This is a genomic window from Streptosporangium sp. NPDC048886, from assembly GCF_055586905.1.
This window is the reverse complement of record NZ_JBVJHH010000028.1, coordinates 1-113,185: the sequence shown is the minus strand read 5'-3', so window position 1 is coordinate 113,185 and position 113,185 is coordinate 1. Positions and strand designations below refer to the sequence as shown.

General features: G+C 71.3%; 111 protein-coding genes and 2 pseudogenes (1 of these 113 cut by a window edge). 64 read left to right on the top strand and 49 right to left on the bottom strand.

The features are described 5' to 3' along the window. On the bottom strand, nt 1–89 hold the start of the coding sequence (locus tag ACZ6R6_RS31085; RefSeq protein ID WP_470099374.1) for a recombinase family protein. The gene continues 370 nt to the left of window position 1, outside the view; 89 of the gene's 459 nt are visible here — the first part of the coding sequence; it begins with the start codon at nt 87–89; the stop codon falls past the left edge of the window. A gap of 708 nt (nt 90–797) precedes the next feature. On the opposite strand from ACZ6R6_RS31085, the gene ACZ6R6_RS31080 reads away from it, so the two are divergent. Then, on the top strand, nt 798–1,445 hold the full coding sequence (locus ACZ6R6_RS31080) for a hypothetical protein (protein ID WP_470099318.1): 648 nt from the start codon (nt 798–800) through the stop codon (nt 1,443–1,445). A gap of 571 nt (nt 1,446–2,016) precedes the next feature. Here ACZ6R6_RS31080 and ACZ6R6_RS31075 read toward each other — a convergent pair. Continuing rightward, nucleotides 2,017–3,120 carry an epoxide hydrolase family protein gene (locus ACZ6R6_RS31075; RefSeq protein ID WP_470099316.1) on the bottom strand — a complete coding sequence of 368 codons (1,104 nt, stop codon included), beginning with the start codon at nt 3,118–3,120 and terminating at the stop codon, nt 2,017–2,019. A gap of 85 nt (nt 3,121–3,205) precedes the next feature. Here ACZ6R6_RS31075 and ACZ6R6_RS31070 point away from each other — a divergent pair, with 85 nt between their 5' ends. Together ACZ6R6_RS31070 and ACZ6R6_RS31065 are read left to right on the top strand one after the other, a co-directional pair. Beyond that, entirely contained in the window at nt 3,206–4,156 is a 951-nt protein-coding gene (locus ACZ6R6_RS31070) for a helix-turn-helix transcriptional regulator (RefSeq protein WP_470099314.1), read from the top strand. Nucleotides 4,157–4,981: 825 nt separating this feature from the next. Continuing rightward, the gene (locus ACZ6R6_RS31065) at nt 4,982–5,665 is read left to right on the top strand and encodes an acyl-CoA dehydrogenase family protein (protein ID WP_470099312.1); all 684 of its coding nucleotides are present in this window, start codon (nt 4,982–4,984) and stop codon (nt 5,663–5,665) included. A gap of 200 nt (nt 5,666–5,865) precedes the next feature. Here the strand turns inward: ACZ6R6_RS31065 and vanY-N are convergent, their stop codons facing one another. Continuing rightward, nucleotides 5,866–6,522, bottom strand: coding sequence for a D,D-peptidase/D,D-carboxypeptidase VanY-N (gene vanY-N, locus ACZ6R6_RS31060; RefSeq protein ID WP_470099310.1), 657 nt, complete (start codon nt 6,520–6,522; stop codon nt 5,866–5,868). 190 nt (nt 6,523–6,712) lie between these two features. Here vanY-N and ACZ6R6_RS31055 point away from each other — a divergent pair, with 190 nt between their 5' ends. The 4 genes from ACZ6R6_RS31055 to ACZ6R6_RS31040 are packed head-to-tail and all read left to right on the top strand — an operon-like array spanning nt 6,713 to nt 9,848. Then, complete coding sequence (locus ACZ6R6_RS31055) at nt 6,713–7,387, top strand: response regulator (RefSeq protein WP_470099308.1); 675 nt, start codon at nt 6,713–6,715, stop codon at nt 7,385–7,387. A gap of 8 nt (nt 7,388–7,395) precedes the next feature. After that, nucleotides 7,396–8,871, top strand: a complete 1,476-nt coding sequence (locus tag ACZ6R6_RS31050) for an ATP-binding protein (RefSeq protein WP_470099306.1) — start codon at nt 7,396–7,398, stop codon at nt 8,869–8,871. Next, nucleotides 8,868–9,377, top strand: a complete 510-nt coding sequence (locus ACZ6R6_RS31045) for a GerMN domain-containing protein (RefSeq protein ID WP_470099304.1) — start codon at nt 8,868–8,870, stop codon at nt 9,375–9,377. The genes ACZ6R6_RS31050 and ACZ6R6_RS31045 overlap by 4 nt, the downstream gene beginning before the upstream one ends. Before the next feature lie 42 nt (nt 9,378–9,419). Further along, on the top strand, nt 9,420–9,848 hold the full coding sequence (locus ACZ6R6_RS31040) for a hypothetical protein (RefSeq protein WP_470099302.1): 429 nt from the start codon (nt 9,420–9,422) through the stop codon (nt 9,846–9,848). On the opposite strand, the gene ACZ6R6_RS31035 is transcribed toward ACZ6R6_RS31040, so the two are convergent. Beyond that, on the bottom strand, nt 9,751–10,116 hold the full coding sequence (locus ACZ6R6_RS31035; protein ID WP_470099300.1) for a hypothetical protein: 366 nt from the start codon (nt 10,114–10,116) through the stop codon (nt 9,751–9,753). The genes ACZ6R6_RS31040 and ACZ6R6_RS31035 overlap by 98 nt on opposite strands. Before the next feature lie 902 nt (nt 10,117–11,018). On the opposite strand from ACZ6R6_RS31035, the gene ACZ6R6_RS31030 reads away from it, so the two are divergent. Both ACZ6R6_RS31030 and ACZ6R6_RS31025 read left to right on the top strand, forming a co-directional pair. Then, a complete protein-coding gene (locus tag ACZ6R6_RS31030; protein WP_470099298.1) occupies nt 11,019–11,144 on the top strand; it encodes a hypothetical protein in 126 nt (41 codons plus the stop codon). Nucleotides 11,145–11,206: 62 nt separating this feature from the next. Next, a complete protein-coding gene (locus ACZ6R6_RS31025; RefSeq protein WP_470099296.1) occupies nt 11,207–12,574 on the top strand; it encodes an aspartyl protease family protein in 1,368 nt (455 codons plus the stop codon). Between the two features lie 84 nt (nt 12,575–12,658). On the opposite strand, the gene ACZ6R6_RS31020 is transcribed toward ACZ6R6_RS31025, so the two are convergent. The 5 genes from ACZ6R6_RS31020 to ACZ6R6_RS31000 all read right to left on the bottom strand — a co-directional run bounded on the left by ACZ6R6_RS31020 (nt 12,659) and on the right by ACZ6R6_RS31000 (nt 15,998). After that, nucleotides 12,659–12,835, bottom strand: coding sequence for a hypothetical protein (locus ACZ6R6_RS31020; protein WP_470099294.1), 177 nt, complete (start codon nt 12,833–12,835; stop codon nt 12,659–12,661). A gap of 156 nt (nt 12,836–12,991) precedes the next feature. Further along, the gene (locus ACZ6R6_RS31015) at nt 12,992–13,339 is read right to left on the bottom strand and encodes a pentapeptide repeat-containing protein (RefSeq protein WP_470099292.1); all 348 of its coding nucleotides are present in this window, start codon (nt 13,337–13,339) and stop codon (nt 12,992–12,994) included. A 265-nt stretch (nt 13,340–13,604) separates the two neighbouring features. Further along, nucleotides 13,605–14,822 (bottom strand): aminoglycoside phosphotransferase family protein, encoded by a 1,218-nt coding sequence (locus ACZ6R6_RS31010; RefSeq protein WP_470099290.1) that lies wholly within the window; start codon nt 14,820–14,822, stop codon nt 13,605–13,607. Next, the gene (locus ACZ6R6_RS31005; protein WP_470099288.1) at nt 14,815–14,949 is read right to left on the bottom strand and encodes a hypothetical protein; all 135 of its coding nucleotides are present in this window, start codon (nt 14,947–14,949) and stop codon (nt 14,815–14,817) included. The genes ACZ6R6_RS31010 and ACZ6R6_RS31005 overlap by 8 nt, the downstream gene beginning before the upstream one ends. Before the next feature lie 50 nt (nt 14,950–14,999). Continuing rightward, the gene (locus ACZ6R6_RS31000; protein ID WP_470099286.1) at nt 15,000–15,998 is read right to left on the bottom strand and encodes a quinone oxidoreductase family protein; all 999 of its coding nucleotides are present in this window, start codon (nt 15,996–15,998) and stop codon (nt 15,000–15,002) included. An 87-nt stretch (nt 15,999–16,085) separates the two neighbouring features. Between ACZ6R6_RS31000 and ACZ6R6_RS30995 the strand changes: the two genes are divergently transcribed. The 3 genes from ACZ6R6_RS30995 to ACZ6R6_RS30985 all read left to right on the top strand — a co-directional run bounded on the left by ACZ6R6_RS30995 (nt 16,086) and on the right by ACZ6R6_RS30985 (nt 17,629). Next, entirely contained in the window at nt 16,086–16,508 is a 423-nt protein-coding gene (locus ACZ6R6_RS30995; RefSeq protein ID WP_470099284.1) for a MarR family winged helix-turn-helix transcriptional regulator, read from the top strand. An 11-nt stretch (nt 16,509–16,519) separates the two neighbouring features. Then, nucleotides 16,520–16,657 (top strand): hypothetical protein, encoded by a 138-nt coding sequence (locus tag ACZ6R6_RS30990; protein WP_470099282.1) that lies wholly within the window; start codon nt 16,520–16,522, stop codon nt 16,655–16,657. 612 nt (nt 16,658–17,269) lie between these two features. After that, entirely contained in the window at nt 17,270–17,629 is a 360-nt protein-coding gene (locus ACZ6R6_RS30985) for an avidin-fold protein (RefSeq protein WP_470099280.1), read from the top strand. 89 nt (nt 17,630–17,718) lie between these two features. Here the strand turns inward: ACZ6R6_RS30985 and ACZ6R6_RS30980 are convergent, their stop codons facing one another. Next, nucleotides 17,719–18,363 carry an Lrp/AsnC family transcriptional regulator gene (locus tag ACZ6R6_RS30980; RefSeq protein ID WP_470099278.1) on the bottom strand — a complete coding sequence of 215 codons (645 nt, stop codon included), beginning with the start codon at nt 18,361–18,363 and terminating at the stop codon, nt 17,719–17,721. Between the two features lie 119 nt (nt 18,364–18,482). Here ACZ6R6_RS30980 and ACZ6R6_RS30975 point away from each other — a divergent pair, with 119 nt between their 5' ends. Genes ACZ6R6_RS30975 through ACZ6R6_RS30950 form a run of 6 tightly spaced genes read left to right on the top strand, consistent with a single transcriptional unit; the run spans nt 18,483 to nt 24,647 of the window. Continuing rightward, the gene (locus tag ACZ6R6_RS30975; protein WP_470099276.1) at nt 18,483–20,081 is read left to right on the top strand and encodes an ABC transporter substrate-binding protein; all 1,599 of its coding nucleotides are present in this window, start codon (nt 18,483–18,485) and stop codon (nt 20,079–20,081) included. Continuing rightward, nucleotides 20,062–21,159 (top strand): ABC transporter permease, encoded by a 1,098-nt coding sequence (locus tag ACZ6R6_RS30970; RefSeq protein WP_470099274.1) that lies wholly within the window; start codon nt 20,062–20,064, stop codon nt 21,157–21,159. Before ACZ6R6_RS30975 ends, ACZ6R6_RS30970 begins: the two co-directional genes overlap by 20 nt. Beyond that, a complete protein-coding gene (locus ACZ6R6_RS30965) occupies nt 21,156–21,995 on the top strand; it encodes an ABC transporter permease (RefSeq protein WP_306869476.1) in 840 nt (279 codons plus the stop codon). The genes ACZ6R6_RS30970 and ACZ6R6_RS30965 overlap by 4 nt, the downstream gene beginning before the upstream one ends. After that, nucleotides 21,992–22,765, top strand: coding sequence for an ABC transporter ATP-binding protein (locus ACZ6R6_RS30960; protein ID WP_470099271.1), 774 nt, complete (start codon nt 21,992–21,994; stop codon nt 22,763–22,765). Before ACZ6R6_RS30965 ends, ACZ6R6_RS30960 begins: the two co-directional genes overlap by 4 nt. Continuing rightward, a complete protein-coding gene (locus ACZ6R6_RS30955) occupies nt 22,762–23,676 on the top strand; it encodes an ABC transporter ATP-binding protein (RefSeq protein WP_470099269.1) in 915 nt (304 codons plus the stop codon). The genes ACZ6R6_RS30960 and ACZ6R6_RS30955 overlap by 4 nt, the downstream gene beginning before the upstream one ends. Beyond that, the gene (locus ACZ6R6_RS30950; protein WP_470099267.1) at nt 23,652–24,647 is read left to right on the top strand and encodes a M24 family metallopeptidase; all 996 of its coding nucleotides are present in this window, start codon (nt 23,652–23,654) and stop codon (nt 24,645–24,647) included. The genes ACZ6R6_RS30955 and ACZ6R6_RS30950 overlap by 25 nt, the downstream gene beginning before the upstream one ends. A gap of 179 nt (nt 24,648–24,826) precedes the next feature. Here the strand turns inward: ACZ6R6_RS30950 and ACZ6R6_RS30945 are convergent, their stop codons facing one another. Next, entirely contained in the window at nt 24,827–27,796 is a 2,970-nt protein-coding gene (locus ACZ6R6_RS30945) for an AfsR/SARP family transcriptional regulator (RefSeq protein WP_470099265.1), read from the bottom strand. A gap of 206 nt (nt 27,797–28,002) precedes the next feature. Between ACZ6R6_RS30945 and ACZ6R6_RS30940 the strand changes: the two genes are divergently transcribed. Both ACZ6R6_RS30940 and ACZ6R6_RS30935 read left to right on the top strand, forming a co-directional pair. After that, entirely contained in the window at nt 28,003–28,962 is a 960-nt protein-coding gene (locus ACZ6R6_RS30940; RefSeq protein ID WP_470099263.1) for a M23 family metallopeptidase, read from the top strand. 74 nt (nt 28,963–29,036) lie between these two features. Next, nucleotides 29,037–30,473: an N-acetylmuramoyl-L-alanine amidase gene (locus ACZ6R6_RS30935; RefSeq protein WP_470099261.1), complete on the top strand. Its 1,437-nt coding sequence runs from the start codon at nt 29,037–29,039 to the stop codon at nt 30,471–30,473. A gap of 214 nt (nt 30,474–30,687) precedes the next feature. Here ACZ6R6_RS30935 and ACZ6R6_RS30930 read toward each other — a convergent pair whose 3' ends face one another. After that, nucleotides 30,688–31,320, bottom strand: coding sequence for a TetR/AcrR family transcriptional regulator (locus tag ACZ6R6_RS30930; protein WP_470099259.1), 633 nt, complete (start codon nt 31,318–31,320; stop codon nt 30,688–30,690). Nucleotides 31,321–31,532: 212 nt separating this feature from the next. On the opposite strand from ACZ6R6_RS30930, the gene ACZ6R6_RS30925 reads away from it, so the two are divergent. Continuing rightward, nucleotides 31,533–32,993: an alpha/beta fold hydrolase gene (locus ACZ6R6_RS30925; protein ID WP_470099257.1), complete on the top strand. Its 1,461-nt coding sequence runs from the start codon at nt 31,533–31,535 to the stop codon at nt 32,991–32,993. Nucleotides 32,994–33,193: 200 nt separating this feature from the next. Here ACZ6R6_RS30925 and ACZ6R6_RS30920 read toward each other — a convergent pair whose 3' ends face one another. From ACZ6R6_RS30920 to ACZ6R6_RS30895, 6 genes are all read right to left on the bottom strand, one after another. After that, a complete protein-coding gene (locus ACZ6R6_RS30920) occupies nt 33,194–33,601 on the bottom strand; it encodes a cupin domain-containing protein (RefSeq protein ID WP_470099255.1) in 408 nt (135 codons plus the stop codon). 16 nt (nt 33,602–33,617) lie between these two features. After that, a complete protein-coding gene (locus tag ACZ6R6_RS30915; protein ID WP_470099253.1) occupies nt 33,618–34,439 on the bottom strand; it encodes a phosphoenolpyruvate hydrolase family protein in 822 nt (273 codons plus the stop codon). Continuing rightward, nucleotides 34,436–35,656: a Tm-1-like ATP-binding domain-containing protein gene (locus tag ACZ6R6_RS30910; RefSeq protein WP_470099251.1), complete on the bottom strand. Its 1,221-nt coding sequence runs from the start codon at nt 35,654–35,656 to the stop codon at nt 34,436–34,438. The genes ACZ6R6_RS30915 and ACZ6R6_RS30910 overlap by 4 nt, the downstream gene beginning before the upstream one ends. Before the next feature lie 255 nt (nt 35,657–35,911). Continuing rightward, a complete protein-coding gene (locus tag ACZ6R6_RS30905) occupies nt 35,912–36,817 on the bottom strand; it encodes an SDR family oxidoreductase (RefSeq protein WP_470099249.1) in 906 nt (301 codons plus the stop codon). Nucleotides 36,818–36,946: 129 nt separating this feature from the next. Continuing rightward, complete coding sequence (locus ACZ6R6_RS30900) at nt 36,947–37,606, bottom strand: ThuA domain-containing protein (protein WP_470099247.1); 660 nt, start codon at nt 37,604–37,606, stop codon at nt 36,947–36,949. Nucleotides 37,607–37,892: 286 nt separating this feature from the next. Beyond that, nucleotides 37,893–41,309, bottom strand: a complete 3,417-nt coding sequence (locus ACZ6R6_RS30895; protein WP_470099245.1) for a phosphodiester glycosidase family protein — start codon at nt 41,307–41,309, stop codon at nt 37,893–37,895. Between the two features lie 191 nt (nt 41,310–41,500). Here ACZ6R6_RS30895 and ACZ6R6_RS30890 point away from each other — a divergent pair. The 3 genes and pseudogenes from ACZ6R6_RS30890 to ACZ6R6_RS30880 form a co-directional block, all read left to right on the top strand. Next, nucleotides 41,501–41,827: pseudogene (locus ACZ6R6_RS30890) on the top strand (ArsR/SmtB family transcription factor); the annotation flags it as partial. 13 nt (nt 41,828–41,840) lie between these two features. Next, nucleotides 41,841–42,578 carry a cation efflux transmembrane domain-containing protein gene (locus ACZ6R6_RS30885; protein WP_470099243.1) on the top strand — a complete coding sequence of 246 codons (738 nt, stop codon included), beginning with the start codon at nt 41,841–41,843 and terminating at the stop codon, nt 42,576–42,578. Next, entirely contained in the window at nt 42,575–43,114 is a 540-nt protein-coding gene (locus ACZ6R6_RS30880; protein ID WP_470099241.1) for a DUF3703 domain-containing protein, read from the top strand. The genes ACZ6R6_RS30885 and ACZ6R6_RS30880 overlap by 4 nt, the downstream gene beginning before the upstream one ends. Here ACZ6R6_RS30880 and prfH read toward each other — a convergent pair. The 7 genes from prfH to ACZ6R6_RS30845 all read right to left on the bottom strand — a co-directional run bounded on the left by prfH (nt 43,085) and on the right by ACZ6R6_RS30845 (nt 48,453). Next, nucleotides 43,085–43,744, bottom strand: coding sequence for a peptide chain release factor H (gene prfH, locus ACZ6R6_RS30875; RefSeq protein ID WP_470099239.1), 660 nt, complete (start codon nt 43,742–43,744; stop codon nt 43,085–43,087). The genes ACZ6R6_RS30880 and prfH overlap by 30 nt on opposite strands. After that, nucleotides 43,741–44,931: an RNA ligase RtcB family protein gene (locus tag ACZ6R6_RS30870; protein ID WP_470099237.1), complete on the bottom strand. Its 1,191-nt coding sequence runs from the start codon at nt 44,929–44,931 to the stop codon at nt 43,741–43,743. The genes prfH and ACZ6R6_RS30870 overlap by 4 nt, the downstream gene beginning before the upstream one ends. A gap of 367 nt (nt 44,932–45,298) precedes the next feature. Further along, a complete protein-coding gene (locus tag ACZ6R6_RS30865) occupies nt 45,299–45,754 on the bottom strand; it encodes a hypothetical protein (protein ID WP_470099235.1) in 456 nt (151 codons plus the stop codon). Nucleotides 45,755–45,961: 207 nt separating this feature from the next. Beyond that, nucleotides 45,962–46,090: a hypothetical protein gene (locus tag ACZ6R6_RS30860; protein WP_470099233.1), complete on the bottom strand. Its 129-nt coding sequence runs from the start codon at nt 46,088–46,090 to the stop codon at nt 45,962–45,964. 156 nt (nt 46,091–46,246) lie between these two features. Further along, a complete protein-coding gene (locus ACZ6R6_RS30855; RefSeq protein WP_470099231.1) occupies nt 46,247–47,164 on the bottom strand; it encodes a CHRD domain-containing protein in 918 nt (305 codons plus the stop codon). 544 nt (nt 47,165–47,708) lie between these two features. Beyond that, complete coding sequence (locus ACZ6R6_RS30850) at nt 47,709–48,014, bottom strand: helix-turn-helix domain-containing protein (RefSeq protein ID WP_470099228.1); 306 nt, start codon at nt 48,012–48,014, stop codon at nt 47,709–47,711. A 10-nt stretch (nt 48,015–48,024) separates the two neighbouring features. Then, complete coding sequence (locus ACZ6R6_RS30845; RefSeq protein WP_470099226.1) at nt 48,025–48,453, bottom strand: SDR family oxidoreductase; 429 nt, start codon at nt 48,451–48,453, stop codon at nt 48,025–48,027. On the opposite strand from ACZ6R6_RS30845, the gene ACZ6R6_RS30840 reads away from it, so the two are divergent. Then, entirely contained in the window at nt 48,343–48,672 is a 330-nt protein-coding gene (locus tag ACZ6R6_RS30840; RefSeq protein ID WP_470099224.1) for an SbtR family transcriptional regulator, read from the top strand. The genes ACZ6R6_RS30845 and ACZ6R6_RS30840 overlap by 111 nt on opposite strands. Before the next feature lie 195 nt (nt 48,673–48,867). On the opposite strand, the gene ACZ6R6_RS30835 is transcribed toward ACZ6R6_RS30840, so the two are convergent. Continuing rightward, entirely contained in the window at nt 48,868–49,266 is a 399-nt protein-coding gene (locus ACZ6R6_RS30835; protein ID WP_470099222.1) for a hypothetical protein, read from the bottom strand. 319 nt (nt 49,267–49,585) lie between these two features. Here ACZ6R6_RS30835 and ACZ6R6_RS30830 point away from each other — a divergent pair, with 319 nt between their 5' ends. After that, nucleotides 49,586–50,221, top strand: a complete 636-nt coding sequence (locus tag ACZ6R6_RS30830; RefSeq protein ID WP_470099220.1) for a TetR/AcrR family transcriptional regulator — start codon at nt 49,586–49,588, stop codon at nt 50,219–50,221. A gap of 175 nt (nt 50,222–50,396) precedes the next feature. Here the strand turns inward: ACZ6R6_RS30830 and ACZ6R6_RS30825 are convergent, their stop codons facing one another. Next, nucleotides 50,397–51,011, bottom strand: coding sequence for a TetR/AcrR family transcriptional regulator (locus ACZ6R6_RS30825; protein WP_470099218.1), 615 nt, complete (start codon nt 51,009–51,011; stop codon nt 50,397–50,399). Between the two features lie 224 nt (nt 51,012–51,235). Between ACZ6R6_RS30825 and ACZ6R6_RS30820 the strand changes: the two genes are divergently transcribed. After that, complete coding sequence (locus tag ACZ6R6_RS30820; protein WP_470099216.1) at nt 51,236–51,583, top strand: nitroreductase family deazaflavin-dependent oxidoreductase; 348 nt, start codon at nt 51,236–51,238, stop codon at nt 51,581–51,583. Between the two features lie 135 nt (nt 51,584–51,718). Here ACZ6R6_RS30820 and ACZ6R6_RS30815 read toward each other — a convergent pair whose 3' ends face one another. Then, on the bottom strand, nt 51,719–51,940 hold the full coding sequence (locus ACZ6R6_RS30815; RefSeq protein ID WP_470099214.1) for a hypothetical protein: 222 nt from the start codon (nt 51,938–51,940) through the stop codon (nt 51,719–51,721). A 252-nt stretch (nt 51,941–52,192) separates the two neighbouring features. Between ACZ6R6_RS30815 and ACZ6R6_RS30810 the strand changes: the two genes are divergently transcribed. Next, nucleotides 52,193–53,488 (top strand): helix-turn-helix domain-containing protein, encoded by a 1,296-nt coding sequence (locus tag ACZ6R6_RS30810; RefSeq protein WP_470099212.1) that lies wholly within the window; start codon nt 52,193–52,195, stop codon nt 53,486–53,488. A 153-nt stretch (nt 53,489–53,641) separates the two neighbouring features. Here the strand turns inward: ACZ6R6_RS30810 and ACZ6R6_RS30805 are convergent, their stop codons facing one another. Together ACZ6R6_RS30805 and ACZ6R6_RS30800 are read right to left on the bottom strand one after the other, a co-directional pair. Continuing rightward, on the bottom strand, nt 53,642–54,526 hold the full coding sequence (locus ACZ6R6_RS30805) for a sigma-70 family RNA polymerase sigma factor (protein WP_470099210.1): 885 nt from the start codon (nt 54,524–54,526) through the stop codon (nt 53,642–53,644). A gap of 133 nt (nt 54,527–54,659) precedes the next feature. Beyond that, nucleotides 54,660–55,292: a TetR/AcrR family transcriptional regulator gene (locus ACZ6R6_RS30800; protein WP_470099208.1), complete on the bottom strand. Its 633-nt coding sequence runs from the start codon at nt 55,290–55,292 to the stop codon at nt 54,660–54,662. Nucleotides 55,293–55,352: 60 nt separating this feature from the next. On the opposite strand from ACZ6R6_RS30800, the gene ACZ6R6_RS30795 reads away from it, so the two are divergent. The 6 genes from ACZ6R6_RS30795 (at nt 55,353) to ACZ6R6_RS30770 (ending at nt 59,135) form a co-directional block, all read left to right on the top strand. After that, the gene (locus ACZ6R6_RS30795; RefSeq protein WP_306869393.1) at nt 55,353–55,643 is read left to right on the top strand and encodes an antibiotic biosynthesis monooxygenase; all 291 of its coding nucleotides are present in this window, start codon (nt 55,353–55,355) and stop codon (nt 55,641–55,643) included. Between the two features lie 55 nt (nt 55,644–55,698). Continuing rightward, nucleotides 55,699–56,613 (top strand): ABC transporter ATP-binding protein, encoded by a 915-nt coding sequence (locus tag ACZ6R6_RS30790; RefSeq protein WP_470099205.1) that lies wholly within the window; start codon nt 55,699–55,701, stop codon nt 56,611–56,613. Further along, nucleotides 56,606–57,373 (top strand): ABC transporter permease, encoded by a 768-nt coding sequence (locus tag ACZ6R6_RS30785; RefSeq protein ID WP_470099203.1) that lies wholly within the window; start codon nt 56,606–56,608, stop codon nt 57,371–57,373. The genes ACZ6R6_RS30790 and ACZ6R6_RS30785 overlap by 8 nt, the downstream gene beginning before the upstream one ends. Beyond that, entirely contained in the window at nt 57,370–58,167 is a 798-nt protein-coding gene (locus tag ACZ6R6_RS30780; protein WP_470099201.1) for an ABC transporter permease, read from the top strand. Before ACZ6R6_RS30785 ends, ACZ6R6_RS30780 begins: the two co-directional genes overlap by 4 nt. Before the next feature lie 32 nt (nt 58,168–58,199). Then, complete coding sequence (locus tag ACZ6R6_RS30775) at nt 58,200–58,571, top strand: DoxX family protein (protein ID WP_470099199.1); 372 nt, start codon at nt 58,200–58,202, stop codon at nt 58,569–58,571. Between the two features lie 93 nt (nt 58,572–58,664). Further along, a complete protein-coding gene (locus tag ACZ6R6_RS30770; protein ID WP_470099197.1) occupies nt 58,665–59,135 on the top strand; it encodes an SAM-dependent methyltransferase in 471 nt (156 codons plus the stop codon). A gap of 118 nt (nt 59,136–59,253) precedes the next feature. Here the strand turns inward: ACZ6R6_RS30770 and ACZ6R6_RS30765 are convergent, their stop codons facing one another. Continuing rightward, entirely contained in the window at nt 59,254–60,267 is a 1,014-nt protein-coding gene (locus ACZ6R6_RS30765) for an ArsR/SmtB family transcription factor (protein WP_470099195.1), read from the bottom strand. A 46-nt stretch (nt 60,268–60,313) separates the two neighbouring features. On the opposite strand from ACZ6R6_RS30765, the gene ACZ6R6_RS30760 reads away from it, so the two are divergent. Next, a complete protein-coding gene (locus tag ACZ6R6_RS30760) occupies nt 60,314–61,222 on the top strand; it encodes an oxidoreductase (RefSeq protein WP_470099193.1) in 909 nt (302 codons plus the stop codon). Between the two features lie 130 nt (nt 61,223–61,352). Next, on the top strand, nt 61,353–61,940 hold the full coding sequence (locus tag ACZ6R6_RS30755) for a TetR/AcrR family transcriptional regulator (protein WP_470099191.1): 588 nt from the start codon (nt 61,353–61,355) through the stop codon (nt 61,938–61,940). Between the two features lie 110 nt (nt 61,941–62,050). Here ACZ6R6_RS30755 and ACZ6R6_RS30750 read toward each other — a convergent pair whose 3' ends face one another. Next, a complete protein-coding gene (locus ACZ6R6_RS30750) occupies nt 62,051–62,425 on the bottom strand; it encodes a hypothetical protein (protein WP_470099189.1) in 375 nt (124 codons plus the stop codon). Between the two features lie 121 nt (nt 62,426–62,546). Here ACZ6R6_RS30750 and ACZ6R6_RS30745 point away from each other — a divergent pair, with 121 nt between their 5' ends. Further along, a complete protein-coding gene (locus ACZ6R6_RS30745; RefSeq protein ID WP_470099187.1) occupies nt 62,547–62,807 on the top strand; it encodes a hypothetical protein in 261 nt (86 codons plus the stop codon). Between the two features lie 9 nt (nt 62,808–62,816). On the opposite strand, the gene ACZ6R6_RS30740 is transcribed toward ACZ6R6_RS30745, so the two are convergent. After that, nucleotides 62,817–63,428 carry a helix-turn-helix domain-containing protein gene (locus tag ACZ6R6_RS30740; protein ID WP_470099185.1) on the bottom strand — a complete coding sequence of 204 codons (612 nt, stop codon included), beginning with the start codon at nt 63,426–63,428 and terminating at the stop codon, nt 62,817–62,819. Between the two features lie 79 nt (nt 63,429–63,507). On the opposite strand from ACZ6R6_RS30740, the gene ACZ6R6_RS30735 reads away from it, so the two are divergent. Beyond that, nucleotides 63,508–64,500, top strand: coding sequence for an NAD(P)/FAD-dependent oxidoreductase (locus ACZ6R6_RS30735; protein WP_470099183.1), 993 nt, complete (start codon nt 63,508–63,510; stop codon nt 64,498–64,500). Nucleotides 64,501–64,606: 106 nt separating this feature from the next. Here ACZ6R6_RS30735 and ACZ6R6_RS30730 read toward each other — a convergent pair whose 3' ends face one another. Beyond that, entirely contained in the window at nt 64,607–64,753 is a 147-nt protein-coding gene (locus tag ACZ6R6_RS30730) for a hypothetical protein (RefSeq protein WP_470099181.1), read from the bottom strand. Between the two features lie 161 nt (nt 64,754–64,914). On the opposite strand from ACZ6R6_RS30730, the gene ACZ6R6_RS30725 reads away from it, so the two are divergent. From ACZ6R6_RS30725 to nhaA, 7 genes are all read left to right on the top strand, one after another. Then, complete coding sequence (locus tag ACZ6R6_RS30725) at nt 64,915–65,631, top strand: hypothetical protein (RefSeq protein ID WP_470099179.1); 717 nt, start codon at nt 64,915–64,917, stop codon at nt 65,629–65,631. Between the two features lie 211 nt (nt 65,632–65,842). Continuing rightward, on the top strand, nt 65,843–66,289 hold the full coding sequence (locus ACZ6R6_RS30720; protein WP_470099177.1) for a MarR family winged helix-turn-helix transcriptional regulator: 447 nt from the start codon (nt 65,843–65,845) through the stop codon (nt 66,287–66,289). 115 nt (nt 66,290–66,404) lie between these two features. Then, the gene (locus tag ACZ6R6_RS30715) at nt 66,405–66,896 is read left to right on the top strand and encodes a hypothetical protein (RefSeq protein ID WP_470099176.1); all 492 of its coding nucleotides are present in this window, start codon (nt 66,405–66,407) and stop codon (nt 66,894–66,896) included. Nucleotides 66,897–67,540: 644 nt separating this feature from the next. Then, the gene (locus ACZ6R6_RS30710) at nt 67,541–68,869 is read left to right on the top strand and encodes a hypothetical protein (protein WP_470099175.1); all 1,329 of its coding nucleotides are present in this window, start codon (nt 67,541–67,543) and stop codon (nt 68,867–68,869) included. Between the two features lie 671 nt (nt 68,870–69,540). Next, nucleotides 69,541–71,730: a M4 family metallopeptidase gene (locus ACZ6R6_RS30705; RefSeq protein WP_470099173.1), complete on the top strand. Its 2,190-nt coding sequence runs from the start codon at nt 69,541–69,543 to the stop codon at nt 71,728–71,730. Nucleotides 71,731–72,248: 518 nt separating this feature from the next. Next, nucleotides 72,249–75,092, top strand: a complete 2,844-nt coding sequence (locus ACZ6R6_RS30700; protein ID WP_470099171.1) for an AfsR/SARP family transcriptional regulator — start codon at nt 72,249–72,251, stop codon at nt 75,090–75,092. Nucleotides 75,093–75,365: 273 nt separating this feature from the next. Beyond that, entirely contained in the window at nt 75,366–76,682 is a 1,317-nt protein-coding gene (gene nhaA / locus ACZ6R6_RS30695) for a Na+/H+ antiporter NhaA (protein WP_470099169.1), read from the top strand. A gap of 90 nt (nt 76,683–76,772) precedes the next feature. On the opposite strand, the gene ACZ6R6_RS30690 is transcribed toward nhaA, so the two are convergent. The 4 genes from ACZ6R6_RS30690 to ACZ6R6_RS30675 form a co-directional block, all read right to left on the bottom strand. Next, nucleotides 76,773–77,195, bottom strand: a complete 423-nt coding sequence (locus ACZ6R6_RS30690) for a hypothetical protein (protein ID WP_470099167.1) — start codon at nt 77,193–77,195, stop codon at nt 76,773–76,775. Nucleotides 77,196–77,276: 81 nt separating this feature from the next. Continuing rightward, the gene (locus tag ACZ6R6_RS30685) at nt 77,277–78,113 is read right to left on the bottom strand and encodes an alpha/beta fold hydrolase (RefSeq protein ID WP_470099165.1); all 837 of its coding nucleotides are present in this window, start codon (nt 78,111–78,113) and stop codon (nt 77,277–77,279) included. Continuing rightward, on the bottom strand, nt 78,080–78,433 hold the full coding sequence (locus tag ACZ6R6_RS30680) for a hypothetical protein (protein ID WP_470099163.1): 354 nt from the start codon (nt 78,431–78,433) through the stop codon (nt 78,080–78,082). Before ACZ6R6_RS30680 ends, ACZ6R6_RS30685 begins: the two co-directional genes overlap by 34 nt. Beyond that, nucleotides 78,430–79,506, bottom strand: a complete 1,077-nt coding sequence (locus tag ACZ6R6_RS30675; protein WP_470099161.1) for an RNA polymerase subunit sigma-70 — start codon at nt 79,504–79,506, stop codon at nt 78,430–78,432. The genes ACZ6R6_RS30680 and ACZ6R6_RS30675 overlap by 4 nt, the downstream gene beginning before the upstream one ends. Before the next feature lie 239 nt (nt 79,507–79,745). Here ACZ6R6_RS30675 and ACZ6R6_RS30670 point away from each other — a divergent pair, with 239 nt between their 5' ends. Together ACZ6R6_RS30670 and ACZ6R6_RS30665 are read left to right on the top strand one after the other, a co-directional pair. Next, nucleotides 79,746–80,294, top strand: coding sequence for a TetR/AcrR family transcriptional regulator (locus tag ACZ6R6_RS30670; protein WP_470099159.1), 549 nt, complete (start codon nt 79,746–79,748; stop codon nt 80,292–80,294). 26 nt (nt 80,295–80,320) lie between these two features. Next, a complete protein-coding gene (locus ACZ6R6_RS30665; protein WP_470099157.1) occupies nt 80,321–82,483 on the top strand; it encodes an MMPL family transporter in 2,163 nt (720 codons plus the stop codon). Between the two features lie 65 nt (nt 82,484–82,548). On the opposite strand, the gene ACZ6R6_RS30660 is transcribed toward ACZ6R6_RS30665, so the two are convergent. Beyond that, nucleotides 82,549–84,264 (bottom strand): IlvD/Edd family dehydratase, encoded by a 1,716-nt coding sequence (locus tag ACZ6R6_RS30660; RefSeq protein ID WP_470099155.1) that lies wholly within the window; start codon nt 84,262–84,264, stop codon nt 82,549–82,551. 185 nt (nt 84,265–84,449) lie between these two features. Here ACZ6R6_RS30660 and ACZ6R6_RS30655 point away from each other — a divergent pair, with 185 nt between their 5' ends. From ACZ6R6_RS30655 to ACZ6R6_RS30640, 4 genes are all read left to right on the top strand, one after another. Continuing rightward, nucleotides 84,450–85,463, top strand: a complete 1,014-nt coding sequence (locus tag ACZ6R6_RS30655; protein ID WP_470099153.1) for a zinc-dependent alcohol dehydrogenase — start codon at nt 84,450–84,452, stop codon at nt 85,461–85,463. 224 nt (nt 85,464–85,687) lie between these two features. Continuing rightward, on the top strand, nt 85,688–88,489 hold the full coding sequence (locus ACZ6R6_RS30650; RefSeq protein ID WP_470099151.1) for an ATP-binding protein: 2,802 nt from the start codon (nt 85,688–85,690) through the stop codon (nt 88,487–88,489). Nucleotides 88,490–88,703: 214 nt separating this feature from the next. After that, nucleotides 88,704–89,606 (top strand): alpha/beta fold hydrolase, encoded by a 903-nt coding sequence (locus ACZ6R6_RS30645; RefSeq protein WP_470099149.1) that lies wholly within the window; start codon nt 88,704–88,706, stop codon nt 89,604–89,606. Nucleotides 89,607–89,681: 75 nt separating this feature from the next. Next, the gene (locus ACZ6R6_RS30640) at nt 89,682–90,473 is read left to right on the top strand and encodes an SDR family NAD(P)-dependent oxidoreductase (protein ID WP_470099147.1); all 792 of its coding nucleotides are present in this window, start codon (nt 89,682–89,684) and stop codon (nt 90,471–90,473) included. A gap of 226 nt (nt 90,474–90,699) precedes the next feature. On the opposite strand, the gene ACZ6R6_RS30635 is transcribed toward ACZ6R6_RS30640, so the two are convergent. The 5 genes from ACZ6R6_RS30635 to ACZ6R6_RS30615 all read right to left on the bottom strand — a co-directional run bounded on the left by ACZ6R6_RS30635 (nt 90,700) and on the right by ACZ6R6_RS30615 (nt 96,367). Then, nucleotides 90,700–91,815, bottom strand: a complete 1,116-nt coding sequence (locus tag ACZ6R6_RS30635; RefSeq protein ID WP_470099145.1) for an ABC transporter ATP-binding protein — start codon at nt 91,813–91,815, stop codon at nt 90,700–90,702. Between the two features lie 282 nt (nt 91,816–92,097). After that, the gene (locus ACZ6R6_RS30630) at nt 92,098–93,126 is read right to left on the bottom strand and encodes an NAD(P)-dependent alcohol dehydrogenase (RefSeq protein ID WP_470099143.1); all 1,029 of its coding nucleotides are present in this window, start codon (nt 93,124–93,126) and stop codon (nt 92,098–92,100) included. 11 nt (nt 93,127–93,137) lie between these two features. After that, nucleotides 93,138–94,088 (bottom strand): carbohydrate ABC transporter permease, encoded by a 951-nt coding sequence (locus ACZ6R6_RS30625; protein ID WP_470099141.1) that lies wholly within the window; start codon nt 94,086–94,088, stop codon nt 93,138–93,140. Continuing rightward, the gene (locus tag ACZ6R6_RS30620; RefSeq protein ID WP_470099139.1) at nt 94,085–95,020 is read right to left on the bottom strand and encodes a carbohydrate ABC transporter permease; all 936 of its coding nucleotides are present in this window, start codon (nt 95,018–95,020) and stop codon (nt 94,085–94,087) included. Before ACZ6R6_RS30620 ends, ACZ6R6_RS30625 begins: the two co-directional genes overlap by 4 nt. Next, nucleotides 95,021–96,367 carry an extracellular solute-binding protein gene (locus tag ACZ6R6_RS30615; protein WP_470099137.1) on the bottom strand — a complete coding sequence of 449 codons (1,347 nt, stop codon included), beginning with the start codon at nt 96,365–96,367 and terminating at the stop codon, nt 95,021–95,023. Nucleotides 96,368–97,135: 768 nt separating this feature from the next. Here ACZ6R6_RS30615 and xylB point away from each other — a divergent pair. Then, the gene (xylB, locus tag ACZ6R6_RS30610; protein WP_470099135.1) at nt 97,136–98,536 is read left to right on the top strand and encodes a xylulokinase; all 1,401 of its coding nucleotides are present in this window, start codon (nt 97,136–97,138) and stop codon (nt 98,534–98,536) included. Between the two features lie 157 nt (nt 98,537–98,693). Here xylB and ACZ6R6_RS30605 read toward each other — a convergent pair whose 3' ends face one another. Then, nucleotides 98,694–100,187: a mannitol dehydrogenase family protein gene (locus ACZ6R6_RS30605; protein ID WP_470099133.1), complete on the bottom strand. Its 1,494-nt coding sequence runs from the start codon at nt 100,185–100,187 to the stop codon at nt 98,694–98,696. Between the two features lie 377 nt (nt 100,188–100,564). On the opposite strand from ACZ6R6_RS30605, the gene ACZ6R6_RS30600 reads away from it, so the two are divergent. Both ACZ6R6_RS30600 and ACZ6R6_RS30595 read left to right on the top strand, forming a co-directional pair. Then, on the top strand, nt 100,565–101,533 hold the full coding sequence (locus tag ACZ6R6_RS30600) for a TIGR03557 family F420-dependent LLM class oxidoreductase (RefSeq protein ID WP_470099131.1): 969 nt from the start codon (nt 100,565–100,567) through the stop codon (nt 101,531–101,533). 54 nt (nt 101,534–101,587) lie between these two features. After that, nucleotides 101,588–102,157, top strand: coding sequence for a hemerythrin domain-containing protein (locus tag ACZ6R6_RS30595; protein WP_470099129.1), 570 nt, complete (start codon nt 101,588–101,590; stop codon nt 102,155–102,157). A gap of 14 nt (nt 102,158–102,171) precedes the next feature. Here ACZ6R6_RS30595 and ACZ6R6_RS30590 read toward each other — a convergent pair whose 3' ends face one another. Next, nucleotides 102,172–102,348 carry a hypothetical protein gene (locus ACZ6R6_RS30590; protein WP_470099127.1) on the bottom strand — a complete coding sequence of 59 codons (177 nt, stop codon included), beginning with the start codon at nt 102,346–102,348 and terminating at the stop codon, nt 102,172–102,174. A gap of 358 nt (nt 102,349–102,706) precedes the next feature. On the opposite strand from ACZ6R6_RS30590, the gene ACZ6R6_RS30585 reads away from it, so the two are divergent. From ACZ6R6_RS30585 to ACZ6R6_RS30570, 4 genes are all read left to right on the top strand, one after another. Continuing rightward, the gene (locus ACZ6R6_RS30585) at nt 102,707–103,654 is read left to right on the top strand and encodes a sporulation protein (protein ID WP_470099125.1); all 948 of its coding nucleotides are present in this window, start codon (nt 102,707–102,709) and stop codon (nt 103,652–103,654) included. Nucleotides 103,655–103,715: 61 nt separating this feature from the next. Continuing rightward, on the top strand, nt 103,716–104,672 hold the full coding sequence (locus ACZ6R6_RS30580) for a nucleoside hydrolase (protein WP_470099123.1): 957 nt from the start codon (nt 103,716–103,718) through the stop codon (nt 104,670–104,672). 117 nt (nt 104,673–104,789) lie between these two features. Next, a complete protein-coding gene (locus ACZ6R6_RS30575; protein WP_470099121.1) occupies nt 104,790–105,917 on the top strand; it encodes a S1 family peptidase in 1,128 nt (375 codons plus the stop codon). Nucleotides 105,918–105,992: 75 nt separating this feature from the next. After that, on the top strand, nt 105,993–106,553 hold the full coding sequence (locus ACZ6R6_RS30570; RefSeq protein WP_470099119.1) for a snapalysin family zinc-dependent metalloprotease: 561 nt from the start codon (nt 105,993–105,995) through the stop codon (nt 106,551–106,553). 172 nt (nt 106,554–106,725) lie between these two features. On the opposite strand, the gene ACZ6R6_RS30565 is transcribed toward ACZ6R6_RS30570, so the two are convergent. After that, nucleotides 106,726–107,223 carry a GNAT family N-acetyltransferase gene (locus ACZ6R6_RS30565; RefSeq protein WP_470099117.1) on the bottom strand — a complete coding sequence of 166 codons (498 nt, stop codon included), beginning with the start codon at nt 107,221–107,223 and terminating at the stop codon, nt 106,726–106,728. A gap of 241 nt (nt 107,224–107,464) precedes the next feature. Between ACZ6R6_RS30565 and ACZ6R6_RS30560 the strand changes: the two genes are divergently transcribed. The 4 genes from ACZ6R6_RS30560 to ACZ6R6_RS30545 all read left to right on the top strand — a co-directional run bounded on the left by ACZ6R6_RS30560 (nt 107,465) and on the right by ACZ6R6_RS30545 (nt 110,739). Beyond that, the gene (locus tag ACZ6R6_RS30560) at nt 107,465–108,466 is read left to right on the top strand and encodes an MFS transporter (RefSeq protein WP_470099115.1); all 1,002 of its coding nucleotides are present in this window, start codon (nt 107,465–107,467) and stop codon (nt 108,464–108,466) included. Nucleotides 108,467–108,511: 45 nt separating this feature from the next. Next, nucleotides 108,512–109,351 (top strand): NmrA family NAD(P)-binding protein, encoded by an 840-nt coding sequence (locus ACZ6R6_RS30555; protein ID WP_470099113.1) that lies wholly within the window; start codon nt 108,512–108,514, stop codon nt 109,349–109,351. A 217-nt stretch (nt 109,352–109,568) separates the two neighbouring features. After that, a complete protein-coding gene (locus ACZ6R6_RS30550) occupies nt 109,569–109,823 on the top strand; it encodes a hypothetical protein (RefSeq protein WP_470099111.1) in 255 nt (84 codons plus the stop codon). A 331-nt stretch (nt 109,824–110,154) separates the two neighbouring features. Continuing rightward, on the top strand, nt 110,155–110,739 hold the full coding sequence (locus ACZ6R6_RS30545) for a hypothetical protein (protein ID WP_470099109.1): 585 nt from the start codon (nt 110,155–110,157) through the stop codon (nt 110,737–110,739). A 181-nt stretch (nt 110,740–110,920) separates the two neighbouring features. Here the strand turns inward: ACZ6R6_RS30545 and ACZ6R6_RS30540 are convergent, their stop codons facing one another. Together ACZ6R6_RS30540 and ACZ6R6_RS30535 are read right to left on the bottom strand one after the other, a co-directional pair. Beyond that, the gene (locus tag ACZ6R6_RS30540) at nt 110,921–111,298 is read right to left on the bottom strand and encodes a hypothetical protein (protein WP_470099107.1); all 378 of its coding nucleotides are present in this window, start codon (nt 111,296–111,298) and stop codon (nt 110,921–110,923) included. Between the two features lie 495 nt (nt 111,299–111,793). Beyond that, nucleotides 111,794–111,991 (bottom strand): hypothetical protein, encoded by a 198-nt coding sequence (locus ACZ6R6_RS30535; RefSeq protein WP_470099105.1) that lies wholly within the window; start codon nt 111,989–111,991, stop codon nt 111,794–111,796. A 367-nt stretch (nt 111,992–112,358) separates the two neighbouring features. Here ACZ6R6_RS30535 and ACZ6R6_RS30530 point away from each other — a divergent pair. Continuing rightward, nucleotides 112,359–112,672, top strand: a pseudogene (locus ACZ6R6_RS30530) (transposase); the annotation flags it as partial. A 21-nt stretch (nt 112,673–112,693) separates the two neighbouring features. Then, nucleotides 112,694–113,185 (top strand): transposase (locus tag ACZ6R6_RS30525; protein ID WP_470099103.1); only part of this gene is annotated, 492 nt, incomplete at its 3' end.

Genomic DNA, 113,185 nt, shown 5'->3' with positions numbered 1-113,185 from the left:
CCAGTCGGTCCAGCCTCGTCACCACGGCCCAGCCTCGTCACCACGGCGCTGTCATTGAGCGAGCACGCTGTCGGCCGACCACACCCCATCACGATCCGTCCGGCCGCGTCGTCTGCCGGCCGTCTGCGAACCGAGCGCAGCATGGAGCACCACGCCGAATTCCACACCGAACGCCGGTCACAGGCCGTAGTGATTACTACGCAGGGCTACGCGGGTCTCATCGCAGCTTCCCGAGTGGAGGGCCTCCCCCGGAGGGAAACGGGTTGGTGCCGCAACACGGTGCGCCGCAATTGGCAGGCGGCGGTGGAGGGCTTGCACCTCCGCGTAGCAGGAACCTCACCTGGCGGGAGTTGATCTGCCGCCGCAGTCCAGTCTCCGGGGTGACGCAGCGCCTCGAAGTGGTGGCCCAGCAGGTCGACCCCGCGCTGGGCGTAGGTGGCCTGGATGGCGCGGTCGCGGCCGGAAAGGCGCTCGAACATGATCGAAGAGGTCCTCTCAGATGGAGCGACAGGCCATGGAAAGCGATGTCAAGCGCAGCGGGGCGGCCGGCGGCGGGAGGCGGTTGCGGGGCGGCCGGCGTGGAGGCTCGACGGGCGGAAGCGGGGTTACTGCGATCTCCCGGGTTCGGCCCGCACACGGCCGGCCTCCGGTTCTCCCTGCCCGGAGCCCCGTCTGCTTCTCGACGTCGACACGGAGCCGTCGCGAGGATTTCTCACCTCTTAGGCGCGAAGTGTTCTCAATCATCTTCAGATGCGATAAAAGATCATCCGCACCTATTGTCTCTCCTTGAGGTATACGTGAAGAAGTTCCTTCGTCTTCTCGCGGCCCAGCTGTTCGCCGCGATGTTCCTTCTCACCGCCTTCTCCGGCCCCGCGCGTGCCGACACCCCTCAGAGCGACGCCGAGCTCGCCGCCGAGTGGCAGGCCGCGTGGGACACCTACAGGTTCTACGACTCCGCGCCCCCTCCCTCTCCGAGCTCGGGGCGGAGCAGGGAGAAGGCCATGATCTCGATCGAGATCGACGCCCCGGTGGAGCATGTGTTCGACAAATATTCGAACATCAACAACCACATCGGCATGCATTCGTTCCTGAAGCGTGTCGTCACCCACGACGACCGGCTTCAGGCCGGCACGCGCTACATCGACTTCACGGCCATCGAGGAGATCCCCTACCAGGGCGCGATCGTCACCAGCAAGACCCACGCGCAACAGCGCATCGACCGCGCCGCCCTCAAGTACGAGACAGACACCTGGTCGCTGCCCGGTGTCGTCACGCACCAGAAGATCGTCTTCGAGGAACTGGACAGCGGGACGACCAGGGTCACCGAGCAGCTCGTCTTCGACGCGGACACCTCGCTGATCGACTTCGTCGTCACGAACGGCGTCGCCTCCCACCAGGCGACGCAGGCGGCCCTCAAGCAGGCGATCGAGAGCGGCCAGCTCTGATCCGTCACCGGGCGGGACCCGCTCTTCGGCGCGTCCCGCCCGGTCCACCGCTCCTGTCCGCGACATCAGGCCGACCACCTCGCGGCCGATCCGTGATGCGCCCGCGGTGACCGCACACCCATGCCCTTCCCACGAAGGGCGCACACGCTCGGAGGAGCCCGTCGACGGCTACACCAGTCGGAAAACAGTGAGATCCCGCCCGATCTAGGTGATCGGACGGGATCTCGTCAACGTGCTTCAGGCCATCTCGAGAACGGCCCTCATGGGTGGGGTGGCCGTATACGCGCGGGAGCTGCTCGTCCCCTACGCCCACGGTGACGGCCTGGGCCACTGGTCGCGGGCGAGCCTCGTTCTTCTACCTCGCCCCGGACGCCAGCCCGCTCATGATGGCCACCACCGTCCGGGACGGGCATGCCGCGAGAGGCGCCGCCCGCGGGGCGTGGCGGCCCTGGCCGGCGCGTCATCCGGGCTGCGGCTTACGTGCGGCCACATCGGCCGCACCGTCCCCCGGCGCGTCGGCTTCCCATGCAGACTCCCGCCACTTCACCTCATCCTCACTCCGGCTCGCCCGTCACTTCAGCTCGCCGAAGAATGTCCGAAGGTCCGCGGCCAGCACTTCCGGGGCTTCCATGGCGGGGAAGTGCTGGCCCCGCTCGTACTCGGCCCAGTACGCCCCGGCGGGTGGGTCCAGCACCTTGCGTACCGTGGCGTCGGCGCCGAACACCGCGAATCCCTGCGGCACGACCGGCGGCGCGCCCCAGTCGCTGGAGTGTGCCTGCTCGTACAGGAAACCGGCGGCGGTGACGCCGGAGCGGGTGAACCAGTAGAGGCTCACGATCGTGAGCAACTGGTCCCGGTCGTAGGGCAGATCGGTCCACTCCTCGAACTTCTCCGCGATCCAGCACAGCTGCCCGGCCGGGGAGTCGTTCAGCAGGTAGCCGATGGTCTGGGGCCGGCTGTTCTGTATCGCCAGGTAGCCGCTGCCGTCACTGCGGAACTCCGCCATCCGGTCCAGGACGAGCTTGTCCACCGGGTCCGCCGGGTCCAGCCGCTCAGCCAGGCCAGGCAGGAAGGTGGCCGTGTTCGCCGTCGTGAGCGGGTCGGTCACCACGTGGATGCCCACGACGTGCTCGCCGTCGAGGCCGCCCACCGCCCCGGAGATACCCGCGCCGACGTCGCCGCCGTGGACGCCGTACCGTTCGTAGCCGAGGCCGCGCATCAGCTCGGCCCAGGCCCGGGCGGTGCGGGTCATGTTCCAGCCGGGCTCGCGTACCGGGGTGGAGAAGCCGAAGCCGGGCAGCGACGGCACCACCAGATGGAAGTCGTCCCGCAGCTGCCTGATCAGCGTGGTGAACTCGGCGAACGAGCTGGGGTACCCGTGGGTGAGCACCAGCGGCAGGGCGTTGGGGTTGCCGGAGCGCACATGCAGGAAGTGGATCCGTTGCCCGTCGATCTCCGTGGTGAACTGGGGGAACTCGTTGAGCTCCGCCTCGGCGGCGCGCCAGTCGTAGCTCCTTTCCCAGTACGCGGTCAGTTCCTTCATGAACTGCAGCGGCAGGCCTCGGGTCCCCGCGACGCCAGGCAGGGCGTCGGGCCAGCGGGTCCTGGCCAGCCGGTCGGCCAGGTCGTCGACTTCGGACTGCGGGATGGCGATGGTGAACGGCTCGATGCGCATCGTGGGCTCCTTCGGATTCAGATGCCCGCAACGCTAGGAGCCAAAGTGGAACAGTTCTTTCCTATAAGAGTGACAGACTCGCAGAATGTTGGAAACCTCGGCCAGGTTGCTGAAGCTGCTGTCACTGCTACAGGCGCGGCGGGCCTGGACCGGCGCCGAACTGGCCGATCGGCTCGGGGTCACCACGCGGACCGTGCGCAACGACGTGGAGCGGTTACGCGGCCTCGGCTATCCGGTGGAGACCACCCGCGGGCCTGCGGGCGGCTACCGGCTGGGCGCGGGCGCGAGCCTGCCGCCGCTGCTGCTGGACGACGAGGAGGCTGTCGCGGTCGCGGTCGGCCTGCGTACGGCCGCCGGCGGCACCGTGGCGGGCCTCGAGGAGACCTCGGCCAGGGCGCTGGTCAAGCTGCAGCAAGTCCTGCCGTCGCGGCTGCGGCGGCGGGTGGAGGCTGTGCAGGAGTCCACGGTGCCGGCGCCGTGGGCGGGGCCGAGCGTCGACGCCGACGTGCTGACCGCGATCGCGACCGCATGCCGGGACTGCGAAGGGCTCCGCTTCGACTACGAGTCGCACGACGGCGGCTCCTCGGTGCGGAACACCGAGCCGCACCGCCTGGTGCACACCGGGCGGCGCTGGTATCTGGTGGCGTGGGATCTCGACCGTGGCGACTGGCGTACGTTCCGGGTGGACCGCATCCGGCCCCGCACGCCGCCGGGGCGGCGCTTCATCCCGCGCCCGCTGCCGGAAGGAGGCGATGTCGCCGGGCACGTCTCGCGCGGCGTCGCCGCTGCGACCTGGCGTTACCGGGCCAGGGTGGTCGTGCACGCGCCCGCGGAGCGGGTACGGCGCAAGCTGCCAGTGCCGGCGGAGATCCAGCCGCTGGGCGAGGACAGGTGCGTGTTCGAGCCGGGGTCGGACAATCCGCTGATGCTCGCGAGCTACCTGGCCATGCTGGGCGAGGATTTCACGGTCGAGGGCTCGCCTGAGCTGGTGGCGGAGTTGCGCGCGGTCGCGCAGAGGTTCCTGAAGGCGATCTAGGGGGCGTGGCCGGGCCCCAACGGGTCGGCCGGGTCGACCGGACCCCGTCATGGAACGGCCTGCTGCTGCAGGGCTGGTGAAGTGGTAGATCGCCGAGTACATCACGTGCAGCAGCACCGCAACCGCTGCGCTGACCGGCTTCCGGCCCGAGCCGCTGGCGGAGCACACCGACGTCCAGCATCTGACGGATTCGCACGGGACCGACGCCAACAAACTGCTGCTGCCGCGCATCACCGAGGCCGGGCGGCAGCACTACGCCAAGCACTACGCGACGTACCAGCGCCTGTACGACGACATGGCCGTCCAGGAACCCGCCGGGGAGCCGCCCGCCGCAGTGTGAGGCGTCCGGCATGAGTGCCTTGAAACACCGGGAGGATGCCCTGGCTCTCGATAGGCTCCCCGAGTTGCAGTAGACACCGGGGAGGCCATCGTGACGCATGGGGCAGGAGATCGAGGTCAAATACCGGGTGGGTGACTTGGAGGCACTGGAGGCTGCGCTCGCCCGGGAAGGCGCCCTGTTGTCGGCCCTTGCCGCTCCCCGCTCGCCATTGACGTCAGGGGTGTCGACCACGGCGTAGCCCGCCCGCGCGAACTGTCCCAGCAGGTAGGCGCTTCCGGTGCCGGCACTGGTTTCGGTGAGGCGTTCGGCTTCGCCGGGGAGCGCCCTGGCGCGGGAGCCCTCTCCCCCTCGATGACAGCCACGGAGGGGCCCGACGGGGTGCGGATCAGCGGGGTGACGCGCCCGCGCGGTCTGGCCCGGTCGATGGACCTGCTCATCGCCGGTGTCATGGTCCCCGCTCGGACGGCCCGGGCGAGGAACCGGCGGTGGCGCTGGTGCCCGCGGACAGCGAGGGCGTGAGCGTCGGCGGGGCGGAGGCGGAGAGCGAGCAGGTCACCCTCGACGACGTCGAGGTGCCACCGGAGATGCTGGTGCGCGCCTCGGACCTCGACGGGCAACTGGACGCACCGCTGACCGCGGACTTCGCCCCGTACCAGCTGCTGATGACCGGCAGCCACCTCGGGGCCGCCGGCGCACTGGTCGAGCGGGTGCTGCTCGACAACCGGCTGCCCGAGTCCGAGCGGGTCCGGCTGCTGGTGGAGACCGAGGGCGCGATGTCGGCCGCGGAGGGCGTCGCCCGCCGGATCGACGACGGCGGCCCGGACGAGTCGACGCTCGCCGACTCGCTCTACGTCCGCTACTGCGTGCAGGAGGCCCTCTCCCGGGTGGTCCCGCGCGCCGTCGAACTGCTCGGCGACCTCGACTCCACGGCCTCCGACGAGGTCGGCCACCTCGCCACCTTCGCCAGTCGCGTACGCCCGGGCCGGGCGGAGCCGCGTACGCCCGGCCCACCGGACGCAGCGGCCACAGGGCCGGCCCCTGGTTGCGTGCGGAGCCCTGTCAGGGATGGTTTGTCCGCCAAGACAGTCGTTCCTGGGAGCGCTGATGACGGCCGTGGTCCCTGGTTGGATCTTCGGGTGCTCCATGCTGTTGACGCTGGTCAGGCATAACTTCCAGGTCAAGACTCTTGCCTGGAGATCCAGGTCGGTCCTCGACGTGGCATCGGCCGGTATGCCTCCACCTGCCGATCCTCAGCGGCCAGCTTCGCCACGTACCGGTCGCAGGCTCCGCTGAAGACGACTGAAGACGGAGGACTGTTGCGGGGGCGTATGCGATTTTCGATACGCCCGCGATACACCGGATCCCCGGCTCAGGGAACTGGCGCAAGCCGGCAGTGAGAGGGTCCTGCCGCTGCGACCGCGACAGCCCGGCTACCGCAGGTGCTGGACGACTCGTCCAGCCGCTCCCCGTTCTCGACGACGTAGCCCACGCCGGGGTGGGGCCGCCGTCGTGGTGGCGTGCCGCCGCTGTCCGGGCGGTGCTCGAAGTGCCACCACTCGTTGTCGTAGATGCGGTAGAGGTCGTAGCGGGCGCCGTGTTCCTCAAGCCAGCGCGCGCCTTCGTGGGGGCGCACGTCCAGCGCGATGCCCTTGACGTGGCTGGATTCCGCCGGTGGTAGCACGAGCATTCGCGCCAAGGCCGGGGAGCCGGAGCGACGCACCTCCTCGTCGAACATCCGCTGCTGGACAAGGGGATCGCGGTATCCCGAGGTGAGGCCGATGAGCTGGCCGTGACGCCAGAGCGCCTCGGTGCGCGCCGCGGTGAACGCCGCCATGGCGCCGTCGGTGAGGCCGGTGAGGTCCTCGGCGGGGAATCGCGTCCGTAACGCCCAGCGGCAGGCCAGTTCGCGGGCGCGGCCGGGATGGCGGGCGAGCGCCGCGGGCAGCAGGAGTACGGCGAGCACCAGCGTGGCCGCGGCGTACAGCCGGTCTCGGAGCCGAGGTGGGAGGGTGTGTGTTCCGTTCATGGCGACTACGATTGGCGCCGAATGTGTGTGCTCTGTCCGCCGTATGTCACTGTTTCTCGACGGCGGCGATCGTCGGCGCGATCGTGACACAACCATGACATGGCGCTGACGAGGCGGGGACACGGCAGGCCGACAGTGGATGGGGTTGACCGGCGGGCGAGGTACGGAGCGTGCTGTGAAACTCGGCGGCGTGTCGCGAGTGTTGTTGATCGAGGATGACCCGGCCGTGCGGGAGGGCCTTGAGCTGGCCTTGACCCGGCACGGGTACCGGGTGCGCGCGGCGGAGTCCGGCGAGCAGGGGCTGGACCAGCTGCGCGCGGACCTTCCCGACGTCGTCGTGCTCGATCTGATGTTGCCCGGCATGGACGGGTTCGAGGTCTGCCGCCGCATCCGGGCCGCCAGGGAGGTACCGATCATCATGCTGACCGCGCGCGGCGACGACATCGACGTGGTGGCCGGGTTGGAGGCGGGCGCCGACGACTACGTGGTCAAGCCGGTGCGGCCCAGGGTGCTCGAGGCACGCATTCGCGCGGTGCTCCGGCGGGTCGGCCGGGACCAGGCGGAGCTGGAGCGGCACGGGGACCTGACCATCGATCGGGCCGGGCTGGTGGTCGCCAGCCGCGGCGTGCCGGTCGGCCTCACCCCGACCGAGCTACGCCTGCTGCTTGAGCTCTCCGGCACGCCGGGCCGGGTGCACAGCCGCCAGCAGCTGCTGGAGTCGGTGTGGGAGCATGGGTATTTCGGCGACTCGCGTCTCGTGGACGCGTGTGTGCAGCGGTTGCGCGCGAAGATCGAGGACGACTCGGCGGCGCCCGTCTACGTGCAGACGGTGCGCGGGTTCGGGTACCGGTTCGGGCCGGTGTGAAGCGGCCGGTGACACCTCTGCCGAGCCTGGGGCTGCGTGCCCGGCTGTTGTCCGCGTTCGCGCTGCTGTGTGTGGTCACCACGACGGCGGTGGCCGGCGCGATCTACGTCGAGGCCCGCAACGCCATCCTGGAGCGCGCCCAGGATGCCGCGGTGCAGGCGATGAGAGGCCGCCTGCAGGCGCTCTACCCGTTGCAGAATCCGGCGCCGGACGCGGGTGAGCTCGGCGAGATCGCCCGCACCGTGGCTGACGGCAACAACGACGCGGTCGCCGTCTACCACGAGAGGCGCTCACCGGCCGGCCCCCGCCGGCCATGCCTGCCTTTCGGCGGGCCATGCCGGCAGGGCCTGGATCCCGGGATGATTCCCAAGGGGCTGCGGCGGGAGGTGGCCGACGGCAAAGTCGCGTGGCAACGCGTGGTGTGGCAGGACGGGCCCCACCTGATCATCGGCACGCCGTTGCTGATCGTCGAGGGGGACCGGCCGACGCGGGCGTCCGGCATCGAGGTCTACATGATGCACAGCCTGGCTCCCGAACAGCACAGCATCGACCGGCTCGCCGCACGTGCCTGGGGCGCCGGCGGGGCGGCCCTGGCGTTCGCGGTCGTCCTGGCGTTGCTGGCCGCCCGTGGCGTGCTGGGTCCGGTGCGCGAGCTCGGCCGGGCGGCACGTCTGCTGGGCGAGGGCGAGCTGCGGGCCAGGATCGCGGTCCGCGGCTCCGATGAGCTGGCCGAGGTGGCACACACGTTCAACACCACCGCAGCGGAGCTGGAACGGCACGTCGAGCAGCTGCGCGAGATGGAGGCCGACGCCCGCCGGTTCGTGGCCGATGTGTCGCATGAGCTGCGCACCCCGCTGGCCGCGCTCGCCGCGGTCGCCGACGTCCTGGAGGAGGAGGCGGCCGAGCTGCCCGAGCCCGCCGGCCGGGCCGCCAGGCTGGTCAGCCAGGAGACGCTCAACCTCACCGCTCTGGTGAACGACCTCATCGAGATCAGCAGGTTCGACTCCGGCGTTGCGGCCCTCGCGCTGAACGAGGTCGACGTGGCCGAGCTGGTGCGCGCGACCCTGCGTACGCGGGGCTGGTCGGAGCAGGTGCACACCGAGCTTCCAGCCGCGGTGACGGCACGGCTGGACCCGCGCCGGGTGGACGTCATCCTCGCGAACCTGGTCGGCAACGCCCTGCGGCACGGCGAGCCACCGGTGTGGGTACGGCTGTCCGCCGACCCGCACTGGATCGCTCTGGAGGTCCGCGACCACGGGCCGGGGCTGGACGGAGCAGTACTGCCGCACGTGTTCGACCGGTTCTACAAGGCCAGCGCGGCCAGGGCCAGGTCCGAGGGCAGCGGCCTGGGCCTGGCCATCGCACGGGAGAACGCGCGTCTGCACCGAGGCGACCTCACCGTCACCAACGCCCCGGACGGCGGCGCCGTCTTCGCGCTGCGCCTGCCACGCCGGGCGCACGATCCGGACGGAGGCCCCGAGTGAGGACCGGGCTCGCCCGCCGCGTGCTCGCCGCGGGCCTCGTATCGCTCGTCGCCGTGGCCGGCTGCGGTGTGCAACCCAGCGACGCCATCCACGCCGGCGACCCGCCGAGCGGAGCCGTCGCACTAACCGTTGCACCAACCGTCGCACCAGCCATGAAGATCACCCTCTACCTGGTGAAGAACGGCCGGCTCAGCGCGGTAACGCGGCCCGGTGGTCGACCACTGTTCCGAGCGGACACGCTCGCGCTGCTGGCGGCCGGGCCCACCGCGAGGGAGCAGGCGCACGGCTTCACCACCGAGGTCCCGCCCGGAGCCGGCCCGTTCTCGGTAACCGTCAAGCCGTCCGGCCACTTGGTGGTGACCCTGTCCACCGCGGCCGGCGAACTGTCCACACTGGCCGTCGAGCAGATCGTGTGCACGGCCGCCGCCGCGGTGCCGGAAAACCCTGCCCAGGTCACCGTCGTCGGTGCCGGGCAGCGCGTCGGCCCCCGGCACTGCCCGGGGTAACGGTAGCGACCTATCCTCTACTTCGGGCAGATCGCCGTGGTCTTGGTCAGATTGAGTGGAGCGTGCGGCTGCAGGCACTACGGCATCGAGACCGTCACCCTGGGCAGGCCGGTCGCCGACGACGGCACTCTGGCCCGGCTCAAGCACCAACGGGTGGAGTTCCGCGATGTCATCCACGACCGGTTGGCGGCCCTGCACGGCACGGTCGAGCTCGACGGCCACCCGCACACCAGCGAGCTCACCCCCCACCACGTCCAGTTCGCCGCTGACGGCACCGAATTCGGCCCCCTGGCCGACCTCGTCACAAGCACCTTCGACAGGCTGAACCTCCGCTCAGCGGTCGCAGCAGCACAAGACGGCGACCAGTACCTGGTCATCGACGTGACTCGGCCGCGCCTGCCCCAACCAGCGTCCGAGCGGCGAGCCGGGCCGAGGATGCCGCTGACCTTACCCAGGTGTTCCACGCCATGACGTCCAACGCGGTGAACGCCTCGGTCTCGGCCAGGACCCGTCGGGAGACGGCTTCGAGCAGGGCCGGGTTCGGGCGGCGGGGCGCCCTGAGCAGTGCCGCGCCGGTCGCGACCACGGCGAGCATCGACGCCTCGACGACGGCGTCCGGGTCGACCGTCGGGCTCGCCTCGGTCACCACATGCCCGATCCACTCCAGCACCTCTCCCGCGGCGATCGCGGCCCCGGCGACCTGCGGGTCGACCGTCGTCCCCGACGTCGGCACTGGCATGGTCGAGCGCGCGCCGGGCGATCGCTTCGACCTCCGCCGCGCTCACCTGACGCGTCCGGATCAGCTCGCGCAGACCGACGGCGTCAGAACCGGAATACTCATGCAGTTCCAGTGGTCCGGCTCCTCATCTCGTGGCCGTGACCAGCTTGGCGGACAACTCGGCGCGGCACCATCGGATTTCGGCGCTCCTCCCCCGGCACGACGACATCCTCGACGCCCCCGTGGCCATTCGGCAGAGCACGCGAAGCAGGACCGGTGAAGGGACAAGGCCAGCATGCTGGCGTGCTGATGCGCACAGGGGAACTGGCGATCCATCGAAACGTCAACGAGGGATCAGAGATCAGCCCGACCCTCCCCGCTATCGCCTCATGCCGCTCGAGCAGGGGCTGAGCTGGGAAAACAATGCGCAACCGGCGCGGCATGACGTTAACTCGACTTTGCCGTAAGTGGGGTGCCACAGGTACGCCTGGCGTGGCGTGATCCGCTCGACCGGGACCAGCCGGAGCACGGTGCGCATCAGTTGACCGCGTACAGCCGGTCTCGGAGCCGGGGTGGCAGGGTGCATGGCTCGTCCATCACCAACCACCATTGGTCCCGGATGTGCGCACCTTGTCTGCCGCATGCCGCGGTTTCTCGACGGCTGCCACCGTCGGTTGCGGCTGTGACACGACCGTGACACGGCGCGGACGAGGCGGGGACAAGGCCGGCCGACAGTGGATGGGGTCGGCGGGCGCACTGCGGGTGGGTTACCGAGCGTGCGGCGAAACCCGGCGGCGTGTCGTGAGCGTTGTCGATCGGGGATGACCCGGCCGTGCGGGAGGGCCTTGAGCTGACCTGGATCCGAACCGTCCACTGCGGACGGAAAGCCGTGTCCGAACAGGCCGGAGGTGGACTGCGGCACGGTGACGGTGACGGTAGCGGTCGGCTGGTCGAAGCCGGACGGGCCGGCCATCCGGGTGGCCCTGCCCGGCGCGAGGCCACCGATCTGGGCCGTCCGCATCGGGTCGATGCTGTGCGGGCCCCGGTGACTCCGGCGCCGCCCTCATCAAGCAGGGCGAGATGAGCTGGCCGGGGCTGCTGTGACCGTCCGTTGGATGAAAGTTCCGGCGAAGGTGATCACGAAAGGGAGAAGGCGTTGGTAAATGACGGAGAATGGGATCGGCGTTCGGTGTTGCGGGGCGCCGCGGTGCTGGCCGGTGCGGCCGCGACGGCGCCGCTGTTGGGCGGGGCGGCCACGGCGCTGGCCGGCAGCGGTGACGCGGACACGCTGTTCAAGGCTGGCAGGTTCGAGCAGGCCGGCCGCGCGTACGAGGAGATCCTGAGAAAAGACCCCAAGAACCTGCACGCAGCCCGGCTGCGCGGCTTTGTCGGGCTGCTGGCCAACCAGTTCCCCGACGCCGAAAAATACCTCAATATGGCTATCGAACTGGCGCCCGACGACAAGGACGCCAACTACTTCCTGGCCGACTGCTACATTCGGCAGGACAAATTCTCCCTCGCCGCACCACGCTGGAGAGCGGCCGGCGAGGAAGCCTACGCCAAGTGGTTCGCAGCAGTCCGCGGCGAGCCCTATCAGATCCACGGCGACATCGCGCGCGTGCCATTCCAGCAGATGGACCCGATTCCGCTGGTCGAGGCCTCGGTCAACGGCGGACCGCCGAAGCGCTTCACGTTCTACACCGGCGCCCCGAATCTGAGCATGCGCTCGTCGGTGGCCAAGGAGGCCGGGCTGAGCCCCGTCACCAGTCAGAAGACCGAGTACGAGAACGGCGTCATATGGGCGTACTGGGGGATACTGGACTCCTTCAAGCTGGGCGGCATCGAACTGCGCAACGTCCCGGTGAGCTGGTCGTCGACGGAGTCGGGCGAAGATGTCGACACCGACAGCGACGGCCTGATCGGCATGTGGGTCTTCTACCACTTGCTGACCACCTTCGACTACGCGGGCCGGCAGCTGATCCTGCGCCGCAGAACCCCCGAAACGGCCAGGAAGGCACGCGCCGCCGCTACACGGGCGGGCGCCGAGCCCCTCCCGCTGTGGCTGGCCCGTGAGCAATACCTGCACAGCACGGGCAGCATCGCCGGCGTCGCCGGCTCCCGCACAGGGGTGGTGGGTGTGAACTTCGGCGGAGTCGGCGAGATCGCCGCGGGCATGCGCGGGGACACGGCCAAGCAGTTGGGGATCCGCACCGACTACGACCGTCAGATCGGGACTTTTGCCCAAAGCCACCCGGCCGTCGTCTACCCCTGCTACCCGAAGGAGATCCGCCTCGGCAACGCCGTCGCCAAGGAGGTCTACTGCTACACGAACCCAAACCAGCCGGTCAACGTGCCCTGGCCCTATGGGACAGGGTTCGACACGATGGGCTGGTTCTCCCACTGTTTCTGGAAGCCCTACAACATCACCGTCGACTTCACCGACATGAACCTCTACATCGCCCGTGGCAAGGCCGCCTGATCACCGTGACCGCACGGGCGTCACGGGGGCTACCTGGAGCTGGCCCGCAAAGCAATCCCGTCCCCCCGAGTGACAGGGCGTCCGCTAGCTCGCTCCCAGGGTGCCAACGCTCAGCCGGGCGTTCAGGTCGAGCCGGACCTCGCCGTAGGGGCGCACGTGCTGCCAGAACAGCGGGGTCAGGCCGCGCCGGTCGACGGGGGTGAGCAGGGCGGGCCACTCGGGTTCGGCCAGCACGTCCTGCAGCATCAGGGTGTGGGGCATGACGAGCGTTCGAACGAAAAGCCCCGCCAGCGGAGAAGGGTTGAGCGGCTTACCGTGACTTTCCGTTCGGATGCTCGTCATGCCCCTTACCGGACAGTGCACTGGCCCTGTCCGGTATCCGCCTTGGATGCGTCACCGCCGGCCCGCCGCCTGCGATCAGGCGCCCTGGGCCGGGGCGCCGTCTGTCTCCTCCCGGGTCAGGCGGCCCGCTCCCTCCGGCGTCGTCTCCAGCCGCCACCCGTCCGGCCATGCATGAGCGGCTGCGGGATCGACCACCACAGCCCCGTCGAAAGCCTCAGTTGAAGCGGCCTCGTCGAGCCAGACGCTCTTGGTGAAGGTTGCCCTGCCGAACCGGGCGGCCCCGTGGAAGATCACCTCACCGAACCAAGCTTCCCTGTGGAAGGTCGCCTCACCGAACAGGGCGGGCCCATGAAAGGTCGCGTTGTCGAACCGGGCGGGGCCGCCGCCGCCCCCGAAAGGGCGTGACCGGCCGCCGCGATGCACGATGCACCTTGATGACCTGGTCCGCTCCGAGCGCTTCGAACATCCTCTAGGTCTAGAGGTCGTCGCCCCCTCTAGACCTAGAGGGTGCTCTAGATGTACTCGGTCGGCAGATTGGTGACAGCTCCCGTAGCCCGCCCGGGTTCACCTGGCAGAAGGTGTGGTTCTGTCTCAACCTCAGCCCGTTGACCTGGGCTAATGCGATCGAGTGTCCCCCATGGCAGCGTCGTTACCGACAGCCCCATTCCCACAATCAGTCGAGGTCGGCCTATTGGTCCGCTGCCGTCGGTACGGTGGAGGGGCTCCCCGCCGAGTATTCAGCGAAGATCTCAGTTAGGACGCGCCGTGCATTCAGCGCCGGCTCGTCAGTATCGCCCAGGGTGTAAGAGCAGGTGGCCATCGTCTTCCAGAGAGCCCAGCCACGCCCGCGCGCCCATCTTGCGTCGTCAACGGACAGTCGCTCGCGGAACGCCTGGCGGCTGTCAGCGGTCAGCAATGTCCATGCAATTGCCAGGTCGCAGGCCGGGTCGCCGACGCCGCATGTGCCGAAGTCGATGACAGCTGCCAATTGTCCGTCTTTGAGCAGGAGATTCCCCTGGGCAAGGTCACCGTGGAACCAACTGTCCACACCGTCCCAGCGCGCGTCCAGTGCGGTCTTCCAGATCTCGCGCGCCAGGCTGACGTCGACGTGGCCGTCCAGCTTCTCCAGCGCGCTCTCGAGTTGCCCCTCGTAGGTGCGCAGTGTGGCGCCCCGGAACCAGTTGTGTTTTCCCGGCCGGGGACCGTCAGCGGTGTCGATGCTCTGCAAGGCCGCGACGAAGCCGGCCAGGTCGACCGCGAATCGGACCGGATCAGCGATCCGGTCGGCGCTCGCAGGCTCGCCGTCCAGCCACTGGTAGATCGACCACGAGAAGGGGTAGCCCGCGTCTGGCCCGCCCTTCGCCAGCGGGGCAGGGATGGGTAGCGGAAGCTGGGAGGCGAGCGGCCGAAGCCACCGGTGTTCCTTTTCAACCGCCAAGGCGTACTCGGATGCGCTAGGCAAACGCACCAGCATTCCGTCGCCGAGGTGGAAGGTCCAGTTGTCCCAGCCACCGTTAGCTACGGGCTCGATCGGGAGGTCCGCCCACTGCGGGAACTGCTCGGCAATGAGCCGGCGGGTCTGCTCCGCGTCGACCGTGATACGCTGGGGCATTGGACCAAGATCAGGTATACCGCTCAACGAGACTCCCCTGTCTGGCAATGGACGTAAGTGTGCGACCAGGACATTGGCTTGCCGCTTGAGTACACCCCATCGTGCTCCCATGGGGCCAGGCTCACGTGCGGCTGGGCTGGCCATGGCCTCAAACTGATCGAGTCGGCTCAGGCCCGCCGGCGCGCGGTCAAGGCCCTCCATGTTGCCCCGCCCCAGGATCAGGGCGTTCACCGTGCAGAGCACGCCGATCTGACGATTGAGGAAGTCTCGGGATGCCAGAACGGCGTTACTCATCGGTGTATGTGATCAGCACCTCGCCATGGCGCATCTGCTCACGCTGCCCCGCAGAAGGAGCCTCCAGCAGGGTGCTGAGGCGATCGACCACGCTGACGTAGCGGATTGTCGGGTCGGCGAGCCGCACCGGGTGGTGGAGGATGCGGACAGCCGCAGCCTCGAGCGGCCTGTCGCGTCCTATCCGACCTTGAGGGCCAGCTTCCCGACATAGTGATCGTTCAGAGCGCGATGCGCGTCCTTGACTTGACCCAACGGGAAGGTCCGGGCGACGTGGACCTCGAAGGAGCTCGACTCGATGATCGCGTTCAGCCGATCGGTGGCGGCGCGGCTCCGATCCCCGTCATAGTAGGACATCCTCGCGCCTGGCGAGGCTACAGGCACGGGCAGGACGCCATTCGGCCAGGCGATCCGCCCCGAATTCCTGATCGCGCGAAGAGACCGTTCCGCAGCCTCGCCTCCCGCGGTGACCAGAGCCGCATCGAGCCCGCCTGGCGCGAACTCGGACGCCGCAGCCAGCACATCGTCTTTGCGACCGTCGACGGCCTCGTCTGCGCCCAGCCGCCGGGCCAAGGCGACACCGTCGTCACCGGAGGCCACGGCCAACACGCGGATGCCACTGTGCCGCGCCAGCTGTACGGCCAGGTGCCCGATACCCCCACTGGCCCCGAAGACCATGAGCGTCTCGTCCGGCCGCAGGTCGAGCAGATCGAGGCCGCTCAGTGCGGTCAGGGCGTCCCAAGCCATCGCGCCGGCCTGCCCGGTCGGCATCCGGTCGGGTACGCGCGCCACGAACTCCGCCTCAACGAGGCCGTACTCGGCGTAGAAGCCACCACGCGGCACCGGCATCGTCGCAGCGTAGACACGCTCGCCCACGTCGAACCGGGTGACGTTGCGGCCGACCGCGGCCACCGTGCCCGCCGCGTCCCAGCCGAGGACATAGGGGAAGGCCGACGCGACGCCGAAAGCGCCGTCGTAGTCCCCCTCCCGCTCGACCGCGTCCCAGGACCCGACCCCTGCGAATTCCACCCGGATGAGGACGTCGTCGTCGCCGACCTCCGGGAGCGGTATCCGGCGTGACGAGAGTTCGTCGACGCCGCCGAACCGGTCAAGGACGACCGCGTTCATCTGCGGCACCACGATCGCGCCGCCCGCTGTGCGCTCAGCTCTGCTGTCCATCGGCTCCCCTTCATTACTTGAGTGAATCAAGGATTGATTGGACCATATTTGCTTGAGTGAATCAAATAACTCCTCTAGGCTGGCACCATGGCGCTGCCAAACGGACCCGTAACCACCTCCTCCAAGACTGAGGCGGCCCTGTTCGACCTGGTCGACGTGTACGACCGTGCCTACGAGGCGGCGGCGGCGGAGCTGTCGCTCAGCTCGGCGCAGGCATGTGTGCTCGGGCGGCTCGATGAGCGACGCGGCATGGGCGCCCTGGCCGAGGAGCTCGGCTGCGACGCCTCCAACATCACCCAGATCGTGGCGCGTCTCGAAGGGCTCGGCCTCGTGGCCCGCGAGCCGAATCCCCGGGACCGCCGGGCACGACTCGTCGCGCGAACCCCCCGAGGAGACGAGATCAACCATCGGTTCGCAGAAGCCTTCACTTTCGCCCGCACGGCGGTCGGACGGCTTTCACCCGACGAGCAGGACCAGTTGACGGCGCTGCTGCGAAAGGCGCTGGGCTGACACCGGAGCCGGTGACGGTCGACGGGAAGATCATCCAGCCTTACTCCGGGCTGGCCCGCCGGGCGATGAACGGCGAGGCGGCCCTCGACTGCGGGGCCGACCCGACGCGGCTGTGCCGGGGACGCGCCTGCAGGTGGTTCGGCCGGTGATGAGCGGAAAACAGCGCGGATTCAGCCCGCCGGGGTGACCCACGATGTCATCCAGCGCCAGGACGCCACCGGCGGCCTGGGGACCTTCGGCTGTCGATGGCCGCCATCGGCGTCGACGGGGTCTGGCGAGCGACTCGGCCTGGCGTTGCGCATCCCATAGCGGCCCGATCTCGGCCACCAACTCCACCGGCAGACCAGTCACACGCCGGTTGTTCACCACGATCCGACGCTTGACAGTCCTCGCCACACGTAGATCAACGATCATCCGGCCGCAGGCTACGGCTAACCATGCACGAGGTCACAAGAGAGCTGACCGCCGATGTCGCCGACGGCACCGCCTGCCCCGGGGTGCGGACGCGACCCCCGCCATCCGTTCTGCGCCGCCGATTTCGCCCATCCATCCAGATGGATCCCGCCTGGCCGGGTTACGCCATCCTCCGGCCGTGTTCATGGCCGTTGACAGGTCGCTCATCTTGCCCGCACTCAGCCTGATCTCACCCATCGCCTCCGAACGGGCGCCCGGCTGGACAGATCATCTTGTCCCGCCGCCGAGATGAGCGAAACGTCCAATCTCGATTGCGTACGCCCGGCGGAGCGGCACGATGCGGAGACGTGAACGACAACGACCTTCTCAACCTCAACGACCGCAGGTTCATCATGGTCAGCTCGACGGCGAGCGCGGTGGACCCGGACGGGCCCACCGAGTTCACCTACCGGGAGTCCGGCGGGATCATCTGGGGCGACTACACCGGCGACACCGTGGTCCACGGACGCTTCGTCGGCACCCGGGACGGCGACCGCCTGGAGATCACCTACGTCCACCTGCTCAAGAACGGCGAGCGCGCAGGCGGGCAGAGCGGCAGCCGCATCGAGACCCTCCCCGACGGCCGGCTGCGCCTGGTCGAGGAATTCCAGTTCGCCGGGGAGGACACGACGCACGTGAGCGTGTGCACCGAGGTGCCTGGCGCCTGAGAGACCCGCCCGCCGCGCCGTGCAGTCCCCCGGAAAGGAACCCGGCCGCACCGGACGGCATGGGAGGTCCGCACGTCGTAGCAGGTGGTTCAGATGTCCTGCTGGAGTTGGGCGCGGCCCTCGGCCGCGCCCACGAAGCGCATCTTGCCCAGGGGCACCTCTCCCCCGGGGGTCGCGGCGGGGTCGGCGGGACGGCGGGAGGAGCGGCCGGGACCGCGGTCGCTCGGCAGGACGTAGGGGCGCTTGAGCACCTCGTCCAGGATGAAGACGGTCTCGGTGGCCTTGACCGCGGGGATGTTGGCCAGCCGCTCGGTCACCATCGCGTGCACGGCGGCGACGTCGGCCATCCGGACCTGGATCATCGCGTCGTGCTGGCCCGTCGTGATCGCGCAGTACTCCACCTCGGGCATCGCCGCGAGCTGGGCGCGGAACTGGCGCCACATCTGCTGCCGGACGGTCACGAAGATCAACGCGGTGATGCCGAGACCCGCGCGGACGTGGTCGATCTCCGCCGTGAACCGCTTGATCGCGCCGTCGGCGCGCAGCGCCTCGAAGCGCGTGTAGGCGTTGGCCCGGGAGATGCCGACCCGCTCGGCGAGGGCGGCCACGGAGATCCTGCCGTTCTCGCGCAGCACCTCAAGGATCTTCAGGTGCGTCGCGTCGAGTTCCAGGCCGATGCCGATCCGTCCAGGTTGACCGCCTTCCTGGGCCGCGTTCCTTGATATTTCGGTCATCTCCATACCCCTTACGCCAGATTCGTCTCAGCTTAACCCCATGAGCTGGACTTTTTGCCGGACAATCCTGGACGATCGGCGACCAAACGTCTACACGGCCCATTTTCGGAGGACACAGAATGGCGACCCGTTCACGGCGCCCCGGAGCGAAGGCAGCCCTGCTGCCGGTGCTGCTCACCGGCGCCCTCGCCCTTGCCGCCTGCTCCAGCGGCGGCTCGTCCACGACGTCCCAGAGCGGCGGCACCGCCGCCAAGACGCTCGTGATCGACACCTCCTTCGACCTCAAGACGGCCGACCCGGGGCGCACCTACGAGCCGACCGGCCTGATCATCGGCAAGGCGGCCTACGAGACCCTCCTCACCTTCGAGGGCTCCGACGTCACCAAGCCGGTGCCCGCCCTCGCCGAGTCGTTCGAGCTGTCCGACGACGGCAAGGAGCTGACGCTCAAGCTCCGCCAGGGCGTCACCTTCGCCGACGGCTCGCCGGTCACCGCCGACGACGTCGTCTTCTCGCTGAACCGCGTGCGCGACATGAAGGGCACCCCGTCGTTCCTGCTCGACGGGGTGGAGGTGGCCAAGACCGGCGCGGACACGATCACGCTGACGTCCAAGAGCGCCAACCCGGCGCTGCCGTACATCCTGCCCAACCCCGCCCTGGGCATCCTCAACTCCAAGGTGGCCAAGGAGCACGGCGCCACCGCGGACGCCGGCGACAAGGCCGAGCAGTACCTCAACTCCGCCTCGGCGGGCTCGGGTCCCTACACGATCGAGTCGTTCAACGTCAGCACCCAGGTCGTGCTCAAGGCGAACGCCAAGTACTGGGGCCCGGACAAGCCCGTCTACGACAAGGTCGTGCTCCGCAACGTCGAGGCCGCGACCCAGAAGCTCAACATCTCGCGTGGCGACAGCCAGGTCGCGCTGAACCTCTCCGGGGACCAGGTCGCCGGGATCACCGGTGACCTGACGGTCAAGAAGACGGCCTCGGCCAACGTGATCTTCCTGCTCGCCAACCAGAACCCCGCGGTCAGCAAGGTCACCTCCAACCCCAAGTTCGCCGAGGCCGTGCGGAAGGGCGTCGACTACGCGGGTCTGCTGGAGCTGGCCGGCGAGGGCTCGGTGCAGGCTCCCGGGGTGATCCCCTCGATGCTGCTGGGCGCGCTCCCGCCGGAGCAGGCGGCCAAGCGCGACATCGAGGGCGCCAAGGCGGCCCTCAAGGAGAGCGGCGTGGCCGACCCGACGGTCAAGCTGGAGTACCCCAGCGAGCTGACCGTCAACGGCCTGTCCTTCCAGCCGCTCGCCGAGCGGGTCCAGGCCAACCTCAAGGAGGTCGGCATCACCGTGGAGCTGGCGCCCGCGCCGATCACCACGGCCCTGGACAACTACCGCAACGGCAAGGAGGAGCTGGGCCTGTGGTACTGGGGCCCCGACTACCCCGACCCCAGCGACTACCTGTCCTTCCTGCCGGGCAAGCTCGTGGGCCTGCGGGCCGGCTGGAAGGCCGGCGCCGACAAGGAGCTGGAGGCGGCCGGCGAGAAGGCGGCCACCACGATCGGCGACGAGGCCCGGAAGCAGGCCTACGTCGACGTGCAGACCAAGCTCAACGCCTCGGGCCCGTTCGTCCCGCTCATCCAGCCGAGCCAGAACATCGTGACGGCCAAGTCCGTCACCGGCCTGGAGTTCCACCCGGTGTGGACCGTCGATGTCGCCGACCTCAAGTAACGAGGACCTGAAGGAGGGTACGGCCCGGCGCAAGCCGCCGGGCCGTGCCGGCCGCCGGAGCCCGCTGGTCCGCTTCCTGGCCCGCCGGGTGCTCACGGCGCTCCTGCTGGCGGTGGGCATCACGCTCGTCACCTTCGTCCTGACCAACATGGTCCCCGGCGACCCCGTCTCGGCCAACCTCGGCCAGCGGGCCCTGGGCGACCCGGCGATCGTCGCGCAGTGGCGGGCCGAGCACGGCCTGGACAAGCCGCTCCCCCAGCAGTACCTGCTGCACCTTCAGGGGGTCCTCCAGGGCGACCTCGGGACGAGTCAGCAGAGCCACCGCCCGGTCCTCGACGACCTGGCGGACTCCGTGCCGGCCACGCTCGAACTGGCCGGCGCCGCGATCCTGATCTCCCTCGTGGCGGGTGTGGCCTTCGGCGTGATCGCGGCGCTGCGCCGGGACCGCCTCTCCGACCACGTGCTCCGGGTCATCAGCCTGATCGGCATCTCCGTGCCGACCTTCTGGCTGGCACTGACGGCGTTCTACGTCTTCTTCTACCGGCTGCAGGTCACTCCGGGCAGCGGCCGGATCGATCCGGGCATGAGCCCGCCCCCGCAGGTCACCGGGCTGTACACGGTCGACTCCGCGCTGGCCGGGCAGTGGGACGTGTTCTCCTCGGCGGTCGGCCACCTCATCACCCCCGCACTGGTGCTGGCCCTCTACACGATCGGCCTGCTGACCCGGTTCACCCGGTCGGCGGTGCTGGAGGTGCTGGGCCAGGACTACGTGCGCGCCGCGCGGGCCAAGGGCCTGCCGCCCCGGGTGATCCTGTTCCGCTACGTGCTGCGCTCGGCGCTGGTGCCGATCATCACGGTCGCGGGCCTGGCCTTCGGCAGCCTGCTGTCGGGCACCGTGCTCGTCGAGGCGATCTTCGCCTGGCCGGGCGTGGGACAGTACGCCTACAAGAGCGCGACCACCCTCGACCTGCCCGCCGTGATGGGCGTCGGCCTGGTGGTGGGCGGGGTCTACCTCGTCATCAACCTGATCGTCGACGTGCTGTACGGCGTCATCGACCCCAGAGTGAGACTCCAGTGAAACTCCCCCAAGCATGGCGGCAGCCGCTGGCGATCGTCGGCGGGGTGATCGCGCTCGCCTGGATCGTGATCGCGCTGGCCGCCCCGCTGCTGGCGCCGCACGATCCGCTCGCCCAGGACCTGCCGCGGCTGGCCCCGCCCGGCCCGGGCCACTGGTTCGGCACCGACCAGCTCGGCCGCGACATCCTGAGCAGGGTGATGTACGGCGCGCGCCTGTCGATCCCGCTGACGCTGCTGCTGGTCGTGCTCTCGGTGCTGGTCGGCGGCCTGCTGGGCGCCTGCGCCGGATATTTCGGCAAGTGGGTTGATGAGACGATCATGCGGCTCGCCGACCTCGTCTTCGCCTTCCCCACCGTGATCCTGGCCATGGTCGTCGCCGCCGCACTCGGCGCGAGCCTCACCAACGCCGTGCTCGCCGTGCTCGTCGTCGCCTGGCCGGCCTACGCCCGCGTGACCCGCGGCCTGGTGCTGGGCGTGCGCGAGCGCGAGTTCGTGCTGAGCGGGCGGCTGCTCGGCTTCTCCGCCTGGCGCTCGCTCCGGGTGGACGTGCTGCCGAACGTCACCGGGCCGATCCTGGTGCTGGCCACCCTCGACATCGGCACCGCGCTGCTGCTGCTGTCCGGCCTGTCCTTCCTCGGGCTCGGCGCCAAGCCCCCGTCCCCCGAGTGGGGCGCGATGGTCGCCTCCGGCGTGGAGGTCTTCGACAGCTGGTGGGTGGCGACCTTCCCCGGTCTGGCCATCCTGACCGTCGTGCTGGCCTTCAACTTCCTGGGCGACACGCTGCGCGACGCCCTCGACCCGCGGACGGCCCGCGCCATCAAGGAGCGTGCGCTGTGACCCTTCTGGCCATCTCCGACCTGAAGGTCTCCATCGGCGGCAGGGAGATCCTGCGCGGCGTCGACCTCGACCTGCGGGCCGGCCGCGTGCACGGCCTGGCCGGCGAGAGCGGCTCAGGCAAGACGATGACGGGCCTGGCCGTGCTGGGGCTGCTCCCGCACGGCGCCCGCGCCACCGGCCGGATCGCCCTGGGAGAGCGCGACCTGCTCACGATGGCGCCCAAGGAGCTGAACACGGTGCGCGGCGGTGAGGTCGCCATGGTCTTCCAGGACCCGGCGACCAGCCTGCACCCGATGCTCTCGGTCGGCCGCCAGCTCACCGAGCACATGCGTCACCACCTGGGGCTCGACCGGAGACAGGCGCGGGCCAGGGCCGTCGAGCTGCTGGGCCAGGTGCGCATCCCGGGCCCCGAGGCGGCGGTCGACCGCTACCCGCACCAGTTCTCCGGCGGCATGCGCCAGCGCATCGCGATCGCGATCGCCCTGGCCTGCTCGCCGAAGGTGCTCATCGCCGACGAGCCCACGACCGCTCTCGACGTGACCGTCCAGGCCGGAGTGCTGCGGCTGCTGCGCGGCCTCTGCGACGACCTGGGCCTGGCCGTACTGCTCGTCACCCACGACCTCGGCGTGATGTCGGCGGTCGCCGACGAGGTGAGCGTGATGAAGGAAGGCCTGGTCGTGGAGACCGGACCGCGCGGCCAGGTGCTGCGCGAGCCGCGCCACCCCTACACCCGCGCCCTGCTGGAGTCGTTGCCCGGGGAGACCTCATGACACTGCTGACCGTGGACGACCTCGTCGTCGAGCATCGCACCCCGGGCCGCCCCCTGGTACGGGCGGTGGCCGGGGCCAGCCTGACCGTCGCGGCGGGCGAGGTCGTCGGTCTCGTCGGCGAGTCCGGGTGCGGCAAGTCGACGCTGGCCCGCGCGGTGTGCGGGCTCAACCGGGCCGCCGCCGGGTCGATCACCTTCGAGGGGCGGCCGGTGACCCCGCTCGGCCTGCGCCGCAGGGACCGGGCACTGGCCGGGATCCAGATGGTGTTCCAGGATCCCTACGCCTCGCTGAACCCCCGGCGCCGGGTGGGCGCGCAGATCGCCGACGGGCTGCGTACGGCGGGCGACACCGTGACCACCCCCGCCGACCTGCTGGAGCGGGTCGGGCTGCCCCGGGAGTTCGCCGCCCGCCACCCGCACGAGTTCTCCGGCGGCCAGCGGCAGCGGATCGCGATCGCCAGGGCGCTCGCCGCCCGGCCGAACCTGCTGATCGGCGACGAGCCGATCTCCGCGCTCGACGCCTCGGCACAGGCCCAGGTGGCCACGCTGATGCGCGACCTCGCGGTCTCCTCGGGCGCCGGCCTGCTGTTCATCAGCCACGACCTGTCGGTGGTACGGCTGATCGCCGACCGGATCGCGGTGATGTACCTCGGGAAGATCGTGGAGATGGGGCGGACCGCCGAGGTGTGGGCCGACCCCCGTCACCCGTACACCAAGGCGCTGCTGGGCGCGATCCCCGCGCCCGACGGCGCCGGGGTGCTCCCGGCGGAGCTGTCCGGGGATGTGCCGGATCCGGCCGACCCGCCCCGCGGCTGCCGGTTCCACCCGCGCTGCCCGGTGGCGATGGACGTCTGCCGGGAGCGCGAACCCGACTTCGGTCCCGTCGCGTGCTGGCTGCACGGGCCTGCATGATCGACGAGGTGCGCCGCAGGATGGCCGAGGAGGGGATCGACGCCCTGGTGCTGCGCCCCTCTCCCGACTTCCGCTACCTGGGGGGCCAGGGCGAGGGGTATCTCGTCCTGGACCTCCACGGCCCGCCGGCGGCGGCGGCCGGACCGCTGGAGGCGGCGGCGCTCATCCCCGCCTCCGCCCGCCGCGTCGGGGTGGACTCCGAGATGCGGGCCTGGGAGCTGTTCTCGCTGCGGGTGGAGGCCGAGCTCGTGCTGGCCTCGGCCGTGCTCGCCCCGCTCCGGCTGCACCGGGGGGCCGCGGAGGTCGCGGCGACGGAACGTGCCGCCTCGGCTGCGGACGCGGTCCTGCTCATGGCCCGCGAGCTGGCCTGGTTCGGCACCACCGAGCGCGCGATGGCGCGGCGGCTGTGGGCCATGATGGTCGAGACCGGGTGCGAGGAGGTGCTGTCGGTGCTCGTGGCGGCCGGCGAGCACAGCGCCGTCCCCCGGCACGTGCCGTGCGACCGCGTGATCAACCCGGGTGACGCGCTCCTGGTCTCGGTGTGCGGCAGATGGGGCGGCCACTGCTCGGAGGTGGCCCGCGTCTTCGCGGTGGCCGAGCCGCCGGAGGACTTCGAGGCGATGTACTCGGTCGTCCTGGCCGCGCAGCGCGCCGCCCTCGACTCGCTGCGGCCCGGCGTGCCGGCGGCGGAGGCCGGGCGGGCCGCCCGGGAGGTGATCGAGGGCAGCGGCTACGGCCACTACGCCGCGGAGCGGCCCGGCCGGGGCGTCGGCCTCGGCCACGACGAGGGCCCCTGGCTCGTCCCGGGCGACACGACGGTGCTCGCCGCCGGGATGACGGTCTGCGTCGAACCGGCGATCTACCTGCCCGAGCTGTTCGGCGCGCGGGTGGCCGACGTCGCGGTGTGCGCCCCCTCGGGGGCGCGCCGGCTCAGCGGCAGCTCGCAGACCCTGCACGTCATCGACCACTGAGCCGGGCGGGTGGCCGGGACGGCGGTCCCGGCCACCACCGGGCCACCATGAGCCGCGGCCGGAGACGTCCCGGCCAGGACATCCTGGCGCGTCCCGATCGGTGTCGGAGTGAGGGGCAGGTCCGATCCAGGGGGCAGGCTCATGACCTCCAGTTCGCTTTGTCCGAGACCGATCGGATTTTAAAAGATTTTGATTGGTTCAGTGGCGGATTGGTGACAGGAGATGTCCGTTGCCGATCGGCCGGCGAGGTCGGCCCCGCCCCGCAGCTCGCGCCGGAGCTCCAGGGCGTGATGCAGGTAGTTCTGTGCCAGCCGGGTACGGCCCGCCGACCGGTGCAGCTCGCCGAGTGTCTGGACCGTGGCCGCCTCCCCGCTCCGGTCGCCGAGCCGCTGGAAGATCAGCAGCGACCGCTCCAGCTTGTCGGAGGCGTGCGACCGGTCGCCGCGGACGACCTGGAGCCCGCCCAGGTTCTGCATCGCGTAGGCCCCGCAGTGGAGGTCGCCGAGACCTTCGAAGATGTCCAGCGCGCGCCCCTGGAAGCGCATCGCCCGGTCGGGCTCGGCCACCAGGGCGTGGAAGCGTCCGAGCTGCATGGACACGCAGCCCTCCCGGTGGGGGTCGCCGAGCCGCCTGGCCAGCCGCAGCGCCTCGCCCAGCCATCTGGACGCCTGGTGCAGGTTGCCGGAGGCCAGGCAGACCCGCCCGATCGCCTGCCGGGCGTAGGCCTCGCCGCTCTGATCGCCCATGGCCAGGAACATGGTCAGAGCCTGCCGGAAGTAGGTCAGCGCCCTGAGATGCTCGCCGCAGAACTGGTTGACCGCCCCGAGCCCGCAGATCGAGGTCGCCTCGCCCCGGGCGTCCCCCAGCTCGTGGAAGATCGTGAGGGCTCTGCGGAACATCTCCGTCGCCTCGGCGTAGCGGTCCTGGTAGAGGCACACCTGGGCCAGGCCGCGGAGCATGGCCGCCTCGCCGTGGCGGTCCTGTGCCAGGCGCGCGGCCTCCAGGGCGACCCGGTGGGTGGACTGCCACTCCTCGAAGTGACAGCGCAGGTCGTAGTAGGGGACGAGGGCCGCGGCGAGCCCCCAGGCCGACTCGGCCAGCCCCGCGTCGGCGGCCAGGCGCACCGCCCCCACGAGCGTGTCGTGCTCGGCGTCCAGCCACGACAACGGGTCGGCGGTCAGGCGCCCGAGGGTGTCGGCGGGCAGGTTCCAGCGGGTGGCCCCGGCCGCGGACAGGCTGAAGAGCGTGGTCGGCAACCGCGCTGTGGCGCTCTCGGCGGTGGCCATCCAGGCCCCGAGCACCCTGATGAGGGCCTTCCGCTCCGGGAGGCCGCCGGCCTTCTCCCTGGCGTTGCAGCGGACCAGGTCGTGCAGCCGGTAGCGTGGCTGGCCGATCGGGTCGGTGCCGACCAGCCGGAGCAGATTCACATCGACCAGGACGTCCGTCACGTCGTCGGCCCGGTGCCGGTCCAGCGCGGCGTCGACCACCCAGCCGGGTAGGGACTGCGGGCCCAGCAGGCCCAGCGCCCGCAGGGCCAGGGCCGCGTCGTCGGGCAGCAGCCGGTAGCTCCGGTCGAGGCTGACCCGCACCTCCAGGTCGCCGGCCCGCAGCTCGCTGAGCCGGTTCGACTCGTCGTCCAGCCGCTGCCCCATCACCTCCAGCGACCAGCCGGGCCGCCCCGCCAGCCGCGCTCCGGCGATCCTGACGGCGAGCGGCAGGTATCCGCAGGAGCGGAGGATCGCCGCGGCGGCCTCCCGCTCCCTCTCCAGCCGCTCCGGGCCCACGATCCTGCCCAGGAACTCCTCCGCCTCGCCGGGCGGCAGGACGTCCAGTTCGAGCTGGAGGGCGCCGGGCAGCTCCGTGATCCGCCGCCGGCTCGTCACGAGCACCGCGCAGCCGCTGCCGGGCAGCAGCGGCCGCACCTGGGCGGCGCCGGCGGCGTCGTCGAGGACGACGAGCATCGGGCGTCCGGCCAGCAGGGACCGGTACAGGGCGGAGCGTTCGCGCACGGTGGCCGGCAGGCCGGCCTCGCCGACCCCCATCGCCCGCAGCGCCTCGGCCAGCAGCTCGCCCGGGTCGGCCGGGACCCGCTCGGTCCCGCCGAGATCCAGGTAGAGCTGCCCGCCCGGATATCCGGCCCGCACGGCGTGCGCGCAGTGCACCGCCAGCGCCGACTTGCCCACGCCCGGCGCCCCCATCACCACGGTGACCAGAGGCGGCCCGTCCGGCGGGCGCTCCAAGGGCGACAGCGCCCGGGTGAGGACGGCGACGGCCTCGGCCCGGCCGGTGAAGTCCGGCGCGTCCGGGGGGAGCTGGTGGGGGGTGGAGACGGCCGCCGCGGCGGGCGGCAGGTGATGCGGCACGGCCGCGACGGCGGGCAGGAGAGCGGGCCCGGCCACGGCGGGCGGGGGCTCGCCCGCCAGGACGGCCGCGTGCGCCCGGCGCAGGTCCGCGCCGGGTTCGATCCCGAGCTCGGCGACCAGTTGCCGCCGGACCGTGGTGTAGGCGTGCAGGGCCTCGGCCTGCCGTCCGCTCCAGTGCAGGGCGAGCATCAGCCGCTGCCAGAGGTCCTCCCGGAAGGGATGCTCCTTCAGCAGCCCGCGCAGCTCGCCGATCGCGTCGGTGTACTCGCCCCGGGCCATCCTCAGGGCGATCAGCTCTTCGGCGGCGGCGAGCCGTACCTCCGCCAGCGCCTGCAGCCGCCCGTCCCAGAGCGGGCTGGCCGGCAGGTCGGCCAGCGGGGTGCCGCGCCACAGCGCGAGCGCCCGGCGGAGCCGGTCGAAGGACTCCTCCGTACGGCCGAGCGCGCGCGCCCCGGCGATCAGGTCCTCGAACAGCAGCGCGTCGAGCTGGCCGGTCGACAGCTCGATCACGTAGCCGGGCGGGCGGGCCTGGATCCGGGCACCGGCCGCCTCCAGCAGGCCGCGCAGCGAGCTCACGTAGGTGCGGATGTTGGCGTGGGCGGAGCGCGGCCGGTGCCGGGGCCACAGCACCTCGGCGAGCAGGTCCGCGCCGACCACACGGTTGGCGTCGAGCAACAGCGATGCCAGCAGGATTCGGGGTTTCGTGCCGGCGATGCGGAGGGAGCGTCCCGAGGTCCGGACGTCCAAACCACCGAGCACGCTGAATGTGGGCTGATCAACCACCATGACCGCACTTACTCCTCGTATGGAGGCGCTGCAACCATTCATCGGGTTGTGTGCTATGAGCCGGATAGGCCTTTATACAGATTTTGGATGATTTTTGTACCGGCAATCCAGACCCTGGACCCCAGCAAGAGCCTTTCGAGAGATCCAACAGACAGTGCACGGTGCCGGTCAAGGCTTCGCCCCCGGGACCTGTGGAAAGGATCCGCATGAGACTCAGAGGGGTGCTCACGGTGGGGTTCGCCCTGCTGCTCAGCCTCGCGGGCGGCGCCGTCATGGCTCCGGGCGCCGGTGCGGGGGTGCTGGGGGACCCTGTGCCGAACAGCAGCGAGACCGATCCCGCCCCGGACGACGGGGCGACCCTCCTGGCGACGAACTTCCAGATGCCCTTCCCCTGCGGGCAGAGCTGGACGGGTAACTCCAGCGCGAGCAGCGCGCACCAGTCGTGGGAGATCGACTTCAACCGGGGCGGCACCGCCGACGCCGACCTGGGGGACACCGTCGTCGCGGCCGCCGCCGGTACGGTGGTCATCTCGGCCCACCAGGGGTCGACCAACGGATACGGGAACCTCGTCAAGATCGACCACGGTGGCGGCTGGTCCACCTACTACGCGCACCTGAACGTGCGCTCGGTGAGCGCGGGCGCCCAGGTCTCCCAGGGCCAGCAGATCGGTACCGTCGGCAACACCAGCAAGCCCGGCAACAACATCTCGCCCCACCTGCACTACGAGGTCCGGATGGGCAGCAGCTACCCGTCCAACATCCAGAAGGCCGTCTTCAACGGGTCCACGTTCGGCTACCCGGTCCAGACCCTGACCTCCAACAACTGCGGCGGCAGCACCAACCCGCACACCCCGCAGTCGGTCTGCGGCAGCGGCTACGACGTGGTCGACTCCGCGGCGCTGGGCTCCTCCGGCACCGTCTACCTGCTCTACAACAACGCCAACGGCTACAACTGCGTGACCACCATCAAGCGCTCGTCGATCGGCACGGCGACGGCCACCAGCGCCTACCTGGAGGTCCAGGGCAGCAGCCGGATCACCGACTCCGGCAACTTCGCCTACTACGCGGGCCCGGTGCGCGCCTCCGGCGCCGGCAAGTGCGTCAAGTGGGGCGGCAAGGCCGGCGCCTCCAGCTACGACAGCCCCTTCGAACACTGCGGCAGCTGATGCCGGGGGCCGCCTCCGCCCGCACCGGCCGGGGGCGGCCCCTTCAGCGGATCCCCACTCCCTGAGGAGAATCTGTGCAGGCCCGACTCCGCCGTTCAGCCGTGTTGCTGGCCGGTTCGCTCATCCCCCTCTCGCTCCTGGTGGGCCGGCCCGCGAGCGCCGCTCCGGCCGACCCCATGACCGACGCCTTCACCCGCGCGGCCGCGACCTACGAGATCCCCCGCGACCTGCTCGTCACCCTCGGGTACGCCGAGACCCACCTCGACGGACACCACGGCGAGCCCAGCGCCAGCGGCGGCTACGGAGTGATGCACCTGGTCAGCAACCCCACCGCCCACACCCTGGAGCGCGCGGCCGCACTGACCGCACAACCGCTCTCGGCGCTGAAGAGCGACGACGCGGCCAACATCACCGGCGGCGCCGCGGTGCTGCGCGCCTACGCCGACGAGCTCGGACTGGACGCCGCCGCCCGCAAGGACGCCGGCAGGTGGTACACGGCGGTGGCCCGGTACGGCAACGCCTCCTCCCCCGAGGTGGCCCGGCTGTACGCCGACACCGTCTACGAGCTGCTCGCCGCCGGCGTGCGCGCCACCACCCCCGGCGGCCAGGCCCTGACCGTGACCGCGCAGGCGGTGCAGCCCGACCGCGGCGACTACGCCAAGGCCCGGGACCTGGACAGAACCTTCGCGGCCGCGGCCGTGGACTACCCCTCGGCGCACTGGGTCCCGGCCAGCTCCAGCAACTACGCCGTCTCCAACCGGCCGGCGAGCGACGCGATCGACCGCATCGTCATCCACGTGACCCAGGGCTCCTACGCCGGCACGATCTCCTGGTTCCAGAACCCCGCCGCCCAGGTCTCGGCGCACTACGTCGTCCGCTCCTCCGACGGCGACATCACCCAGATGGTCCGCGAGAAGGACCGCGCCTGGCACGCCCGTGACTACAACAGCCGGTCGGTCGGCATCGAGCACGAGGGCTACGTCGACAACGCCTCCTGGTTCACCGACACGATGTACCGCGCCTCGGCGGCGCTGACCCGCAGCATCGCCGACCGGTACGGCATCCCCAAGGACCGCGCCCACATCGTCGGGCACGTGGAGGTCCCGGGCAACGACCACACCGACCCCGGCCCGTACTGGGACTGGACCAAGTACATGCAGTACGTCGGCGGCAGCGGCGGCGGCACCAACCCGCACACTCCCGAGTCGGTCTGCGGCAGCGGATACACGGTGATCGACTCCGCCGCCCTGGGCACGGCCGGCACCGTCTACCTGCTCTACAACAGCGCCACCGGCTACAACTGCGTCGCCACCGTGAAGAGGACCTCCCTCGGCACGGCGACGGCCACCAGCGCCTACCTGGAGGTGCAGGGCAAGACCCGCGTCACCGACTCCGGCAACTTCGCCTACTACGCCGGTCCGGTGCGCGCCGCCGCGGCCGACAAGTGCGTCAAGTGGGGCGGCAAGGCCGGCACCTCCAGCTACGACAGCCCCTTCGAACACTGCGGATAGCCGGCCGGGCACGCTCCGAGCCGGCTCACCGTCCGCAGGTGATCGGTGACGGGGGTGCGGCCGCGAGGCGGGGGCCGCGGCGGCCGCCCCCGTCTGCCGGGCCGGTATCCGGCCCGGCGGACGCGCGCCCCCGCCGGGGACGATCAGCAGGTCGGCACGTCCGGCGATCGGACCGGGAGCGTGCCGGCCTCGCCGCGTGCCGGCCTCCCGCCGCCTACCGCTCCGGCGGGAGGTCCCGGCGCACCAGGATCCCGGCCCGGGCCGCGTGCGCGGCCATCGCGGCCACCCGGTCGGCGAGGGCGGAGTCGATCGGCTCCGCGGTGACCAGCATCCGGTAGTAGAACGGGGCTGCCACCATCCCGATCACCTCTTCCGCGTCGGTGTCGGCGGGCACCTCCCCACGGTCGATGGCCCGCCGGACCAGGAGCGAGGTCTCCCGGATCCGGAACGCCACGACCGCCGACAGGGTTTCGCGGGCGGCCGGGTCGCGGACCGCGGCCGCCACCATGACGTCGAGCCAGACGCGCTGGGCCACGTGCGCGTAGATCGTCAGGAAGGCCCCGGCCAGGGCCCGCAGGTCGGTCTCGAGATCCCCCGAATCAGGGAAGGACTCTCCCCCGGTGGGCACGCCCGCGTCGTCGGCGAACCGGTACGCCAGATCCTGGATCACCCCCTCCAGGTTGGTCCACCGCCGGTAGACGGTGGAGGCCGCCACCCCCGCCCGCATCGCGATCTTCTCCACGCTCGTCTCGGCGTAGCCGCGCTCGACCAGTTCGGCCAGCGTGGCGTCCAGTACGGCGGTGCGGTTGCGCGCCGTACGGCCGCCCGGCCGCCGCTTGGACTCCAAATGCGAACCTTCTTGCATTAAGTCCCCTCCTCCTGTCATCATCCAGATTAATGCAAACTGGTTCGCATTAACCGGGAGATTCGGGCGCGGCGCGGCGGCGACTCCCGGCATGGAACATGCGACTAATGCGACTAACGCTACTTATGCCACTTGACCCATTAGATCCTTGCCCGCTATAACTAATGCATCATCACGGCTTGGAGGCATGTTAAATGAACACCCCTCGTGTGGCACACCGGTATGTGGACGTCGACGGAGTCCGTGTCTTCTACCGGCAGACCGGCCCGGCGGGCGCGCCCACGCTCCTCCTCCTGCACGGCTTCCCCTCGGCCTCGCACCAGTTCCGGCGGCTGATGGACGCTCTCGGCGGCCGGTACCGGCTGATCGCCCCCGACTACCCCGGTTTCGGGCTCACCGAGGCCCCGGAGGACTTCACCTACTCCTTCGACCGGCTGGCCGACGTCGTCGAGGGCTTCGTGACGGCGCTGGGGCTGGACAGGTTCGTGATGTACACCTTCGACTTCGGCGGCCCCGTCGGTTTCCGGCTGGCCACCAGGCACCCCGAGTGGATCGCCGGACTGATCGTCCAGAACGCCAACCTCTACGAGGAGGGCCTGTCGGACCTCGCCCGGGGCATGATCGCCAACCGGCCCGGCGTGGAGGGGGCCGAGGCCAACGTCAGGCAGATCCTCGAACTGCCGGTCACCCGGAGCCAGTACGAGGGCGGCACCACCGACGTCGAGCTCGTCGCCCCCGACGGCTGGATCCTCGACCAGCACTTCCTTGACCTTCCGGGCCGGAAGGAGGCCCAGGTCGACCTGGCCCTCGACTACCACTCCAACGTGGCCCGCTACCCCGAGTGGCAGCAGTGGCTGCGCGACCACCGGCCGCCCACCCTCATCGTGTGGGGCCGGGGCGACGCCTTCTTCCCGGAGGCCGGCGCCCGCGCCTACCTCCGGGACCTGCCGGAGGCGGAGCTCCACCTCTTCGACACCGGTCACTTCGCTCTTGAGGAGAACCTCCCCGAGATCGCCCCCCTCATCGCCGACTTCGTCGACGACCTCCGGAAGGACACTCCCATGAAGATCGCAGTCATCGGCGCCGCCGGAAACCTCGCCGGCGCCGTCGCCCGGGAGGCCGCCGCCCGGGGTCACCTGATCACCGCGCTGGGCAGGGACACCATGGACGTCACCGACCCCGCCTCGATCAAGGACGCGGTCGCCGGACATGACGCCGTGGTGGCCGGGATCAAGGGCCCGGACCGGCTGGTGCCCCGGGGCGCCCAGGCGCTGCTCGAAGGGCTCCCGCTCGCCGGGGTGAACCGCCTGATGTTCATCGGCGGCGGCGGGAGCCTGGAGTACGCCCCCGGGCAGCGCTACGTGGACTCCCCGAACTTCCCGCCGCAGTATCTCGAGACCGCCCGCGACCAGACCGAGGCGCTGGAGATCCTCCGTGGGGCGCAGACCCCGGTCGAGTGGTCCTACGTCAGCCCGCCGCCGATGCACCTGGTGCCGGGCGAGAAGACCGGCGTCTACCGGGCCGAGGCCGGCGACACCCCCATCACCGATGAGAACGGGGAGAGCCGCATCTCCGTCGGCGACTACGCCTGCGCGATCGTCGACGCCCTGGAGAAGGGCTCCTTCATCCGCGAGCGCTTCACCACCGCCTACTGACCGGCGGCGCGCTCGGCGCCCGCGGACCCTCGCGCGGGCACCGGCACGAGGTGGGATCACCGGCCGTCACGGGTGCGGACGCGCCGGCCCGGCATCGATCCCCGGCGGACCGGCCCTGCCCGGCCCGCCGGGGATCGACATGTGTCAGCCCGCGCCCGCGAGCCCGTCGCGCGAGGCTACGGCGGGAAGCGGGGCGGCCGTCAGGCCTGGCGCCACCGCGCCACGCTGCCGGCCCCGTGCACGCGCAGGTCCGGCGCGGCCTCCAGCGCCTTCTCCGCGCCGCCGGGGGTGTAGGTGACGATGAGGCGCAGCGGGCGCCAGGTCGCGTTGAAGGTCGAGTGGTAGGCGCCGGCCGGGATGTGCACGGTGTCGCCCTCCCTGATCGGGAACGGCTCGCCGTCGTCGACCATCTGCACGGCCTCACCGGAGATCACGTAGATGATCTCCTCGGCGTCGGGGTGGTTGTGCCGGGCGTGCCCCTGGCCGGGGTTGATTATCACCTCGCCGAACGTGCCGGTCGCCCCCTGGACGGTCGACGGGGTGACGAACCACTTGATCGCCCCCCAGTCGAAGGCCATCGTGGGAACCGCGTCGGGACTCACATGCATGCGATCTCCTGAGATCTCAGAACTTCATCGACTTGAAGGCCCTGACCTGCTGGGTGACGGCGCGCTCGGTCGGCAGCCGCTCGACCGACGAGGCGCCGAAGAAGCCCACGACCCCCTCGGTGCGCGACAGCACGTAGGCCGCGTCCTCGGGCTCGGCGATCGGCCCGCCGTGGCAGAGCACGAGAATGTCGGGCCGGACTGCCACCGCGGCGTCGCGCATCGCCTGGACCCGCTCCACGGCCTCGTCCAGGGTCAGGGCGGTCCCCGCGCCGATGCTGCCCTTGGTGGTCAGCCCGACATGCGGGACCAGGACGTCGGCGCCCGCCTCGGCCATGGCGCGCGCCTGGTCCTCGTCGAAGACGTAGGGCGCGCTCAGCAGGTCGCGCTCGCGCGCCAGCCGGACCATCTCGACCTCCAGGTCGTAGCCCATGCCGGTCTCCTCCAGGTTCTGGCGGAAGACCCCGTCGTACAGGCCCACGGTCGGGAAGTTCTGCACGCCGGCGAAGCCCATGGCGGCGAGCTGGTCGAGGAACCTGGGCATCAGCCGGAACGGGTCGGTGCCGCACACCCCGGCCAGGACCGGGGTGTCCCGGACGACGGGGAGCACCTCCGCCGCCATCTCGACGACGATCTGGTTGGCGTCGCCGTAGGGCAGCAGCCCGGCCAGCGAGCCGCGGCCCGCCATCCGGTAACGGCCGGAGTTGTAGATGATGATCATGTCGACGCCGCCGGCCTCGGCGCACTTGGCCGACAGGCCGGTGCCCGCGCCCGCGCCGATGACCGGACGGCCCTCGGCGACGGTCCGCCGGAGTCGGGCGAGGACGTCTCCGCGGTTCACCGCGTCCCTCCCGAAGAGATCATCTGGTGGAGCCGGTCGGCCGTCGCGCGGCCGAACCCGGGGTCGTTGACGTGCAGGTCGAGCTCCTCTATCTCGACGGCCGTGCCGCGCAGGCCGTCCGCCAGGGCCTCGAAGCAGGCCTCGTCCGCCTTGGGGTCGTGGAAGGCGCCGCCCGGGGCGTCGAGGGCGGAGACCCCGCCGCGCGGGAGGAACAGCGTCACCGGGCCGGTGGCGCCGCGCAGCTTCCCGGCCACCCGGCGGCCGAGCTCGCCCATCTCCTCGGCGGTGGTCCGCATCAGCGTCACGGTCGGGTTGTGCACGTAGAGCGTGCGCCCCTCGAAGCGCTCGGGCACCGTGTCCCGGGGGCCGAAGTTGACCATGTCCAGCGCGCCGGGGGCGACCACCTGGGGAACGCCGGCCGCACCGGCCGCGGTCAACCGCTCCGGACCGGCCGACAGCACGCCGCCGACCAGGTCGTCGGCCAGCTCGGTGGTGGTGAGGTCGAGCACGCCCGCCAGCAGCCCGCTCGCGGCGAGCCCCTCCAGCGCCCGCCCGCCGGCCCCGGTCGCATGGAAGACCAGCACCTCGTAGCCGAGCTCCTCCAGACGCTCCCGGGCCGCGTCCACCGCGGGCGTGGTCACTCCGAACATGGACGCGGCGACGAGCGGGCGGTCGTCGCCGCCGGCCGGGACCTCGGCGCTCGCCATGCCGGCCACGGCGGCGGCCGCGTTGCCGAGGACGCGCCTGGAGAGCCGGTTGAGGCCGGCGATGTCGACGACGCTGTACATCAGCGTCACGTCCTTGGCCCCCACGTAGGGGGCCACGTCACCGGAGGCCATGGTCGACACGATGACCTTCGGCAGGCCGATCGGCAGATCGCGTACGGCCCGGGCCGCGATCGAGGACCCGCCGCTGCCGCCGACCGCGAGCACGCCGTCGAGCCGGCCCTCGCCGTACAGCTCGGCCAGGACCGCCGCGGCGCCCTCACCCATCGCGGTGACGGCGGCGCCCCGGTCCCCCGCCGCGCGCAGCGCCCCGGCCTCGGCCCCGGCGGCCCGGGCCACCCGGTCGTTGCCGATGTCGGCGGTCACCTGCGCCCGGCCGACCCCGGCGTCGACCAGGACGACCTCGCAGCCGAGCCCACGCAGGCGCTCACGGAGCCAGGCGTACTCCCGTCCCTTCGTGTCCAGCGTCCCTACCAGGCAGATCGTCGGCATCTCACGCCACGCCCCTCCGTCCGCAGACCTTCCCCGCCGCCGGTCGCCCCCGGAGCCGGGCGCGCCGGCCCCGGTAGACGGTCTCCGCCGGCCGGAGGCCCGTACCGGGCCTGGCGTTGACATGCCCCGCCGGCGGGCGCCGCACTCTCCGGCGCCGGCCGCCCTCCCCCAGCCGCCGGGATCACGGCCCGGCGCCCCGACGGCCCGGAAGCCCGGAAGCCCGGAAGTCATTCGCCCCGACGGCCCGGAGGCCGGTCAGTCCTGCCGCCCCGGGATCCGGCCGTTCTGCAGGGCGTTGGGCACCGCCCTGGCGACCAGGTCCGGGATCACCGCGCCCAGCTCGGCCGGCTCCCAGCGGGCGCCCTTGTCCACCTCCGGGCCCGCGTGCCAGCCCTCGGCCACGCTGATCACGCCGCCCCGCACGTTGAAGACCCGGCCGGTGATCCCCCGGGCCTCCGCGCAGGCCAGCCAGACCGCCAGCGGCGCCACGTCCTCGGGACGGAGCTCGTCGAAGCGGCCGCCGGCGCTCAGGTTCTCCGTCATGCGGGTCAGGGCGGTGGGGGCCAGCGCGTTGACGGTCACGCCGTAGCGGGCCAGTTCCTGGGCGGCGATGACCGTCAGCGACGCGATGCCCGCCTTGGCGGCCCCGTAGTTGCTCTGCCCTGCATTGCCGTAGATGCCGGACGAGGAGGTGGTGTTGATGATCCGCGCGTCGACCGGGGCGCCCGCCTTGGACCGCTCGCGCCAGTAGGCCGCGGCGTGGCGCATCGGCGCGAAGGTGCCGCGCAGGTGGACGCGGACGACGGCGTCCCACTCCTCGATCGTCATGTTGACCAGCATCCGGTCCCGCAGGATGCCGGCGTTGTTGACCAGGACGTGCAGGTCGCCGTAGTGGTCGACGGCCGCCCGCACCAGCCGGCCCGCGCCCTCGAAGTCGGAGACGTCCTCGCCGTTGACGATCGCCTCACCGCCCATCGCGCGGATCTCCTCGACGACCTGTCCGGCCGGCCCGGCCGACGAGCCCGTGCCGTCCACCTCCGCGCCCAGATCGTTGACCACCACCCGGGCCCCGTGGCGCGCGAACTCCAGCGCGTGCCCACGCCCGATCCCCCGGGCGGCCCCGGTGACGATCACCACCCGCCCCGCCACGATCCCGCTCATCCGGCCTCCCGGTCCCAGAACCCAGCTCCAGGGAGAGTCTCGAAGACCCCGGCCGATGTCAACGACGCGGGCCCGCCGGGTGGCGGCGCGGCGGGTCAGCCGTCCGGCAGGTTCCGGCGGGCGGCCCCCTCACTCCGCGCGGCCTGCCCAGAGCAGGCCGCGCAGGGTGAGGGCGCGCACGGTGGGATGTGTCAGATCGGCGAGGTTGTGGCCGATCGCGGAGAAGAAGACCCGGCCCGCGCCCCAGCGGCGGGTCCACACGACGGGCATGGGGACGGGCACGGCGTGCGGGCCGCCGGTGGAGGGGGCCAGCGTGGTGGTGGCGAGGACGTCGTTGAGGGAGTCGGTGAGCATCCAGTACTGCTCGGTGTGGACGGTGAAGCCGTCCAGCCCGGCGACGATCGGATGGTCGGCGCGGGCCGGGTCGATGACGACGTCGTATTCGAGGAAATGCTCGGGGTGGGACAGGAAGAGGCCGCCGACCATCCGGTGGTAGTCACGGTCGTCGAAGGCGGCCACCACTCCCCCGTGCCACCCCGCGAACCCGGTGCCCGCCTCGACGGCCGCCAGCAGCCCGGCGGACTGGCGCCCGCTGAGCGTGCCGCCCGTCCAGCACTGCACGATGAGATCGGTGGCGGCCAGCAGGTCGGCGTCGGCGTAGACGTCGAGGTCGCCGGCGACGGTGACCTCGAAACCCGCCTCGGCGAGCCCGGGGATGAACAGGCCGGTCGCCTCGTCGGGGACGTGCCCCTCCCAGCCTCCCCGGACGACGAGCGCGTGTCTGGTCATGCCCTGCTCCCCGGCTGGTCCCGGACCCGGTGGGGCTCCGCCACGGGTGGGGTCCGTCTTGGTCGGTCTGGCCGCTGCCATCCCAGCGCCACAGCCGGGTCCGCGTCAACCGGGCGGGCGGACGAGGCGGCCAGGCCCCGGCGCGGGACGGTCGGCGGCGTCCTCGGACGCGGGCCTGACGGGCCCGCGTCCACGGACGGGACGGGCCCCGTGCCGCACGGTCAAGGCCGTGCGGCACGGGGCCCGTCGCCGGTCGCGCCGGCCTGTCAGGCCGGCTCGGGTGCGGTCAGGCCGCGGCCCGCGCCGACAGCGTGACCGTCGCCTGCCGGGTGACGCCGTTCACGGTGACCGCGACGACGACCTGGCCGGAGCGGAGCGCGGTCAGCGTCCCCGTGGCGGGGTCGAGCACCGCGATGTGGCGCGCCTTCGCGCCCGCCCGGGTGCCGACGTGCAGGTTGGGCGAGCCCGACCAGTCCACCGAGACGGGGTAGGCGGCGGGCACCGTGCGGGTGCCCTGCGTCAGCGTCGCCGAGACCTGCCCGGGCTTGCCGGCCTCCACCGAGGTGGGCGCCGTGAGGGTCAGCCCGTCGACGTGCGGGCGGACCTGCGTGCCGATCCAGGCCGGCGCGTCGGCGAACCAGTTGCGCCGGACGTGTGCCGCCTCCTTCTCGGTCACCGGGTCGACCCCCCACAGGGACCAGCCGGTGAAGCCGCCGTCGTCGGCCGCCGTGGCCGGGTTCTTGCCGGAGTTGCCGTTGATGAAGTACGGCACGGCGTCGACCCGCGAGGCGTGGAAGGTTCCGACGTGGGCGCCGATGTAGGCGGCCCCCTTGCCGGTGGTGCGCTGGAAGTCCGCGAGCCAGCCCTCGACCAGCGCGGCCTCCTTGCGGTCGCCGAGCTGGCTGCCCTTGCCGGGCGTCGGGTCGCGCGGCGGCACGTGGAACAGCACCGCGACCGAGCCGATCGACGGGTCCTTCTCCGCCGCGTCGAGACGCTCGCGCAACATGGCCACCTGCTCGAACCCGCCGCCGCGCAGGTTCAGCCGCGAGGTGTCGAGGGTCACGAAACGGGTCCCCTTGTGGTCGAAGCCACCGTAGGTGTCGCCGAAGACCGACCTGAAGTTGTCGATCTTGCCGCCCATCACCTCGTGGTTGCCGGGCACGTAGTGGACGGGCAGCTCGCCGTGGAGCTCCTCGTCCAGGATCCGCTTGGCGAGCGCGAAGTCCTCCGGTGACGCCTCGTCGACGAGGTCGCCGTTGATGAGCAGGAAGTCGGGCCTGGCCGCCTTGATCTCCCGCAGCGTACGGCGGGCGTTGGCGACGATGTCGCTGTCGGGGTCGCGTGCCACGAACTGCGCGTCGGACATGACCGCGAAGCGCCACGGCGCCGCCGCGACCTCGCCCCCCGGACGGATCACCGGGTCGGCCGTCTTCGGGGCCGCCGGCGCCGCCACCGACGGCGGCACCTTGGCGACGAGCCCGTCGATCGTGATCTCACTGCTGTACTTCTGGTCGGCCCTGGTCTCGGCGACGTAGAACCGGCGGAGCCTCAGCGGGTAGTTCACCCCCGGCGGCACCGCGAACTCGACGAACTTCCAGCCCGTCCACGTGAGGTAGGGGCCGCGGAGGATCTGCGACTGCCCCTGGGCGTCGTAGAACTCCAGGCTCGGCCACTCCCCCTTGCCCGCGGAGTTGATCCACAGTCCGAACGCCTGCGGCTGGCCCGGCACGGTGATCTGCTGGGGCGGGCTCGCGTAGGCCGCGCGCGTCGCCGTCGACTGCGTGAAGTCGTAGGCGAGCTTGAGGCCGCCGCCGCTCTGGCCCGGCGCCGCCGACAGCGAGCCCGTCGCGCGGGCCGCGGCGAACGTCCACGACCCCGCGTCCTCGAAGTCGGCGGCCGGGACGTCCTCGTATCCGACGGTCACCGGCACCGCCGTGTCGGCCCCGCCGGCCCGCACGGTCACCAGGCCGGAGCCGGTCGCCCGCTTCGCCTTCACCGTGAAGAAGCCGTGCTCGGAGGCGGCGACGTCGAGCAGTTCCCTGTCGTAGTCGAGCCGCACGTCCGAGGGGTCGACGGGGGCGGAGTTGCCGTTGCGGTCGTAGCCGACCACTCCGAACGTGCCCGAGGCGTCGGCGCCCGCCAGGCCGACCCGGTCGGTCGTCGTGCCGAGGCGGGCGAGGGGCTGCAGGACGGTGAGGGCGATCTCGCCCTCCGCGCCGCCGCGGGAGGCGGTGACGGTCGTCCGGCCGGGCACGAGGGCGCGGAAGGTGCCGTCGCGGCCGACGAGCCCGTGGACCGCCTGGCCCGACCGCCACGACGGGGTGCCCGCCGCGGGGCCGTACGTCTCGTCGTAGCCGGCCGCCGTGAGCTTGCGGGTGAGACCGGGGAAGACCCGGTCGGGACGGCCGCCGCTGACCGGGCCGGCGCCCGGCGCCCTGGCCGGGTCGCTGGCCGTCTCCACCCAGAAGCCCTTGAGCCTGCCGCTGCCGGCGGGCGCGTAGAGCGCGAGGCCGTTGGGGACGTGTCGCTCGCCGCCGTCGGAGGGGCTGTTCTCCACCTGCACACCGGCCGAGCCGGGCTCCCGGGCGAGCATCGTCGAGGAGCCGCCGCCGTCGAGGTTCAGCGCGTTGTACGCGCCGAGCTCCGCCATCATCGCCCCGAGCTCGGTGAGCGTGACGCCCCTGCTGTCGGCCTGCCGGCCGTCGACCGTCAGCATGTACATCTTGCGGCCGTCGGCGGAGAAACCGACGGCGGTGCGCGGATGGGCGGCGTTGTCGGCCGAGGTCTGGGCGACACCGTCCTTGACGAGGATCTGGCTGCCGCCGACGGCCGCCTTGATCGCTCCGCCCTGGGAGGGCTTCGGCTGGTACTTGACCTCGACGCGGTCGCCGGGCTTCAGCGCGGCGAGCGCCGTCGCTCCGGCGTCCCGGCCGAGCAGGACGGCCGTGCCCGCCGGGATCGGGCCGCTGCCCGCGGAGCTGCGCACCTCGGTGACGACGCCGCCCTCCAGCACGACCTCGGTGACCGCGGCCGCGCCCTCGACCGCTCGGCCGCGGCCGTAGGAGCCCCACAGCGGGGTGAACAGCCCGACGCCGTTGCCCTGGATGAGCTGGTTGAACTGGGTCAACGTGATCGGGGCGCCGCCGGCGGGCGTCGCGGTGCCGTCGAAGTTCATCTGCAGCACCCGCCCGACCCCGTCGGGGGTGACGGTGACGGCGTTGTTGTGGCCCGCCATCGGGGACTGGACGAGCTCCCCGTCGTGGATGCCGATGCCCTGCGCCGCGCCGGAGCTGTTGATGTCGAAGAAGTCGCCGTTGACGGCGGCGACGGCCCGGGACCGCTCCGCGGGCCCGGACAGCGGTTCGGTCTTCGACACCTCGCCCGAGTACACGTAGTCGGCGCTCGCACCGGCCGTGAGGTCGGCGGCGATCGCGTCGGCGCGGAGCCAGCCCGCGCTGTCATAGCGGTCGAAGGAGGTGAGGGTGATCCCCGGCGCGACCGGCCGGGTCTTCTTGGCCGTCTCCAGCTGCCGCGCCCCGGGGGCGACGAGCAGCGTGGACGGGGCCTGGTCGGACGACGCCTGCGGCGCGTCCTCGACGAGGGCCTGCTGTGGCCGCGCGGGTGAGGGCGACGGCGACGGATCGGCCTGGGCGGGGCCCGCCGCGCTGAAGGCGAGCAGGGGGGCGAGCAGGGCCGTGGCCACTATGCGGGGGTGGTGACTTGGGGGCACCCCCGAACTCAACCGCGCAATGGTTACAAGTTTCAAGACTTCGAGGTGACCTAAAAGAAAATTTCAGGCGCTGGCGTCCCGAGGCGCGGGGCGCGGAGGCGTCCGCACCCGCCGGCGCCCGTCCCGGCCTGGAAATTATCACTAAATCGGGCTATCATCGCCATATGGCGATTGATTCTGATGGGGGTCGGTGTGTCAGCACCGACATCGCCGCCGGCATCTCCCCGGCGGCCGCGCTGTTTCACTCCCTGGCCGATGAGACCCGGCTGCGCATCGTGCAGCGCCTGGCGCGCGGCGAGGCCCGCGTGGTGGACCTGACCACCCAGCTGGGCCTGGCCCAGTCCACGGTGTCCAAGCACCTGGCCTGCCTACGCGACTGCGACCTGGTCGACTACCGCGCCGAAGGGCGGCAGTCGTTCTACTCCCTGACCCGGCCCGAACTGATGGACCTGCTGGCCTCCGCCGAGCAACTGCTGGCCGCCACCAGCAGCCGGAGCCGGTGGCGTGAGCGCCCTGAATCTGCCCGGCATCGGCCCAGCTCCGGCCCCTGGCCCGGCCCGGCGCGCCGTGCTGCGACGCCGGATCCGGCTGCTGGTGGCGGCGACCATCACCTACAACGTGATCGAGGCGGTGGTGGCCGTCACCGCCGGCACCCTCGCCTCTTCGGCCGCGCTGATCGGGTTCGGCCTGGATTCCATCGTCGAGGTCGCTTCGGCCGCCGCGGTCGCCTGGCAGTTCTCCGCCACCGACCACGAGAAGCGGGAGAAGACGGCGCTGCGAACCATCGCCATCTCCTTCTTCGCGCTGGCCGCCTACGTGGGCTTCGACGCGGTCCGGGCGCTGCTCGGCGCCGGGGAGACCGCTCCCTCCACCCCCGGGCTGATCCTGGCCACGGCGTCGCTGCTGGTCATGCCGTTCCTGTCGGCCGCGCAGCGGCGCGCCGGCCGCGAACTCGGCTCCGCCAGCGCGGTTGCCGACTCCAAGCAGACCCTGCTGTGCACCTACCTGTCGGCGGTCCTGCTGGTGGGGCTGGCGCTCAACAGCGCCTTCGGCTGGTCCTGGGCCGGCCCGATCGCCGCACTGGTCATCGCCGCGGTGGCGGTCAAGGAAGGCCGCGAAGCCTGGCGCGGGGACGCCTGCTGCGCCGCCCCCGCCGCCGCGCCCACCCCGTCCGCCGGCGCCGCCGAGTCCGATGGTCGCGCCGACGGCTGCTGCCCAGCTGACAAGGGGACCTCTCGATGATCGGCCGCCCGATGCCCGACCGCGTACGGGCCGCCTACCGCGCCGAGATGCGCGCCGCCCGCACCGCCGCCGACGACCAGGCCCGGTGGCGGCACCTGGAACGGGCGCACATCATCTCCCAGCCCTGGCCGCACACGGCCAACCACATCGCCATGTTCGCCCTCGCCGTCCGCCGGCGCGACCGGCGCGAAGCACTCGGCCAGGTGGTGCGCATCATCGTCGCCGCGCCCGGCTCCGCGCTCGGCCGCTATCCCGAAGGCAACACCGGCCGCGCCCGCGCCGGCCTCACCCAGCCCATGCCGATACCCGCCGACCTGGCCGAACTCCGCAGCTCACCACACACCTCGACCACAGATCAAGGGCCCGGCGCCTCGTCCTCGGCGGCCGTGAGAACGCTCGCGCGCAAGCTTGGGGAAGAACGACGCGCTCGGCACCGTGAGGTTGACGATTCTCATACTGTCGGGTGCGATTCTCCTTCCGCGGTAGGGCCTTGGTCGGGTGGGCGGTCACGGTCGCCGGCGCGTCTGCTCCGGTGAAGCCGGGTCCTGCTCCGGCGTTTCCGGACGTTCGATACGGGTGGGGTTGCCGCGTACGAGCTCATCGTGGACGCGCCGGCGGGCGGTGGTGACGGCGCGCCCCGCCGTCTCGTCGCCGTCCTCGATGCGCTGTCGCAGCAGCCGCATGGCGATGCGGCGGTTGAGGCTGAAGTGCCGCTCGGTGTCGACCACGACGACGATCCCCGAGGGCCGGTGGGTCGCCCGTACCGCCGTGCTGGCCTTGTTCCGATGTTGACCGCCGGGGCCGCCGGTGCGGCAGGCGACGATGTCGACGTCCGCCTCCGCGAACGTCGTGCGCGGGGTGTCGACCTGGCACGGTTGGGCGATGACATACCAGTTCTTCCGGCCTGTGCCGGCCCGGTAGGGGCTGGGGGCCTGCCAGCACAGGGTTCCGGTCCACGAGGCGGCGAACGCCTCGGCGCCGGCTCCCGAGATCTGGATCAGGACCGATCGGTAGGTGCCGGGCCGGTCACCGGGAACGGTCTCGGCCCGACGGGTCTCCAGGCTCTGCCGGGTGGCGTCGACTTCCAGGCGGCGCAGCAGCCGGGCCAGCGCCCAGGCGCACTCCTGCGGGCCACGCCCGGCCGACAGGAGCAGGTGGACACTCACCGCCGGCCTCGCTTGCGGCGCTGGTCCCGCTGGGGTGCGGAGCCGAGGTCGGGCGTCTTGTAGGTGACCAGAGGGACCGTGGTGGCCACGGGCGTGGCCAGGTCATGGTCGACGAGGTCGGCGATCACCTGCTCGATGCGCTTGTAGGCCGTCGGCGCCTCCTCCAAGAGCAGTTGGCGGTCTCCGCACACCACCAGCGACCCCACCGGTGTGCGGCGCAGCTCCTCGACCGTGTGCTTGGCCCGGCCCCGGCGCAGGGCGTCCGCACGCGACATCTTGCGGCCCGCGCCGTGCGCGACGGAATGGTTGGCCTCCGGCCCGGCATGGGCGGCCACGAGGTAGGAGGGGGTGCCTCGGGTACCGGCGATGAGCACGTCGCGGCCGTCACCCGGCGCCGCCCCCTTGCGGTGCAGGTAGACCCCGTCGCGGATCTCGACCAGGTTGTGGCACTGGTCGACGAGCGGCTCGGTGGGCTCGGCCCCCAGGGCATGGGCGACCCGGGCGGCCATCAACCGCCGGTTGAGCGATCCCCAGCGTACGGCGTCGTCGTGCATCGCCAGGTAGGCGCCGGGATCAGGGGCGGGGCCCGCGCCGTGGAGCGCGGTGTGCGCCCGCAGGATCCGTTCGCCCAGCCCCCGGGAGCCGCTGTGGACGATGAGAACCAGGTCGCCGTCGGCGAGTCCGAGCCGGCTCGCGTGGCCCGGCTCGAAGACGGTCCCGATCCGCGCCAGCTCGACGAAGTGATTGCCCCGGCCGACCGTCCCGAGGCCCTCGACGTGACCGGCGGGGATATCGCCCTTCACAACGGCCCAGGCCGGGTCGTCGGCGTCCTGCTCGGGATCCAGCGCGCGATCGAGGTCGGGGAAACGGGCGGCGAGCTTCTCGGGTACGGCGCGCTTGAGCTTCATGGGGAACACGGCGATGCCGCAACCGATGTCGGAGCCCACCAGGAACGGGTACAGCACGGTCGATGCCATGGCGGCGCCGATGGGGGCGCCCTTGCCGGGGTGCAGGTCCGGCATGGCGGCGACGTGCGTCATGCCGTCGAGGGCGGCCACCTGGTGACACTGCGCGAGGGCGTCGGACTCGATCCAGCTCGCGGGGGAGGCGAACACGGTGACGGTGGCCGGGCCCATGGCCGTGGTGGACGGCAGCGGGGACTCCTGCCGGGAGTGTCGCTGAGACAAAAAGGCTCTCTTCCCTTAAAGGGGCATGGGTAAAGGGGTATGGGCTGACAGCGGGGCGGGGCGCGTCGGCGCCGTGGCCTCTCGGAGTGGCGGGGTGCTGTCCGTCAGAGCGTCATGGGCACCACGTTCCCGTGAGCCCACCACGCGAGGCAAGCGGTTTTCGGCCGTACGGCGCTGTATGCCTGCACGCACCGCCATCTCACGACGTGTGCATTGCCGCGGACGACACGCTGAAGACCACGGCGGACGCGCGCACCCTCCGCCTCCCTCGGCGACAAGCGCGCAGCCCTAGACAGGCTCGGGGACGCTCTCGGCTGATAGAGATCTTGATCAAAACGCCTCGGGCCTGATGCTCCGAGGCGCTCCGTTACCGGAGGCGGGACGCAATCCCCTGCAACGGCGGCGCTCCGCTTCGGCGCAGTCCTGGCCGCGTCATCGGCCTGCCGGTCGTTCTCGTCGCGTCGGCGGCGGCCGCGACAGCCACCGCTTCCACCCGATGGGGACGCTTCGTCGGCACCGCGGCCGCCGCGGCTCTTCTCCTCTCCCCGCTGCTCGACGTCGCGACGTACACCAGCCGGTACAGCGGCGACTTCCAAACACCTTTCGCCGATTCGGTGCGATGGCACCTGCTTCTCGCAGCCGTCCTCGTCGGATCAGCCACGTGGAGCCCCCGGGTGCGGATCTCCTGGGCCGGGCCCGTCCACCTAGCCCGAAGCCTGATCCGCGGACAGTCGAAGAACATGATCCCCGGACGGACGAAGAATCTCGCCGTCGCAGTCATGATCGCGGCCGCCACCGTCTGGCTGATCGTTCCGTCCTTCACGCCGACACGGTAGGAGCACAATGACACAGGAGCCCGGCCCGGAGCGGCGTCTACCCCCAGAGCATTTCATTACGAGTGAACGGCGCGTCCCGGGTCGGCGGGCTCATGTCCTGGTCAAGCGGTAGGTGGGGTGCGGTCGTGTAAGGCGGTGTTGCTGTACAGGGCTGCTGTACAGCACTCCTCGTGGACTACGGCGCGGTCCCTCGGTCAGCGCTCGCCGTACAGGATCTCCATCGCCTGGAGCACGTCCGTGATGACGTGATCCGCCTCGTACTCGTGGCCGGGCCACGTCCCCCGGCCGATCCACGTCGTACGGAGACCGGCTGCCTCCACCAACGTCGGTGACGATACGGGCCCCGACCGTCCATCAACGGACCCGGCGCAGGTGGACACGGATGCCGCGCGGCCGTCACCACGATCACCCCGAACGGCATCGGCCGCCCCTCTCCACCGACCTCCTTCAGCGCCGGTCCCGCGTCAGCAGACCACCGGCTAACCGATGAAGACGTAGTCGGCCTGGTACGGCACCTCCGCTGTCGGGGTGGCCTGCGGGTCGCAGGTGCCCGCGGGTGCGGTGCCGCCGACGGTGTTGAGCCGCATTATCTCGACGACGTCCTCCAGCCGCCCCCGATCCGCCCCCGCCTGTGTTGCCCGCAGGTCAAGCTCGGGGATGTTGCCGGCCCCGTTGGGCGTCCTGAGCACGACGCTGCCGGTGACCGCGCTGCCGTCCGGCGCGACCCACTGCGGCGGCCCCACGACCGGCTGCACGAACGAGTGCCGGACATTGCCCCCGAGCAGCGCGGAGACATCGTGCTGTGTGAAGGCGAACGTGCCGTCGGCCTGCCCGGTGCAGGCGTAGATCTGCACGCCCTTGACAACGGGGGCGACATCGACGACCGGACGGTTTCCGCCGGTTGGCTGGCTTGTCTTGTGCAGTTGGCCTCGCACGGCGCCGCCGCGGAACTCATTGGTGTGGAGGTTGGTATAGAAGGAAGCCGGGTCGGAGACGAGCGCGGCCAGTAACGCGCGGTCCTTGACCTTCACCGAGCCCTTCGCCGTGTGGCCGTACCGCTTCGACGTGAACAGTGGAATCTTCACGTCTCCGTTGACTCCCGCTCCGCCCGCGTGGATGTGGGCCGCGGTCGGCGGGGAGATTCCCTCCCACCGCAGGGCGTACGTGACGGTCGAATCCTTAATCTTGAGCACCGCGACCGCCCGCCCGGCCGGGTCACCCACGGCACCGCCGGTACCGGGCACCTCGTTGCGCCCCAGCAGGCTCGACACCAGATACACCCTCTCACCACCGGGCGAGGTGCCGGCAGGGGACGCCTCGGAGGCGGACGCGCCCATGGCTGCGACCGAGGCGGCCGCCAGCATGGCACTGGCGAAGATCAGACTTTTGCTCGACATCGAACCACCTTTGAAATCTGGAGATCGACTTCCCATCATGACGGGCTCTTCGGTTGTTCGTAAGGCACCCCTCACCCTTCTTTTCTTTTCTTTCCTTTTCTCCAAGCGAAACGAGATATCCGCCTGGAAAGAAGAAGGCGCCTTATGTACCTATAAAAAGCAGATCCTTCGTCTTTAAGTCGTTCCATTGCGTTCCATTGCGTTCCGCCCGGGTGGTCACCTTCCGGCTGGACCGAACAACGGGGCAATCCCAGCAGGCAGAGGGGTGATGCCGGTGCCGGCCGACCCGGACCACGAAGGCACAGGTCACGCCACCCATTCGCTGGGATCACCCCGGCAGGAACCCGTTGCCGCGTTTCACTGTGATACGAATACGGCAGAGGCCCTCCCGATGATCCGGGAAGGCCTCTGACCCACGGAGCCGCCTTGGGGAATCGAACCCCAGACAGCTTCATTACGAGTTAGATCACGGCCGTCCAGGGCCGTTCAGGGCCGTCTTCCGGGCCTTTGAGACTGAAAGGCTGAAGTTACGGTGGCTGGAGGATCATGCGGGTCTGAGCGATGAAGCCGTCCGTCGCCGGGCCCCGCTCCAGTTCGGCCCGTAGCCAGGCCAGACGCCGCTCGTCCAGGCGGCACCTCTCCCCGCCCGGCCCTTGAACGCCGGATCCTCAACCCCATTGGCCTGCCAGGGGCGATACCAACGGTTGGCCGACATCCGCGTCACCCGAAACCGGCGCGCCACCTCCGGCGCCGACATTCCATGGGCGAACAGCTCCGCAGCCGCAAAGCGCAGCCGCTCCCGTTTGGCACGTTCCTCAGCAGTCAGACCGCCACCCTCGGGATACCTCATTGGAAGTGGCTCAAGGGGAGAACCCGGAGCTGCGCCGCCGCCTTGGGCGATACGAGCCGGCCTGATCCCGCCCTGTCGGCGTACAGGTGAGTGCGCGGAGACACGTACGCGCGGATACAGAGGGTGGCGCAGCGACCGGACAGAGCGTCTCCGCACCCTGGGGGGCTTGAGCCGGGCGACGGTCAGGGTTGGCCCGCGCCCAGATGAACTGCACCGGCTTGACCGGCAGGGACAGGAGCCGCTCGCCTTCGGCGCCGGCGTAGTGCAGCAGGTTGTTCATGAAGAACACCGGCCGCAGGATGGTGGCCGGTACGCCCAGCGCCAGAATGTGCCGCTCGATCTCGGCCTTGCTTTCGAAGTGGTCGATGCCGGTGCGGCGTTCGGCGCCGCCGACGGAGCTGTAGACCAGGTGGCCGACGAACTCATCGCCCGTGCCCACCGCGCAGGAGTGCTTCGCACGGACGTGTCCACCATGGACATCTCCCTGCTCATCGGCCAGTTCAGCCGCACAGCCCCACCCCCGCCCGGGCACGGTGAGAAAGAGATCCGCTCCCGGCTGCTGGCCATCGCCCTGGACGGCTTGAAAGCCCACGACACCGGCCCGCTGCCCGGCGAACCACCCAGCGCTCAGCGCTACCAGGCCCTGTGGGAGAGCTGATGAGCACAGCACCTGACGACGGTAGGAGCCCCTTGATGTCTGCCCTTGCCGCGACATGTCGCTCACGCCTCGGCCAGGAGCTTCCGATCACATCTGCGTGGCGGGCAGATACAAGGTGGTCGACGTCGGGGCCGGACCGGCCAAGCTCGACACCGCTGACGGGTCTGCGTTCCGGCGTTCGGAGGTGGGCGACGCTCAGGGCGCGACGGGCTTGCCTGCCCGCTGTTCTGCCTCGGCGCCGGTTGTGAGCTGGTCCTGCGGTTGTGTCTTGAGGTGGGCGCCGCGGAGTCCGATCAGGGTCATCAGTGCCAGGCAGAGCGCGATCGCGCAGCTGACCATCGAGGTGATCTGCAGTCCGTCGACGAATGCGTCGCGCGCCGCGGCGAGCAGTGCGGTGCCGATCTGGCCGGAGAGGTCCTCGGCCACTCCTACGGCGCCGCCGAGGGTCTCCTGCGCGGCCGGCGACTGCCCGCTCGTCAGTCCGGCTGGGAGTGTGTCGGTGAGCGAGGCGCGGTAGATGACGGAGCCGAGGCTGCCGAGGAGCGCGATGCCGAGGGCTGCGCCGAGTTCGGTGCAGGTCGTGCGTGCCGTCAACCATGGCGAGCAGCAGGAACCCCACGGCCAGCACCAGCATGCCGGCGGTCAGCAGCCTGTTAGCCCGGATGCGGCCGAGCAGGGCCGCGACGGCCAGGTCTGCGCAGGTCCATGAGCTCATCGCGGCCCATGAGGTCCTGTGTGCGACGCCGCGTCAGGGCGTCGGCTTCCTGTCAGGCGGACGAGGTCACGATTTCTCCGATCAACGATGGTTTCTGCGACCGAGAACATAATGGAACCAAGTGTTATTTAGTAACAAGGCCCAAAAGCGGCTTCGGATCTATCGCGACCGAGGCTCTGTCCGGGTAGGGTGTCGATCATGGCACTTCTCACCTCGGGCGACGACCATGCACTGCCGCTCCGTGAGCGCAAGAAGCTGCGCACTCGCCGAGCCTTGGCCGAGGCCGCGCTACGGATGTTCACCGACAAGGGCTTCGAGGCGACCACGCTGGAGGAGCTGGTCGACGCGGTGGAGGTGTCCAAGAGCACTTTCTTCCGCACCTTCCCCGCCAAGGAGGCCGCGGCGATCGAGGCCGAGGTCGAGCTGTGGGCGGCCTGCGTGAGCGCGCTGGAGGAACACACGATGTCCGGCCTCGTCCTCACCGAACTGCGAGACATCCTGTGCCGTGTCGTCGCCGGGCTCGGGGCGGACTGGGCAGAGCGCTATGTCGTCACCCGCCGCCTGGTGCTGACCGCGCCGTCCCTGCTGGCCTACACAGCACACCACCGCATCGAGGTCGAGCAGCAGATCAGCGACGTGCTCGCCGACAAGCTCGGCGCCTCGGCCGACGACCTCCGACCCCACGTGCTGGCCGAACTCACGACCACAGGGTGGACCATCGCCGCCCGCGCCTGGGTTTACGCCGGCGGCGGCAGCCTCCACGCCCTGATCGAACGCGTCAACCGCGCCTTCGAGGCCATCTCCGCCAGCCTGGAACTGTCCGCTCATGGATGACAGCACCAACGGCACTCGGCGAGACAGCAGCGACATCCATGTACGCGACGAGTTCCCTTACCGTGCGTGACGCCTGACCTGCGGAATGCGGCGCCACGCCTTCTGCCTCCGTACGCCCGAAGCACGGACGGCCTCGCGTCCGCGCGCGTAAAACCCCTGACAAAAGTCGAGGACTCTACCTCCGGCGGGCTTCGAGCGCGTCCAGAATCAGGTCCAGGCCATAGCCGAACTCGCTCGTATGGTCGTAGCCCGGCCGCAGAGCGTGGTCGACGATCATCTCCGTAAGGTACGGCAACTCGTCCGCCGGCAGGTGTTGGAGGATGCCGCCGGCCACTTCCTCGACATCGTCCGGCGTCGTCACCGGCAGGTTCGCCTCCTGGAGGACGAACCCGCCGATGTAGCTGTCGATGAGCGAGACAGCGTGCGCGGCCATCGGCAGCGTGAACCCCGCCTCCCGGAGAACGCCGAGGACGGCGTCGTGGTGGCGCAGCGTCGCCGGCCCCGGGTTGCGGCGGGAGTCCATGAGGCCGAGAGCCCAGCTGTGCTGCGACAGGACCGCGCGTGCGGAGGAAGCGCGCACACGGATCGCGTCGCGCCAATCGTCGCACTCAAGACCGGGTAGCTCGATCGCCGCGAACACCATGTCGACCACGCCGTCGAGGATCGCGTCCTTGTTCGGTACGTGGTGGTAGAGCGACATCGCCTCCACGCCCAGTTCCTGCGCCACCCGTCGCATCGTGATCGCCTGCACGCCGCCGCGATCGGCGACCCGGATCGCGGCTTCCAGCACGAGGCCCCTGCTGAGCGGTTGCGGTGGTGGTGACACGACGGCTCCGAAGTATGGGCGGATTGACAACCTTACAAGCGTAAGACAGCCTTACATACGTAAGCCGCCTTACTAGTGTAAGTCCTACCGGGTTGGCATCAGCCGGGGCTCGGCGGACGTCTGACCTACGACACGCCCCGCCGGGGCGAGAGGAGATCCCGATGCCGATGCCGAGGTGGTGGGGGCACGTGAACAAGAGGGTGTTCAACCCTCGCGCGATCGCGGGCGGGACGTGGCCGGTGCTGACACACATCGGTCGCGTTTCTGGCGCGACGTACCGCACGCCGCTCGATGCGTATCCCGTCGACGACGGCTACCTGTTCGTTCTGGTGTATGGATCACGCTCGGACTGGGTGCAGAACGTCCTGGCAGCCGGCGGCGCGCGGCTCCGGGTCGACGGGAGGGAGGTGGAACTCGCCGCCCCACGCCTCGTCGGGAAAGACGAGGCGTTCCAGGCCCTCCCCGAGGAGGCGGCACGCCCACCGAGGCTGCTCCGCATCACCGAATTCCTCCGTATGGACCTGGTCGCAGGCTGACGATCGACGTCCAGCGCGGAGCCTCGGCCACCGTTGCGGACAACTCGCCGAGGACGGCGTCGCCCCCGGCGGCATGTCGCTGCCGACACCTCCAGGATGCGAGCGCCCGTGCCGTCCCAGGGTCCGCCCGCCGGATCATGTGTTGATCCATAACAGGGCGGTGCCCAGGGTGATCGCTGCCTGGTGGTGGCCGGCCGGCTTGTCATAGCCGGTAGCGATGCCGCGACGGCGCAGCGGGGCGCGGATGACGGCCGAGTTGCCGGCCTTGTCGGCGATGACGTGGGCCGGGGCGCGGCGGGGACGGGGACCGGGGCGCGGCGGGGACGGGGACCGCGCGATGATCCGGCCACCGTCCACCTCGGCCCGGCCCCGCCGTGCGCCGGCCCGGAAAACTCACCGACGACTCAGCAACTCGCCGATGGAGTGCTCATACGATCCTCCGACACTGCGTGTTGATCAGTAAAGTGGGCTGTAAGGGTCATACCATTTCCTACAGTGGCGAATGATGCCGTAGTGGGATGCGAGGAGCACCTGAGGGCTCGTTGAGCACGCGGGAGTCCGGTCGCAAGCTCCGCTGCCCATCGAATTGTTTGTGTGCGAGGGATAAACGTGTCTACTGCTACAGCCTCAGTTGGACAGCGCATCAAGACCGCCCGCCGCCAGCGCGGCATCTCCCAGGCGGAACTTGCCCACCCCGAACTGTCGGACAGCTACGTCTCGCTCATCGAGAGCGGCAAGCGGACCGCGACGCCCGCCGTCCTGGAACTGCTGGCCGAGAAACTCGACTGCTCCCTGTCGTACCTGCTCAGCGGCGTGACAGCCGAACAGCAGGAAGAGCTCGAACACAACCTGAGGCACGCCCGGCAGGCGCTGGACAGCGGCAGCGCGGCCGAGGCGCGCACCCGCTACGCCGCGCTGCTGGCCGACGACGCCCTGGCGAGCTTCCCCCACATGCGCCAGGCCGCCGAGCTCGGCCTGGCCGACGCGCTGCAGAACTGCGGCGACCTCGACGACGCCGTCGTGCTGCTGACCCGGGTACGGCAGCGCGACGCGGCGCAGATGCCCGCCGAGCTGTATGCGAGCATCACCTGCGCGCTGGCCGGCTGCCAGCGCCGGCGGGGCGACCTGACGGCGGCCGTGCAGGTGGCCGAGCCGCTCCTGGCCGGCGTGCGGCGGCCGGTCTGGAGTGAGGAGCTCATCCGGCTGGGCGCCGAGCTGCTCATCGCCTACGCCGAACGCGGCGACCTGCTGCGGGGCCGCCAGTTCCGTGGCGAGCTGCTGGCGGCCGCCGACCGCCTCGGCACCGCCGCGGCGCTCACCGCGGCGCACCAGGCGGCCGCGGTCCTGGCGGTGGAGACCGGACGCGGCGACGAGGCGCTGGCCCATGTCGAGCGGGCCATCGCCGCCCAGGCCGAGCTCGGCGACGCCGACCGGCTGGAGCGGCTGCACGGCGCCTACGCCCGGATCGCGCTCGGCGTGCAGCCCGCGGAGGCGGAGAAGTGGTACCGGCGGCTGGCCGGAGCGCACGCCGAGCTGACCGCCAGATCCGCCACCGCGGCGGAGGCGGCCGACTGCACGGCGAACCTGGTCCGCGCCGAGCTGCTGCTGGGCTCCGCCGAAGGGGCCAAGGAGCACCTGACGGCACTGCTGGAGCAGATCGAGGGCCTGCCGCGCAATCTCCAGGCCGACGTCCACCTGCTGGCCGGGCAGGCGATGGCCGACCTGGGACGGCGGCGCGAGGCGGTGCACGAGCTGGCCGCGGTGGCCGCCTGGCTGGAGGAGGCGCCGGCCACCCGGCGGACCGCGCGGGCCTGGCTCACCGTCGCCCAGACGCTGCAGGCGCTCGGCGAGCCCGCCCACAGCGTCGCGGCCTACCAGCGGGCACTGGCCTGCATCGGGCTGTGACCACGACCGGCTGACCGCGGCCGGGACCGAGCGTGCCGCCGGCGTCGCCGCTGGGGGCATGGCGCGGCCGCGGGCTCGCGCCGGACGGAGCGCCCGGGTACCCGGATGCGGCGGTGGATCAGCGTGGTCCGCCGCCGCATCCGGCGGAGGGTGTCAGGCGTCGAGAACCGCGAGGTCGAGCCGGCTGAGGCGATCCGGCTCCGCGATCACGTCGATCTCGGTGACCGCGCCCTCGACGATCGTGAAGCTGAGCACCACGCGCAGTCGGCCGCGGGGGGCCATCGCGAGTCCGACCGCCCCGTCGATCGCCACCGGCCCGGTGAACCAGGCCCGTTCCATGGCGGCCATCGCGCCCTTGGCCACGGGGTGGGCGCCGCGGACCACGACGGGTTCGAGCGTGGGGATGACCATCTTGTCGGCCCGGAGCACCACGTCGGGGTGGAGCAGGGCGACCAGCGCCTCGAAGTCCCCGCCGCGGGTGGCGGTCAGGAAGGCGTCGACGACCCGACGACGGCGGGTCAGATCGGCGCCGGGCGCCGGGGCGGCCCCCTTGACCCGGCGGCGGGCGCGGCTCGCGAGCTGCCTGGTCGCCTCCGGCGACCGCTCGAGCATCGGGGCGATCTCGTCGAAGGGCACGGCGAACATGTCGTGCAGCACGAAGGCGAGCCGCTCGGCCGGCGTCAGCGTGTCGAGCACCACCAGCAGCGCCACCCCGACCGAGTCGGCCATCAACGCCTCCCGCTCGGGATCGTCCCCGGACTCGGGGCTGACGGCCGGGTCGGACACCTGCGCGTCGATAGGCTCCTCACGCCGATGCTCGCGCGAGCGCAGCATGTTCAGGCAGACGCGCGCCACCACCGTGGTCAGCCACGCGCCGAGGTTCTCCACGCCGCCGGTGTCGGCGCGGCTGAGTCTCAACCAGGCTTCCTGCACGGCGTCATCGGCCTCGCTGAGCGAGCCGAGCATCCGGTAGGACACCGCCCGCAGCTGGGGCCGGTGCTCCTCGAAACGCTCTGTCAGCCATTCGCTTCCGTCCACCGTGTCACATTCCTTCGTCGCCGGGGTTCATCGCAGTAGATGTGCGCAACACCAGCCGAAGGTATCGGGAGCCCGGCTCCCGGACCGGACAGGGTATCGGAGAGGCCACGGGCGGCACTGGTCGCCGGCGGTCCTAGCCCGAACAGAGCTGGGTGCGCAGGGTCTCGCCCGCCCAGCGCTCCCAGCGCTCGCGCGGCCAGCCGCGCTCCCGCACCAACAGCAGGTACAGCTCGGGGCTGAGCAGGCCGTACAGCAGATCGGCGGCCTCCTCCACCGACATCTCCGCCCGCGCGCCCGGCTTGCCGACCAGCGCCTCGGCCGCCCCCCGCTGGACGACGTAACGTGGATCGACGTCGTGCGGCCACAGGGCGGCGACCTCGGGGTCGCTCGCGGAGGCGCCCTCCAGCACCCTGCCGATCGGCGCGACCCGCTCCAGGACCGATGTCGTGCCGGCGACGTAGGCGCGCAGCATGTCCTGTGCGGTGTCGGCGGCCAGCGCCGCGGCGTACCACGGCCGGTCCATCGTGGCCACCGGCTCGTCATCACCCGCGATCGTGACATCGACCAGCTCCTTCAGCAGGGCGCGCTTGTTGCCGAAGACGAAGTAGATCGTCTGCACCGCGACTCCGGCCTTGTCGGCGACCTCCTGGAGATTCGTCGCGCCGTATCCGTCCCGCACGAACAGCTCCAGTGCCGCCGCGAGGATGCGCCGTCGCGTCTCCTTCGCCTTCTCCGCCCGCTTGTTCGTCCGCTTGACATCGCTCATGGCTAGAGTCTATCTCTAGATTCAATTGCTAGAAGTCAACTCTAGAGAGAAGGTCCAATCATGTCGGTCATCAGCGTCACCCGTTTCCAGGCCGATCCCGCCGACGCCGAGCAGGTCCGGGCCCGGCACGCCGCCCTGGTCTCCGCGACCAGGGCCACGCTGTCCGGCCTCACCGAGGCGCGTCTCGGCCGGCTCGGCGACGAGACGTGGGTCGGCGTCTGGCGTTGGGATTCGGCCGCCAGCCTGCGGGCGGCCCGCCAGGCGCTGCCCGGCACCGCCGCGGCCGTCGCGGCGTTCGCGGTGGCCCGCGAGGTCACCGCGGAGGACATCGAGGTTCTCGACGAGCTCTGACCGCCCGTCCCGGCCCCGGAACCCGGGGCCGGGTTCCCCGAATCGAGGTGATGACATGATCGAGATCGACGCGTTGACGAAGGTGTACGGCTCGGCGCAGGTCCGGGCGGTCGACGAGGTGTCCCTGCGCATCGGCGCCGGATCGGTGTTCGGCTTCCTGGGGCCCAACGGCGCGGGCAAGACCACCACCATCAAGATGCTGGCCGGCCTGCTGACCCCCACCTCGGGCCGGGTCCGGCTGGGCGGCTTCGACGTGGCCCGGCAGCGCTCGGCCGCGATGGCGCAGTTCGGCGCCGTGCTGGAAGGCTCGCGCAACGTCTACTGGAGCCTGTCGGCCTGGCAGAACCTGATGTATTTCGGCAGGCTCAAGGGGCTGCGCAAGCACCGGGTCGCCGAGCGCGCCCAGGGCCTGCTGACCGACCTCGGCCTGTGGGAACGGCGCCACGACAAGGTCGGCGGCTTCTCGCGCGGCATGCAGCAGAAGGTCGCCATCGCCGCCGCCCTGATCGCCGACCCGCCGATCGTGCTGCTGGACGAGCCGACGCTCGGCCTCGACGTCGAGGCCACCCGCACCGTCAAGAACTGGGTCGCCGAGCAGGCCCGCGAGCTCGGCACCACCGTCCTGCTCACCACGCACCAGCTCGACGTGGCCCAGGAGCTGTGCGACCGGGTGGCCGTCATGCGCCGGGGACGGCTGGTGGCCGACCTGCCCACCCGTGACCTGCTGGACGGCTTCCGCGAACGGGATCGGTACGAGATCCGCGTCGAGGGCGAGGCGCCGCCGGGGTTCGACGGCGTCACGCGCGAGGGCGTCACCACGATCGGCGTGCGGGTGAGCGACCCGCGCGAGGTGTACGACGTGGTCGAACGGCTGCGCGCCCACGGGGCCGTCCTGGAGTCGCTGACCCAGGTGCGGCCTGACCTGGAGGATGTGTTCCTCGCGCTGGTGAGCGAGCCGTCCCATGCTTGACGTCCTGCGCGCCGAGATCGGCAAGGGCCTGCGGGTGCAGCTCGCCCACCCCGCAGGTCATGTGATCACGCTGCTGATCAGCACCATGATGTACCTCGGCCTGCAGTTCGTCCTGGGCCAGGGCGAGCTGCGCCAGGACCTGCTGCCGCAGACCCTGGTCGCGATCGGCGGCTACTGGTTCCTGCAGTACGCCGCCCTGGTGATGGTGGCCGACCTCATCGAGGAGAAACGCGCCGGCACCTTCGCCCAGGCCCAGATGACCACGGCGCCGCCGTGGCTGCCGATGCTCGGGCGGCTGATCACCGCCTCGGTGTTCGGGCTGGCGGTGGCCGCCGTCGCCTCCCTCGTTCCGATGCTGGTGGCCGGGATCGCGATCCCGCTGCGCTGGACGGCGCTGGTGCCTGCCCTGCTCCTGGGGGTCGATGTGCTGGCCTTCACCTTCCTGCTGGCCGCCCTCGCCCTGGTCTCCCCGATGATCGGCGCCCTGCAGTCGCTGTTCGCCTCGCTGGTGCTGCTGCTCAACGGCTCGTTCCTGCCGCTGGCCCTCTATCCCGACTGGCTGGCCGCGGTGGCCAGAGTCCTGCCCACCACGCTGGGCATCGAGGCGACCACCCAGACGCTGTTCGAGGGCCGGACCCTGGCCGAGGTCTGGAGCGGCGGCACCCTGCCCTGGCTGATCGCCCACACCCTCGTGCTCACCGCCGTCAGCGGCCTGCTGTTCGTCCGCAACCACCGCCGAGCCCTGCAGGAGTCCTCGTGACCTTCGCCCGCGGATTCGCCGCAGAGGTCCGCAAGGGCCTGCTCAACCTCGCCGCCGGATGGCGCGAAACCCTGATCCAGATGATCACGTTTCCGCTGTTCTACCTGCTCATCGTGCTGTTCATGGGACGCGGGCAGCTCCGTGCCGAGCTGCTGCTGCCGGTGCTGCTCGGCATGATGGCGCTGACCTTCATCCACGAGCAGGTCAACCGGGTGTTCTGGAGCTATCTGGGCGACATCCAGTCCGGCGTGCTGGAACAGACCTACCTGACCCCGCTGCCCTCGGCCGCGAGCATCCTCGGCCGCCAGGTCGCCGCCGTGATCTCGGCCCTGCCCACCGCGCTGGCCGTCCTGGCCACCGGCGCCACCGCCATCACCCTCCAGGGCGGGCGGGTGCCCTTCGACGCGCAGGTGATCGTGCCGCTGGCCGCCATCGCGGTGGGCACCTGCGGGCTGGCTCTCATCCTGTGCGGACTGACTCTGGTGTTCAAGCGCATCGAGATCGTCACGCAACTGTCCGTGGCCGTCTACGCCATCGCCGGCGGCACCCTGGTCCCCCTGGCCGCCATGCCCGACCCCATCGCCCTCCTCAGCCGGCTGGTGGTCCCCATCGCGCCCGGCATCGAGGCCATGCGCGACATCCTGCTCGGCGGGCATTCCCTCGCCGCGCTCCCGACCGGCTGGGGCCTCGGCTGGCTGCTGGTCCAGCCGCTGCTCATCACGGCCGCCGGGGTGGTCCTGTTCAACCGGCTCGAAAACCTCGCCCGACACCGCGGCACCCTCGGCCGCTACTAGGCCAGGGGCCCGAACGAAGGAGAACAACCGACGTGAACGCGTTCCTGTGGGTACTGCAGGCCGTCCTGGCCGCGGTCTTCAGCCTGACCGGGATCATGCACGCCACCCAGCCCAAGGAGAGATTGCGCCCCATGGCACCCTGGGTGGATGACTTCACCCTTACCTGGATCCGTCTGATCGGCGCGGCAGAACTTCTCGGCGCCCTCGGTCTGGTTTTGCCCGCCCTCGCCGGCATCGCCTCGATCCTCACTCCGGTGGCCGCCACCGGCCTGGCCATCACCATGCTCGGCGCCGCCGCCACCCACGCCCGCCGCAAGGAGCCGGCGGCCATCGCCGTCAACGTGGTGCTGCTCGTGCCGGCCGCGGTCATCGCCTGGGGACGCTTCGGCCCCTACGCCTTCTGACCACCTGAACAGTCCGAGGGCCGTCCCCGCGGGCGGGAGACGTGTCGGCGCCGGCCGGCCCGCCGGAGAGAGCCCAGAACCGGGAGATCACCAATGACAACGGAGAGCGTGACCCTGCGCCCCATCGGCCACCTCGTGGGCGGTCGCGGCGAGATGTACGAAGACGACTGGCACGACGTGCGAGCGGTGATCCGGCTGGACGGCGAGTCCTTCACCGACTCGGCGGTGCTCGGCCTGGAGCACTTCTCCCATCTGGAGGTCGTGTTCCTCTTCGACCGGATCGACCCGGCCACGGTGCACAGCGAGCCCCGTCCCCCAAGGGGGAATCCGGATGCGGCGCCCGTGGGGATCTTCGCCCACCGCGGGCCGTACCGCCCCAACCGCCTTGGCGTCTCCCGGTGCCGGCTGCTCGCCGTGGATGGCCTGGACCTGCACGTCGCCGACCTGGACGCGCTGTCGGGCTCACCGATCCTGGATGTGAAGCCCTACCTGGTCGAGTTCACCCCCCGGGCGCCGGTCACCCAGCCGGCCTGGGCCACCGAGCTCATGAGCCGCTATTACTGAGGCTCCCCCAGATCGCTTGCCGTAGAACTCCTCGCCGGACACGGGGCCTTTGCGGGACGTCCCCGGGGGCCGCCGGGACGGAGCCGGCCCCCGAGCCGGCCGCCGGCGGCCCCCGGGACTACGGGGACGCGGCGGCGAGGATGGATTCGGCGGCCGAGGTGCGGGCGTACAGGACCGATCGTCCGGCCCGGTGGGCGCTGACCAGGCCCGCGTCGCGCAGCGCGGTGAGGTACTGGGACACCCCGGCCGGGGAGAGACCGGTGCGCCGGGCCAGCTCGGTGGTGGAGGCCGGGGCGTCCAGTTCGGCCAGCAGCAGGGTGCGTGAGCGGCCGAGTACGGCGGCGAGGGCGCCGGTGCCGGTGGCGGGCCGGGGTTCCCACAACGAGCCGATGCCGCGCGCCGGGTAGGCGAGTTGCGGCGGGTCCGGCAGGGTCACCCGGGTGAGCGGACCCGGTCCGGTGAAGGCCGAGGGGATCAGCAGCAGCCCTGCGCCCGCCGTCTTCCGGGACAGGGTCCGCTGTCGGCGGAGGAGCCGTAGCGTGTCGTCGTCCCAGCTCACCGAGGCGTGCAGATCGTTGAAGAGGTGGCCCGCGCCGTGCTCGGCGACCTGCCGGGCCCGGTGGAAGAGGTCGGCGTCGAGCACGGCCCGGATCCGCGCCCAGTAGGGGGCGAGCGCCAGCTCCCAATAGGTCTCGATCTCTTCCGTGATCCGGGACAGGTGGGCCTGCGGCTCGGCGTACAGGGTCCGCGAGCGGGGAACGAGCCGCCCCTGTTCGCGCCTCAGGCGGTCAAGGTCCTGGCGTACTTGGTCGACGGGAGCGGCCTGGATCCCGGCCAGTTCCTCGGCCAGCGTGGGGGCCGGCCCGGCCGGGGCCGGGTTGAGGAAGTCGGGGACGTAGCCCGAGGGCAGGATCAGCCCCGCGAGCCAGCCCCGGTCCAGTCCGGCGGCCGTCACCCGTGGCCGTACCTGTTCGAGCCAGAGCCCGTGCACGGGATGCGCGGAGCCGGAGCTCAGCAGCCGGAAGCTGGTCCCGACCTCCCACATCGGTGAGACGGCGAACCGCATCTGCGCCAGATCGCTCGCCGAGAAGGCCAGCTCCGCCAGGAGGACCACTCCCCAGAATTCAGACATGTGTTAATCAATGGCGGCCACCCTACAGTGCGGAGACCATTCGGGCATGACTTCAGAGACGATCACCGCGGCGGCATCAGGCACCTGGAAGCTCGGCGACCTGGCGGTCAACCGGCTCGGTTTCGGCGCGATGCGCCTGACGCAGCTCGGCGGGGCGTTCGCGGCCGACGCGGTCGCGAGCGACCGCGGCCGGGCGATCAGCGTGCTGCGCCGCGCGGTCGAGCTCGGCGTGAACCACATCGACACCGCCGCGTTCTACTTCTCGCCGCTGCGCTCCGCCAACGAGCTGATCAATCAGGCGCTGGCCCCCTATCCGGATGATCTCGTCATCACCACCAAGGTCGGGCCGGGCCGGGGCCCGTCGGGTGAGTGGCTGCCCCATGCCACCCCCGAGCAGTTGCGCGGCCAGGTCGAGGAGAACCTGCGCCAGCTCGGCCGTGACCACCTCGACGTGGTGAACCTGCGCATCCTCGGAAGCGACTCGATCGCCGAGCGTTTCGGCGCGCTGGCCCAGCTCCGCGACGCCGGACTCATCCGCCACCTGGGCATCTCCAACGTCCGCCCCGAACACCTCGCCGAGGCCCAGGCCATCGCGCCGGTGGTCTGCGTGCAGAACCGGTACGGCATCGGCGTAGCGCCCGAGCAGGACGAGTTCCTGCGCACCTGCGGTGAGCAGGGTGTCGCGTTCGTACCGTTCTACTCGATCGCCGGCACCGGGGGCGAGACGGGCGCGAACGGCGCCGACAGCGACGAGGTGCTCGCCGTCGCGCGCGCGCACGGCGCGAGCCCGGCGCAGGTCCGGCTGGCGTGGACGCTGCACCGCGGACCCCATGTGCTGGCCATCCCCGGTACCGGCAACCCGGATCACCTGGTCGCGAACGTGGCCGCCGGCGCACTGCGCCTCTCCGAGGACGCACTGGCCACCCTGGACTCCCTCCACCGGAGCGGAGCGTGAGGATCGGGCCACCGCTGCCCACCCGGATCTCGTCCGCGGGGAGCGCCGGCCGGGCGTAGGCGACGAGGCGCGGAGCAACCTCCTGTGTTGGTCAACATAGAATAAGATTGCCGACACAGAGGGGGGTGGCGTGACAACACGACGAGAACAGACCAGTCACGAGAGCCGCGAACTGATCCTCGCGGCGGCGGCGGAGCTGTTCGCGGAGAAGGGCTACCGGCAGACCACGTTCGCCGACGTGGCCGAGCGGTCACAGATCAGCAGGGGCTCGATCCCGTGGCACTTCGGCAGCAAGGAGGGCCTGCTGCTGGCCGTGCTCGAACGCTCGGTGGACCTGATCCGCAGCGGGTTCCCCGAGGACCCCGGGGCGGGGGCGGCGAGCTTCGACCACCTGCGGCAGGGCGCCGACGCGCTCATGCGACTGCCCACCTCGAAGCTCTTCGTCACACTCCTGGTGGAGGCGCTGGAGCCCGGCTCGCCGATCCACGGCCGCTACGTCGAGATCCACAACACGTTGCGCGAGCACTGCAGGAGGTGGCTGGAGCGCCTCCCGCTGCCCCCGGGCACCTCCGCCGAGACGCTGGCCGTCACCATGGTGGGCGCGGTGATAGGCATCCACCAGCAGTGGCTCCTCGCGCCCGACCGCATCGACCTGATGGAGGCGGTCGCTCCCCTGTGGCTGCTGGTGACCGGCACGCCGCCGCGGCCGGCCCCGTAGCCGGCCGGGCGCCCGTTCGAGTGCCGCCACCTCCGCACCGCCTCGGCCACGCCGGGGCCGGGTCCGTCCCACCGGAACGGCGTCGCCGGGGATCGGCGCGGCCGGTGCCGTCAGTATCCGATGATCGTGGATCGCCGTGCGGGGGTGGCGCTCATCCGTACCAGCCCTGCGGCGAGAGCTTTCTGACACAGCGCGCCCAGCTGGACGACCGTGGAGGGATAGCCGGTGTGATGCATGCGCGCCGCGACCAGATCGGGTCGGATCACGGCCGAGTCCACCACGCCCTGCCCATATCCCAGGAGGAAGGCGCGCAGGTGACCAGGCGTCCCGGGTAGCCCGTCGCGCCGCAACGTCGCCTCGATGTCGTCCATCTCCCGGGCGATGGCCTGCGACAGCGCGGGCTCGGCTGCGGCCTTGGCGAGAATCTCCCGCCCGTAGTGATGGTAGAGATGCTCGAGCGACGGGCCGGTCAGACTCCGGGTCATCCAGCGTGCTTTATGCCGTCGCATCGCCTGCGCCAGACGCAGTATCGCAACTGTCATGTCTACGTAGACGCCCGCCGCGGCGCCGATGACGGCCGGACACCTCAATCGTTATCTCACAGCGTTGGTCACCTTCGATGCGGAGACCGACGGGACGGCTGCGGTCCGTCCGGCCCAGCGGTCGCCGACCCGGCGGATCCTGTCGGCAGGGGCGCCCAAGCTTCCCGATCACGGGGGCGGACGGGGCGCCTTCCGCGTGGACGGCTCGGCCCGGTCCGCCGGCCGCCTGGCCGTCATCCCCGGCGCCACGCACCACGCCGTGGCCCTCTCTCCCGTCCTCCCCGCGGTGATCACCCCCTTCCTCGACGCCCCGGCCCTGTCGTAACCCCGCCCTTCAGGCTCGGTCGCCGCCGCTGACCGGGTGTTTCGTCTTGGGGTGGGCGCGCAGGTGTGCGCGTTCGCCCTGCTTGCCGAACAGGCTGAGGAACTCGACTGGTTCGGCACCGGTGGTGCCGAACCAGTGCGGTACGCGGGTGTCGAACTCGGCCGCTTCGCCGGGCGAGAGCACCAGATCGTGTTCACCGAGGACGAGCCGTAGCCGTCCGTTGAGGACATAGAGCCATTCGTAGCCCTCGTGGGTCTGCAGCTCGGGTTCCCTCCGGCGGCTGTCGGCCGAGATCACGAGCTTGTACGCCTGGATGCCGCCGGCTCGGCGGGTCAGGGGCAGCATGGTCATGCCGCGCTGGACGATCGGGCGCAGGTGGATGCGCGGATCTCCGGTGGGTGGGGCGTCGACGAGTTCGTCGAGCGTGACGCCGTGGGCTCTGGCCAGGGGGAGCAGTAGTTCGAGGGTCGGCCGGCGGGCACCGGACTCCAGCCGGGACAGGGTGCTCACCGAGATGCCGGTCGCCGCCGAAAGGTCCGCCAGCGTGGTTTCGCGCTGCCGGCGCAGCGCACGCAGCCGGGGTCCGACTGCGGTGAGCGCCTGGTCGAGGTCGTGGTCCATGCTGCCAGTTTGCCAGATCGGCAACAGAGTTTGCGGCAACGGCCGATGGGTCCGCATCCTCGTCGTGGAGGTGGTCACGGTGACCGATCAGCTGAGGAACGGCTATGACGTGGTGGTGTTCGGCGGTGGCGCTGCGGGGTTGAGCGGGGCGCTGACGCTGGCTCGGGCACGGCGGTCGGTGGTGGTGATCGACGCGGGCGCCCCGCGCAACGCCCCGGCTGCGGGTGTGCACGGGCTGCTGGCCCGGGAGGGGATCCGACCGGCCGAGTTGCTGGAGCGCGGCCGGGCCGAGGTCCGCCACTACGGCGGTCACGTGGTGGCCGGAGAGGTCGCCACGGCAGGCCGGGAGGCCGAGGGGTTCACCGCGGCGCTGGCCGACGGCCGGACGGTCCGTGCGCGCCGGCTGCTGGTGGCCACCGGGCTGGCCGACGGGCTGCCGGACATACCCGGGCTGCGGGCCCGGTGGGGCCGGGACGTGCTGCACTGCCCGTACTGCCACGGTTGGGAGGTCCGTGACCAGGCCATCGGCGTGCTGGCGGGTGGGCCGATGGCGGTGCACCGGGCGTTGCTGTTACGGCAGTGGAGCGCCGACGTCACGTTCTTCTCCCACACCATGCCGCCGCCGACCGACGAGGAGGCGGAGCAACTGGCCGCCCGCGGCATCAGCGTGGTGGACGGCGAGGTGGCGTCCCTGGAGATCGTCGAGGACCGCCTGGCGGGGGTGCGGCTGATCGACGGCACGGTGGTCGGCCGCCAGGCGCTGGCGGTCTCGCCGCGGATGACGGCGCGCGCCGGCTTCCTGGCGGCGCTCGGACTACGGCCGGCGGAACACCCGTCGGGGGCCGGTGAGCACATCCCCTCCGACGCGACCGGCCGTACCGAGGTGCCCGGGGTGTGGGTCGCGGGCAACGTCACCGATCTGGTCGCCCAGGTCGGTGCCGCCGCGGCGGCGGGCGCTGCCGCGGCGGCCCAGATCAACGCCGACCTGGTCGCCGAGGACACCCGGCAGGCGGTCGCCGCCTACCGGGGCCGTTCTCGGCCGGGTCCGGAGCGCGGGTCAGCGGACCGGTGACGGGCGAGCGCCGCCACGGCCGGTGAACCACGGGGGGACCGGCGTGTCCGGAGGGTCGGGAGGGCCTCCGGGGGAAGCGGGGCGCGGAAGAGCGCCCTCGCGTCCGTCAGCGGTCGGTGATGATCTGGACGGTCACCGGGGCCGGGGCGACCTGCGCGGCGAAGGCGATCTGCGCCTGGACCGAGACCTCCGTCCGGGTCAAGAACGCCGGCGCGGCCCGTTCCCCGGAGAACTCCCGCGGCGCCGGGACCACAGCACGATCGTTCCGACCATCGACGCGGGACAACGATCCGCCTCCGGCCTCCGATGAGCGTCGGCGCCGCCCAGTCGGCGCCGCCCGAAGGAGGCCGGCCGAAGGAGGCCGGCCGCGGAGCACGATCACTCCGTTCGAGGTGGAGCGCCGACAATGGGGTGGTGTCTAGTTGGGAAGCGGCCAAGCGGCGGATGTACGACGTATTCGGGCACGTCCCGAGACCCGGTCACGTGGACGGCTGTCCACACTGCGTTGCGCCGGGTCAGGAGCGGCCCCTCCTGGCAGGACCGGTCGGGTCGATCGAGGCCGCGGCGCTGGCCCGCTACGCCGCCAGGGCCCTCAACACCTGGGGCGGTGTCGCCGAGTTCCGCTACTTTCTGCCGCGCCTGCTCGAATGCGCGGCCGCGGACGACTTCGGCTACCCCGATCCCGAGATCGTCTTCGGCAAGCTCGCCTCCGCCGACTGGCGGATCTGGCCGGAGGAGGAGCGCGACGCCGTAGCGGGGTTTCTGGGCGAGTGGTGGCACGAGACGCTGCGCCGTCATCCCGTCCGCCCCTCGATCGACACGGTGGTGTGCGCCCTGGCCGCCACCGGCATGGATCTCGCGCCCTGCCTGGAAATCTGGAGCAGGCTCGACACCGACACCGCGATCAACCACCTGCACGACTTCGTGCTGACCGGATTGTCGGGCAACCGCCTGACCAACGCCTTCTGGGACCGCCGCAGCCCCGCCTACCAGCAGACTCTCACCTGGCTCACCGGCGGGCCGGCCGCGGCCGCCGTCGAGGCCGCCTTCGCCGCGCAGGCGCGGGAGCCCCTGCTCGAACTGCTCGCCGAGATCCACCCGGCCCTGCTCCCGCCACATGGGGATGGCTGAACATCCCGTTGGAGCTTTTCGAGGGGCCCGTGGAGATGACCGTCGCCGGGTGTGAAGTGGCCCTGCGCCCGGCCCGGTAGGAGGATCCCGGCACAGGTGAGCGGGCAGGCCCTCACCCGCCCCGGTGAGGGGCCGGTTCCACGGCGGGAGAGGCCGGGGTGGGCGTGGCGCGCGGCGGCCTGACCCGGGGGAACTGCGGGAGACTGGGCAGGTGACAATCGACAACGCCCGTCCAGGTCCGCCGGAGACCAGCCCTTCCATCGTGCTGCTCACGCTGGCGCACCGGATCGAGTCCGAGCTCGGCGCCGCCCTCGCGCCGCTCGGGCTGACGGTCAGCAGGTTCGGCCTGCTCGGGCACATCACCGGCGTGCCCGGCGCGTCGTTCAGCGACCTGGCGCGGATGTCCGGGATCACCGTCCAGAGCGTCCATACGGCGGTGAAGGCGCTGTCCGGCGCCGGGCTCGTCCGTGACAACACCGCTCGTGCCGGGTCCGCCTCGACCATCGAGATCACGCCCGAGGGCGCACGTCTGATGCGGGAGGCGATGAAGGCCGTGGCCGGGGTCGACGAGCGGCTGTTCGGCCCGGACGCCGACCCGGTCCAGCGTCAGGTCGCCACCGCCGTACGCGCCGCGTTCGAGGGTCGTCCCCGGCTCTGACCTGACAGGCGAGACGCCCCGGACGGCGAGGGCGCCATGTCTCCGCCGCAACCTTCAGGCATGCTGAAGCACCTGTTAAGCTTCAGCATGCCTGAAGGTTGCGAGAGGAGAACCCGTGGAAGGTCTGTTGCTGTCCGTGCACGTACTCGCCGGCATCGTGTTCGTCGGAGGCTCGGCCATCGCGACGAGCCTGTTCCCCCGCTACGCCCCGGTCACCACGGAGGTCGTGGTGGGCACGGCCGCCGCGGGAGCACCCGTCGCCCCCCAGCCGCCGGTCTCGGGAGACCGCAATCGGGCCGTCGCCGTCGCACTGCACCGCATCACCCGCGGCTACGGCCTCTTCGGCATCGCCGTACCCGTCGCGGGAATCATCCTGGCCCTCGTCCAGGGCCGGATGGGCGAGATCTGGATCACCGTCTCCATGGTCCTCACCGCCGGCGCGGGCGGGCTGCTCGCCCTGCACATCTGTCCGCGCCAGCGCGACGCCCTCGCCGACCCCGACGGCGGCAGGCGGCTGCGCACCCTGAGCATGCTCGCCGGAATCTACAACCTGCTGTGGGCGACCGTCGTGGTCCTCATGATCGTCCGCCCAGGAGCGGACACGTGAGCGTCATCCCGGCATCTGAACCGGACAGCCCGCGTCACGCCCGGAAACGGCCGGGTGACGTCTCGGCTCCGGCGTGCCCTCGACGGTCCGCGGCGGGTGAACTCCCGCGACGCCGCCGTCCCGGGCGGATCCCGGACGCGCCCACCGGTGGCGACGACGGGCGCGTCACCGCCGACCCGGCCGCCGACCTGCCCGGCGGACGCGGGCCGCGGACGCCGCGGAGCGACCGCGGACCGGCCCCGCCGGGCTGTCGTTGCCTAGAAGCCGGCGCCTACTCGTAGCAGCACAGACCGCCGCCGTTGAGAGACGAGGACGGCGCGAGCGTGATCGACGACTGCCCGGCCGGTCGGAGGCCCTCCGATCCACGATCGGCTGTGGCCGCGCCCGTCGCCCCGAGGGCAGCGGTCAATGCAGCAGCCGTGACGGCGATTCCAGCCAGTACACGCCTTCTCACAGATACCTCCATGACACCTTATGGAACTTCGAGAGGATTGTCTCCTGTGCCGCCGGTATGACACAACGCCCGAATACGAATACCGGTTCGGCTTTGGTGAAGAGAGAGCCCGCGACGTTAAGATGCGCTGTTGAGATGATCCACATCAGGGATGAATTCACATCCTGTGGCGGCATCCAGGGAGTGCGACGTGAGCGGCACGAACGTAGGCGGGCGCCTGCAGGCGCTGCGCAAACAGCGCGGCATGACCATAGCGCAGGTCGCGGAGCCGGGACTGCGCGAAGAGGACGTGGCGGCGATCGAAGGCGGCATGCGGGACGCCAGCGCGCCGGAGATACGGGCTCTGGCCGACCGGCTCGGCTGCTCCGCCGCCGAGCTCGGACACGGCATCACCGACCGGTACGTGACGGCTCTGCACACCCGGGTGGCCCAGGCGGAGGCGGCCCTGCGCCGGGGCGAGATCGGGACCGCCGGCGAGGAGCTCGCCCGGCTGATCGCCGAACCGGCGCTCCGCCACCTGCCCGACACGCGCAGACGCGTCGGCTACGGCTACGCCCTGGCGCTGGAGGCCGCCGACAACCGGCCGGCCGCGATCGAGCAGCTGACGGTCATGCTGCAGGAGGCGTGCTCCGACCACGCCGAGACGACGGCCGCGCTGGCCGGCCTGGAGGCGCAGCTGCGCGAGCAGCGCATCTCGATCGCCCTGGCCCTGTGCCGGTGCCACCGGGAGGTCGGCGAGCTGCAGGCCGCCGTACGGATCGGTGAGGAGGCCCTGGAGCGGGAGACGCTGTCGGGGTGGACCGACCGGCTGGTGGAGCTCGCCTCGACCCTGCTGGCCGCCTACGTCGAGCGCGGCGACCGGGAGCGGATGGCGCACTTCTCCACCGAGCTGCTGGACGAGGCCGACCGGCTCGGATCGCCTCGCGCGATCGTGGCGGCTTCGTGGAACAGCGCGGTGGTGGCGCGCATCCTCGGCGACCCGCTGGAGGCCGACATGCTGAGCAACCGTGCCCTGCGCGTGCAGGGTGAGCTGGACGACGGGCTGGCGATGGGCCGGCTGCGGATGTGCATGGCCCAGTACGACCTGCGGCACGGGCCGCAGGACGTCGAGCGGGTCGGCCGGATGCTCACCGACGCCCACGCCGAGCTGGTGGCGGCCGCGGCGCATCCGAGCGACGTCATCTCCTGCCTGCTCGCGCTGGCCCGCCTCGACCTGCTGCGTGAGGAGCCGCAGGCGGCCCTGGAGCGCGCGCTGGCGACGGTGGAGCAGGCGGCGGGCATGGTGGGGCCCGTGGCGGTGGAGGCACACGAGCTGCTGGCGGAGGTCTACCGGGCGCTGGGCCGCCTGGAGGAGGCGGCGCTCGCCCAGACCGCGGCCGCGCAGGCGCTGGAGAGGATGACGGCGCTGTGGCGGGCTTCGGCGGCGTGGATGGTCGTCGCCGACCTCCACGGCGACGCGGGCGAGGTCGACCAGGGACGGGCGGCGCTGGAGCAGGCGCTGACGTGCGCGGCGCTGTAGCACCCGCTGCACCGAAGCAGGCGCTGACGTGCGCGGCGCCGTAGCACCTGCGGGGCTGTAGCACCCGCTGTGCTGAAACAGGCACTGACATGAGCGGCGCCGTAGCACCCGCTGCGCTGAAGCAGGGTTGATGTGCGCGGCGCTGTAGACACTCCAGGTCGATCCTCCTGACGGGACGGGCCGCCAGGCCGCTCCGCGTGCCCTGACGAGACGGGTCGCGGGGTCACTCCGCGTGCCTCCCGGTCACTCCGCGTGGCGCGACGCCTGGGCGGCCGGGCCGCTCCGCGTGGCGCGACGTCCGAGCGGCGCCGAGGACCCGGCGGCGGGCATCGCACGCCCCCGGGCCGGGGCGGGTCCGGGACCGGCCGCCCGGGTGGCCCCCTACGCGGAGAGGCCGCCGCCGTACTGAACAGGCACTGTGCGATAAATCTGTAATTCGCTGCCAAACTGTGAAATTCACATTATTGACCAGATTATTGACGACTCCGCCTGGAGGGCGTCAAATGCCTTTCAGTCCCACCATTACCGACGAGCCTCTCCGCCCGGCCGTTCACCATCGCAGCGCGCGGCATGCGTGGACGTGCTGACGAGTCTCGCGTCCAGGCAATTCGACGGACCACGACCACCCCACAGAAGAACTCGTGGCCGTCGCTCAGCAGAAGGAGCATTGCGTGAAGCGCACTGTCGCGTTTGCGCTAGTGGCCACGGCGACAAGCATGGCCGTGGCACTGTCCCCCGCATCGGCCGGAGCCACCGGACTGACCGTCCGCGCCCCGTCGATCGCCCCTCCCGACTCCCCCGCACAGGCCGCCGACCGCCTGGTCGAGGCCGAACCCGCCCTCCTCCAGTCCTCGGTCAAGGACCGTTTCCAGCGCCGTGACGCCATCCCGGGCAAGGGAGGGCTCACCTACGTCTCCTACACCCGCACCTACTCCGGCCTGCCCGTCTACGGCGGTGACTTCGTCGTCGTCACCAACCCCAGTGGCGGCGTGCTGAGCACGTCGATCGCCCAGACCGAGACGCTGAACGTCGACACCACCCCGAAGGTGGCGGCGGACAGGGCGGCGGAGATCGCCAAGGCCCAGATCACCGACGCCGCCGAGGTCTCCACGCCGAAGCTGTCGGTGATGGCCCAGGGCGCCGGGCGGCTGGCCTACGAGGTCGTCGTGAGCGGCAAGGACAAGGGCCGCGAGAGCAAGATGCACGTCTTCGTCGACGCGCTGACCGGCGAGGTCGCCGAGAAGTCGGACGAGGTCATGGCCGGTCAGGGAACGAGCTACTACAACGGCCCGGTCACCATCGGCACCACCTCCGGCACGCCGTACTCCATGACCGACCCGGTCCGCACGGGCGTCCGCTGCGGCGGCCAGAACGGCAGCGCCTACACCGGCCCCGACGACAACTGGGGCAACGGCTCGGGCACCGACCTGGAGACCGCCTGCGTGGACGCCCTCCACGCGGCGGGCAAGGAATGGGACATGCTGAGCGCCTGGCTCGGCCGCAGCGGGTTCAACGGCACCGGCGGCGGCTTCCCCGCCAGGGTCGGCCTCTCCGACGTCAACGCCTACTGGAACGGCAGCTACACCAACTTCGGCCGCTCGCAGGACAACCAGCGCCAGGCGACCCCGATGGACGTGGTGGCCCACGAGTACGGCCACGCCATCTTCCAGACCACGCCCGGCGGCTCGACCGGCAGCAACGAGAAGGGCGGGCTCAACGAGTCCACCGGTGACATCTTCGGCGCGCTGACCGAGTACTACGCCAACGAGCCGGCCCAGTACGACCCGCCGGACTTCAGCGTGGGCGAGGAGGTCAACCTGGTCGGCAGCGGGCCGATCCGCTACATGCACAAGCCGTCGCAGATCTCCGGCCACCCCGACTGCTACTCCGCCTCGGTGCCGAACATGGAGGTGCACGCGGGAGCGGGCGTCCAGAACCACTGGTTCTACCTGCTCGCCCAGGGCACGAACCCGACCGACGGCCAGCCGGTCAGCCCGACGTGCAACGGCTCCACCCTCACCGGGCTCGGCATCCAGAAGGCCGGCCAGATCTTCATGGGCGCGCTGAACCGCAAGACCAGCACCTGGACCCACTCGCTCGTCCGCAAGGCCTCGCTGGAGGCGGCGATCCAGCTGTTCCCCGGCTCCTGCACCGAGTTCAACGCGACCAAGGCGGCCTGGACCGCGGTCAGCGTCCCGGCCGCGACGAACGAGCCCGCCTCGTGCTCGTCCGGCAACGACTTCTCGCTGACGCTCAACCCGACCTCGGCGACCGTGCAGCCCGGCCAGCAGGCGACCACGACGGTCGGCACGCAGACGACCTCGGGCAGCGCGCAGAGCGTGACGTTCTCGGCGTCCGGCCTGCCCTCGGGCGCGACCGCCACCTTCACCCCGCCGTCGGTGACCTCCGGCGCCTCCTCCACCTTGGCCATCACGACCTCGGCGTCCACCCCGACGGGCTCCTACAACGTGATCGTCACAGGTGACGGGGCCAGCGTGGACAGGACGGCCACGTTCACCCTGAACGTCGGCGGCAGCGGTCCGTGCGCCGGCAGGCAGCACACCTACACCGGCACCCTCTCCTCGGGAGCCAGCGTCTACCAGCCGAGCACCTCCGGCTTCCAGACCACCACGTCGGGAACGCACACGGCCTGCCTGGACGGCCCGAACGGCACCGACTTCGACCTGTACCTGCAGAAGCGCAACAGCTTGGGCACCTGGACCACCGTGGCCAGCGGCACCTCGGCCAACCCGGATGAGTCCTTCACCTACAGCGGCACCGCCGGCTTCTACCGCTACCGCGTCCACGCCTACAGCGGCAGCGGCAGCGGCAGCTACACCCTGGGCTACGACGCCCCGTAACGCGAAAGGACACCGCTCCACCGGCCCCGGCTCCGCACCTTGGAGCCGGGGCCGCCCCGTACCCGCCCCTCGCTCCGGGCGGGGCCGGGGCCGGGGCCGGGGCCGGGGCCGGGGCCGGGGCCGGGGCCGGGGCCACCGGAGGGTGCAGGCCAGCCGGTCGGGCGGGCCGGCGGTGGCACGCCTCGCGCAAACCGGCATCCCGAAGAAGATCTCCGGGCCGGCATGAGCCCACAACGCCATTAATCCATATGTGAGGAAAATAGCTACCGAAATGTAATAAGGCCATGATTTACCAGCATTTACTAAATGCCGGCTGCGCTGCCGGATAACGGTTGACAGATCCATTCCGGCGACCGTCCCACCCGCCGTACGGCGCCATTCGGAGCCCCGCCGCCGCCGGCCGGGGACCGGCGGCGGCGCCGGGTGCGCGACCCGGCCGGTCGGACCGGGCGATAGCGTGATCGGGCCGGCTCCACCGCGACCGGCGAGACCCCCGGTTCCGCGTCACAGGTGATGGTGTGAGATTTCGTGTACTCGGTCCGCTGACCGTGCTCTCCGACGGCCGGGAGGTGCCGCTCGGAGGCAACAAGCTCCGCGTGGCGCTGGCCGGGCTGCTGCTGCGCCCCGGGGAGACCGTCCCCGTCCCGCGGCTGGCCGCGTGGCTGTGGGAGGGCGGGCCGGAGGACCCCGACCGGGCGAAGGCCACCATCCACACCTACGTCAACAGGCTGCGGCACCAGCTCGGGCGGGACGTCATCCGCACCGTCCAGGACGGCTACCGGGCCGAGGTCGACGCCGGCTCGCTGGATCTGCTCCGCTTCCGCGAGCTGGCCGGCTCCGGACGGCGGGCCGCCGCCGCCGGCGACCTGGGCACGGCCTCGCGCGTGCTGTCGGAGGCCATCGCGCTGTGGCGGGGGCCGGTGCTGTCCAACGTGGACTCCGCGTCCCTCCTCCGGGACGAGGCCGAGCCGCTGACCGAGGAGCTGCTGCGCGTCCAGGAGCAGTGGCTGGACGTCGGCCTGCAGACCGGCCTGCACGCGGAGCTGGTCGTCACGCTGCGGGAGCTGACCCGCGCGCACCCGCTGCGGGAGCCGTTCTGGGAGCGTCTGATGCTCTCCCTCCACCGCAGCGGACGCCACGCCGAGGCCCTGCAGGCATACCACGCGCTGAGCACGCTGCTGGCCGAGGAGCTGGGCATCGACCCGGGCCCCTCGCTGCGCGCCACCTACCAGGCGATCCTGACCGACGACCCGTCCGTCGGCCCGCCCGAGGTGGTGCGGGCGGATCCGCGCGGGGAGGCGCCGTCCAGCCCGATCCCCCGACAGCTCCGCCCGGACATGCCGGGATTCGCCGGACGCCGGGGCGAGCTGGCGGAGCTCGACCTGCTGCTGGACGACTCCTCGTCCCCGGCCCGGAGCGGACCCAAGATCGTTTCATTGCAGGGCACCGCCGGGTCCGGCAAGACCGCCCTGGCCATCCACTGGGCACACCGGATCCGTGACCGCTTCCCCGACGGCCAGCTCTACCTCGACCTGCACGGCTACGGCCCGGAGCCGCCCCTCGATCCGGCGGCGGCGCTGGAGACGCTGCTGCGCGCCCTGGGCACCCCGGCCGGCCGGATACCCGCCGGGCTGGAGGAGCGCTCAGCCCTGTTCCGGACGCTGCTGGCCGGCCGGCGCATCCTCGTACTGCTCGACAACGCCGGCAGCAGCGAGCAGATCCGCCCGCTGATGCCCGGTTCCGGCGGCATGGCCGTCGTCACCAGCCGCAACCAGTTACGCGGCCTCGTCGTCGAGTACGGCGCGCGGCGCGTCGTGCTGGACCAGATGCCCCCGGGGGAGGCGGTCGAGCTGCTGGCGGAGGTCCTCGGCCGGGACCGTGTCGCCTCGGCGCCGGAGGCCGTCACCGAGATCGTGGAACGGTGCGCCCGCCTGCCGCTGGCGCTGCGCATCTTCGCCGAGCGCGCGGCGCGCTTCCCCGGCGTCCCGCTCGGCAGGCTCGTCGCCGACCTGCGCGACGAGCGGACCCGGCTGACGGCGCTCGACACCGGCGACGGGGACCACACCGACCTGAGGATGGTCTTCTCCTGGACCTACGGCGCCCTGGATCCTGACTCCGCGCGGCTGTTCCGGCTGCTCGGCCTGCATCCGGGGCCGGAGGTCAGCACGGGGGCGGCCGCCGCCCTGATCGGCGGCGACCTGGCCGGCGTCACGCGGCTGCTCGACCGGCTCACCGCCGACCACCTGCTCAGGTCCCGCTTCCCGGGACGCTACGACTTCCACGACCTGCTGCGCAGCTACGCCGCGGAACGGGCCCACGAGGGAGGGCGAGAGGACCGGGATGCCGCGCTCGGCCGCGTCATGGACTGGTACCTGCACGCGGCCCGCAACGCCGCCGAGCACCTGCCGCCGGTGGGGCGGGCGTTCTCGGCCGGTCCCGTGCCGGCCGGCCTCGCGCTGCCGGAGTTCGACGGCCCCGAGGAGGCCGTCGGCTGGTATGAGGAGGAGCTGCCCAACCTCATGGCGGCGGCCCACTACGCGGCGTCGCGGGGATGGCACGGGTCCGCCTGGCGCATCCCCCGGATGCTGGCGTCGTTCTTCGACTTCCACGTGCCGGGCACGGCATGGGCCGCCGTGTACCGCACCGCGGTGGAGGCGAGCAGGGCCGCGGGCGAGCCGTACGAGGAGGGATCCGCCCTCAACCATCTGGGCTGGGTCAACGCCCGGCTCGGCCGCCTCGGCGAGGCCGTCGGCCACTACGACGAGGCACTGGCGGTGGCCCGCCGCATCGGGGACCGGGATCTGGAGGGGGACGTGCTGGTCAACCTCGGCGCCGCCTACTTCCGGCTCGGCCGGCTGGAGGAGTCGACCGGCTGCTACGGGCAGGCGCTGGCCATCGCACGCGACAGCGGCGACCGGCACCTGGAGGCCGAGGCGCTCAACGACGTCGCGCACAACGACAACGAGCTGGGCCGCCACGCCGAGGCGCTGGCCGGCGCGCACACGGCGCTCGGCATCTACACCGGCCTTGACGACCGCTACCGCCGGGGCGAGGCGCTGCGCGCCCTCGGCGCCGCCCACGCCGGGCTGGGGCGCCCCGGCGAGGCCGCGGGCCTGTTCCTCGACGCGCTGGAGCTGATGCGGGAGTTCGAGGACCGCCGCGGCGAGGCCGACGTCCTGAGCCGGCTGGGCGACGCCCTGCACGGCTCGGGTGACCTCGGCGGCGCCCGGGAGCGCTGGCGGGAGGCCGCCGAGATCTTCACCGAGCTCGACGACGAGCGGGCCGGTGCCCTACGGCGGCGCCTGGCGGAGACCGGCCCCCGCTCCCCGGTCCCGGTCGGAGCCGAGGACGGGCGGCGCTGATGCTCCCCGCCGGCGCCGCTCCGGGAACTCCTCGAATGCCCGGAAGGCGTCCCTCGGACGCACGTCATCACCGCGTAAGCGTTGACCTGCGCCGCCGCCGGCCCGCCGGGTGATCCTGCCGGCCGCCGCGCCCGGTCCGGCGGCGTTCCCGGCCGCCGGGTCCGCCCGGGCGGACCCGGCGGCCGGGAACGCCGGGCTCGCCGATAGGGTGGGTGGTGGTGTGCCGGGAAGTCTGGTCGGCGACGGTTGACCCGACCCCGGAAGGAAGCGCCCGTGACCGCTACCCCGCCTCGCCTGTTCAGCCGCGGCTCGTGGCCCGAGGCCCGCCGCATCGCCGACATCCTCCGCAAGGAGACCATCGGCGGGGCGCTGCTGCTGGCCGGGGCGGTGCTGGCGATGGTGTGGGCGAACTCGCCGTGGTCGGGCTCCTACGAGGCGCTGCGCGCGGTGCGGGTCGGGCCCGCGGCGCTGCACCTGAACCTGGACCTGGCGGCCTGGGCCGCCGACGGCCTTCTGGCGATCTTCTTCTTCGTCGCCGGGCTGGAGCTCAAACGCGAGTTCGTCGCCGGTGACCTGCGCGATGTGCGCCGGGCCGCGGTACCGGTCGCGGCCGCGCTCGGCGGCGTGATCGTCCCCGCCGTGCTGTACCTGGCGGTCGTCCTCGCCGCCGGCGGGGGCGGGGCGAAGGGGTGGGCGATCCCCACCGCCACCGACATCGCGTTCGCGCTGGCCGTGCTCGCGGTCATCGGCCGGTATCTGCCGTCGGCGCTGCGCACGTTCCTGCTCACCTTGGCCGTGGTCGACGACCTGCTGGCCATCGCGATCATCGCCGTGTTCTACACCGCGCACCTGTCCCCGCTGCCGCTGCTGGGCGCGCTGGTGCCGCTGGCGGCCTTCACCTGGCTGGTCCAGCGGCGGGTGCGCTCGTGGTGGCTGCTGCTGCCGCTGGCCGCCGCCGTCTGGGCACTGGTGCACGCCTCCGGGGTGCACGCCACCGTCGCCGGTGTGCTGCTGGGCTTCGCCGTACCGGTCGCCCGCAGCGAGCGGGCCGGCGGCCCGCAGGCCGGTCCCGGCCTGGCCGAGCACTTCGAGCACCGCTTCCGGCCGATCTCGGCCGGGGTGGCCGTCCCGGTCTTCGCCTTCCTGTCGGCCGGCGTCGCCCTGGGCGGCCCGAGCGGGCCGGCCACCGCGCTGGCCGACCCGGTCGCGATCGGCGTCGTCGCGGGGCTCATCGTCGGCAAACCCATCGGGATCATGGCCGCCACCTGGCTGGTGGCCCGCTTCACCCGCGCCGACCTGGATGAGAACCTGGCCTGGGTCGATGTCGCCGGGCTGGCGGTCCTGGGGGGCATCGGGTTCACCGTGTCCCTGCTCGTCGGGGAGCTGGCCTTCGGAGCCGGCACCGGCCGCGGCGAGCACGTCAAGGTGGCGGTCCTGGCAGGATCCCTGCTCGCGGCGCTGGCCGCGACGGTGATCCTCCGCCTGCGCAACCGCGCCTACCGGCGCATCCACGAGATCGAGACCGCCGATCGCGACCACGACGACATCCCCGACGTCTACCAGGACGACCGGCCCGTCAACGACCGCTGAACCCGGACCCCGCGGCGTCCCCGTTCGACGGCCCGGCCGCCACCACCGTGACCGCCGGAGCCCGGGACAGGCCGCTCGCTCCGGGCGCGTTCATCGGATGCGGCGCTGTTCGGCGTGGTAGCCGCCGCCGGGCCAGACCCAGTCCCCGGACAGGGTGTCGCCGTCGGGGCTGAAGACCGCGCGGTAGTAGGCGGGCGAGCCCTTCTCCCCGCCCCAGATGGTGAGCGTGTCACCCTCGATCTCGTAGACGTAGTCGAGAGTCTCGCCCTGGCTGCCGTAGAACCGGGACTTGATGTCCTTGCTCGGTTCCTCTGCGCCGAACGGCCTCTCCCGGCCGATGATCTCGATGCCGGCGATGTGCTCGCCGGCCTGCCGGATGTCGACTTCCTGCTTGAGGAAGTGACCGCCTGTCAGCCATGAGTAGGTGACCTGGCCGGTCGCCTCGCCGCTCACCTCCCAGGTGCCGGCGAGCCGGTCGAGCGCGGCCATCGCGGTGTCCTGCTTGTTCGACATGAGTGTCTCTCCTGTCCGCTTCGATGTTGTCGGATCTGCTTGTATGACGGCACGGCGCCCGGAAAGGGATCGGTGCCCGGCTCAGCCGTACAGGAATTCCACGAGCGCGGGCGCGAGCTTTCCGGGGGCCATGACCACCGCGCCGTGGTTGAGGCCGGGCAGGGTACGGTGCTCGGCGCCGGGCAGGATGTCGGCCAGCGCCCGTGCGGCACTGTGGAATCCGGCCGGGCTCCTGCCGCCGGTCAGCACCAGGGTCGGTGCTTTCGCGGCCGCCCATCGGCCGGCCTCCAGCGGCCTGCCCCGCTGGGTCTCGCCCATCACCGCGGCGTCGTAGGGCAGCGTGTGCGCCAGCGCCTTGAGGCCCGACCACACACCCGGCATCAGCCGCATCATGGTCACCATGAACGCGGGCATGCCCTGCGCCTCGGTCATGAAGTATCTGACCGCGTCACCGCGCCGGCCGGCGGCCAGCAGCGCGTCGAGATGCCGGGCGTAGTCCTCAGGCAGGCCGGAGCCGTCGTCGCCGATCACGAACGGCGGCTCGTAGAGCACCAGTTTCTCGATGTCGAGCCCGGCCGCCGCGGCACGCAGCGCCAGCACCGCCCCCGATGAACTCCCGAACACCGACGCCGACCCCCCGACGCCGTCGATCAGGGCCGCGATGTCCTCGACCTCGCGTTCGGGCGCGTACCCGGCGGCGTCGCCGCTGGCACCCCGGCCCCGCCGGTCATAGTTGATCACGGTGAAGTCCCGGGCGAGCAGGCCGGCGAGCTTACGGGCGTCGGAGCGGTCGGCCAGCGCCGAGGACACGAGGATGACCGCGGGCCCGGCGCCGAGCCGCTCGAACGCGATCTCGGTCCCGTCCTCGGAGAGGAGCGACGCGTTCACCGTGACCGCCTTTCCGCTGGTGGTAGACATGATTGCTGCTCCGTATCAGGCGTTGTGCCGTGTTCTTGGCCATATGACGGCGCCTCGGCGGAGAAGGAATCGGTCCGGTTCCGGCTTATCGCGACCAGCGTGACCAGCCCTGGCCCCGGATTGCGCAGCACGCGCAGCGGAAGGCCGGCCAGGCACAGCACCGCGCCGTGGCCGAAGCGTCGGCGGGCGCCGCTGACCGTTTCGAGCTCGACCCCCGCGCCCTGCACCCGGACGAGCGCGTCGCGCCAGGCGGCCGCGTCGTAGTCGCGGACCTCACCGCAGGCCAGGACCACCTCTCGGCGCCGGAATCCCGCGCTCACGGCAGGGCCGGGGGCAGGCCGAACGTCGCGAAGTAGCGCGGTTCGAACGACGTGATCGCGGTGATCCGGCCGCCGTCGATCCGCAGCACGTCCAGCACCTGGCCGTGGAACCGCCCGGCCGGGTCCCTGATCTCGCCCGCCGTGGGACGTTCGACGTAGTGCGCCACCGCGGGCTGCAGATTCGCGCCGGTGACGACGCTGCGCCAGCGCCCGTGAAACCACTCCGAACCGGCGTCGAAGACCTGTCCGCTGAAGGCCAGCAGCGCGCTCCGCCCGACCAGCCACGCCGGCTGCGGCGGCATCGTCATCTGCACGTCCTCGGCGAGCATCCCGGCGAGCGCGCCCAGATCGGCCCGCTCATGCGCCTGGACGTAGCGCCGCAACAGCGCGCGCTCGTCCGTGCTCGGCTCGGCCGGCGGCGCCCAGTCCTCGCGCCGCTGCGGCAGGTGCTGCTTCAGCGTCGCCCGCGCCCGCTGCAACGCGCTCTTCACCGACGCCAGGCTGGTGCCCAGCAGCGCGGCCGTCTCGGCGGCCGGCCAGCCCAGCACGTCCCTGGTGATCAGCACGGCCCGCTGCCGGGCGGGCAGGTGCTGGATCGCCACCAGGAAGGCGAGCTCGATCGTCTCGCGCGCGACCGCCGCCGACTCCGGCCCCTCGGCGCTGTCGGCGGCCGGCTCCAGCAGCCGGTCCGGGACCGGCTGCAACCACGGTACGTAAGCGGGCGGCCGCACCGGCGCGCCCGGATCGACCAGCGGCGGAACCTGGTAGGGGGCCGCCCGCCGCCTGTTCCGGTCGATCACGTCCAGGCACGCGTTCGTCGCGATCTTGTACAGCCAGGCCCGGAACGTCGACCGGCCCTCGTAGGTCTCCCGGCGGCGCCACGCCCGCAGGAACGTCTCCTGAACGATGTCCTCCGCCTCGTCGTAGGAGCCGAGCATGCGGTAGCAGTGCACCCGCAGCTCCCGGCGGACGGACTCGGCGAGCGCTCCGAACGCCCCCTCGTCACCGGCCACCGCGGCGCCCACCACAGCCGCCTCCTCCGTCAGAGCGCCACTGCCTCGGTCCTCCACCACGGCTACCTCCACCTGCGCCGGCACATGTCCATGACCATAAGACGGCCGCTGCCGCCAGAAGGGATCGGACTTCCCGCGGCTTTCGGAACCGCAGGTCCGGGCAAGAGGGACCACGGTGATCATCGGGCCGTCCGGAAGATCGGGTTCCATCGCCCGGCCGGCCCCGGCTGTGAGGAAGACCACACCCCAGTCCTGTCCGATCGGTCAGGACTGACCGATCGGACAGTTATTGTGGGGACATGCCACGTCCCGCTTCCGCCCTGCGCGGCCACATCCTGGAGTCGGCGTTGCAGCTGTTCGCGACGGGCGGTTACAAGGGCACGTCACTGCACGACATCGCCCAGGTCGTGGGCTGCTCGAAGGCGTCCTTGCTGTATCACTTCGCCGGCAAGGACGCGATCCTCACCGAGCTGCTGACCCCGGCCGGCGAGGGGCTGGCCGCGCTGGACGCCCGGCTCTCCGGCCTGGACGGAGATCGAGCCGCGGAGGCGGCCGTCACCGGTTTCGTCGATCTGGCCATGCGTTTCCGGCGTGAGCTCAAGATCCTGTTCCAGGACGTTCCCGCGATGACCAGCCATCCGGCGCTGGGCGCCATCCCCGCCGTCACCGATCGGCTGCTGGCGGCGATGGCGGGCGGTTCGACCGAGCCCAGGGACCTGGTCGCCGCCTACATGGTCGTGGGAGCCGTCTTCGTCACCAGCGCCAGCGACGTGCAGGTGACGGATGAGGACCTGCGTACCGAGCTGATCCGCGGCGCCCTGCGGACCCTCGCCCGCGAACCCCGCTGAACCTTCGAGAAAAGACAACCACTGTCATGGCTTCTGTGCTGTACCGGCTCGGCCGGTCCTCCTTCCGCCGCCGGGGACGTGTCCTCGCCGTCTGGCTGATCCTGCTCGCCCTGCTCGGTGGGGCTGCCGCCGCCTTCATGGGCCCCACCACCGACAACTTCACGATGCCCGGCACCGAGTCCCAGCGGGCGCTCGACTCCCTGCGACGGCAGTTCCCGCAGGCCGGCGGCACCACCGGCACCATCGTCATCGCGGCGCCCGAGGGGCGCAAGCTCGACGGTCCCGCGGTCGCGCCGGTCGTGCGGGAGGCCGCCGGGGTCCCCGGCGTGATCGCCGCCATGGACCCCTTCCAGGTCGGCGCCGTCTCACCGGACGGCCGCTACGCGCTGGTCCAGGTCCAGTTCGCCACCGCCGCCGACGACGTCACCGACGCCCAGCGGGCGGCGTACGAGCGGGTCGGCGCCTCCGCGCGGGGGCTCCGCGTCGAGCACGGCGGCGAGATCATGAAGGCCGGAGGGGAGATCGGCTCCACTGAGGCGCTCGGTGTCCTGGTCGCCGCGGTGGTCCTCGTCATCACCTTCGGCTCCCTGGTGGCCGCCGGCATGACGCTGCTGAACGCGCTGATCGGCGTCGCGGCCGGGATGGCCGGGCTGTTCGCCCTCAGCGGCGTGGTCGAGCTGACCGGCACCGCGCCCATCCTGGCGCTGATGCTGGGGCTGGCCGTCGGGATCGACTACTCGCTGTTCATCACCTCCCGCTACCGCCAGTACCTCGCCGAGGGCATGGAGGCGGAGGAGGCCGCCGGGCGTGCGACCGGCACCGCGGGTTCGGCCGTCGTCTTCGCCGGCGCCACCGTCGTCATCGCCCTGGCCGGCCTCGCCGTGGTCGGCATCCCCTTCCTGAGCGTCATGGGCCTGGCCGCGGCGGGCACCGTCGCGGTGGCCGTCCTGGTCGCCCTCACCCTGCTGCCCGCCTTCCTCGGCTTCGCCGGCACCCGGGTGCTGCCGCGCGGGCAGCGCGGCGGGCGGGCGTCCGGACCCTGGCGCGAGGGCTTCGGCTTCCGCTGGGGCCGGTTCGTCACCCGGCTGCGCGTCCCGATTCTGCTGGCCGGCGTCCTGGGGCTGGGCGCGCTGGCCCTGCCCGTCCAGGACATGCGCCTGGCACTGCCCGACGCCGGCACCGCCTCCTCCGGCTCCGCGGCCCGCGAGGCCTACGACCTGATCAGCGAGGGATTCGGGCCCGGCTTCAACGGCCGGCTGATCGCCGTCGTCTCCGGCGACGACGCCCAGGCCACCGGCACGGCCGCCGAGCAGGCCGCGCAGTTGATCCAGGGCACCCCCGGCGTGCTCGCCGTCTCCCCGCCGCAGCCCAACCAGCAAGGCACCACCGTACTGATGACCGTCATCCCCAAGGCCGGCCCCACCGACGCGGCCACCGAGGAGGCCGTGCGCTCCATCCGGGAGCGCGTGGCCGGCGTCCGGGGCGCCGACATCGCCCTGACCGGAGTCACCGCCATCGGCATCGACGTCTCCGCCAAACTCGCCGGCGCGATGCCCGTCTACCTGCTGCTCGTGGTCGGCCTGTCGATCCTGCTGCTCATGCTGGTCTTCCGCTCCCTGCTGGTGCCCTTCAAGGCGGCGCTGGGCTTCCTGCTCACCGTCGGCGCCACGTTCGGCATCACCGTGGCCATCTTCCAGCAGGGTCACCTGGCCGATCTGCTCGGCATCGACGTCCCCGGACCCCTGGTCAGCTTCCTGCCGATCCTGCTCATCGGCATCCTGTTCGGGCTTGCCATGGATTACGAGGTCTTCCTCGTCTCCCGCATGCGCGAGGACTTCGTCCACGGCGACACCGCCCAGCAGGCCACCGTCAACGGCCTGGGCCACAACGCCCGCGTCGTCACCGCCGCCGCGCTGATCATGACCGCCGTGTTCGGCGGTTTCGTGTTCATGGACGATCCGATCATCAAGTCCATTGGTTTCGCGCTGGCCGTCGGGGTGCTCGTCGACGCGTTCGTCGTCCGCATGGCCCTGGTGCCGGCGGTGATGTCGCTGCTCGGCCGCGCGGCCTGGTGGCTGCCCCGGCCCATCGACCGGGTCCTGCCCGACCTCGACATCGAAGGCGAGAAGCTGCACAGGGAACTCGCCGCCCAGCGGCGCGAGGACCACCACGAAACCGTCAAGGTCTGACGTCCGGCCCCGGCCACGGACCCGGCGATCACCGTGGGCGGAGCGCACCGCCGCTCCGCCCACGGTCAGTGGGACTCGCGCGAGACCTTGTGCCCGCTGGACCCGACGAGGAAGTCCAGGTCCGCGCCCTGGTCGGCCTGCATCACGTGGTCGACGTAGAGACGCTCCCAGCCCCGCGCGGGCGCGGCGAAGGCCGCCACCATGGCGGGCGAGGGCCGGCGCCGGTCCAGCTCCTCCTGGGGGAGGTCGACCTCCAGCCGCCTGGCCTCGACGTCCAGGATCACGTGGTCCCCGGTCCGGATGAGGCCCAGCGGGCCGCCCGCGGCCGCCTCGGGCGCCACGTGCAGCACGACCGTGCCGTACGCCGTGCCGCTCATCCGCCCGTCGCAGATCCGCACCATGTCCCGTACCCCCCGCTCCAGGAGCTTGGCGGGCAGCGGCATGTTCGCCACCTCCGGCATCCCCGGGTATCCCCTTGGCCCGCACCCGCGCAGCACCAGCACCGAGGAGGCGTCGACGTCGAGGTCCGGGTCGTCGAGCCGGGCGTGCATGTCCTCGACGCTGTCGAAGACGACGGCCCTGCCCCGGTGGCGCATCAGCTCGGGTGAGGCAGCTGCGGGCTTGACGACGGCGCCGGAGGGGGCCAGGTTCCCGTACAGCACGGCGATGCCCGCCTCGGCCTGCAACGGCTCGGCGCGGCGGCGGATGACGGTGCCGTCCCAGATCTGCGCGCCGTCCAGGTGGTCGACCAGCGGCCGGCCCGTCACCGTCAGCGCGTCCGGGTCCAGCAGGTCCCGCACCTCGCGCAGTACGGCCGGCAGCCCGCCCGCACGGTGGAAGTCCTCCATCAGGTGGCGGCCCGCCGGTTGCAGGTCGGCCAGGAGCGGCACACCGGCGCCGGTGCGGTCGAAGTCACCGAGCGAGAGCTCGATCCCGAGGCGGCCGGCGAGGGCCAGCAGGTGCACCACGGCGTTGGTGGACCCGCCGATGGCGGCCAGCGCCACGATCGCGTTGAGGAAGGAGCCCCGGGTGAGCAGGTTGCTCGGCCGGCGCCCCTCGGCGACGAGCTCGACGGCGAGCCGGCCGGTGTCGTGGGCGCCTTCGAGCAGCCGGCTGTCGGGGGCCGGAGTGCCGGCCAGGCCGGGAAGGGTGGTCCCCAGCGCCTCGGCGACGCAGGCCATCGTCGAGGCCGTCCCCATGGTGTTGCAGTGCCCCCTGCTGCGGATCATCGAGGACTCCGACCGCAGGAACGCCTGCTCCGACAGCGTGCCGGCCCGGACCTCCTCGCTGAGCTTCCACACGTCGGTGCCGCAGCCCAGAGGGACCCCCCGGAACGTGCCGGTCAGCATGGGGCCGCCCGGGACGACCACGGCGGGCAGGTCCACGGAGGCCGCGGCCATCAGCAGGGACGGGATGGTCTTGTCGCAGCCGCCCAGCAGCACCACACCGTCGACGGGGTTGGCCCGCAGCATCTCCTCGGCCGCCATCGCGGCCATGTTCCGCCACAGCATGGCGGTGGGCCGGACCAGGGTCTCCCCCAGCGAGACGACCGGGAGGTTCATCGGGACGCCGCCGGCCTCCCAGATCCCCCGTTTGACGCTCTCGGCCACCTCGTCGAGGTGGGAGTTGCACGGGGTCAGGTCGGAGGCGGTGTTGGCGATCGCGATGTGCGGCCGCCCGTCGAAGGAGTGCGCCGGCAGCCCCCGGCGCATCCACGCGCGGTGGATGTAGGCGTTGCGGTCGGTCCCGGCATACCACTGTGAGCTGCGCTGCTCGGTCATAGGACTCTCATTCCACTTCCCCGAACGTTGCTCTAATGTTTGGGATTCAATCACTCGCGGGCGGGGCCGCGGCGACGGCCAGGCGGACGGGCCCGGGTCCGAGCGCGCCGCCCTCCCGGCGGCGGCGAGAGCCCCGGCGGACCGGCACGCCGTACCCCGTCGCGCGCCGATGCGGAAGGCTGAACGTGAGAGCGTTTGTCGTCACCGGCCCGCGCCGGTTCTCGGTGCAGGACGTCGAGCCGCCGGTCCCCGCGCCCGGCCAGGTCGTCGTCGACGTCGAGCGGGCCGGGGTGTGCGGCACCGACGCCGAGTTCTTCTCCGGCGACATGGACTACCTGCGCGAGGGCCAGGCCAGATATCCGATGCGCATCGGGCACGAGTGGTGCGGGAGCGTCTCCGCCGTGGGCGAGGGCGTCGACGCGAGCTGGATCGGCCGGCGCGTCACCGGCGACACCATGCTCGGCTGCGGCCGGTGCCGCCGCTGCCGCACCGGGCTGCAGCACGTGTGCGAGGACCGCTTCGAGATCGGCATCCGCGGCGGATGGCCCGGCGCCCTGGCCGAGCAGCTGCCGGTCCCGGCCACGGCGCTGCACGCGCTGCCGGACACGGTCGACGCGGTGGCCGGCGCCATGGTCGAGCCGGGCGGCAACGCGCTGCGGGCCGTCGAGGGCGCGGCCCTCGGGCCGGACGCCAGGGTGCTGGTGCTCGGCCCGGGGACGATCGGCCTGCTCGCCGCCCGGTTCGCCCTCGCCCAGGGCGCGGAGGTGCATGTCCTGGGGCTCTCGGAACCGTCGCTCGACTTCGCCCGCACGCTCGGGGTGCACGGGGCGTGGACCTCCGAACGTCTCCCGGATCTGCCCTTCGACGCCGTCATCGACGCCGCCAACTCCCCCGCCCTGCCGGCCCGGGCCCTCGACCTGGTGGAGCCGGGCCGGCGCGTGGTCTACATCGGCCTGGCGTCCACCCCGAGCACCGTCGACACCCGCACGATGGTGCTCAAGGACGTCACGGCGGTCGGGGTCCTGAGCGGCTCCCCCGGCCTCGCCGGCGCGATCGAGCACTACGCCTCGGGGACGGTGGACCCGCGCCCGCTGGTGGCCGCCACCATCGGGCTGGAGGGCGTGGGCGACGTCCTGGCGGGCCGGCGCCCCACCGGCTCGGGGCCGGGCCCCAAGATCCACGTGGATCCCCGGCTCTGACCGCCGGACAGCGGACGCGGACGCGGCCGGAGCCCCTGCCCGGCCGACAGCCGCCCCGCCACGGTCACGGCGCTCAGCGCGCGTCCCGGGGGCGGAGCGGGCCAAGGGTGAGATCGGGCGAGACGGTACAGTCGGGCACGGAACGAGAGGGGGGCGAGCTCCCGGGGCCGATCGCGCAGGGGTTGCCGCGCTCCTTGGGCACGGGGATCCCTGAGCTCATCGAAGTGCACGACACGACCGCCGACCAGGTCCGGCAGCCGGAGGACCGCCTCGCGCTGCACGGGCGAGTGACCGAGCGCGCCGCGATCGGCGAGCTCCTGGCCGCCGTGCGGGCGGGCGCCGGCCAAGCGCTCGTGCTGCGTGGCGAGGCGGGTGTCGGCAAGTCGGCGCTGCTGGATCTCGCCGCCGCCGGCAGCGCCCCGATGCGGGTGCTGCGGGCGACGGGCACGGAGCCGGAGACGGGGCTGGCCTTCGGCGGGCTGCACCAACTGCTGCGCTCGGAGACGGAGCTGCTGGACCTGCTGCCCGGCCCGCAGCGCGAGGCCGTCCGCGGGGCGCTCGGCCTGGCCTCCACCCGCACCGACGACCGTTTCCTCATCTCGGCGGGCGTGCTGTCCCTGCTCACCGAGGCGGCGGCGGCCGGCGGGCTGCTCTGCCTGATCGACGACTTCCAGTGGATCGACCAGGCCTCGGCCGACGCCCTGCTGTTCGCGGCCCGGCGCCTGCGGACCGAGGGCGTGGGGATGCTGATCGCCGTACGCGGGGACGCCACGGCGAGCCTGCGCGGCGTCCCGGACCTCCACGTCACGGGCCTCGACCCGCGGAGCGCGGCCGACCTGCTCGCCTCCCGGTCGGCGGCGCCGCCGGCCCGGCGGGTGAGCGAGCAGCTCGTCGCGCTGACCGGCGGCAATCCCCTGGCGCTGGGCGAGGTGGCCGGACTCCTCACACTTGAGCAGCTCGCCGGCAGGTCCGCCCTGCCGGACCCGCTGCCCGTGGGAACGGGCATCGGGCAGATCTTCGGCGACCAGGTGGAGCGGCTCTCCGCCGCCGCCCGGCTGATGGCGCTCGTCATCGCGGTGGAGGGACGCGGCGACCTGGGGTTGATCCTCGGCGCGGCGGACCGGCTGGGCGTGGACCCGGCGCAGCTGCATCCGGTCGAGGCGGCCGGGCTCGTCGGCGTGGAGGGGACGACGGTCCGCTTCCGGCACCCCCTGATCCGCTCGGCGGTGTACACGCGGTCGAGTTCGGTGCAGCGGCGCCTGGTCCACACCGCGCTCGCCGCCCTGCTGGAAGGGGACGCCGACCGGCGGGCCCGGCACCGGGCCGCCGCCTCGGTGGGCCAGGACGAGGACGTCGCCGCCGAGCTGGCGGCGTCGGCCGAGCGGGCGCGGTCACGGGGCGGATACGCCGACGCCGCCGTCGCCCTGGCCCGGTCGGCCGAGCTCACCCCCGAACCCGCCGTCCGAGCGCGGCGGCTCACCGACGCGGCCACCGCCGCGTGGCTGGGCGGTCGCCCCGGCCAGTCGGAGACCTACCGGGCCCAGGCGCGGGAGCTGGCCCACGACCCCCTCCTGATCGCCGAGCTCGTCCAGCTGCGGGGGCGTTCCGAGCTGAACAGCGGAGACGCGGCCGAGGCTCAGCGGATCTTCCTCGAAGGCGCCGACCATGCCCGCGCGGTGGATCCGGGCAAGGCGCTGGAGATGCTGGCCGACGCCTCCGAGGCCGCCTCCTATGTCGGGGACGCCGCCGCGATCGTCGAGATCGGCCGACGGGCGGAGTCACTGCCCGAGGGCGGCGACGCCTTCCTGCGGGCGGTCCTGGTCGGGATCGGCGCGATGCTCGCCGGTGACACCGGGCGGGGCGGGGCCGCGCTGCGGCAGGCGCTGCTGCGGGCCGGTGAGCTGTCGGCCGCCTCCGAGCTGATGTGGGCCTCCGCGGCGGCGAGCTACCTGGGAGAGGCCGACGTGTCGGCCGAGCTCGTCGGCAGGGCCGGCCGGGTCGCCAGGGTCTCGGGGCTGACCGGCCAGCTGCCCGTGGTGCTCGAGTTCGTCTCGACGGCCGAGCGGATCAACGGCCGGTTCGCCGTCAGCGCCGCGCTCGCCGAGGAGGGGCTGGCGCTCGCCCGCGAGGCGGGCTACACCAACTCCGCCGCCGCGCACCTGGCGAACCTCGCCGCGGTCGCGGCCGTGCGCGGCCAGGAGGCCGCCTGCCGCGAACACGCCCAGGAGGCGCTGGCCATCGCCATCCCCCACCGGATCGGCCTGCGGGCGGGCACCGCCTCGTACGCGCTGGGCCTGCTCGACCTGGGCATGGGGCGCTTCGCCGCGGCCCACTCGCGTTTCTCCGCGATGGCCGCCGCCGGGCCCGGCGCCGGGCAGCCCACGGTCGTCTGGAGGTCGACCCCGGACCGGGTCGAGGCGGCGGTCGCGTGCGGTGACCACGACGCGGCCCGCGCCATGGTGTCCCGCCTGGAGCAGTGGTCGGTGAACGCCGAGACCCCGGCGTCGCGGGCCCTGCTGACCCGGTGCCGGGCACTGCTCGAAGACGGCGGGGAGGCCCTCTCGCTGTATGAGGAGGCGCTGCGTCTGCACGACGAGGGCGGCCCGGCCCCCTTCGAGCAGGCCCGGACGTCACTGCTGTACGGCGAGCGGCTCCGCCGGGTCCACCGGAGCGGCGACGCGCGGCAGCCGCTGCGATCGGCGCTGGAGACCTTCCAGCGCCTGGGCGCCGAGCCGTGGGCGGAGCGGGCCCACAGCGAGCTGCGGGCCGCCGGGGAGACCGTCTCCCGGCCCGGACCGGCCGCCCTGAGCGCGCTCACCCCCCAGGAGCTGCGGATCGCCCGGCTCGTCGCCGAGGGCGCCTCCAACCGGGACGTGGCGGCCAAGCTGTTCCTCAGCCCGCGCACCGTCGAATACCACCTCTACAAGGTCTATCCGAAGCTCGGCGTCACCACCCGCACCGAGCTGGCCCTGCTGGTCGGCGCCGACCCGGACTCCGGGGGCGCCCCGCCCACCGGCGTGCGATGAGCCGGGGGCGTGGCGGGGCGGTGGGAGGGCCCGCCGCCCGCCGGCCTCCCCCGTGCTCCGCCGGACACCGGCCGGTGACCACTGGCCGGTGACCACTGGCCGACCCCAGTGGTCCTACGGATGGCACCGGCGCGGGTGTGCGCCAGGCTCTGCTCATCGGCCCGGAACGCCTCCGGCCGGGATGAACGTGATGAAGTGATGAAGGAGCAATCGCATGTCTCAGGGACGCATGGTGAACGTCGGCGACGTCGAGCTGTGGACCGAGGAGTTCGGTGATCCGGCGCACCCGCCGCTGCTGCTGGTGATGGGCGCGATGTCGCAGGGCGTGGTGTGGCCGGAGGAGCTCGTCGGGCGGCTGGCCGCCGGCGGCCGGCGGGTCATCCGCTACGACCACCGCGACACCGGCCGCTCGACCACCGTCGACTTCGACGCCCACCCCTACACCTGGGCCGACGTCAAGGCCGACGTCCTCGGCGTCCTGGACGCCTACGGGATCGGCGCGGCCCACCTCGTCTGCCACTCGGCGGGCGGCCTGCTCGGCCAGTGGATCGCCGCCGAGCAGCCGGAGCGGGTGCTGACCCTGACCGTCATCGGGTCGTCGCCGCTGGGCGGCCGGGAGGGACAGGTCCTGATGCGCGCGCTGATGGGCCAGGAGCAGCCGCCCGGCAGCCTGCCCCCGCCCACCCCGGAGTTCGTCGAGTTCTTCGCCAAGGCGGCGGTCAACCCGCCGCCGGCCGACCGGCGCGCGCAGATCGACTTCCAGATCGAGCTGGCCCGGGTCCTGCACGGCCCGGCTCTCCCGTTCGACGAGGACGAGCAGCGGCGCATGGAGGAGCGGATCCATGACCGTGCCGCCGACCCCGCGGCCGTGGCCAACCACCAGCGCGCCGGGGCCAGGGACTCCGACTTCGAACCCGTCGGGATCCTGGACCGGGTGCTCGCGCCCACGCTCGTCATCGAGGGCGCACACGAGCCGGTCAAGCCCGGCCACGGGGCGCTCATCGCCGCGGCGATCCCGGGGGCCGAGTTCCTGATGATCGAGGGCATGGGCCACACCCTGCCGCCCCAGGTGCACCGGCAGCTCGCCGAGGCCGTCCTGGCCCACACCGCCGGGTAGCGCGCTGCCTCCGGAAGGCGGTCCGCGGGCCGCCCGGAACGTGTCTCCCCCGGTGACGGGGGAAGACACCGGGTCATGACTGAGACAACCGAACGGACCGTGCTCGTCAGCGGTTCGACTTCCGGCATCGGCGAGGCCATCGCCGCCGCCTTCGCCCGCGACGGCGCGACGGTCGTGGTCAACGGCCGCGACCGGGGACGGACCGAGGAGGCGGCCGCGCGCATCCGCTCGGCCACCGGCCACGGCGGGCTGCTGCCGGTGGCCGCCGACGTGAGCACCGCCGAAGGCGCGCAGGCGATGTTCGATGCCGTGCCGGAGGTGGACGTGCTGGTGAACAACCTCGGCATCTTTGGCGCCACTCCCCTCCTGGAGATCACCGACGAGGAGTGGCGCCGCTACTTCGAGGTCAACGTCCTCAGCGGGGTGCGCCTGGCCCGCCACTACGTCCCCGGCATGGTGCGGCGCGGCTGGGGTCGGGTGATCTTCATCAGCAGCGACTCCTCCCTCATGATCCCCACCGAGATGGTGCACTACGGGGTCACCAAGACCGCGCAGATCTCCGTGGCGCGCGGCCTGGCGCAGACGGTCGCGGGCAGCGGCGTCACCGTCAACACCGTGCTGCCGGGTCCCACGCTCACCCCGGGCGTCGAGACCTTCATCGCCGACCGCGTCGGAGGGGGCATCCCCTTCGACGAGGCCGAGGCGCGCTTCATCGCCGAGGAGCGCCCCACCTCACTCCTGGGGCGGCTGATCCGGCCCGAGGAGGTCGCCAACCTGGTCCGCTACATCGGCTCGGAGGCGTCCTCGGCCACGACCGGCGCCGCGCTGCGCGTCGACGGCGGCCTGATACCCATGATCATCCCTTGAGCCGGTGAGGGCGGACGCCCGGCGGGCCGGCGATGATCTCCGACCGTCTTCAGAAGACCGGCATTCGGGGCGTGGACCGACGCATGGAACACCGACCCCAAGCCCTTCGTATGGACCAGAACAGCCGACGAGATCCTCGAAAACCTCGCCGTGTCCTGCCGTTCGATCCACCGGATGTCCTGGCCAGGCGGCATGCGACGGCCTGGAAACCCTGAAGCTCCGGCGGTCAGGTGGGCAGCCGCCGGCCGGTGACGGCGGAGAAGAGCCGCTCCTTGCCCGGCATGATCCGCAGTCGGACCTGGTCGCCCTTGGCCGGTGGCGCGTTGGGGTCGACCCGGGCGATGACGGTCTGTTCGAGGAGCTCCGGGTAGGTCGTGTCGGCGTACCGGCCGTAGAGGAAGGCGTCCGAGCCGAGTTCCTCGACGACGGTGACGTTGACCGGGAAGGTCCTGTAGTCACTGCCGCCGTCGCCTACCACGTTGAGGGCCTCGGGCCGGAAGCCTAGGATGACGCGGTCGCTGCCCTCGCTCTTAAGCGCTTTGAGCGTCTCGCCGGTCAGCCGTACCCGCGTCCCTGCGAGGACCGCTTCCTCACCTTCGACGCGGAACTCAGCCAGATTCATCGACGGGGAGCCGATGAACCCGGCCACGAAGACGTTGGCCGGATGCTGGTAGAGGTGCAACGGCGTGTCGACCTGCTGGAGAAGCCCGTCCTTGAGGACGGCGACCCGGTCGCCCATCGTCATGGCCTCGACCTGGTCGTGGGTCACGTAGACCGTCGTCACCCCGAGCCGGTGCTGCAGTTCGGCGATCTGGGTGCGGGTCTGCACGCGTAGCTTGGCGTCCAGGTTGGACAGCGGCTCGTCCATGAGGAACACTTTCGGTTCGCGCACGATCGCCCGGCCCATGGCCACGCGTTGCCGCTGTCCACCGGAGAGCTCCTTGGGTTTGCGGTCGAGGAACTCCTCCAGGTCCAGCAGGCGGGCGGCCTCACGGACCCGGTGGTCGCGCTCAGCCTTGGAAACCTTCATCACCCGCAGGGCGAAGCCCATGTTGTCGGCCACCGACATGTGTGGATAGAGCGCGTAGTTCTGGAACACCATCGCGATGTCCCGGTCACGCGGCGGCAGATGGGTGACGTCACGCTCACCGATGGCGATACGCCCGCCGTCGACCCTTTCAAGCCCGGCGAGCATGCGCAGGGAGGTGGACTTCCCGCAGCCCGACGGACCGACGAGCACAAGGAACTCGCCGTCGTTGATGTCGAGATCGAGGGCGTCCACTGCGGGCCGCTCGGTTCCGGGGTAGACGCGGGTCGCCTCGTCATAAAGGACTCTGGCCATCGATCTCTCCTTACAGGCTCGTTGGAAAAGGCCGGCTCAGGGGTTCGGCGGAGGCCGCCGGCCGGCCGTACCGGGCGTCGACGAGGAGCAGGCGAGCACCCCGCTCGCGGACGGTCCTCGCCTCGGCCTGAGGCGTCGAGGTTTCGATGCATGGTCATCAGGCTGACGCCGAACTCCTCTGCCAGCCGGCCGAGGTCCGTCTCCCCGGCCTCCACGACGCGGGCGAGCACCGCTCGCCGCGCCTCGAGCCCCGCGGCCGTGGTTCGAGCCTTGGCCATGCCATCACTCCTGCGGCCGTACGACTGCCTTGACCAACCCAGGATCACGGGTGCCGGCCGTGAGCGCCTGCTCGACCTCGGCCAGGCCGTAGTGGCCGGTGACCAGAGCGTCCAGCTGAACGCGTCCCGACGCGGCCAGCGCGACGGCCGCCGGCCAGGTGTTGGCATAGCGGAACGTGCCCGTCACCTCGAGCTCGCGCGTCTGCACGTGGGACAGCGGCAGCGGGATCTCATCCCCGCCCATGCCGATGAGGACGACCCGTCCGGCCCGCCCCACCGCGCGGACGGCCTCCCCGATGGCGGCCGGATGACCTGAGCATTCGAGCAGCACGTCGGGGTCGAACCCGGCGTCGGCCAGGCGGTTCTCGCGCACATCGAGGGTCGCACTCGCACCGAGGTCACGGGCCAGCCCGAGCCGGGTGGGGTTGACATCGGTGATCATGACGTCGGTGGCGCCGAAGGCCCGCGCGGCCTGCAGGCAGAGCAGTCCGACCGGGCCCGCGCCGGTGACGAGTACGCGAGCGCCCGGCCCGACCCGCGCCTTTCGGCAGGCCCACACACCCACCGACAGCGGCTCGATCAGGGCGGCGGCGTCATCGGACAGAGCGTCCGGCACGGGGTAGGCGAACTCCTCGTGCACGACGACGTACTCGCAGAAGGCACCGTCGATCGGAGGGGTGCCGAAGAACCGCATCTGCGGGCAGAGGTTGTACCGGCCGGCCCGGCAGTGCGGGCAGGTGAAGTCGGGCACCCCGGGCTCCAGCGAGACGCGCTGCCCTGGGCGGTGACGGCCGGCCCCGGGCCCGGCGCCGACCACAGTCCCGGACGGCTCGTGGCCAAGCACCAGCGGGGACTCCACCACGAAGTCACCGATCCGCCCGTGCTCGTAGTAGTGCACGTCGGAACCGCACGTCCCGACCGACGCGACCCGCACGAGCACGTCCCGGGGACCGGGCTCGGGCCGAGGCCGCTCCTCCATCGTGATCTTGCCCACGCCGTGCAGTACGGCTGCGCGCATGGTGAGCTCGGTCATGGCCTTGCTCCCTACTCTCCTGTGACGGCACCGAGGGTGAGCCCGGTGACCAGCCAACGGCGCACGGCGAGTCCGGCGAGCATCATCGGCACGACCACGATCGTGCCGATGGCGGTGAGCTGGCCCCAGTCGATGCCCGTCTGGGTGACCAGTTGGGAGGCGGCGATGGGCAGCGTCTGGGAGTTCGGCCCGGAGAAGACCACGGCGAACGCGTAGTCGTTCCAGGCGAAGACCAGGCACAGCACGAAGGTGGTCACCAGACCCGACTTGGTCAGCGGGAGGATGACCATGTGGAAGGCCTGCCAGCGGCTGCAGCCGGCGACGAGCGCGGACTCTTCCAGGGACAGCGGCACCTCGGCGAAGAACGCGCTCATCAGCCAGATGGCGAACGGCAGGTTGAAGGTCAGGTAGGCCAGCACCAGCCCGGGAATCGAGTCGATCAGACCGAGCCCGCGGAAGATGAGGAACAGCGGGACCACAACCGCCGCGATGGGCGCCATGCGCGTCGAGATGATCCAGAAGGCCAGGTGTTTCTTCCCGCGCATGTGGGTCCGTGCCAGGCCGTAGCCGGCGAGCGCGCCCAGGCAGACCGCGAGCAGCGCGGAGATCCCGGCGGCGAGCACGCTGTGCAGGATGTAGGGACCGAGGTTGTTGGAGCCGGTGAACAGGTTGCGGTAGTTCTCCAGGGTCGGGGCGAACAGGACCTGCGGCGTGGCCGAGGTCACGTCCGTGCGGTTCTTGAACGACGACAGCAGCATCCAGAGCAGGGGAACCAGCGTCCAGAGCATGGCCAAGACGAGGAGGAGCGCCACCGTCCAGCGCGAGCGCCGGCTGCTGGCCTCAAGCGGGGACTGCGGCGTCCCTCGCGGGGCGGCGGTGACCACTCGCCCGTTTTCCCGCGCGGTCTGACCGAGACCGGCCTGCCGGTGGGCGGGCGACTGCGGTGTCATCGAGGTGCTCATCGGGTCAACCCCCTGACATCCAGCAGCCGGACGAAGGTGCGGGCGATGAAGATCGAGAAGGCCAGCATCGCCAGGCCGATGGCGGCGGCGTAACCGAAGTCGAAGAAGCGGAACGCGGTCTCGTACAGCCGGACAGGAACGATCTTGGTCGCGTCCGCTGGTCCGCCGTTGGTGGTGACCCAGATGATGTCGAAGTAGCGGATGGCATCCATCGAGCGGATGAGCAGTGCGACGAGCAGCACGTTGGCGATCGCCGGGAAGAGGATGTACCGCAGCGTCATCCACCCCCGGGCGCCGTCGACGGCGGCGGCCTCCCGCACCGACTGGGGCACGCTGGACAGGCCGGCGAGGGTGATCAGGGCGATCAGCGGGGTCCACTCCCATACGTCCATCAGCACGACAGCGGCGAAGGCGCTGACAGGACTGCCGAGGATGTCGCCGCTGTAGCCGAGGGAGCTCAGCACCCACGCGTAGAGGCCGAAGGTGGAGTCGGTGAGGTAGCGGCCCAGCAGACCGACGATCGAGGGCGCGGCGAACATCGGCAGCAGCAGCAGGCTGAGCATGATGTTGCGGCCGCGCAGCACCCGGTAAAGGCACAGTGCGATACCCACCCCCAGAACCATCTCCAGCCCGACGGTGAGCACGAAGTAGATGACCGTGCGCAGCCACGACATCCACATGTCGGCGTCGGTGAGGAAGCGCACCCAGTTGCGCGGGCCCACCAGTTCGAGCCGCACTCCGCCCAGCAGCCGGACAAGAGAGAAGCTCATCGCGATCAAGGCGAGGAAGGGCACGATCGACAGCGCGGCCAGCAGGAGCAGGCCGGGTGTCATCATCTTGCCCTCGAAGCCGACCCGCGGCTCCTTCACAGCAGTGGTCTTCGGCCGGGTGGACCTGCGGAGCACCGGCGAGGAGTCTGCGGCGTGCGTCATCTAGGCCACCCACCCTCGTGCCACGATCCGATCCACCCGTGACTTGGTCGAACGCATCGCTTCCTCCGGCGACGCCGCCCCGCTGAGCATCCGGGACAGCTGAGTGAAGACCGCGGTGTTGCACTCGTTCCACATCGGGATCTTGGGCCGCAGGCCGATCCGGTCGGCCTGCCAGGCCTGCCGCACCGCGGCGGCCGTGAGCATGTTCGGCATCGGCGAAGGCCGCTTCTCGGCCGCGCGCACTTCCGGCAGCTCGTACACGGAGGTGCGGGTGGGAGTGCCCCCGCCGGCCTTGCTCTTGAGGTTGGCGAGCTGCGTCTCGGGCGAGGTGGCCCACACGAGGAACAGCCAGGCCGCGCCACGCTCGTGAGGCAGCGTGTTCGCGCTGATCGCCACCCCCGTGCCCCCGTACATGTTGGCCGTGCCGGCCGGCCCCTTGGGCAGCGGCGCGTAGCCGACCTTGCCGGGCAGCACCTGCTCGTTGCTGGCCGCGAACTCGTGCCAGTTCGGGCACATCGCCAGCCGGCCCGCGCGGAACGCGGCGCCCACGCCGTCCCAGTCCCACGTCTTCGAGGCGGGGTCGGCGATACCGAGCAGCCGGTTGTAGAACTCCGCACCCGCGATCGCGGCGTCGGAATCGAGCCGGCACGGGCCGGGATCCCGCGCCCCCATGCGCCCCACTTCCCTGCCGTTGTCGAAGTAGGTGCCGCCGTAGGACCACAGCACGTTACTGAAGTCGTTCATCAGGGAGTCGTGCTGGCGGGCCTGGTGCCCAGTGCCGTACTTGACGTCCGACGTCGCGTTCCTGTTGAACCACTGGGCGATCTTGAAGTACTCCTCCCACGTCCGGTCGCCGCCCGGGGCGGGGTCGAGACCGAGGTCGTCCGCCATGCGGTCGTGGTACTTGTCGAACAGGTCGCGCCGGTACTGCCAGATCATCGTCGGCGCGTCGTACGGCAGGGTGTAGACCGCTCCGGGATCGACGAACCGGCCGGCGGCATCCATCTGAGCGGGGATGAAGTCCGCGACGCCGCCGGGCAGGTCCGGCAGGTCCGGCTCGGCCTGCAACGAACGCAGGTCCACCAATCCTCGCTGGTACGGCGCGAGCACTTGGTAGGGATCGGCGTAGACCACCTGGTACTGGGCCCGGCCCGAAGCCAGGTCCAGGGCGACCCGCTGGACCAGCGCGCTCAGCTCCAGCGTCACGATGTTGACATTGATCCCCGTCAGATCGGTGAACGGGCGGATGTTCGCGGCGATGGCCGCGGTGGGAGCCGTGTTCTCCGAGATGAAGTTCAGGGTGGCGCCCTTGAACTGGCGCCACTGGTCACCGCCGGCGGTTCGCACCGCATCACTGCGGGAGCCACAGGCGCTCAGGCCCCCGGTCAAAGTCAGCGACGCCCCGACGGCCAAGGCGCCACGGAGGACCTCGCGCCTACTCGGCTGGGATGAATAGCGCTCCACTGCACCTCCTGACACTGCAGGTGAGGGCATGGAGAACAGTTTTATGCGTAAAAACAGTGAAGTAAACATATATGTGATATTTTTTAATAAAATATATGAGATTTTGGTTTCCGCTGGTTGAGGGAGACCCGATTCCCGGCCGCTGAGCGTGCACCCACTTCACCGCGGCGGAAAGCAAGAAGGCCGCAACGTCAAACGGACGTGTGGGCTGCCGCGGGTCTCCTGGATCACCTTTACGCCCGCCGTACCGCCACTCCGGCTCGCGCCAGGTCCGCGACGCGGAACCCACCGAGAAGATCACGCAAGCGCACCAGGTCTCACGGAGCGTCTACGGCGCCTCACCCGCTCCATGCCGCCTGCGGCCTGCCGGGACCGTCCGGGCAAGCGGGATCTTCAGCCTGTCGTGGCCGCAGTCGGCACCTGCCGGTGCGGTGACATCACCTGCATCAGGTCAGGACCATGACGCGGACCGCGAGTCCGCATCGCGGCACACAGCCGACGGCAACGCCGCCCAGCCTCATGTGCCGCCGTTGTCGCGCAGCCCGCTCATACAGTTCCACCGCCGGTGATACGAGTAACCGGATGCATCAGGGGATAACCACCTCATACAGGCTGACCTTCAGGGAAAAGGCTCATGCGAGTGAGGCATTGATGGCATTAGTGGCGGGCATCGACTCGTCGACCCAGAATTGCAAAATCGTGATTCGAGATGCCGCTACCGGAGGTCTTGTCCGCTCCGGCAGGGCGAGCCACCCACACGGCACCGAAGTGGATCCTTCACGGTGGTGGGAGGCACTGCAGACGGCGATCGCCCAAGCAGGCGGGATCGATGATGTCGCGGCGATCGCGATAGCGGGCCAGCAACATGGCCTCATCCCCCTCGGCACCGACGGTCACGTCATCCGGCCCGCATTGCTCTGGAACGACACTCGGTCGGCCTCTGCGGCACGCGACCTCGTATCCGAAACGGGCGCTGGTGCCTATGCCCGGAGGACGGGAACCGTTCCCGTGGCATCCTTCACCGCCACCAAGCTGCGCTGGCTGCGCGATCACGAACCAGGCAACGCTGCCGATGTCGCCGCCGTCGCACTGCCGCATGACTGGCTGACCTGGCGGTTGCGCGGGTACGGTCCAGCCGATTCGACCACACATGGACCGGATCTCGACGAACTCGTTACAGACCGATCGGATGCAAGCGGCACGGCTTACTGGAATCCGTTCACCGGCCGATACGACCTCGAGCTTTTCGAGCGGGCGCTGGGACACAGGGCGATCCTGCCGCGGGTCCTCGGACCTTCCGAACGCGCCGGCACGGTCGCCGGAACATCGATCGTTGTCGGTGCCGGCGCCGGCGACAACGCCGGGGCGGCGCTCGGACTTGGCGCGGCTCGCGGCGATGTCGTCGTATCGATCGGCACGAGCGGCACCGTGTTTGCCGTGACCAACCATCCGACGTGTGATGACACAGGCACCGTTGCCGGATTCGCGGACGCCAGCGGCTTGTTCCTGCCGCTGGTTGCGACGTTGAACGCGGCACGCGTCCTGGACGCCGTGGCGCGCATCCTCGACGTTGATCACGACCAACTTGGCCGGCTCGCCCTTGAAGCCCCTCCCGGCTCTCATGGCCTCGTGCTTCAACCGTATTTCGAAGGAGAACGTACTCCCAACCTCCCCGATGCCACGGCCACGCTCTTCGGGCTGACGCTCAGATCGACGACCCGGCCGTCCCTGGCACGTGCGGCGATCGAGGGCATGCTCTGCGGTCTCGCCGATGGTCTTGAAGCCGTCCGCGGACAGGGAGTCGAGACCGACCGCGTACTGCTGATCGGCGGAGCGGCCCAGAATGCCGCCGTGCAGGAAATCGCCGCCCAGACGTTCGAGCCGGCCGTCGTCGTTCCACAACCAGGCGAATACGTCGCGGACGGGGCCGCAGTGCAGGCGGCTTGGGCGCTCACGGGGTCGCGTCCGCGCTGGCCATTGTCCATAGCGGCCGAGCCGGCACCCGACTACCGCCCTGTCATCCGGGACCAGTACGCCCGATACGCGCGGTGAACCGACGGCGTTCGAGGGGAGCCAGGTTCGCGTCAGTGCCTTCACACTCGGAGCGATCGAGGACGGCCTGCTCCAGCACGACGCCTGTTTCGAACGCTCGGCTCCGCCTGACCGCCGCGGTACTCCCGGTCCGGTCGGAACGATCTGTGCCCCCCGCTCACGTACGTATTCCGTGCCCCGCGAGCTCCCGCACCGTTACACGGGCGCCCTTCGTGTGCAGCGATTCGAGCGCGTGCAGATACGGTTCGACGAAACGCTTGTCATCGGCGAGGTCGCCGAAGAGGTCTCGATTCTCGATGAAGGCCGTGGGGTGTTCACGCTGCGTTTTCGCGGTGGCCGTCAACTGCTCCTTCAGCCGGTCGACTATCTCGATCGGCTCACCGGACTCATCGACTCCTTCCGCGTAGCGCGCCCAGCTGGCCACCACGGCGGCTGCGCGCGTGACCTCACCGCCACGGGACAACTGCTCGCGCACGACAGGGAGCAGCCATTTCGGGATCCGGTCCGACGACTCGGCGCACAGTCGCGCCAGAGTGTCTCGCACCTCGGGATTGGAGAATCGTTCGATGAGGGTCCGCTTGTAGACGTCCAGGTCAATGCCCGGCACCGGCCGGAGCGTCGGCGTGGCCTCGATATTCATGTAGTCGAGAAGAAACGTCGCGATCACCGTGTCGGTGGCCACCTCGTGGGCGTACCGGTACCCGCTGAGGTAACCGAAGTAGCAGAGCGCCTGGTGGCTGGCATTCAGCAGGCGCAGCTTCATCAACTCATACGGCTCCACATCTGCGACGACCTGAACTCCGGCGTCTTCACAGGGAGGACGTCCAGCGGGGAAATGCTCCTCGAGCACCCACTGCGTGAACGGCTCGCAGACGACCGGCCAGGCATCCTCGACACCGAACCGCAGAGCCAGGGCCTCGCGGTCCTGGTCGGTGGTGACGGGGGTGATGCGATCGACCATCGAGTTGGGGAACGCGACGGTGTCCTTGATCCAGGCGGCGAGGTCAGAGTCGACGAGCTGGGCGAACGCCGTGAAGGTACGGCGTGCGACGTCCCCGTTCCCCTGGATGTTGTCACACGACATAACGGTGAACGGCGTGACCCCCCGGGCGCGCCGGCGGCGCAAAGCTTCGGTGACGAGTCCGAACACCGTGGCCGGGATCGCGCCGGGCCTCAGATCTGCGCGGATCGCGGGGGCCTCCGTATCGAACTCCCCGGTGACGGGGTGAATGTTGTAGCCGCCTTCGGTGACTGTGAGCGACACGATCCGTACCGCCGGGTCAGCCATTTTCTCGATGACCGCTTCTGGATCGTCGGGTGCGAAGAGGTATTCGGTGATCGACCCGATGACGCGGGCCTCACGCGCTCCGTCGGGGTGCTTCAGCACGAGCGTGTAAAGGCCGTCCTGCGCGGTCAACGCCTCACGCATCCGCGCATCGCCGGGAAGGACCCCGACGCCGCAGATCGCCCAATCGTGCGCCTGGCCCTCGTTCATCAGCCGGTCGAGATACATCGCCTGATGCGCGCGGTGGAATCCCCCCACCCCGAAGTGGACGATGCCGACGGTGAGCTTCGACCGGTCATAGGAGGGGATCGCCACCTCGCCGGGAAGAGTCCCCACTGTCTCCTGCTTCAGTGCGGTCACTGCCATCGATCTCCTCTTCAGAGACATCTCTGCTCTGTCTCTACGCCCAGCACGGCCGACCACAACAGCCTCAAACTTTAAATTTTTGGCATAACATTCCATTCTTATAGTCAGCGTTACAGTTCATTTCAAAACGGCTCTCGAGACCGAGCCTGGAAATTAGGGACGCCGCCAACGCCGCTGTCATCAGCCACCATGCCGGAGACTTTCGGTCTGGTCATTTCCGAAACCCAGGCGCGCGTACCGTGCCGGTGAAAGCCACCGGGGTGAGCCGGCCGTCTCCGGCCTGGCGGCTTCCCGGCCCGCGTGCAGTGATGCGGCAAAGAAGTCCAAGTTTCTCCGCTCTCCGGCGAGGTCCCCAGGGGGCTGGGTAGGGACCGGGCATGGCAGAGATCGGTTACACGATGATGTGTGAGCAGACGCCGGCCCGGCAGTTGGTGGACGACGTCGCCACGGCGGAGCGGATCGGCTTCGACTACGCGGTCATCTCCGACCACTACTTCCCGTGGCTGGAGGAGATGGGGCATTCGCCGTACGCCTGGTCGGTGCTGGGCGCGGCTGCGCACGCGACCGAGCGCCTGCCGTTGATGACCTACGTGACCTGCCCGATCATGCGCTACCACCCCGCGGTGGTGGCCCAGAAGGCCGCCACGATGGGCGTCCTGACCCAGGGCCGGTTCACCCTGGGGCTGGGCGCCGGGGAGAACCTCAACGAGCACGTGATCGGCCACGGCTGGCCGCCGGTCAACACCCGGCACGAGATGTTCTGCGAGGCGATCGAGATCATCAAGGAGCTGTTCGAGGGCGGCTACACGACCTATCGGGGCGAGTTCTTCGACGTCGACTCGGCCAAGCTGTTCGATCTGCCGGAGCGCCCGGTCCCCCTGGCGATTGCCGCCTCCGGCGACAGGTCGACGGAGATCGCCGCCGAGTACGGCGACGGGCTGGTGGCGACCGATCCGGACGGCGGACTCGTCGAGCGGTTCGCCGCCGCCGGCGGCCGGGGCAGGCCGGTCTACGGCCAGCTGCCCATCTCCTACGACCCCGATCCCGAGGCGGCCCTGGAACGGGCGCACCGGCTGTGGCGCTGGGCCGCGGCGGGCTGGAAGGTCATGGCCGAGCTGCCCGCCCCGGTCAACTTCGCCGCCTACGCCGAGACCGTGCGCCCGGAGGACGTCGCGGAGACGGTGCCGTGCGGCTCCGACGTGGAGGCGGTCGTGGAGGCGGTGCGCAGATACACCGATGCCGGATTCACCCACGTCGCCCTGGTCCAGATCGGCCACGAGCACCAGCGGGAGTTCTTCGACTGGTCGGAGAAGGAACTCCTGCCCGCGCTGCGGCGCCTGCCGTGAATCACACAGACCGATGAACGACGCATGCCCGCGTACGCGGAGAGGGAGCCATCCATGAGCGCGGATCAGGACACGGACGTCATCACCGTGCTGACGCACGACCACCGCGAGGTGGAACAGATGTTCGGCGAGCTGGAGCGGCTCGGCGAGAGCGACACCGGACGGCGCGGGGAGCTGACGGAGAAGGTCATCATCGAGCTGGTGCGCCACTCGGTCGCCGAGGAGGCCTACCTGTACCCGGCCGTGCGGGACCTGGTGCCCGGAGGCGCCGAGCTCGCGGACCGCGAGCTGGCCGAGCACGCCGAGGCCGAGCGGACCATGAAGGAGCTGGAGACGACCGATGTCGCCGACTCCCGTCACGCCGTCCTGCTGGAGCGGCTGATGAGAGAGATCCGCGCGCACGTGCAGGAGGAGGAGGGCGAGCTCTTCCCCAAGCTGCGCGAGCACGCCCGCCCCTCCCAGCTGGCCGAGCTGGGCCACAAGGTCGAGGCGGTGAAGAAGATCGCGCCCACCCGGCCGCACCCGGCCGCGCCGGACACCCCTCCGGCCAACAAGCTGGTGGCACCGCTCACCGGCCTGGTCGACCGGGTCCGGGACGCGATCACCGGACGGGGCAAGGACTGATCCGCCGCCCGCGATCACCGCGCGGCGGCCTGCTGGTGCGGGTAGACGTGCTCCAGTTCGTGGCCGGGCGGCAGGACGCAGCGGCGGTCGATCTCGGTGTGCGGGCACCGGGGCGCGTCGCTGCGGCGCGGCAGCGCCTCCTCCCCCTCCTCCCACCCGGATCCACCGTCGTCGGCGGGGTCGTGAGTCATGGGCGCGTGTCCTCCTGTGGCGTTCGGACGGTGACGCGCCGGCTCCCGGGCGGCCCGCGCTCACGGACGGCGCGTGGAACGCTCCAGCCTGAGGGGCGTGCCGGCAGTGGCGGCCGGGACCGGCTGACCGGTCAGCCGTCCGTGTGAGGCAGCAATCTATCCCCCGTTACTTCCGGCTGCCCAGAACCAATGATTTGACGCTGTCCTACTTGATCGCTGTCAGAGATCGGCGATCACGCACCGGATGCGGGGCAGGCGGTCCCGGAAGAGGACCTCAACCGCGTGATCCCGGGAACCGCGGGCGGCGATCACTCGTTCGCCGTTTCGGTTACGTCACCACAACAGGAGAGAGATATCCGTGGTCTTCAAACGGCTGCTGGGAGCCTTCGGCGTCGGAGGTCCCTCGGTGGACACCGTCCTGGCCGTGTCACGCGTCTCGCCCGGCGGGTCCCTGAGCGGAGAGGTCCGGATCAAGGGAGGGGATTTCGAGGCGGAGATCGAGCACGTCACCCTCGGGCTGGTCGCGAGGATCGAGACCGAGCACAGCGAGGGCGAGCACAGCGGTCTCGGGGAGTTCTTCCGTGCCGAGGTCTCCGGCCCCTTCAAGCTGGGCGTCGGCGAGGAGCGCGCCATCCCGTTCCAGGTGCCGGTGCCCTGGGAGACGCCGCTCACCGAAGTCCAGGGCCGGCCGCTGAGCGGCATGGCCATGGGCGTGCGCACCGAGCTGGCGATCGCCAAGGCGGTCGACAAGGGTGACCTCGACCCCTTCTCCGTGGCGGCCCTGCCCTCCCAGGAGGCCGTGCTGGCGGCCTTCTCCGGGCTGGGCTTCCACTTCAGGAGCGCCGACCTGGAATCCGGGCGGCTGTACGGCGTGCAGCAGTCGCTGCCGTTCTACCAGGAGATCGAGTTCTACCCGCCGCCCCAGTACGCGGGGCTGGTCAACGAGGTCGAGCTGACCTTCGTGGCCGACGCCGGGCGGCTTGAGGTCATCCTGGAGGCGGACAAGCGCGGCGGGCACGGCTCCGGTCACGACTCCTTCGGGCGCTTCCAGGTGAGCCACGAGCAGGCCCTCCAGATGGACTGGGGCGCCGAGATCACCATGTGGCTGAACGGCCTGGCCGGACACCGCGGCGCCCCCCACGGGGGCTACCACGACGACCACCACGGACACCACGGACACCACGGCGGGCCCGGCATGGGCGCGGTCGTGGCGGCCGGAGCGGCGGGCATGGTGGGCGGGTTCGTGGCCGCCGAGGCGATCGACGAGATCGGCGACTTCTTCGAGGGTGACGAGGAAGAGGAGTGAGGAGCGGGCGGGCCGCTCCCCGGTGGGAGCGGCCCGCCCGGGTCCCGGCCAGGATGGACTCATGAGCCAGGTCCGCCACGTCGTCGTCGACACCGACACCGGCATCGACGACGCGCTCGCCCTGCTCTACCTCGCGGGCCGCCCGGACGCCGAGATCGCCGCCGTCACCTCGGTGTTCGGCAACTGCGCCGAGGAGGACGCCGCCCGCAACATCGGCTACGTCACCCGGCTGCTCGGCCTGGAGGCGCCGATCGCCCGCGGCGCGGACCGGGCGCTGTCCGGGCGCGCGCCCGCCGCCGCGGGCGCGCACGGCGCCGACGGTCTCGGGGACCGGGGCTACGACCGCCCGCTGCCGGAGGTCACCGGGGAGTCGGGCGCCGAGCTGCTGGTACGGCTCGCCCGCGAGCATCCCGGCGAGCTCGACCTGCTGGCGCTCGGCCCGCTGACCAACCTGGCCCTGGCGCTGCGCGCGGCTCCCGGCCTGCTCACCGGCTACCGCTCGGTGGTGATGATGGGGGGCTCGGGTCCCCGCACCGGGCCGGGCCGGGCGCTGATGGCCGACACCAACGTCGTCAACGACCCGGCGGCCGCGCGGGCGGTCCTGGCCGCTCCCCGCAACGAGCTGGTGGCGGTCGGCGTCAACGTCACCGGCGTTACGGTCCTGGACGAGGCGGACCTCGGCCCGCTGCGCGCCGCCGGCACCGCCCGCGCCCGCTTCGCCTGCGAGATCCTGGACGCCTACCTCGACTTCTACCGGGGAAGGTGGGGGCGCCGGGCCGTCCCGCTGCACGACCCGCTGGCGGCCGGCATCCTGCTGGACCCGGGCCTCGCGACCGCGTCCGCGACCGGCCCGGTCCGCGTGGTGGGCGACGGACCGCTGGCACGCGCGCACCTGATGCGCGTCCGGGCCGGGCAGGCGCCGCGCTCGCCCCGCCGGAGCGTTCCGGACACCAGAGTGATCATGAAGGTCGACTCGGCCCGCTCCGTCGCCGGCTTCATCGAGGTGCTGGCCCGATGACCGCCGGAGCCCGGTAAATCGGTAACGAGCCCCATAACACCGTGATAGGGGTTTTTTGGTACATCCCTCAGCGCGGCACGGCCAATACTTTGACAGCACCCCTCACAAGGAGTGCGTATGTTCAGTCGAGGTTCCCTCCTGGCCGGAGCCGCCACCGTGGCCCTGTACATGGTCTCCAGCCTGGCACCCGCCGCCGCAGCGCCCGCTCCCCTCGCCCCCAAGCCGCCGTCCCCCTCGGTCATCGACGCCCTCCAGCGCGACCTCGGCCTCACCGCCGAGCAGGCCGTGGCGCGGCTGGCCAACGAGGAGCGCGCCATGACCACGGAATCCGCCCTGAGCGGCGCGCTCGGCGACAAGTACGCCGGCGCCTGGCTCAACGGCGACGCCTCCCAGCTCCTCGTCGCCACCAGCGACGCCTCCACGGCCGACGCCATCAAGGCCAAGGGCGCCCAGCCCGTGGTCGTCAGCCGCACCCTGGCGCAGCTCAACGCGGTCAAGGACCAGCTCGACCAGGCTCCGGCGCAGGCGAAGGCCGGCGCCTCCCTCTGGTATGTCGACCTGCCGACCAACACCGTCGTGGTCCTGGCCGCGCAGCAGGCCGCGGGCGAGGCCCTCGTGGCCGCCGCCGGCGTGGACAAGGACGCGGTCCGCGTGACGGTCTCCGCCGAACAGCCCAGGCCCTTCATCGACATCATCGGCGGGAACGCCTACTACATCAACGGCACCACCCGTTGCAGCATCGGCTTCTCCGTCACCAAGGGGAGCACGCCCGGCTTCGTCACCGCGGGCCACTGCGGCAGGGCCGGCGCCCGCACCACCAACCCGACCGGCACCTTCCAGGGCTCGTCCTTCCCCGGCAACGACTACGCCTGGGTCGCCGCGCCCGGCAACACCCCCAGGCCCTGGGTGAAGGGGTCCGGCGGCGCCAACGTCATCGTCCGCGGCTCCACGCAGGCCGTGGTCGGCTCCTCGATCTGCCGCTCCGGCTCCACCACCGGCTGGCGCTGCGGCACCATCCAGCAGCACAACGCCAGCGTGACCTACCCGCAGGGCACGGTGAGCGGCCTGACCCGCACCAGCGCCTGCGCCGAGCCGGGCGACTCCGGCGGCTCGTTCATCTCCGGCAGCCAGGCCCAAGGCATGACCTCGGGCGGCTCCGGCAACTGCAGGAGCGGCGGCACGACCTACCACCAGCCGGTCAACGAGGCCCTGTCGGTCTACGGCCTCACCCTGACCGTCGGCTGATCACCCTCCTCGCCACCACCTCGTCCTGGCCCGTCCTGACGAGCACCCCCCAACGGCCGAGGAGGTCTGACAGAAGTGTCAAGAGTCATCCGTCTCACCGTCGCCTTCGTCCTGGGACTCGCCTTCCTGGCGACGGCGCCGGCCGCCCAGGCCGCCGGGACCGGCACGCAGCAGGCGTCCGCGGTGCGTGTGCTCCGCTACGACGCCAGCCGGGCGGCCGAGTTCCGCTCGGCCGTGGACCAGGCGGCACAGATCTGGAACTCCAGCGTGGTCAACGTGCGCCTGGTCGCCGGCAGCCCGGCGGACTTCGTCGTGCTGGCCGACAACGGCTGGCCCCGCGCCCAGCCCACCGGCCTGGGCCGCGGCACCGTATGGATCGGCAGGCAGGCGACCGCTCAGGGCCACAACCCGCTGCGCATCTCCGCCCATGAGATCGGCCACATCCTGGGACTGCCCGACCGCCGCACCGGCCGGTGCAGCGACCTGATGTCCGGTGCGAGCGCGGGTGTGAGCTGCACCAACCCCTACCCGAACGCGGCCGAGAAGGCTGAGGTCGAGCGGAACTTCGCCGGCTCCGCCCCGGTCATCGACTTCGGCGAGATCTACGTCGACAGTCCCGAGGCCGCCCTGCCGTAGCGCCGGGAGGATCCGTCCGGTCCGGCCGGCCGCCTCACCGGGCCGGCGGATCCCACCCCTCCCCCACGGGAGCCGGGCGACTCCCCCGAGGGAGCCCGGCGACCTCGAGCCCCTTCCGGAAGGTCCGCGCGCGGGCCCTCCGGGAGGGGCTCGACGTCCGGTACGGCAGGGCTCAGGCCAGCCGCTTCTCGAAGCAGTAGGAGCCCTCCAGCCGCTCGTAGGGAGGGAAGACCGGGATGGGGACGTACCCCTCTCGCCGGTACACCCGCACGGCGTCCGGCTGGCGGTCTCCGGTCTGCAGGATGATCCGCGTCCCGCCGAGCGCGCGGGCCGCGTCCTCGGCCGCGGCCAGCAGCGGGCGCGCCACGCCCGCGCCCCGGTGGGACGGGACCACGAACATCCGCTTGAGCTCCAGTTCGGCGCCGAGCCGGCGGAGCGCGATGTGCCCGACCGGCAGGTCGGCGCCGAGGTAGGCGACCCCGGTGTAGACGACGGACCCGGGCTCGACGTTCATGCCGCGCGGCAGGTAGTCCACCTTCGAGGCGATCCGGTCGGCGTACCGGGCGCCCATCTCCTCCTCCATCGCCTCGCGCAGCGCGACGGCCGCGGCGTCGTCCCAGGCGACGGCCCTGACCACGATCACTCCGGCCCTCTCCGCCGATGCGGTCATGCGCGGGACCCCCTGACTCCGGTTACGGCTACCGGAGAATCCTGGCAGCCCCCGGACCGGCGGCGCCCCCCGGGCCCCGCCCCGGCTCCCTCCCGCCCCCAGCTCCGTCCTGTCCCGGACTTGACATCGGGCCCCACCTGCCTCACATTTATCTGCGTGACGCAATATCTGCGTCACACAATATATGTGTCGAGGGCGCGTTCAGCGTGCCCCGCGCTCCCTTCCCGAAAGAGTCACGCCCTTGTCCACGTCCGCCCACCCCACCACCGCCGTCGCGGAGACGGCCTCCCCCGGAAAGGAGGCGTTCCCCCCGAGAAGACGGTGGGCCGTCCTCGCCGGGCTGGGCTGGCGCTCCATGTTCTTGATCAACATTGTGCTCGGCGGCCTCGCGATCCTCGCCGCGGTCAGGCTCCTGCCGAAGGACGCCGGCGACCCCGCCACCACCGTCGACGGCGTGGGCTCCGGCCTGCTCGCCGCGGCCATGCTCGGGCTGATCTTCGGCCTGATCGACGGGTCCGCCAACGGATGGAGGCTCGTCCCCGTCCTGTCCGTCGCCGGCGGCGCCGCCTTCTTCGGCCTGTTCTGCCGGCGCCAGCACACGGCCGCCGCCCCGCTGATCAGGCCGTCGCTGCTGCGCAATCGGGGGTTCACCTCAGGTCTCGTCCTCGGCGTCGCCTTCTTCGCCGCGGTCTCCGGCCTGCTCTACGTGCTGTCCCTCTTCATGCAGAACGGCCTCGGCCACCCGCCCCTCAAGACGGCGCTCGGCCTGACGCCGGTCGCGGTGGGCATCGTCATCGCCTCCATCGCCTCCTACCGGCTCATCGGCCGGCTCGGACGAGATCTCGTCCTCATCGGCCTGCTCATCACCCTGACAGGCACCGGCTGGCTGCTCGTCCTCGTCCTGTCGGCCGGGACCTCGGTGGGTCCCTGGGCCCTCGTGCCACCGGTCCTGATCATCGGACTGGGGATGGGGACCTGCTTCGGGACCATCTACGACGTCACCATCGGCGACATCGCCCCCGAGGAGGCCGGCAGCGCCGGCGGCTCGCTCAGCGCGGTCCAGCAGCTGGCCAACGCCCTGGGGGCGGCCGCGGTGACCACCGTCTACTTCAACACCCTGGCCACCGGCGGCCAGACCCGGGCCGTGATCTGGAGCCTCGCCCTCGTCGCCGCCGTCACCGCCGTCAGCTGCTGTCTCGTCCGGCTACTGCCCCGAGGGGCACGGCCCCAGGGCCGCCACTAGATCTCCTCGTCCACAGCCACACCGACCGTGAGAAGGAAATCCACCATGACCATTCTCGTCACCGGAGCCCGCGGACTCGTCGGCGGCACGCTCCTGACCCTCCTGAGGAGCCGGGGCCTCGACGCGCGGGCCGCCTCCGGCAGTCCCGACACGCTCGACCTGCCCGGGGACGTGCCGGCGGTGCGGTGCCACCTCGCCGACCCGGCCACCTTCCCCGCCGCGCTCAAGGGGGTCACCTCCGTCTTCCTCTACGCCGAGCCGTCGCACATCGACGCGTTCGTCGAGCAGGCCGCCGACGCCGGGGTCCGGCACATCGTGCTGCTGTCGACCAGCGCGGTGCTCGGCCCCGGCGCCGGCGAGGACCCCATCGCCAGGTCACACCTGGAGGTCGAGAGAGCCCTCGCGGCCTCGCCCGTCGAGTCGACGTTCCTGCGGCCCGGCTCCTTCGCGAGCAACGCGCTGCAGTGGTCCTGGCCCATCAAGTCCACCGGGGCGGTGAGCCTGCCCTACCCCGACTCCCACACCGACCCCATCCACGAGGCGGACATCGCCGAGGCGGCACTCGCCGTACTGACCGATCCCCGGCTGAGCGGCGGGAAGTACACCCTGACCGGGCCGGAGTCCGTCACCTTCCGGGAGCAGATCGGCCACATCTCACGCGTGACGGGCCGGCCCGTCGCGGTCGAGGCCGTCAGCCGTGAGGCGTGGAAGGCGGAGATGGCCGACTACATCCCCGGGAGCTTCGCCGACGCGCTGCTCGACTGGTGGCGCTCCAACGACGGCTCGCCGGTCGAGACCACCCGGACGGTCGAGGAGCTGACCGGCCATCCGGCCCGCGGCTTCGCGGTCTGGGCCGAGGACCACGCGGGCGACTTCACACGGTAGGGGATCCCCGTGGTAGTCGCCGAAAATCGGGCGGATATCGCTGACCTGCTCTGATGTGAGGGCGCCGCAGGGGTGGTGTGCCGGTTGGTGGATGCGGCGGGCCAGGTCAAGGATGCCGCTGACCTCGCCCGGGTCCTCCGCGTCGACGCCGGTCAGCGATATTCGTTGGATTTTCGGCGGTTACTACCGGGCCCCCTTCACAACCAGCGGATCACCGGTGCAGACCATCGCCAAGGCCAACGTCGCCTACTGGTCCGGCCCGGCCACCGTCTCCACCGGCGGCGGCACCCGGACCGCCGGGCAGCCCACCGACGCCCAGAAAGTCGTCCTGACCGTGCCGAGAACCGCTTTCAGCGCCCGTAAGGGAGCGCTCGCCACCACCACGAGCTGGGTGCCGACGCTCGTGGTGACCCTCCCTTCCACCGCCGCCGCCGGTTTCTACACCGGCACCATCACCCATTCGGTCGCCTGACCGCTCACCCAAGGCGGTGGCGAAGGAGAGGCCGACCACCGTGACCTGTGTGCCCGCGCAGGTCAGCCGTCGGTAGCTGTGCCCGCATCCGTCACGACGGCGTTTTCGGTGACGGCTTCGCGTAGTGGCTTTCGCGGGCAGGACGCCCCGCGGGTCCGCTGGGCCCGACCGATCCCCGCAGGCCAGCCGGGCAATTGCCAGCAGTCGCCACGAGATCACCAAAAGATGCCAAATGTTCTTTTCGGACAGGTGCCGACATCCGATCGCCGACCACGATGGGATCACGCAGGACCGGCTCAGGTAGGGCGGGCGCCCGATGAAGGAGACAGCAGTGTCGAAGAGCCGTTGGGGCATCTCGTTGGTAGGCGCCGCCGGCATGGTGGCGGCCATGGCGATGGTGGCCCCGCCCGCGCGGGCCGACACCTGCCCCGCCTCGACCACCTGTCCCACCACGGTGACCTTCACCGTGACCGCCCCGGGCGGGCTGACGATCACCGTTCCCGACGGCCCGGTCAACATCGGCAGCGGCGCGCCGGGCACCCGGATCGGTGGGCAGCTCGGCCCGGTCACGGTGTCCGACCAGCGCGCCGCGCTCAACGCGACGTGGACAGCGACGGTGATCGCGGTGACAGGGGGCTTCACCACCGGCGGTGGCTCCGCCGCCGAGACCATCCCCACCAGCGACGCCCTCTACTGGTCCGGTCCCGCGACCGCCACCAACGGCACCGGCACCTTCGTCTCCGGCCAGGCCAACGTGGCGGCCGCGCAGGCGCTGGGCGCGTCGCGGACCGCCTTCAGCAAGACGACCGGCTCCGGCGACAACTCCGCCACCTGGAACCCGACCGTCGTGATCAACGTTCCCGACCAGGCGGTTGCGGGCACCTACACCGGCACGGTGAACCACTCCGTTGCCTGACCCCCTGTCGAGCCTCGGGCGATCTGCCGGCCAGCGCGTAGACCTGCCCGGCGGCCGGGGGCGGATTGCCCATGAGACTGTGGATTCCCGCAGGAAGATCCAGCCGGGTCAGTTATCGCCGAGCAGCGCCGTCAGGCGGTCAGCGCGACGGCGGACACGTTGACCGCCGTACCCGCGCAGGTCAGCCGCGTGCAGGCGTGCCCGCATCCGTCACAACGGCGCTTTCGGTGACGGCTTCGCGTAGCGGCTGCGCGGGTGAACGCCCCCGCCGGCGGGCCCGCCAGGCCGCGGTACGGCAGGCCGGGCTGTCGTAGCGGGCGTCGCGGCGCACGCCGACGCCGGGCACGAACCAGTGCCCGCACACCGGGCAGTGCCGCCCGATCCGGTCCTGCAGCCCCTGGGCGGCGGCCAGATCGACAGCGAAGACCTTCATCCAGTGGCGGCGGCTGCGGCGGGCGGCCGCCCTGCAGGCCGGGCCGCGGTAGAGCGCGTCGACGTGCATCGTGGCGCGCAACGGCTGGCGGCAGTGCCGGCAGTAGCACCTCCTGGCCGTGGCCATGTCTCCACCGTAGGCCGGAGGTTTCGGGCGTTTCGAGAGGGCCCCTACGCGCGGGCGCGCGAACAGGTCAGGCTCTCCCGCTGAGGGCGGCTATCACTGCAGGGCGAGCAGGAAGTCGATCTCCAGCGGGAGGATCCCGGCCTGCCGGTTGACCTCCAGGATCCGCTCCAGGAGGAGGGCAGACCAAGTACGCCAGAAAGGGCTAATAGGGCTGGTCAGGCGGTGGCGGCGGGAGCCGAGGTTTCGGCTGTGGATAGCCGTGCCCGGCGTGGGGCCGGATTGGTTCCCGCAGCGGTCTCGCTGCGCTGACCTGGTCAGACGCCGTCTCGGGAACCGGACAGAGTTGACGGACTGTTCGGCATCGGCCCGGCGGCGGAACATCGCGGAGCCGGCGGCCCGCCGAGTGGCCCGGAGGTCGACCGACCGCGGCCACAGCCGCGGGGACGACCGCCGAGGGAATCACCCGGGCCCCCAAAGGACATCGACGGTGCTGCCTCACCCCCCCAGGTCGATGACTGCGTCGAAGTGTGCGTGAATGTTTCCGTCGCCGACTTGGAGGTGGCCGGGGGGAGGCTCCGCGGGTGCGGCGTGAGCGGAGCCGGCCGAGGCGAGCGCGACGGCGGGCCCGGCGAAGACGGCCGCGGGCAGGGCCAGAGCGCCGAGGGCGAGCAGGGCGACCACAACACGCCTCAACTGACAGTAATTTATCATATTCAAAGAGTAACCAAAGGATGGCGACGGCACCAGGCGGCGCGGCCCGCCCGGGTCGGCGCCCTGTGTCTCGATTTCCATGTCGTCAGAATGGAAGTTCTGTCCGGTCGGGCCGTCAGCGCCAAGGATCATGATCGTTCTCAGCGCCAACGGCTGTTCGCAGGTTCCTCAACCCCGAGGTCAGCGGCTGAAAGAACCCTTCAAGATCCACTCAATGTTGGTTTTGGGCTTAGGGCCTCTAACAGAATGATCTCTGTTGTGGTTTGATCTCTCGCTGTAGCGGCGGCGAGAGGAGCGGCAGGTGGCGAGGCTGAAGCCGTGGGAGGTCAGCGACGAGTTGTGGGCGGTCATCGAGCCGCTGCTGCCCAAGAAGCAGCGCCGGAGTCGGCGTCCCGATGTCGTCCTGGGTGATCGTGGCTACGACCACGACAAGTACCACAGGCAGTCCGTGCCCTTGGTGTCCGTCCACTGATTGCCCGGCGCGGTACCGAACACGGCTCTGGTCTGGGTAAACAGCGCTGGGTCGTCGAGCAGGCGTTCGCCCTGCTGCATCACTTCCCTCGGCTGCGCATCCGCCGGGAGATCCGCGCCGACATCCACGAAGCCTTCCTCCGCCTGGCCTGCGCATTGATCTGCTGGCGCCGTCTCAGCTCATTGTGTTAAGGCCTGTTCTAAGTTCAGATCATGAGGTTGTGCTATGCGGCGCCGTCCGCCCCTGACAGGCGAAGGGGTATAGCGCGTGGTGACCTCACCGATGATGAGTGGGACTTGGTCGAGCCGTATCTGCCGCTGGGTGAGCGGGGGCCGATCCCGGACCTGCGGCAGCAGTTCAACGCCGTGATGTGGCATTTCCGCGTCGGCGGTCCGTGGCGGGACCTGCCTGCCGAGTACGGCTCATGGTCGACGGTCTACGACCGCTTTCGTTCGTGGGCGGTCGGGGCGTCTTCGGACCCCGGTAGTAATCGCCGAAAATCCAACGGATCTCGCCGACTAGTGCTGCGTTCCTCAAAGCAGGTAGGTGAAACGGCGGCGGCGTTGACGAGGCTCGGGGGCCGGACGGCCCCAGACCCAGGGGCGGGTACGGGTGTTGAGCTGCGTGGTCGCCACGGCGGTGGCGTAGATGATCTCGTCGGGGTCGGCGAAGGTCTGCCCGGCCAGGGCCTGGCGGCGGAGGAT

Coding starts and splice junctions, on each gene's coding strand:
- ACZ6R6_RS31075 (WP_470099316.1), bottom strand. CDS start 3,120: ATGCGCATCGAGCCGTTCACCATCGCCATCCCGCAGTCCGAAGTCGAC.
- ACZ6R6_RS31070 (WP_470099314.1), top strand. CDS start 3,206: ATGTTGGAAACCTCGGCCAGGTTGCTGAAGCTGCTGTCACTGCTACAG.
- vanY-N (WP_470099310.1), bottom strand. CDS start 6,522: ATGAACGGAACACACACCCTCCCACCTCGGCTCCGAGACCGGCTGTAC.
- ACZ6R6_RS31035 (WP_470099300.1), bottom strand. CDS start 10,116: ATGCCAGTGCCGACGTCGGGGACGACGGTCGACCCGCAGGTCGCCGGG.
- ACZ6R6_RS31020 (WP_470099294.1), bottom strand. CDS start 12,835: ATGCCCCACACCCTGATGCTGCAGGACGTGCTGGCCGAACCCGAGTGG.
- ACZ6R6_RS31010 (WP_470099290.1), bottom strand. CDS start 14,822: ATGAGTAACGCCGTTCTGGCATCCCGAGACTTCCTCAATCGTCAGATC.
- ACZ6R6_RS31000 (WP_470099286.1), bottom strand. CDS start 15,998: ATGGACAGCAGAGCTGAGCGCACAGCGGGCGGCGCGATCGTGGTGCCG.
- ACZ6R6_RS30995 (WP_470099284.1), top strand. CDS start 16,086: ATGGCGCTGCCAAACGGACCCGTAACCACCTCCTCCAAGACTGAGGCG.
- ACZ6R6_RS30980 (WP_470099278.1), bottom strand. CDS start 18,363: ATGACCGAAATATCAAGGAACGCGGCCCAGGAAGGCGGTCAACCTGGA.
- ACZ6R6_RS30975 (WP_470099276.1), top strand. CDS start 18,483: ATGGCGACCCGTTCACGGCGCCCCGGAGCGAAGGCAGCCCTGCTGCCG.
- ACZ6R6_RS30970 (WP_470099274.1), top strand. CDS start 20,062: ATGTCGCCGACCTCAAGTAACGAGGACCTGAAGGAGGGTACGGCCCGG.
- ACZ6R6_RS30955 (WP_470099269.1), top strand. CDS start 22,762: ATGACACTGCTGACCGTGGACGACCTCGTCGTCGAGCATCGCACCCCG.
- ACZ6R6_RS30945 (WP_470099265.1), bottom strand. CDS start 27,796: ATGGTGGTTGATCAGCCCACATTCAGCGTGCTCGGTGGTTTGGACGTC.
- ACZ6R6_RS30940 (WP_470099263.1), top strand. CDS start 28,003: ATGAGACTCAGAGGGGTGCTCACGGTGGGGTTCGCCCTGCTGCTCAGC.
- ACZ6R6_RS30925 (WP_470099257.1), top strand. CDS start 31,533: ATGAACACCCCTCGTGTGGCACACCGGTATGTGGACGTCGACGGAGTC.
- ACZ6R6_RS30920 (WP_470099255.1), bottom strand. CDS start 33,601: ATGCATGTGAGTCCCGACGCGGTTCCCACGATGGCCTTCGACTGGGGG.
- ACZ6R6_RS30910 (WP_470099251.1), bottom strand. CDS start 35,656: ATGCCGACGATCTGCCTGGTAGGGACGCTGGACACGAAGGGACGGGAG.
- ACZ6R6_RS30905 (WP_470099249.1), bottom strand. CDS start 36,817: ATGAGCGGGATCGTGGCGGGGCGGGTGGTGATCGTCACCGGGGCCGCC.
- ACZ6R6_RS30900 (WP_470099247.1), bottom strand. CDS start 37,606: ATGACCAGACACGCGCTCGTCGTCCGGGGAGGCTGGGAGGGGCACGTC.
- ACZ6R6_RS30880 (WP_470099241.1), top strand. CDS start 42,575: ATGATCGGCCGCCCGATGCCCGACCGCGTACGGGCCGCCTACCGCGCC.
- ACZ6R6_RS30855 (WP_470099231.1), bottom strand. CDS start 47,164: ATGTCGAGCAAAAGTCTGATCTTCGCCAGTGCCATGCTGGCGGCCGCC.
- ACZ6R6_RS30850 (WP_470099228.1), bottom strand. CDS start 48,014: ATGAGGTATCCCGAGGGTGGCGGTCTGACTGCTGAGGAACGTGCCAAA.
- ACZ6R6_RS30830 (WP_470099220.1), top strand. CDS start 49,586: ATGGCACTTCTCACCTCGGGCGACGACCATGCACTGCCGCTCCGTGAG.
- ACZ6R6_RS30800 (WP_470099208.1), bottom strand. CDS start 55,292: ATGAGCGATGTCAAGCGGACGAACAAGCGGGCGGAGAAGGCGAAGGAG.
- ACZ6R6_RS30795 (WP_306869393.1), top strand. CDS start 55,353: ATGTCGGTCATCAGCGTCACCCGTTTCCAGGCCGATCCCGCCGACGCC.
- ACZ6R6_RS30790 (WP_470099205.1), top strand. CDS start 55,699: ATGATCGAGATCGACGCGTTGACGAAGGTGTACGGCTCGGCGCAGGTC.
- ACZ6R6_RS30785 (WP_470099203.1), top strand. CDS start 56,606: ATGCTTGACGTCCTGCGCGCCGAGATCGGCAAGGGCCTGCGGGTGCAG.
- ACZ6R6_RS30770 (WP_470099197.1), top strand. CDS start 58,665: ATGACAACGGAGAGCGTGACCCTGCGCCCCATCGGCCACCTCGTGGGC.
- ACZ6R6_RS30765 (WP_470099195.1), bottom strand. CDS start 60,267: ATGTCTGAATTCTGGGGAGTGGTCCTCCTGGCGGAGCTGGCCTTCTCG.
- ACZ6R6_RS30760 (WP_470099193.1), top strand. CDS start 60,314: ATGACTTCAGAGACGATCACCGCGGCGGCATCAGGCACCTGGAAGCTC.
- ACZ6R6_RS30750 (WP_470099189.1), bottom strand. CDS start 62,425: ATGACCCGGAGTCTGACCGGCCCGTCGCTCGAGCATCTCTACCATCAC.
- ACZ6R6_RS30740 (WP_470099185.1), bottom strand. CDS start 63,428: ATGGACCACGACCTCGACCAGGCGCTCACCGCAGTCGGACCCCGGCTG.
- ACZ6R6_RS30690 (WP_470099167.1), bottom strand. CDS start 77,195: ATGTCGAACAAGCAGGACACCGCGATGGCCGCGCTCGACCGGCTCGCC.
- ACZ6R6_RS30685 (WP_470099165.1), bottom strand. CDS start 78,113: ATGTCTACCACCAGCGGAAAGGCGGTCACGGTGAACGCGTCGCTCCTC.
- ACZ6R6_RS30670 (WP_470099159.1), top strand. CDS start 79,746: ATGCCACGTCCCGCTTCCGCCCTGCGCGGCCACATCCTGGAGTCGGCG.
- ACZ6R6_RS30665 (WP_470099157.1), top strand. CDS start 80,321: ATGGCTTCTGTGCTGTACCGGCTCGGCCGGTCCTCCTTCCGCCGCCGG.
- ACZ6R6_RS30660 (WP_470099155.1), bottom strand. CDS start 84,264: ATGACCGAGCAGCGCAGCTCACAGTGGTATGCCGGGACCGACCGCAAC.
- ACZ6R6_RS30645 (WP_470099149.1), top strand. CDS start 88,704: ATGTCTCAGGGACGCATGGTGAACGTCGGCGACGTCGAGCTGTGGACC.
- ACZ6R6_RS30640 (WP_470099147.1), top strand. CDS start 89,682: ATGACTGAGACAACCGAACGGACCGTGCTCGTCAGCGGTTCGACTTCC.
- ACZ6R6_RS30635 (WP_470099145.1), bottom strand. CDS start 91,815: ATGGCCAGAGTCCTTTATGACGAGGCGACCCGCGTCTACCCCGGAACC.
- ACZ6R6_RS30630 (WP_470099143.1), bottom strand. CDS start 93,126: ATGACCGAGCTCACCATGCGCGCAGCCGTACTGCACGGCGTGGGCAAG.
- ACZ6R6_RS30625 (WP_470099141.1), bottom strand. CDS start 94,088: ATGAGCACCTCGATGACACCGCAGTCGCCCGCCCACCGGCAGGCCGGT.
- ACZ6R6_RS30620 (WP_470099139.1), bottom strand. CDS start 95,020: ATGACGCACGCCGCAGACTCCTCGCCGGTGCTCCGCAGGTCCACCCGG.
- xylB (WP_470099135.1), top strand. CDS start 97,136: ATGGCATTAGTGGCGGGCATCGACTCGTCGACCCAGAATTGCAAAATC.
- ACZ6R6_RS30605 (WP_470099133.1), bottom strand. CDS start 100,187: ATGGCAGTGACCGCACTGAAGCAGGAGACAGTGGGGACTCTTCCCGGC.
- ACZ6R6_RS30600 (WP_470099131.1), top strand. CDS start 100,565: ATGGCAGAGATCGGTTACACGATGATGTGTGAGCAGACGCCGGCCCGG.
- ACZ6R6_RS30595 (WP_470099129.1), top strand. CDS start 101,588: ATGAGCGCGGATCAGGACACGGACGTCATCACCGTGCTGACGCACGAC.
- ACZ6R6_RS30590 (WP_470099127.1), bottom strand. CDS start 102,348: ATGACTCACGACCCCGCCGACGACGGTGGATCCGGGTGGGAGGAGGGG.
- ACZ6R6_RS30580 (WP_470099123.1), top strand. CDS start 103,716: ATGAGCCAGGTCCGCCACGTCGTCGTCGACACCGACACCGGCATCGAC.
- ACZ6R6_RS30575 (WP_470099121.1), top strand. CDS start 104,790: ATGTTCAGTCGAGGTTCCCTCCTGGCCGGAGCCGCCACCGTGGCCCTG.
- ACZ6R6_RS30565 (WP_470099117.1), bottom strand. CDS start 107,223: ATGACCGCATCGGCGGAGAGGGCCGGAGTGATCGTGGTCAGGGCCGTC.
- ACZ6R6_RS30555 (WP_470099113.1), top strand. CDS start 108,512: ATGACCATTCTCGTCACCGGAGCCCGCGGACTCGTCGGCGGCACGCTC.
- ACZ6R6_RS30540 (WP_470099107.1), bottom strand. CDS start 111,298: ATGGCCACGGCCAGGAGGTGCTACTGCCGGCACTGCCGCCAGCCGTTG.